A 112,377-nucleotide genomic window follows, 5' to 3' on the forward strand; every position below is an offset into this window, starting at 1 on the left:
CGGCGCGGGACCATTGCCGGGGCTCCAGCATAACGATCCAGATAATGCCCAGCGAGGAGCTTCCTTCACCCATCGGCACGGCCAGCAACGATGCAGCCGGTGCAAGGCCCGGGGTGCCGGATGCTTCACCCGGCTTTGTATCCTCTTCGGACCCGTCAAAGGAAAGCGTTTCAGCAGCCGCCCAGAGCATGTCCGCAGTGTGCCTGGCAGAGTCCTGATCCGGAAGCGCTGCTGCCGGAAGCTTCTCCAGTCCAGGCCTTGTCCACGTAGCGTCAATCGGGGAGACCCGCTCGTCCTCAAAAGTAGAGAGCCGGACGTGGTCAGCCTTGAACGTCCGGCCGAATCCCTCCACCACGAGGGACGCAATCTGCTGCGGATCGTTGGTGCCACGGACGGCAGCGGATACCAGCCTGAGCTGCTCCCGGAGACCTTCGGCTTCCTGTCGCGCCGCTGCCCGCCGGGACACCTGCGTAATGAGTGCAGTGGCACGATGCACCAGTTCTTTGGGCGGCACAGGTTTAGCGATGCAGTCGTGGATGCCGGGAGGCTGCATGGCTGCGACCTCGGCGGGGCTGTCCAGGTCCACCATCACAAGGACGGGAGCTTCTGCTTCCACCGCAGACAGCAGCGTATCAACCACGATGACCGACGGCTCGCCTGCGTCGAGCATGGCGGCAAGCCCGCTCGCATGCCCTGCGGTGCGAACCTCGTAGCCGGCATCGCGCAGTGCCTGTGCGTTGACCGCCAGCCTGCCGTCGTCGGGGTCCGCCACAACAGCGGTGCGAGGCACAGTCGAGTCCCACGGCATGTCAGCCGCCACAACGCCCCCCTTTGATCCCAGTTGAGTACATTGTAGGGCGACGACGGCTGGATGAACCCGCAGAAGGTGTACATCCCGCAAGAGCGACGAAACAACCGGAGCGGGGAGGGGCGCCGCACCGCAAACGGCACCGCTTGGCTGCTTGCACTATGGGGCACACCATATATTTGATGCGTGTCCTCCCCAGCGAAATCAGTGCGCTCTGCCTGGCAGAAGTACCTGATGATCCCCAAACTCGTCCGGCTGTCCCGTTCCGCGCACAAGGACCGGCCCGTGGCGTGGGACAGGTACTGGGCAGGCATAAAGGTGACCGGTGCAGGCGGCGAGGTCCTCTGGGACTCCGGCAGGGACAGTGAGTTCCTGGGCTACAGGAATGTGCTGGTGCGCCACCTGGACCCGAAACTTCCGGTGGTTGACGTGGGATGTGGACACGGCAGCTTCACGCGGGCCCTGGCCGGTGTCTTCCCTGCGGTGATAGGGGTGGACGTATCCGCCCACGCTGTTGCCCGTGCCCGCACGGAATCCGCGGCAGACGGCAACATCGCCGAACGGGTCCGTTACGAGGTGCGGGACATGACAGCGCCGGGTGCCGCAAGGGGGCTGGGGGACCAACGCGGAGCCAACGTCTTCATCCGCGGGGTGCTCCACGTGCTGAGCCCTGATGACCAGGTGGCACTGGTGGAAAACCTTCGGCTCCTTGCCGGCAGCGGCGGCGCGGTGTTCCTTGCCGAGACCAACTTCCAGGGCAACCCTGTGGACTACGTTTCACACCTGGGCGCAACCACCAGGGGCATCCCCGCGCCCCTTGAGCGGGCCATCCGCGAACTGCCCATGCCTGGCCATTTCGGCCCTGCTGAACGGGCCCGCGTCCTTCCCGAAGACACCTGGGAGCTCCTCGAGGACGGTGCCGTGGCCATCGAGACGAACCCCATGACGGACGTAGCTGAACAGAGCCGGATCCCCGGCTATTACGCCGTGCTGCGCCCCCGGTCCTAGCCACCGCTGCCCGGGCGGAGGTATAATCTGCATCCGCACGGCCCCCTTGGCCCTGCCCCCTTGACACGGAGGCGGAACCGGAGGCTACATAGTAAGTAGACTTACTAGTTATCTCCAGGGGAAAGGATAGCCACCATGGAACAGGACAAAGGCAAGAAGGGCCGCGAGGCTGAAGCGGAACGGGACGAAGACGACCTGGGCGCAGGCCCGGATGACGGCAAGGTCCGCACGGGTCCTGAATCATCCAAATCCCTGAAGTATTCACAGGAGGTCACCTCAACGGACGACGAACCTGAGCGCGAGGGCCGGAGCCTGGTCACCACGCACCACGAAGTCATCAGGCAGTGGGCGGAGGAGCGCGAGGGCGTTCCGGCCACAGTGGAGGGCACCGAGCACGGTGACCACCTTGGAGTGCTGCGGATCGACTTTGGCGGCGAAAATGACAAGCTCCGCCACATTAGCTGGGAAGAATGGTTCGAAACCTTCGACTCCCGCCAGCTGAACTTCATTTACCAGGAACAGCGCAGCGACGGCCAGCAATCCAACTTCTTCCGGCTGGAAAACCCCGGCCGGGAAGACGCCTAAGCCGCATCCGTCCAGCCGTACCCCGAAAGAGCAGCACCGGACCACCTCCGGCGCTGTCCCGTCGTCGGCAGGCGTAAAACCAACAGGAACAACCATGCGCGAACTTATCCCTTCCGGTTCCCTCCGCGGGATGCTGCTGCCACCAACCTACGGCCGGCACGTCACGGACAACACCGCATTCACCGTCCTCTCCGTCGAAATCTGGGCCACCGGGCTGGTTGTCAACATCCAGCTCGCCTCAGACGGCGAGCCGGAGCCCCACATCGTCCTCCAGGACCACTTCGGAACCGAGTATTCGCTGCGCCACTCCGCGAATCTGGGCTCCCGGAACCTGCAGGTCTTTACCCCCTCGGTGCCGCCGGGAACCAGGAGCCTGACAGTCAGGTCGGCTGACGACGCCAAGGCCAGGCCTGTTGTTACCTTTGCCGTCCCGCTCATGGCCGTGCAGGATGCCACCGCCGACGCGGACGACGCCCGCTACCCCTCGCCGCCGGAACTCCGCCGCCCCGCCTGACTACTCAAAAGGAGCCACTATGCAGGACACCACAGGTTTCAGCCCTGCCACCGCCATCGTCACCGCATCAGATTCCGGAATCGGCAAGGCCGCAGCCGTGGCACTGGCCAAGGCGGGCATGGACGTCGGCGTGACCTGGCATTCGGACAAGGCCGGCGCCGAATCCACGGCAGAAGAAATCCGGAGCCTGGGACGCAAGGCCGTGGTGCGGCAGCTGGACACCACAGAGCTCCGGGCAGCCGGCGGCGTCATCGAGGAACTGGCCGAGGAGCTCGGCGGAGTGGACGTATTCGTCAACAACGCCGGGACCGGAGATGGCACCAAGTTCCTGGACCTCGACGTCGACACCTGGATGCAAACGCTGGACACCAACCTCAACGGCGCGTTCGTCTGCCTTCAGGCGGCCGCCCGGCGCATGGTGCAGGCGGGCAGGGGAGGGCGGCTGATCGCCGTCACCAGTGTGCACGAGTTCCAGCCGAGGGTGGGGTCGTCCGCGTATGACGCGTCCAAGCACGGCCTGGGCGGCCTGATGAAGACGCTGGCCCTGGAACTCGCGGAGCACGGCATTACCGCCAACAGTGTTGCCCCCGGCGAGATAGCCACGCCCATGACGGGCCAGGAGGATGAGGATCCGACGGCGAAGGACAGGCCGGGGGTCCCGCTGGGCAGGCCAGGGGACGCGCGGGAAGTGGCTGCCGTCATCGCCTTCCTCGCATCGCCGGCCTCGAGCTACGTCACCGGCGCTTCCTGGGCGGTGGACGGCGGGATGCTGCAGATGGGCCCCCAGGGCGGCTCGCACATCACCAGCCACGACTGGCGCGAGGGGTAGGCGGGCCTCACCTGCGCCTGAGGGAGTGCTTGCCCGTGTTACGTTGCGGGCAAGCGCTTTCCGTTGCAGGGCTGGCATGATGGACCCCATGCGCATTCTTATTGCTCCGGACAAGTTCAAGGGTTCTCTCACGGCTGCCGAAGCTGCTGCCGCCATCGCCGAGGGCGCGCTGAGGGTCTACCCCGACGCCGTCGCCACGCAGTTCCCCATCGCCGACGGCGGCGAGGGCACCCTCGAAGCCGCCGTTGCTGCCGGGTACGAGGAACGGATCAACGCGGTGGTGGGTCCCATCCTCGCCCCGGTCGGCGCTGCCTGGGCCATCCGGAAGGACGACGCCGGCAAGGTCACCGCGGTCATTGAAACGGCCCAGGCTTCCGGCCTTGCCGACATGGAGCCAACCCCGGCGAACGCGCTGCGGGCCCACAGCTACGGCTGCGGACAGCTGATCGCGGCGGCGTTGGACGCAGGCGCCACCGAAATTGTGCTGGGGCTCGGCGGATCGGCAATGACCGACGGCGGCAGCGGTGCCCTGCGCGCTCTGGGCCTGAAGCCGCTCGACCGGGCCGGAAACGTGGTCCCGCTGGGCGGCGGCTCACTCGCAGACGTCGTGGCGCTGGACTCCTCCGAACTGGACCCCCGGCTGGCCGCCACCAGGTTCCGCATCGCCGTCGATGTACGTAATCCCCTCTACGGAACGCTGGGCGCCGCGCACGTTTTCTCCCCGCAAAAGGGCGCGGACGAAGAGTCCGTGGAACTGCTCGACGCCGGACTTCGCAACTGGGCGTCCCTGCTCCGCGAGGCCACGGGCCGGGACGTCAACATCGAGGGGGCGGGCGCTGCCGGCGGCTTCCCGGCGTCGTTCCTTGCCTTTACCGACGCCGCGCTGGAAGGCGGCTTCGCGCTTGTGGCGGGGCTGACCGGCCTGGCGGACCAACTGTCCGGAGCCGACCTGGTGATTACCGGCGAAGGCTCCATGGACGTCCAGTCTCTGACCGGCAAGGCGCCGATTGCGCTCGCGGACGCGGCCCGGGAACGGGGCATCCCTGTCATCGTGGTGGCCGGCAGGATCCTGGTGACTCCCGAAGACCTCGCCGGGCACGGCGTGGTCGCTGCAGCGCAGCTGCTGGATGTTGCGTCAGGCCCGGAGGATGCCGTGGCCAACGCCGCCAAGTACCTGGCCTGGGCAACAAGCCAGGTACTTGAAGGCGCTTAGCCAGGTGTGGCGCCGGCACCCGGCGCCTGAACCTAGACGATGGTTTTGTTACCCCGGCGGCGATTCCAGATGAAGATCGCGATCAGCGTCAGCAGGATGACCCCGCCGATCACCCAGGGCGTGTTGTCGGTGCGGGTCGACTCATTCTGGGCCGACTCGCCGGTTCCGGGATTGGCCGGGCCGGTGGAGGCGGTATCCCCGGGAGAAGGCGTGGGAGATGCCGCGGAGAGCGCAACGGTGGTCCCCGCACTGTCAGCGGCCATCGAGGCGTGGGCGGCGCCGATTGAAAGTGCCGGTGCGGCAAGCAGCAGCAGGGCTGCCAAGGCAGTTCGCAAAAGTGCTTTCATAGGGTTCTCCTGTCGGTTGTCAGCGGCCGGTTGTCCGGCCGCGTGGCTGGTATCGGGACACATGTGCAGCCGGGCGGAAACGCGGGTGATGGCTTTCCGTGGCAGGTCCAGGGGAGCCGGGCTGCCTTGCGGCACGTTATAGTTACCTGGCCGCTTCAGCCCGCCTGTTCAGGTGGATGGGCACGTAGACCAGCAGGACCACCATCACGGCCAACAGCGCTCCGCCGGCAGTGAGGCCTGCTGAGCGTCCGGCGGTCACGTCAAAGACCAAGGCAGCAGTGCCGGCGCTCAGCAGCGCGATTCCGGCAAGGGTGATCTTGGCGATGGTGTCCCCGCTGGCAACCAGGGTTTCCTTGAGCCGCTTCCGGAAAAGCCGCCGGTGGACACTCACCGGCAAAAGGATGAGCGCCGTGGTCAGCGCAGCGATCACCACATTCGTCAGGTAGAGGACAATCTGGAAGTCATCAAGGTCTTCAAACCGCTCCTGGAAGGGCAGTGTCAGCAGGAAGCCGGCCAGGATCTGCACGCCCATCTGCAGCACCCGCATCTCCTGGAGCAGCTCAGCCCAGTTGCGGTCCAGCTGTTCCTCGCGGGTCTCATTCCTGCCCGTCCGGCCGGTGTAATCCTCCACGTCCGACATTGCCTCTCCTTCCTGCGCCATCCTGGCCCTGGCTACCTTTCTACTCCCCAGGTACCCAGAAACCGGGACAACGTTGCACCGCCGCCCGCATTTGATAAGTTTACTGATTATTCGCACGGAACGGTGGACTTTGCTCCGCCGGCCGGGATAGCTTCGAAGGGCCGGTGCACGGCGGGGCCTTCGGAAACCGACAGAGTGAGTAGGCGGACTATGAGCGACACGGACAAGCAGACAGACCAGCCAAAGGATCCCCGGGGCGGCTACCACGCAGGCCCGTTCCCGGAGCAGGAGCAGAAGCAGCCCGGCCTGACGGCGCCCATGGAGCCGAAACCTGACCACGGCGAACTCAGCTATGAGGGGCACGGAAAGCTGCAGGGCAAGGCCGCCCTCATTACAGGCGGAGATTCGGGCATCGGCAAGGCTGCTGCCATCGCCTTCGCCCGTGAGGGTGCCGACCTTGCCATCTCCTACCTTCCCGAAGAGGAGGAGGACGCCCAGGACACCGCGGACTGGATCCGCAAGGCGGGCCAGCGGGTCCTCCTCTTTGCCGGTGACGGCCGTGAAGAGGAGTTCAGCACCCGGATCGCCAACGAAACGGCAGCCGAGTTCGGCCGCCTCGATGTGGTGGTGCTGAACGCGGCATACCAGAAGAACCGCGAGAGCCTGGAGTCACTGCCCACGGAGGAATTCGACCGGGTCTTCAAGACCAACCTGTACTCGCTGCTGTGGACGGCGCGGGCGGCCGTGCCCCATCTGAAGGCCGGTGCCTCGATCATCACCACGGCTTCCATCCAGGCTTTCAACCCTTCGCCGGGGCTCATTGACTACGCGATGACCAAGGCGGCCCAAGTGGCGTTCACCAAAGCACTGGCGCAGGAGCTTGGCCCCAAGGGAATCCGCGTTAACGCCGTGGCTCCCGGCCCAATCTGGACCCCGCTGATTCCGGCCACCGAATGGCCTGAAAAGCTCCCCAAGTTCGGCCAGGACACACCGCTGGAACGGGCCGGCCAGCCGGCCGAGCTTGCTGCGGCCTACGTCCTCCTGGCCTCCGAAGACGGGTCCTACATTTCGGGGGCCGTACTGCCGGTCACCGGCGGTAAGGGGCTCTGAGCAGCCACCCCGCGCAGTTCACTTTCATCCAACGCACACCAGGAGGAACCATGACGCAGGAAAACCAGCACGCGCAGCCGGAAACGGACCCGGGCGGATACGGCACTCCCACCGCCGAGCAGGAAATGGGCGGGGCGCAGGCCTCCGCCGGTGGCTCGGACACCGGCAGTACGGGCGACTCGGGCAGTGTAGGCACGAACGAGCCGCAGTCCGGTACCAGTGAGGATCCGGTGCCGCGCGACGTGGACCTTCCCTCCGGTGAGGCTGAGCTGGATGAAGGCAACGATGACTCCCAGGGTTCAGCCCCGGTGTCCTCGGAGCCCGGGCAGGAAGCCGCCGGGATCCCGGACGGCAGCGGCAACGACCTGCCCGAGGAGAAATCACCCAACGACGACGGCGGCGAAAGCTTCGACGCCGGGTAATCGGCTTGGGTGCCCCGTCCGAGGGCGGTGCGCCCACACACTGAAGGCCTCCGCCCCTGCCGGGATGGCAGCGGGCGGAGGCCTTCGCCGTGCCAGGGCATACATTCCGGTGATGTGGGTACAGAACCAGCGAACCCCATTCACTATCAATGCCGAGGCGGCGCCAGGAGGTGGCTGTGAGCAGGAGATCATCAGAACAGTGGGCACGGCGTGTTGAGGTGCCGGACACTGTGGCAGTCGACGTGCTCGTTCCCACCTGCAACCGCCCGGCCGAACTGGCCGTGACCCTGGCCGGCCTGGCCGGGCAGACTGACCCTGCATTCCGCGTGGTGGTGAGCGACCAGTCCACTGATACTCCTGGTTGGGAACATCCTGCAGCGGCGGCGATGGTGCGGGTCCTCGAAGCCCAGGGCCGCCCCGTCACGCTGCTCCGCCACCTCCCGCGGCGGGGATTGGCCGAGCACCGCCAGTACCTGCTGGATCAGTCGACGGCGGAGAAGTGCCTTTTCCTTGACGATGACATCTGGTTGGGGCCGGGTGCCCTGGAGCGGCTCAGCCGGGCACTGGACGAGCTGGACTGCGGTTTTGTGGGGATGGCTCCCCAGGGCCTGTCCTACCTTGATGACAGGCGGCCGGAGCAAACGGCCGGCTTTGAAGCGTGGGACGGCCCCGTGACGGCGGAACGCATCCGGCCGGGGGCCCCCGGCTTTGATCGCTGGCCGCTTCATAACGCCGCCAACCTCAGCCATCTCAGCGCTGACCTTTCCCTGGAACCGGGGGAGTGGGTGCCCTACCGCGTTGCCTGGCTTGGGGGATGCGTGCTCTACCGGCGGGAAGCCCTGAACGCCGCAGGCGGCTTTGCCTTCTGGACCAGCCTTCCCGTTGACCACGCGGGGGAGGACGTCGTGGCCCAATGGCAGGTCATGGAAAGGTATGGCGCCGCTGGCATCCTCCCCTCCGGAGCCGTCCACCTGGAGTCCCCCACCACGGTGACGGACCGCCGGGTGGAGGCCTACGACGTCGTCCTAAGCGCACATTCGCAGGCGTACTCAGGACATACCGCAGCCGCAGATTAGGCCGCCAAGCGCGCTGCCCCTCCCGCCCGCAGGGTGGGCGACGTATTCTTTAAAAATCGAGGTTTTGCAGTAGGCCGACGCGCTCAACAAAGGCGTGGGAACATGGCCGCTGAACCCACAGGGCAGGTCGGCTGGGGACCGCTTCACCTGCCCCCGGAGCCGGTTTTCGACAGTAAGGACGTCGAGACCTACCTCTGGGAAGTCACCCATGATTTCATGGCGGACATCAAGGGCGAAGGCCGCGGTATCGTCTGGGCAGCCACCCTCTTCCGCCTGGGAAAAGGGCACACCATTGCTGCCAGTGCGGAGCAAGCCCGCGAAGCGGACCGGGAACAGTGCTCCTTCGCTGACGGACCCGTCATCGAGGCTTTGCGGACCGGCGAGTTCGTTCTGCTGTCCGACGTCAGCCGCGACCGGCGCTGGCCCGGATACGCCAGCGCGGCCGCAAGCCATGGCGTCCAGTCGCTCCTGTCAGTCCCCATCGTGGCCGAGGGCGGGACGAGCGCTGCCATCAACCTATACGCGTCCTCACCCCATGCCTTCACCAGTGATGACCTTCTCCGGATCCGGAGCTACGTTCAGCAGGTTGCCCGCGCGCTGCGCGTGGTAGTCCGGGTGGCGGAGCGCGCGGAAGCGACGGCGGGCCTCGCCGTCGCTCAAAGCTCGCTGGTCCTGGTGGACCTGGCGGTGCGCAGCCTCATGGACGAGTACGGCCTTTCGCGCGAGGGTGCCCTGCGGTTCCTGCAGCGGGAGGCGTCGCACCACGAGCTGGGGCTGCGTGATGCGGCACTGACCATCGTTGCGCCTGTCTCTGGCGGGGATCCTGCCGGGCCACGGAGGGAGGCCTTCGAAAACGTTGAGGACTTCCGGCTGGTGGCGCCGGCGGAGCTTGACCAGCCGCTGGAGGCGGTTGCTGCCCCGGAAACGGACCCATCCCCAAAGGCGAGAGGACGGCAGTCATGACTATCCATCAGCAGGAGACATGGCCAGGACGGCCGCCGGCAGGGCGGCACCCCTGGCACCGCTTCGTAGCCCTCGGCGACTCCTACACAGAAGGGGTGGGCGACCCCGAGCCCCTCAGTATCGGCGGGCTCCGGGGCTGGGCTGACCGGGCGGCGGAGGAACTCAGCGCCGGCCAGCGGGACTTCGCCTACGCCAACCTCGCCGTGCGCGGGCTGGTGCTCCAGGAAATCCTGGACCAGCAGCTGGAGCCCGCCCTGGCCCTCAAACCGGACCTGGTGGGAATGTCCGGCGGCGGAAACGATGTTGTTTTCCACCGGGGCGATCCCGACAAGCTGGCCGAGAAGATGGACCAGGCGGTGGGTTTGCTGGCCGAAACCGGCGCCACGGTCCTGCTGTTCGCCGGACCGGACTGGGGAAGCACGCCGGTGTTTAGCCAGATCCGGGGAAGGCTAGCCATCTACAACGAACACCTCCACACCATCGGACTGCGCCACCACGCCGTGATGGTGGACCTGTGGTGCCTGCCGGCGCTCCACGACGCCCGGATGTGGGACAGGGACCGGCTCCATCTTTCACCGCTGGGCCACCAGGCCGTCGCCATTGCCACCCTGGACGCGCTGGGAGTACCGCATTCGCTCAAGGCCCTGCAGCCGCGGCCGGTTCCATCCCATGGCTGGACGCAGGCAAGGGCGGAAGACCTGATCTGGGCCAGGCAATACCTGTTTCCGTGGGTCCTGCGGCGGCTCCGGCCCCGGCCTGAGTCCCTCGCCGCCAAGAGGCCGCAGGCCGGCCCGGTCTTCGGCGTTGGCCTCCCCGGCCCGTTCCCTCCCGGGCACCCGGCCGGGAGCATGGCGCCGGACAGCCTGGAGGACGCTGCGATGACGACAATCGGTGGCGGGACCGCGGGCACGGCAATGCCGGAGGGCGGGGCGGGGCGGGAGGACGTGGACGAACCCGGTGAAGTCGCCTAGCTCGTTGGCCTAACGCTTCTTCGGCGACCGCTTGGCGTTCATCGCTGCCTTGGCTGCAGGCGGCAGCCCAGCCTGTTCGGTCTCGGGTTCCGCCACTGTGCCCCTGGCCTTCGCGATGGCCGTCATGCCGTGGTAAATGACCAGGGCGGCGGCTGAACCGAGTGCGATGCCTGTGAACGTGAGGTCGCCGATGGTCCAGGTGTAGTCCGCGATGCCGATAATCAGGGCAACGGCGGCAGTAGTGAGGTTTACCGGGTTGGAGAAGTTCACCTTGTTCTGTACCCAGATCTTCACGCCCAGGATGCCGATCATGCCGTACAGCATGGTGGCGGCGCCGCCCAGTACTCCCGGCGGAACAGTGGCAATGAGCTCCCCGAACTTGGGGGAGAAGCTCAGCAGGATGGCGAAGACGCCTGCCACCCAGTAGGCCGCCGTCGAATAGACCTTGGTGGCGGCCATAACGCCGATGTTCTCGGCATAGGTGGTGGTTCCCGAACCGCCGCCGAAGCCGGCCAGGACGGTGGCGGCGCCGTCGGCCATAAGCGCACGCCCGGAGACGCCGTCGAGGTTCTGGCCCGTCATGGCTGCCACGGACTTCACATGGCCGATGTTCTCGGCCACCAGCACCAGCACAACGGGCACGAACAGGCCGAGGACGCCCACATGGAACTCCGGGGTCTGGAACTGCGGCAGGCCCACCCAGGCGGCTGCCTCCATCTTGTCGTAGCTCACCTCGCCCCGGAGCATGGCCACGAGGTAGCCCACCACCACGCCGACGAGGATGCTGAGGCGGCCCAGGATGCCGCGGAACAGGACGCTGACCAGGATGATGGTGGCCAGCGTAACGACGGCGGTGACGGGGGCGGCGTCGAAATTATTCTTCGCTGCGGGGGCAAGGTTGAGTCCGATCAGCGCCACGATGGCGCCAGTGACGATCGGAGGCATGAGCCGGTTGATCCAGCCTGCGCCGAACTTCTGCACAATGGCTCCCACGATGGCCAGGGCCGCGCCGGCCAGCACCACTCCGCCCAGGGCGCCGGGCACGCCGAACTGCTGCTGCGAGGCCGTGATGGGGGCGATGAACGCGAAGCTTGAGCCGAGGTAGCTGGGCACCCGGCCCTTAGTGATTACCAGGAACAGCAGCGTGCCGATGCCCGAGAAGAACAAAGTGGTGGCCGGGGGCATCCCGGTAATGATGGGCACCAGGAAGGTGGCGCCGAACATCGCCACCACGTGCTGCATGCCCACGCCGATGGTCAGCGGCCAGGCCAGCCGCTCGTCCGGGGCCACCACATGGCCCGGCTTGATGGACTTGCCGGTGCCATGCAGCTTCCACTTGATTCCGAGCATGCTCATGGTGGGGGCCTTTCAAAGGGGTGCCTTGTGACGGCGAAGATCAGTTGGCTCCAGAATACCGTCCGCCTCTTATGCCGGTCAGCTGTGCCCAGCGTCACCTGCCGTCACGGGAAGAGGATGCGACTACTTGAAGTTGCAACTATGGAAAGCAACGAGGCCGCCCCAGCAGCGGGGAGGCGCAGCGAAAGGTAAGCCCATGACCATTGCCCACGAAGAAGCAGTCATCGATTCGGCCGCCGTCGACGCCATCTTCGCCCAGGCCCGCACCGCCAACTCCTTCACCGGAGAGGTGACCGACGAGCAGGCCCAGGCGATCTACGAACTCACCAAGTTTGGCCCCACAGCCTTCAACTCCCAGCCCCTGCGCGTCACGTATGTCCGCTCGGACGAGGCCCGCGCCAAGCTGGTGGACGCCCTGATGCCCGGCAACCGTGCCAAGACGGCTTCCGCTCCGCTGGTTGCCATCCTGAGCTACGACACCGACTGGGCCGGGCAGTGGGACACCTTCCTCCCCGGCTACAACGCTCCGAAGGCCATGTACGACGCCAACCCGGAATTGGCTGCCGCCGCGGGCAACAACAACGCCCACCTGCAGGCCGGCTACTTCATCCTGGCCGTCCGCTCCCTCGGGTTCGCAGCGGGCCCCATGACCGGCGCTGACTTCGGTGCCATCGACGCCGCTTTCTTCCCCGCGGGTGACCAGAAGAGCTTCCTGGTGGTCAACATCGGCCAGCCGGCCGAGGACGCCTGGGGCGAAGCCAAGCCCAAGTTCTCCTACGAGGACGTAGTACGCACCGTCTGATCCCCCCGGACACTCTCTCACCTAATGCGTCATTTCGGCCATCGCTCTCTCACCTGTGAGAGAGCGATGGCGTTTAAGGCGCATTAAGTGAGAGAGCGTTGGAAGGGGGCGGAGCGGGAGGGGTGTGGTGGGAGACTGGGCAGATGCGGAACCTCATCCTGGTTGCCTTCGTCGAACCCGTGGCGGACGGGCTGGTTTTCCCGCGGACGCACTGGCCCCTGCACATCACGCTTGTGAGGTTCGACGTCGGCACTGATGACGTAGCCGAACGGGCGGCAGTCCTCGCGGCACCGTACGCCGGGGCAGCCTTGGGCGCCCGCCTCACGGTGGGGGAGGACGCCGGTTTCGGCCGGAACGGTTCGGTTCCCGTCAGCCTCATCCAACCTCAGCCGGACCTGCAGGCCCTGCATGAGCAGCTGGTCACCGCCGCCGAGAGCCTTGGCGGCAAGATCCTCACGCCGGCCCACACGATGTCGGGTTACCGGCCGCACGTTTCACACCACGGGGCCAAGCGCCTGAACCCGGGCGACGCCGTCGTACTCGACCGGATCGCCTTGGTGGACATGGCGCCGGACGGTGACCGCACCGTCCGGCGCGTCCTGCGGCTGTGGAGCCTGGACGAAGTGCCCGGCTAGGCGATGACGCCGTCCACCAGGGCCTTGGCTTCCGCCTGCACCTGCTTGAGGTGATCCCCGCCCTTGAAGGACTCGGCGTAGATCTTGTACACGTCCTCGGTGCCGGACGGGCGGGCGGCGAACCAGGCGTTTTCCGTGACCACCTTGAGCCCGCCGATGGAGGCGCCGTTGCCGGGTGCTTCCGTGAGTTTGGCGATGATCGGCTCGCCGGCCAGCTCCGTTGCCGTCACGTCCGACGGCGACAGCTTGCCGAGTGCCGACTTCTGCTCGCGCGTGGCTGCAGCGTCAATGCGGGCGTAAACGGGCGCACCGAACTGGTCCGTCAGGCCCTTGTACAGCTGGGACGGGGACTTGCCCGTGACAGCCGTGATCTCCGAGGCCAGCAGGGCCAGCAGGATGCCGTCCTTGTCCGTGGTCCAGACGCTGCCGTCCTTCTTGTTGAAGGACGCGCCGGCCGACTCCTCGCCGCCGAAGGCGCCCTCACCGGAGAGCAGGCCCGGCACGAACCACTTGAAGCCCACCGGGACCTCTACGAGCTTGCGGCCCAAGCTTTCTGCCACGCGGTCGATGATCGAGGAAGACACCAGGGTCTTGCCCACCACCGACTCCGGGTTCCAGCCGCTGCGGTTGCGGTACAGGTAGTCGATGGCCACGGCGAGGTAGTGGTTGGGGTTCATCAGCCCACCGTCCGGGGTGACGATGCCGTGGCGGTCCGCGTCGGCGTCGTTGCCGGTGGCGATGTCGAAGGCCGACTGGCCGGACGATGAAGCGTCTGACATCCGCTTGATCAGCGAGGCCATGGCGGCGGGCGAGGAGCAGTCCATCCGGATCTTCTCGTCCCAGTCCAGCGTCATAAACGCCCACTGGGGATCCACGCTCGGGTTCACCACGGTGAGGTTCAGGTGGTGGCGCTCACCGATCTCGCTCCAGTAGTCCACCGCGGCGCCACCCATGGGGTCCGCGCCGATCCGCACGCCGGCGTCGCGGATGGCGTCCAGGTTCAGGACGGAGGGGAGATCGTCCACGTAGCTGCTGAGAAAGTCGAACTTGCCCGTGGTGTCAGCCGCCAGCGCGTCGGCCAGCGGGATGCGCTTGACGCCCCGGAGGCCGTTCTCGAGCAGTTCGTTGGCGCGGTTCGCGATCCAGCCGGTGGCATCGGAATCGGCCGGGCCGCCGTGCGGCGGGTTGTACTTGAAGCCGCCGTCGGCCGGGGGGTTGTGGCTGGGGGTGACCACAATGCCGTCAGCCTGCGGAGCCCCGGTACCGGCGTTCCTGTTGTACGTGAGGATGGCGTGGCTCAGCGCCGGCGTGGGGGTGTAGCCGTGGCGGGCGTCGATGAGGACCTGGACGCCGTTGGCGGCCAACACCTCGAGCGCGGAGTTCTGCGCCGGCTCGCTCAGGGCGTGGGTGTCCTTGGCCAGGAACAGCGGGCCTGTGATGCCCTGCCCGGCCCGGTATTCCACGATTGCCTGGGTGATGGCGACGATGTGCTTTTCGTTAAATGAGGCATTGAGGCTGGAACCGCGGTGCCCCGAGGTGCCAAACGCCACGCGCTGGCCGGGGTCACCCAGATCCGGCGTGATGTCGTAATACGCGTCGAGAAGCGCAGTGATGTCAACAAGGTCCTGGGGTTGGGCAACTGTACCCGCGCGGCTAGCCATGGGACCAGCATGCCAGACCCGGGCCGCAGCCAAAACGATCCGTCCATAATCCGGCCACTGTGTCCCGCCCTGTGACGGAAGAACGTCATCAACCAAGTAGCGGACCTGAGTACCGGGGCCGCAAAGTACTTATATACCGCCGCCTGCGCGCCCTGTTACTTTCGAAAAATCGGGCGGAATGTCCGTAAGCAAAGGGCGACGGCGGCCTTCCGCCGTCGTCCTCCGGCAAGGGAAGCAGGGCGGCCATGGGGGCAGGGGACGGGGCAACGGAGCAGGCCAGGCTGGCTGCGGAAAGGGTTGCCAGGCTTAAGCGCCGGCTCGACCAGGCCGAACGTTCCACCCAGGCCTGGGATGCCGGTGCCGTCGGAGGGCACGTGGTGGCAGAGAAGCTGAGCGAACTGGTGCCGCGCGGCTGGTACGTGTTGCACGATGTCCACTGGCCGGGCCGGCCCAAGGCCAACCTGGACCATGTCCTGGTGGGGCCGGGGGGCGTGGTGGTGGTGGACGCCAAGAACTGGACCGGAGAAGTCAAAGTCTCCTCGGGTGTGCTGTGGCAGGGCCGCTACGCCCGGACCCAGGCCGTGGAAGGTGCACTGGCCCAATGCGCGGCCGTCGCCTCCGTGATGGCCCCGCCGCACCGCCGGCTGGTGCGGCCGCTCATCTGCATGGCCGCGCAGCCGGACCTTTTTGGCGTGACGAACTCCGATGTCGCCGTAGCGGGTGCCCAGCGAGTGGTGGGTGCCATCGAATCGCTCCCGCCAGTGCTGGACCAACAAACCGTAGTGGGGATCTACGCACACCTCGGCCAGCAGCTTACGCATGAACAGCAGCCCGGGATTACAGCTTTCCGGAACGTCCGGCCAGGGACCGTGGTCCAGCCAACGGGTGCCCTGCCGCCACGTGGTCCAGCGGCTGAGGATGCGACTGGACGGGCAACGGCTGAGGATTCCCGTTCCGAAGGTGGCCCCGGTCCCGCAACGGGCAGGAACACCTCAACCCGGAGCGGGAGCTTGGCCCGGCATCCGGCGGGCCGCCACCTCAAGGCAGCCGGGGTGCGGCAGGGCCGGAACGCCAAGGCCCACCAGCATCCCGGAGCCGGTGCGGGGCGCCTGGCGCTGCTCGCCGCGTTCGTCATTTTCGCCGTTTATATCCTGCCGTACTGGGGGTACTAGCCCCACGGCCCGGCCGTGACGGCGGTTGTTCCGTGCGTGCCCTGGAGCGGGCCGGAACCAGCAGTTGGCTGCTGGCCTGCCGGACGGTCTCCGTGACGCGGTTGAGCCGTTCGGAGTCCAGCGTCCAGGACTGCCAGTAGAGGGGGACATCCTGGTGGCTGTCCTCCAGGCGGACCAGGGTCCCTTCTGCGATCTCATCGGTGAGCTGCAGTTCGGGGATCATTCCCCACCCCAGCCCGGCCCTGACAGCGGCGAGGAATCCTTCCGAGGACGGAACGGTGTGGGTGGGCGGAAGCGGGTCAATTCCTTTGGCATCAAGCAGCTGACGCTGGAGGGTGTCCTTGGCGTTGAACTAAGTTCATGAAGTTATTCCTCGGCGGCACGGCCGGCATGGGGGCTCTTGTCACGCGCTTTCCGGAGGCCTTGGAGATATTGCGCTGGGGCGGGGCTGCATACCTGCTCTGGTTTGCGGTCCGGTCCTTCATCGCGGCGTTGAAGCCCTCCTCGCTGACCGAACAGCCTCCGCGATCGAAGCACTCGGTGGTCGGCACTGCGGTGGCCCTGACCTTCCTGAACCCCCACGTGTACCTGGACACGGTGGTGCTGCTGGGCAGCCTTGCCAACCAGCAGGGCCCCGGGACCCGGTGGGTCTTCGCGGGCGGCGCCGTCACCGGCAGTGTGCTCTGGTTCTCCGCCTTGGGGTATGGGGCCCGGAGTCTGGCGGGGGTCCTCAGCAGCCCGCGGACCTGGCGCTGGGTGGACCTGGCCATCGGGATGTTGATGCTGGTGCTCGCCATCAGGCTTGTAGTGCATTGACCGGTTCCGGACGGCGCTTCAGCGGTAGGCTGGGAATCAAAACTCACAGGGGGAAACCTTGACTGACCAGCCCTCCCAGCGGCCTGAATCCGAACGCCCTGGCGGCAACCCGCCGTCGGGCTTCGAACCACCGCGGTTCGCCCCGCCCTACGGCGCGGAGCCCCCGACCCAGCAGCAGTACGGGCAGGGCGGCCATGGACAGGGCGGCTACGGGCAAAGCCACTATGGAGACTCCGGCCAGTATGGTGCCCCCTATGGCCAGCCATCAGCCGCGTACAACCAGGGTCCCTACAGCCAACCCAGCTCCTACGGCCAAGCCGCTGGCCCCTACGGCCAGCCCGGGTATTACGGCGGGCCTGCCGAGCCGAAGACGCTCAGTATCGCGAGCATGGTGTGCGGCATTGCGTCGGTGATTATGGGCTTCCTCCTCCTGCCGCAGGTCGCCGCGATCGTCACCGGTCACATGGCGCTCAAGCGCGAGCCCTCGGGCAAAGGAATGTCCATCACGGGCCTGGTGCTCGGGTACCTTTGCCTGCTGGGCTACGGCGCGTTCTGGCTGCTGCTCATTATCGGTCTGGCCGTTGCCAGCACCACGTCGACGAACACCTTCTGAGCCCTCGGATGCCCTATCACTTTTGGTCCCCAAGAGGCGGTTTTGGGGACCAAAGGTGATAGGACATCTTCAGTTTTTAGGCTTTGCCGGCGGCTGCCAGCGGAACGTCCTCCTCCGCCGGGCCGGCCGGATAGATTGATTCGGCGGGCGCACGGTTGGTGGCCTTCGCCCATGGGTAGTAGATGGCAAGGGTGACGGCGATCCCCACCAGCCAGGAGATGTCGGCGCCGCCCAGCAGCTTGGTGACGGGGCCGGTGTACAGCGCCTGCGCGAGGAACGGGATCTGGACCACGACGCCGATTCCATAGGATGCCAGCGCCGCCGCGTTCCAGCGGCCGTAACGTCCGTCCGGGTTGTACAGCGCCGGGATGTCCAGCCGGTCCCGGGAGATCTTGTAGTAGTCCACGAGGTTGATCACGGACCACGGCGTGAACACCATCAACAACAGCAGGACAAAGTTCTTGAAGAGGTTCAGGAAGTCCTTGCTGGCAAACAGTGCGATGAGGACACTGGCGCTGATGACCGCGATGATAAAGACGATCCGCAGCGTCCTTGACACGGAATCCCTGCGGTTGACGGCAGTGCTGATGGTGACGCCGCACATAAAGGCGCCGTAGGCGTTGAGGCAGTTGACGGTGAGTTTGCCCGTGACGATCACCAAGTAGATGAAGATGGCGATCAGGCCGCCGCCGGCAAGGTCGCCCATGTAGCCCACTTGGTTCTTTAGGAAGTCGCCGCCGAGTTTGGCAGCAGAAAGGCCTCCGGCGATCGCGCCCAGGGTCATGGCCCACTGCGCGCCGCCCACGGATCCGGCGAAGGTGTACCAGAAGGTCTTGCGTTCGGACGTGGTAACCGGCAGGTACCGGGAGTAGTCCGCCACGTAGGGGCCAAACGTCAGCTGCCAGCCGGCGCCGAGGGCGATGGCGGTCAGGAACGTGGGCCACTCGAAGCCCTTGACCATCATCACCTGGGTGACGTCGAACTTCGTGAAGACGGCGACCGTCAGGTACAGGAACCCGGCCAGTCCCACTACGGTGGCGATCCGGCCGAGGGCGTGGATGTACTTGTAGCCGAGGATGGCCAGCAGCGCGGTGGCCGCGCCGAAGATCAGGATGCCGACGGCGGGAGCCTCCACGCCAAGCATAAGGTTGATGGCCTGGCCCGAGAGAACGGTGCCCGTGGAGGCAAACCCGATATACATCAGGATGACCAGGACCAGGGGGATCACCGCCCCGTAGACGCCGAACTGCGCCCGGCTGGAAATCATCTGCGGAAGACCCAGCTTGGGGCCCTGCGCCGAGTGGAGGGCCATCACCGCGCCGCCCACGACGTTGCCGACCAGCAGTCCGACAATGGCCCAGAAGGCATCGGCGCCAAAAACAACGGCGAGTGCGCCATCCACGATGGCGGTGATCTGGGCGTTGGCGCCGAACCAGAGCGTGAACTGCCCCCGCGGGTGGCCGTGGCGCTCGCCGGGCGGAATCATTTCAATAGAACGTGCCTCTACGGCACTGCTTGTTGCGGCCATGGCCAACTCCTTGGGTGATAAAACGTAGGTTCCATCACACTGGGTTTACGGCCCGATAAGAACACGGAATACCGTCCGGCTGTCCCGTACTCCAGACAGCCCGGCGTGTCGGCGCAAAATTTCCCTCCGAGTGGGCTATTCCCGCGTATTCCGGGGGGAATTGACCATTGGCCGGGGATGAGTTCTCCGGGGTCGGGCGGGCGCCGTTTAGCGGAGCAGTTCCACGTCCGAAACGAGCTCGATGTGGGCCAGCATGGCCTCTGCTGCCCCTTCCGCATCCTGGGACCGGATGGCGTCGGCAATCTTGCGGTGCGAGGCAAGGGACTGCTCGGGCCGCCCCGGCTGGCCCAGCGATTCCATCCGTGTTTCCAGGATCATTTCCGCGATAAATGCCATGAGCTGCGCCAGCACCGAGGAGTGGGCCGCAGCCGTGATGGCCTGATGGAAAAGTTCGTCGCCATGGGTGCCGCGGTCGCCGTCGCTGATCTCCCGGGCCATGACGTCCAGAGCCTCGTCGATAGCAGCGAGGTCAGCCTCCGTGCGTCGGGCCGCCGCGAGCGCAGCAAGCTTGACCTCCAAGGTGCTGCGCGCCTCCACGATCTCCGGCAGTCGGCTCCGGTGCTCACGCAACCCCTTGATCACGGACGCAACACTGGGCCGGCGCGCAAGGACCGCGCCCGTGCCGTGCTGGACGTCGATGACGCCCAGGACTTCAAGGGCCACCAGGGCCTGGGCAAGGGTCGCCCTGGATACACCGAGGCGCTCGGCGAGGTCCCGTTCGGCCGGCAGGAGATCGCCAGGCCTGAGCTGGGCCGATTCGATGTAGGCAAGGATCTGCTCCACCAGCTGTTCGTAAAGCCGGGGCCGCGTAACCCGCTCCAGTCCCAACCGTGATGTCTTCTCCACAAAGCCCTCGCTACGTCGTCGTTCCCCCAAGACTACAGGGAGCGGCTATTGACAGATAGACTCACTGTCTAGGAGGCTAGTCCAGTGAGCCAGTAACTCACGTCACACTTTTCTTCCCCCAATGGAGGACCAACGATGTCCGCTCCTGTCTTGTCGATCATCATCCTGGCGGCGATGTTCCTGCTTGCCACTGTCCTGCCCCTGAACATGGGTGCGCTCGCCTTTGTTGGCGCCTTCCTGCTAGGCACCGTGGTGCTGGGTATGTCCACCAATGACATCCTGGCCAACTTCCCCGGCGGCCTCTTCCTCACCATCGTCGGCGTCACTTACCTGTTCGCCATAGCCCAGAACAACGGGACCATCGACCTCTTAGTGCGCGGCGCCGTCAAGCTCGTGGGAAGCCGCGTTGCCCTGATCCCGTGGGTCATGTTCGCCATCACGGCGGTCATAACCGCCGTAGGTGCACTGTCTCCCGCCGCCGTCGCCATCATTGCCCCCATAGCCCTTAGCTTCGCTGGAAAGTACAAAATCAGCCCGCTGCTGATGGGCATGATGGTCATCCACGGTGCCCAGGCCGGCGGCTTCTCGCCCATCGCGGTCTACGGCGTCACGGTGAACGGCATCCTGGCCAAGACCGACCTTGCCTTCAGCCCCACCGCGTTGTTCCTGTCCAGCCTCGTCATCAACACCCTCATCGCCCTGGTGCTCTTTGTGGTCCTGGGCGGGCGGGCGCTCCTGTCCTCCAAGGTGAGCCACTTCGTGGAGCAAGCCGCGGAAGCGCGGATGGCCGTCAGCGTAGGGGCCAAGGCCGGCGACGTGTCCTTCAAAGGCTTCGGCTCCGGCATGTACGGCCCCCGCGACCCCGCAGGCGACGGCGTGGCAGCCACCAAGGAGCGGTCGGAGCGCATCCCGCAGCTGGTGACCATCGGTGGCCTGATCGCGCTGGCCGTCATCGCCCTCGGGTTCAAGGTTGACGTCGGGTTCGTCTCCATCACCATCGCCATCGTCCTGGCCCTGGTCTCACCGGCCGCCCAGAAGGGCGCCGTCAACAAGATCAGCTGGTCCACGGTGTTGCTGATCTGCGGCATGCTGACCTTCGTCGGGGTCCTCGAGGAGGCCGGAACCATCGAGTTTGTCTCTAACGGCGTGGCCAGTATGGGCCTGCCCCTGCTGGCGGCCCTGCTGATCTGCTACATCGGTGCCGTGGTCTCCGCCTTCGCTTCCTCCACCGCCATCCTCGCAGCGCTGATCCCGCTGGCAGTGCCGTTCCTTTCGACGGGCGAAATCGGAGCCGTCGGCGTCATCTGCGCCTTGGCCGTTTCGGCCACCATCGTGGACGTCTCACCCTTCTCCACCAACGGGGCCCTGGTCCTGGCCACGCTCCCGAAGGCGTGGACAAGGACCGGTTCTACAAAAAGATCCTGGGCTACAGCGGCATCGTGATCGTTGCCGGCCCAGCCCTGGCCTGGCTGGCGCTCGTCGTCCCCGGCTGGCTGTAGCTGGCCGGGACGCCGCCACACACTTCACGCTTGTATGAGAAAAGGAACCAGCGCATGAGCAGAACCGAGAACACCCGAGGCCCCCTTTCCGGCCACCTTGTGGTTGACCTGAGCCGGGCACTCGCGGGCCCGCACGCCGGCATGATGCTGGCGGACCTGGGCGCCCGGGTCATCAAAGTGGAAAACCCGGGAACCGGGGACGACACGCGCGGCTGGGGTCCCCCCTTCGTCGGCCCGGAGGACGATCTGCAGTCCACGTACTTTATGTCCTGCAACCGCAACAAGGAATCCATCAGCCTGGACCTGAAGAGCGCCGACGGGCAGGCGGTGCTGCGCGGACTACTGGAACACGCCGATGTGGTGATCGAGAACTTCCGCCCCGGGGTCATGGACCGGCTCGGCTTTTCGCCCGCGGCCATGCACGAGCTCAACCCGCGGCTGGTCATCCTCTCCATCACAGGCTTCGGCCATGACGGTCCCGAGTCGCAGCGGAGCGGTTACGACCAGATCCTCCAGGGCGAGGCCGGGCTGATGTCCCTTACCGGTTCAGGGCCCAACGACCCCCAGCGCGTGGGCGTCCCCATCGCGGACCTCCTCGCCGGGATGAACGGTGCCTTCGGGGTGCTGGCAGCCCTCGTTGAACGGGACCGGACGGGCCACGGGCAGGTGGTGCGCACATCCCTGCTGGCATCACTGATCGGAGTCCACGCCTTCCAGGGCACCCGCACCACGGTGGCGGGGGAAGTTCCCAGGGCCCAGGGAAACCACCACCCGTCCATCGCGCCCTACGGCTTGTTTGCCTGCAAGGACGGCAGCGTGCAGATCAGCGTCGGCAGCGAAAAGCTGTGGCTCTCCTTCGCGGCGGCCTTCAATCTTGACCCGGCGGCGCCCGGCTTTGCCAGCAACGCCGAAAGGGTGCGGAACCGCGCAGGCGTCATTGCCGCCGTCGAACGCGCCTTCGCGGACTACGGGGCGGCGGAGCTGCTGCAGAAACTGAACGACGCCGGGATCCCGGCAGGCAAGGTGCGTTCGCTTGATGAGGTGTACGCATGGGAGCAGGTGGCGTCCCAAGGCCTCGTGGTCAATGTGGACCACCCACTGCTCGGCAAGGTCAGCCTGCCGGGCCCGCCGCTGAGGTTCTTTGCCCCGGGCGATGCTGCGGAAACCACCGTCACCGAGCATGACGCGCCGCCGCTGCTGGACGAGGACGGGCAGGCGATTCGCGAATGGCTCGGCTTGGCTTCACTTGCCGGGCAGGTGGCCTAGCATGCCGACAACCGAAAAGGTAAGGCACCTTAGCGCCGCAGAACTGCTGGAAACTGTGGTGGACGAAGGCTCCTTCGTCTCCTGGGACACGCCTGCGCAGGAGCCTCCCCTGTCTGAGGAGTACTTCCGCGACCTGGCCAAAGCGCGGGAACGCAGCGGAACCGACGAATCGGTCGTGACGGGCGCCGGACTCATCCGGGGGCGCCGGGTTGCAGTGATCGTCAGCGAATTTTCGTTCCTGGCGGGATCGATCGGCCACGCGGCGGCGCAGCGGATAGTGGCCGCCGTCGAGCGGGCCACCGCGGAAGGGCTTCCGCTGCTGGCCGGCCCGGCGTCCGGCGGCACCCGCATGCAGGAGGGCACTCTGGCTTTCCTGTCCATGGTGAAGATCACCGGGGCCGTGCGGGCACACCGCCAGGCCGGACTTCCGTACCTGGTCTACCTGCGCCACCCCACCACCGGGGGCGTGATGGCCTCGTGGGGATCCCTGGGCCATATCAACGTGGCCGAACCGGCTGCGCTCCTGGGATTCCTGGGCCCGCGCGTCTACGAGGCGCTGCACGGCGAACAATTTCCCGAGAACGTGCAGGTGGCGGAAAACCTGTTCAACAAGGGGCTGATCGACGGCGTTGTGGAGCCTGCTGACCTCGCCGAACTCGTGGGCAGGGCCCTGGACATCCTCTGCGCCCGGCGCGGCCCCCGCCCGGAAGCCCCGGAGACGCTGGCTGTCCGGCCGGCCTCCGTGGATGCGTGGACGTCCATCGGAATTTCCCGGCGTCCCCGCCGGCCCGACCTGCGGCAGCTCCTCAAGTTTGGTGCGGGTGACGCCCTGCCGCTGAATGGGACAGGGCAGGGGGAGAAGGACCCAGGGCTCCTGCTTGCCCTGGCCCGGTTCGGCGGGCAGTCCTGCATCGTCCTGGGGCATGCCCGTCCGCTGCGCAGGGACGCCGCCGGGATGGGTCCAGCCTCACTGCGGGAGGCGCGGCGCGGCATGAAGCTGGCCGAGGAGCTGCGCCTGCCGCTGCTAACCGTCATCGATACCGCAGGCGCGGCCCTGTCCCAGGAGGCGGAGGAAGGCGGGCTCGCTGGTGAGATCGCGCGGTCGCTGCACGAGCTCATCGGGCTGGAGGCGCCGTCTGTTTCGGTGCTGCTGGGCCAGGGGGCCGGGGGAGGGGCCCTGGCCCTGCTGCCCGCGGACAGGACCATCGCGGCGCAGCACAGCTGGCTCTCACCGCTGCCTCCCGAGGGCGCGAGCGCTATTGTCCACCGGACCACCTCGTATGCTCCCGCCATGGCACAGGCGCAGGGTGTGAATGTCGCTTCCCTGTACGCCAACGGACTGGTGGACCACATCGTGGATGAGCGGGACGACGCTTCCCTGGAACCGCAGGAATTTTGCCGGCGGATGGCGCTCGCCATTGAATACGAGCTGGGATCGGTTGCGGGCACCGCTGTGCCGGAGCTGGTGGCAGCGCGGGCGGGGAAGTACCGCAACCTCGGGAGTTTATGAACCTTGTGGGCTACCCGCTCTTTATGAAGCTTCGGAGCGTTACCTTCGCTGCGTTGCCCGCGCCCGGCGGGCGTTGGCACGCAGCTGGAGGATGCGCGCGCCGCCTGCCGCGGCCACCAGGACCCCGCCGGTCACACTGGCGATAAACAGTGCCATGCCCAGTGGCAGGCTTCCTTCGAAGCCCAGGAACCTGACCAGCACGAGGTCCTGGTTCTGCAGGATGAAGATGATCAGCAGGATCAGGAGCGCCAGGGCGGCCACCACTGCCGCCCACACCACGCCGGCGCGGGTCACCCTGGGCTCGCCGGCACCCGCTGGGGGCGGCGTGGCGCCAGGGGACGAGTCTGCGGGGCGCGCGGCGGGTACCCCCGGCGTGCCGGTCCGGTCAGCCGGCGGGGTGCCGTTGTCGCGCGGCTCCAGTGGTCCGTCGGTCCCCGGCGTGTACTGTCCAGCACTCATTCACGGCCCCTTCCAAGGATGCTAAGCATGCTTATGATGCCACCTTAGCCGGGAAGTTTCGCCTGGCACAACGCCACGCCTGCTAACTGCCGGCGATTCGTCGCGCGTGCTCGTGCTCCGCCTTGGTCAGCTCCGCAGCTACGGTCCCCAGAAGCGTCCACCGGGACAGGGCGCCGTCGGGGCGGGCCTGTGCTCCTGTGGCAAGCGCAGCGTCAATACGACGGCGGACCTCGGCTTCCTGCCGTGGATCGGCTGCGAAGATTGTCCGGAGCCTCACTGACTGTCCCTCCTGCTGGACGGCAGTGTGGTGGGCGGCGAGCGGGCACGGCGGGGGATGCTCCCAGCTGCCGCACAGGGCTACCGTGATCGCAGCTCCTGGCGCCGCCGCGTCGGCGCCGGTGCCAAGCCGGAGGGTGGCTTCGTGTACGTAGAAACCGGGCATGCGTCCATTCTCCGGCAACGGGCGCCCCGCCGCCGGGCCGGCCCTGCGTGACCGAGCCGTCACGCAACGGAAGGGCCCCTTGCGGGAGGCCCTTCCGAGGACTTTGGCACTGCGCCGGACCGGCATTCCGCCAGGCCGGCACTGTGTCAGACCCGTTCCCTGCTCCGTTCGCCGGAGGGGGTGCTGGGCCGTGGCGTCCTGCGCCAGTTGGGGAAGGCCCAGAACGCGTAATCCTGTGCCTTGACTTCCTGCTCCGGAGTTTCCACCGGGGTTTCCTGCTTGGCTTCAGGCTGACGGTGGGTTTCCTTCTTAGCGCCCCACCCGAAGTCCTTGCTGGATGAATAGCACATCGCAGACCTCCTTCTCGTGACTGCCCCTTAATCGTCCTCCCGATGCGCCAAAGAGTCGACACCCTGCAGGCAATCCCGCATTACCCGGCGCTGCGGGCTGCTGCCCACCCGCTAGAACCCCAGCTGGCAGGCCACCCGCAGCAGGAGGCCCTCGGAGCCCTTTGGCCCCACCAGCTGGATTCCCATGGGCAACCCCTGGCCCGGAGCTCCGCCTGTCCAATGCACCGGAACGGTGATGGCGGGCAGCCCGCACACATTGACCATGGAGGACCACGGCGCAAACTCGCACTGCTTCCGGTAGTCGCCGTCGGCATCCCCTGCCCACTGCGCCGACGGCCAGCGGCCATCACCATGGGCTGTCCCGGTGAACCAGCCCACCGGGCGCGGTGTCTGGGCAAGCGCCGGCATCAGCATCAGGTCCCACTGCGCGTACTGCGTCACCGTGTCCCGCTGGAACTGCCGCAGCAAGGCCAGCGCTTCATTCAGCTTCGCCGCGCTGCGCTGTTGGGCCCTGCGCCGGAAGGTCCGGGTCAGCGGCGCCAGCAGCGCTTCGCGGTAGGGGCTGATCCTGGCCGCGCCCACCGGAGCCGTCCAGGCGGTGGTGAAGGCGTCAGGGTAGCGGTTGTCATAGCGGATGGTGGCATCGCTGAGCGTGTGGCCCGCGTGCTCCAGAAGTTCCTCCCCGGTCCGGAGCGCGTCCAGCGCCTCCTGGTCCGGAGTAAAAGGGAAGGTGCCGGACCAGGGGCTGTCCAGGGTGACGCCGATCCGCAGCCGCGGCGGCTCCTGTTCAATAGCCGCGAGGTAGGCGCCATCCCTGGTATCCGCGGGGGAGGAGGCAAGCGCATCCATCATCAGTGCGGCGTCGGCGGCGCTCCGGGCAAGGGGACCTGCCACCACCAACCGTGCGGGGTCGCCCAGGCTCTCTCCGGCCGGCACCAGGCCGCGCCCCGGCTTCAGGCCCACCAAACCACAGGCGGCGGCAGGGATGCGGATGGAGCCGCCGCCGTCCGTGCCCGGTGCGAACGGAAGAAGTTTGGCGGCCACCGCAGCGGCGCTCCCGCCGGAGGATCCCCCTGAACTTCTGCTGGGAGCATAGGGATTGCGCGACGGCGGCGCCACGCGGTTTTCGCTGTAGGCAGTCAGTCCGAATTCGGGCACCTGCGTCTTGCCCAGGCAGATCACGCCCGCTTCCCGAAGGTGAGCCACCAGCGGTCCGTCGCTGACTGCCGGTTTGTGTTCCAGGGCAGCGCTGCCGTGGCTGGTCGCCACGCCGGCCACGTCTGTGAGGTCCTTGAACGCCAGGGGCATGCCGTGCAGGAGTGGCAGTTCGTCAACAGGGGCGCTGCTCCGGAGCGTGTCGGCCGCGCGGGCGGTGTCCATGGCTTGCTCTGCCGTCACCGTGACAAATGCCCCGAGCAAGGGAGTGTGCCGTTCGATCCGGCCCAGGAAGTGGACTGCCGCTTCCGCTGACGAGACCTCCCCTTTACGGAGGCTGTCCCGGAGGGCGACCGCGGAAAGGTCGTGGAGCTCAGCCAAGGTACCGCGGTTCCAGGCGTTCCTCATGGGCGCCCTCTGCGTCCTGGGAACGGGTCACGATATACGCGCCCTTGCCGCGGGCTTCGGCCACCGCCTCGATCAGGGACGTGCCGTGGTAAACCAGCCCCACGCCGTCGTCCGTGCAGTGTGTTTCGCCCAACGTCCCGTCAGCCACCAGCCGGTGCACCAGGGGGCGCCTGCGCTCCTCCGAGTCGTAGTGCACTCCGTTGGCGAAGGGCAGGAACGCCAGCCCGTTGGTCACGGCGCGGAGTTCAGGGCCGAAGGAATCCGTGGTGCCGCCCCGGAACCAGCAAATGGACCCGGCAGAAACGCCCGCCAAAACCACACCGCTTTGCCATGCCTTATGCAGCATGTGTTCCAGGCCGTGGGCCCGCCACACCGCCAGCAGGTTCACCACGGAGCCGCCGTTCACCCAGACCACGTCCTGGGCCAGCAGGTGCGCCTCGGGATCGGCGTGGTTGGGCATGGTGAAAAGGTTCAGGTGGCTGAAGTCGAATCCCGCCTGCCGCGACGCCTCATCCATTTCGGCGTTGCAGGCGCGCTGGTCGCCGGCGGCCCTGCCGACGTGCGTCACCTTTGGTGCCCGGCCGCTGACGCCGGATAGTTCGACGGCGTGGTGCAGCAACCGGTCAAACTCGAGTCGGGTGCGGCTGCCGGGCTTGAAGCCGCCCGAGGTTGCCAGAATGGTGGGCTGCTCTGCAGGCAAGGTTCCTCCTAGGGTCTTCCGAGTAGCCTAACTTGCAGTTCTTCCCGGCGGGCAAGGGCCTGCGGGGGCTAGGCTTAACGCTGAACCCGATCAGCCAGACAGGACTTTCCATGAGCGATTTTGATTCCGTCCCCGTCAACGACATCCCCGCCGACGCCGCCATCCTGGACGTGCGTGAGGATTACGAGTGGGTGGCCGGGCATGCGGACGGGGCCCTTCACATCCCCCTGGACCAGCTGCCCTCGCGCCTGGACGAACTCGATCCGGACCAGGACCTGTACATCATTTGCCGTACCGGGGGCCGGTCCTTCCGCGCTGCGCAGTGGCTCACTGGCCAGGGTTATTCCGCAATAAATGTCTCCGGCGGCATGGACCAGTGGCTGGAAGCCGGGAAGCCGCTGGTGTCGGACAACGGGCTGAAGCCGCTGGTTCTCTAGCAGCCCCGGTCTCTAGCACCTCCGGTTCGCTTCCGCGTTCCGGGCGCCCTGCTCCAGGGTGCTCCATGCCTTCGAAGGAATACCTATGCCTGCGCCCTCCGCCACCTACGCCTTCCTCGGGCCCGAAGGTACCTTCACCGAGGCTGCCCTGCTGAAGGTGCCGGGCGCCGGCCAGGCTGCCCGCATCCCGGCGTCGAACGTCAATGTTGCCTTGGACAACGTGCGCGACGGATCGGCCGACGCTGCGATGGTGCCCATCGAGAATTCGGTGGAGGGCGGCGTCACCGCCACCCTGGACGCCATCGCCACCGGCCAGGAACTGCGGATCATCCGGGAAGTCCTGGTGCCCATCAGTTTTGTGCTGGTGGCCCGCCCGGGCGTGCGTCTGCAGGACGTCAAGCGGGTGTCCACGCACGGCCACGCCTGGGCGCAGTGCCGGCTCTGGATGGACGCCCACCTTCCCGGTGCTGAGTACGTGCCGGGATCGTCCACCGCTGCCGCTGCCATGGGGCTGCTGGAGGACGATTCCCATTACGACGCCGCAATCTGTGCGCCGCTGGTGGCCCAGGAACAGCCGGGACTTACCGCGCTCGCCGAGGACATTGGAGACAACCCCGGTGCCGTAACCCGCTTCGTCCTGGTCAGCCGCCCCGGCATCCTGCCCGAACGCACCGGAGCGGACAAAACCACAGTGGTGGTGCCCCTGCCGGAAGACCGTCCAGGTGCCCTGATGGAGATCCTGGACCAGTTCGCCAGCCGGGGAGTGAACCTCAGCAGGATCGAATCCCGGCCCACCGGCCAGTACTTAGGGCATTATTTCTTCAGCATCGACGCCGACGGCCACCTCGGTGACGCGCGTGTCGCGGACGCCCTGGCGGGGCTCCACCGCATCAGCCCGGCCACGCGTTTCCTGGGCTCCTACCCGCGGGCCGACCACCAGGAGACAGCGGTGGAGCCGCATACTTCTGATGGCGCATTCGAAGCAGCGCGGGCCTGGGTGGAAGGGCTGCAGCCGCAGGCTGGCCGGCCGGAATTCGGTTCCGCCGCTTCGCCCACAGCGTAGGTGATTGCCTTCCTTACCACTTCCGCGGGCTGTGGACAATGCGTATGCTTACTTGATCCACATTGGGGGATGGCCCCTAACGAAGGGAGCGGGTCATGAGTACCAACAGCTCTGACAACGACGGCCAGGGGATGATCGTTAATCCCCGCCCCACCGCCGACAACCAGGACTGGGACGGCGACGAGGCCGATCGGGCGGACCGCCTGCGCTTCGAAGAGGAACAGGCCATGATCCGTGAGCAGTCCGAGGCCCGCGCGGCCGCCAAGGCCGCCGCCGAGGCACGCAAGGAAGCCCACGCCTGATCCTCCTGCTTTAGACCACCAAGCCCTGCCCTTTAACCCTGATCAGTAGCGAACGCGGCTCCACCTGCACAGTGACCTTGGTGGCTTCGCCTGCCGTGTCACCGTCGAGCTGCGTCGGCATGGGCTCGGGACACTTGATGACGATCCTGCCTGACCTGTAAACGGTCATGATGGGCAGTTTGCCGCTGTGCTTGAACATGATCTTTACGTACATCAGCAGCCAGCCGATGGCACTCCGCGGGCTCATCACCACCACGTCCAGCATGCCGTCGTCGATCATGGCCTGCGGAATGAAGTCGATGCCGCCTGGAACCAGACCGCAGTTGGCAAAAAGGATGCTGCGGATGTTCCGGACCTGGTCCGGGCTGCCGTCCAGGGAAATCGAGATCCGCTTCCGCCGGCCGGGCAGGTGGCGCATGCCGGCCTCCGTGTAGGCGAGCCAACCGAACGTTTTTTTGAGGCCGGCGTTGGTGTCGGCCAGGACTTCGGCGTCCATGCCAATTCCCGCGATCACCAGGAATGCGTGCTCGGAGGAATGGCCGGTCCGTGAGTTTTCGATCCCCATCCGTGCCGTGTCGATGTACCGCTGGTGGCCGAAAAGTGCGGTTTGCACGCTGCCGTGGAGGTCGTTGACGTCCAGGTCCACGTTGCGGGCCAGAAGGTTTCCGGTGCCCAGCGGGATGATGCCCATCGCGACGCCGGTGCGGGCGAGGGACTCAGCCACCACCCGGACGGTGCCGTCGCCGCCACCCACCACAACGACGTCGGGCTTGTGCTCCAACGCCGCCTGCACCTGCGAGAAGCCCGGATCCTCGGCCGTCGTTTCGTAAAACACCGGCTCATCCCAGCCTGCCGTCAGGCAGGCGCGCTGGATAGTGGCTTTGGCTTCGTCCGAGCGGGCCTTGATCGGGTTGAGGATCACCACCACGCGCTGATCAGTGAGCCCTGGTTTGTGGGCGTCCCCGCCCACGGCGCTGCGCACATGCAGGGCCTTGAGCCTGCGCACTCCCCACCAGCTGGAGATGGCGAAGGCAAGCGCCACCGCAATCAGCACGTAGAGAATCAGGTCGCTCATGGTCCCCCAACAGTATCCCGGCGGGCGGTGCGCCGGTCCTGGGTGCCCGCGGCCGCCGTCGTACTCCCTCGGATTGGATACCCTTGTGTGGTGATCGACGTAAAAGACCTCAGCGAAAACCCGGACAAGTTCCGAGCCAGCCAGCGCGCCCGCGGCGCGGACGAATCAGTGGTGGACGCGATCATCTCCGCGGACTCTGCACGCCGGGCGGCGCTGATCCGCTTCGAGAACCTCCGCGCCGAGCAGAACGTCTTTGGCAAGAAGGTGGCCCAGGCCAAGGGCGACGAGAAGAAGGCGCTGCTGGCCGAGGTGAAGGAATTGGCCAACTCGGTCAAGGCTGCCTCCGCCGAGGCGGACGCTGCGCAGCTGAAGCAGGAAGAGCTGCTGCGCACCATTCCCAACCTCATCGAGGACGGCGTTCCCGAGGGCGGCGAGGACGACTACGTGGTGGTCAATACCGTCGGGACGCCCCGCGAATTCCCGGACTTCGAGCCGAAGGACCACCTGGAAATCGGTGAACTGATCGGCGCCATCGACATGGAGCGCGGCGCCAAGGTGTCCGGCGCGCGCTTCTACTTCCTCCGCGGCGTGGGCGCCCGGCTGGAGATGGCGCTGCTGCAGATGGCGATGGAGCAGGCGATTGAGGCCGGCTTTGTCCCGATGATCACGCCCACGTTGGTGCGTCCGGAGACCATGCAGGGCACCGGCTTTGATGTAAAGCACGACGCCGAGATCTACCGCCTCGCCGAAGACGACCTGTACCTGGTGGGCACCTCCGAAGTAGCCCTGGCCGGGTACCACGCCGATGAAATCCTCGACTTCTCCAAGGGGCCCATCCGTTACGCCGGGCAGAGCTCCTGCTACCGCCGCGAGGCCGGTTCGCACGGCAAGGACACCCGCGGCATCATCCGCGTGCACCAGTTCAACAAGGTGGAGATGTTCATCTACACCACCGTTGAAGAAGCCGCCGCCGAGCATCAGCGCCTGCTGGCCTGGGAAGAGGAAATGTTGGCCAAGTGCGAGCTGCCGTACCGCGTGATCGACACCGCCGCCGGCGACCTTGGCACGTCTGCTGCGCGGAAGTACGACTGCGAAGCCTGGGTCCCCACCCAGGGCGCGTACCGTGAACTGACCTCGACGTCCAACTGCACCACCTTCCAGGCACGCCGCCTGAACATCCGTGAGCGCGTTGTGAACGAGGCCGGTGTTGCCAAGGGCACCCGGGCGGTGGCCACCCTGAACGGCACCCTGGCCACCACGCGCTGGATCGTGGCGCTCCTGGAGCACCACCAGAACGCCGACGGCTCGGTCAACGTTCCGAAGGCACTGCAGAAGTACCTGGGCGGCCTTGAGGTCCTCCCGGTCCTGTAGGAGTTTCCCGCCGGGGTGAATATCCACCCCGGCGGCCGTGTCCGGATGTTTACCAACAGTTCAAAAAATCTGTGGCGCGCGTCCTAGCGGGGTTGGGGGCCGTCTGCTCTACTTGATGGATGACAACGCTGACTGAAACCTCAGTCGCCGGCAACGATGACCGGCGAGAGAACGAAAACGACACCGTAAACCAGAAGTTCATGGTCGCCCTGGACGTGGACGGCACCCTGGTGGACCACGACGGGCACATGTCCCCGGCCGTCCGCGAGGCGGCGCAGGCGGTAGTAGCCGCCGGGCACGAGGTCATGATTGCCACCGGCCGCTCACTCAACGCCATGCTGCCCATCATTGAGAACATCGGGATCGAGCGCGGCTACGCCGTGTGCTGCAACGGCGGCGTGACCCTGCGGCTCCACCCGGAGCTTGAAAAAGGCTACGAGGTCATCCATAAGGCCACCTTTGATCCTGCTCCTGCCCTTCGTGCACTCCGCGAGCGGCTCCCATCTGCCAAGTACGCGCTGGAAGATGAGGACGGAAACTTCCTTTCCACCGAACGCTTCCAGGACGCAAGCTTTGGCGTCGAGGCCGTCGGCGTGGACTTCCACACCATGCTCGAAGCCACCGCAGTGCGCGTCGTGGTGTTCAGCACCGAAAACACGCCGGAAGAATTCAACGAAGCGATCGAGCACGTTGGCCTTGCCGGCGTCACCTACTCCGTGGGCTGGACCGCTTGGCTGGACATTGCCGCGGCCGGCGTGACCAAGGCCAGCGCCCTGGAAAACCTGCGGAGCCGCCTCGGCATCGAACCGCACCTCACCGTGGCTGTCGGAGACGGCCGCAACGACATCGAGATGCTCAGCTGGGCCGGACGGGGCGTGGCCATGGGCCAGGCCCCGGAGGAAGTGATCAGGGCCGCGGACGAGGTCACCCACTCCGTGTTCGACGACGGCGCCGCCCACGTGCTGCGCAGCCTCCTCTAGCTGCCGGCGCCCTTAGGTGCTGGTTCAGTTGGCAGCGCTTGCTGCCTGCGTGGTTTTGGCTGCCCTGGCTGTCTTCCAGGCCGCTCTTATTGCCGGTGCCCCGCTTGGCAGGCTTGCCTGGGGAGGGCAACATGACGTGCTGCCCACCGGGCTTCGGGTGGGTAGCGCCGTGTCCATCGTCCTGTACGGGGCCTTCGGATACATTGCCCTTGCCAAAGCCGGCCTGGTGCCGTTGCTGGCGAACGGGGCTGTCACGTCGGTCGCCGCCTGGGTGCTGGCAGCTTATTTCGCGCTCGGCGTGCTGATGAACGCCATATCGCGGAGCAAGCCGGAGCGCGCCGTGATGACACCCGTGGCGCTGGTCCTCGCCGCCGCCTACCTGGTTCTTGCCGTCAACTGACCGCCGCCGGGGGTGAACTGCGGCTGAATGGCGGCTACAGGCCGAACGGCAGCCCGCGGCCGGGTGGGGGCCGGCTGTCGGGCAGAATGGAAGGCATGACCCTTACGACGTTCGCCCTCATCCGCCATGGCCAGACTGACTGGAATGCGCAGCGCCGGCTGCAGGGTTCCACGGACATTCCCTTGAACGACGTCGGCCGGGCCCAGGCGCGTGACGCCGTCGCCGTTTTGTCGGCTTACGAATGGGACGCCATTGTGTCCTCCCCGCTCAGCCGCGCTGCTGAAACTGCTGACCTGATCGCCGCCGGGCTCGGGCTCACCGAGGTCCGCCGCGTGCCGGAACTCATCGAGCGCAGCTTCGGGCCCGCTGAGGGCATGCAGGCCGGTCCGGAACTCGACGCCCTGCGGATCCCCGGGGGTTTCCGCGGCGCGGAAAGCGAGGACGAGGCAGCAGACCGGGGACTGGCTGCCCTGGAGGCTTTGGCTGAGGAGTTCCGCGGACGCCGGCTTCTCGTCGTCGCCCACGGGACGCTGCTCCGCGTGAGCCTCAGCCGCGCCGTAGGGAGCACCCTGAAGAGCATCGACAATGCCGTCCTGAACCTCGCGCACCACCACGCTATTGACGGATGGCAGCTCGAATACTTCAACGGCGAGCCCGTGATGGCCGCCACCCAGCGCTGATCGCGGGGGATTAGTCCCCGCTCAGGACGGCGATTGCCCGGCGTCCCAAGCTGCCCATAACGTGCTGATGCATGGCGTCCCGGGCGCGGGCAGGGTCTCCGGCAATGACGGCCTCGGCAATCTTGATGTGTTCCGCCTCCACGCGGATCCGGTCCTTTTCCGTTGCCTGTTGGCCCTGAAGTCCCACCTGCCGGTAGCGGTCCGCTTTGTCCCAGAGGCCTTCCAGGATCCCTATAAGGAGCGGGTTGTGGGAAGCGGTGTAGATGGCGCGGTGGAAATCGCGGTGCGCGGTCATCGCTGCGAAGTCGGCGGCATCGTGCAGGGGTGTCAGTTGCTCCAGGGCCGCCTCGATGGCCGCGACATCTGTCGGCGTCCTGCTTTCGGCGGCGAGCCCTGCTGCGAGGGGGTCTAGATTTTCGCGGAGCACGTACAGATCCTTCGCCTCCTCCGCAGTGAGGGCGGCTACCCTGGCATCGCTGTGAGACTTAAGTTCCACCATGCCCTCCGCAGCCAGGCGGCGTAGCGCTTCGCGCAACGGGGTTGTGCTGACACCGATCTCCCGCGCGAGCTTTGACTGGCTCAGAATGGAACCCTGCTCGATGTCGCCCGTGAGAATTCGGCGGCGCAACTCCTCGTAGGCGTAGGCGTTCTTGGTGAGTACCGGGGGCAAAGGCACGGCCCACTCCTTCGTTATAGGTTATAGCCTGTAGTCTAGTGGACCGACTCTGTTCCGCCTCCGCTCTTCCCTAGAAAGAGGGCCCCGTGAGTACCACACCTGCCGGTTCCCAGCCTCCAGCAGCAAAGTTCCGTGTGAACGGCGAGGTGCTGCATGCGGTAGACACCGAAGGTGCTTTTGGACCTGACTATGGCCGGCTGCCCATGGTCCTCAGGCTGTTGGCGGAGAATGTCCAACGGAACATGACCGGGGGTGAACGCCGGCACGGCATGGAGGCCCTGCACCGCTGGCTCAGTACCGGAACCAGCACAGCCGAAATCGAGTTCCTGCCCACCCGTGTGCTGATGCATGACACCACCAGCACGCCAGCGCTGGTGGATATCGCTGCCATGCGCGACACGCTGGCGGAGAACGGGGAAGACCCGATGGCCCTCAATCCGCTGCTGCGGGTCGACGTGTCCATCGACCATTCACTCGCGGTGGAAGAGTACGGCCGCGCGGATGCCGCAGCCCGGAACATCAAGCACGAGATCCGCCGGAACCGGGAACGCTACCAGTTCCTGAAATGGGCCTCGAAGGCGATGAACGGTGTGCATATCAACCCGCCGGGCACTGGGATCATGCACACGATTAACCTGGAACAGCTTGCCACCGTGGTGACCACCATCGAGAAGGACGGGATTCGGTGGGCTGTGCCGGACATGATGGTTGGCACCGATAGCCACACTCCCATGATCAACGGCCTTGGCGTGCTGGGGTGGGGCGTCGGCGGCCTCGAAGCCCAGACGGTGATGTTCGGGATGCCGGTGACCCTTCGCATCCCCGACGTTGTCGGCGTCCGGCTCACCGGCGGACTCCCCACCGGTACCCTCGCTACGGACCTGGCCCTGACCGTCACCCACCCGCTCCGCGAAGTGGACGTTACCGGTGAATTTGTCGAATTCTTCGGGCCGGGGGTCTCCACCCTGACCGTGGGGGAGAGGGCAGTCGTTGCCAACATGGCACCGGAATACGGCGCCACCACCGGATATTTCCCCATCGATCACAAGGTGTTGGAGTATCTGTCCGGCACTGGCCGCGCGGCGGAGCAGACCCGCCTGGTTGAGGCGTACGCCAAGCAGGCAGGGCTGTGGTTCGACCCGGAAGCCACACCGGTCTACACCAAGGTGATCGATATCGACCTGTCCGCCGTCGCCATGCACGCCGCCGGCCCCCGGCGCCCCCAGGACCTCCTGCCTTACGGCGGCATCCGCAAAGCCCTGGAACAGGAAACCGGCCCCGCCCTTCCCGGGACAGGGGAACTCCCCGACTTCCCGGTGGCCCTGGCCGCGATCACCAGCTGCACCAACACTTCGGACCCTCGACTGCTGATTGCTGCCGGACTGCTGGCCCGGAACGCCCGCCAGCTCGGCCTGGAAGTCCCGGACTGGGTCAAAACCTCCCTGGCTCCCGGCTCTCCAGCAGCGGCAAGCTACCTCAAGCGCGCCGGCCTGGCCGAGGATCTTTCCGCTATGGGGTTCCACATCGTCGGCTTCGGCTGCACCACGTGCATCGGCAACCCCGGCCCGCTGACCACAGCCATCAACAAGGCCCGGAGCGGCGGCGGGAGCGAACCTGTCGCCATCCTCTCCGGCAACCGGAACTTCCCGGGCCGGGTGCATCCCGACGTCGAACTCAGCTTCATTATGTCCCCGCCCCTGGTGGTGGCCTTCGCATTGGCCGGCGACGCCAAACGCGACCTTAGTACCGAGCCCGTGCAGCATCTGGAGGACGGCACGCCCGTCTTCCTCAAGGAGCTGTGGCCATCCCGGGAAGAGATCGACGCGCTGGTACGGGAAGCGAACGATCCTGCCGATTTCCGCCGCGACTTCGTCATCGCGGGCCGGGATCCGCAGTGGCGGCGCGTGGAAGCTCCCGACGGCGCGCAGTACCCCTGGGATCCGGCGTCGACCATCCTTCGGCGGCCTCCGTTCGCTGCGATGAGCGAGGGGAGCCTCCTGGGCGCTTTCACCGCGCATCCGTTGCTGGTCCTGGGCGATGACATCACCACGGACCACATTTCCCCGGCCAGTGCCATCCCGGCACACAGCGCGGTGGCTGACTTCCTGGTGGCCAGGGGAGAGGACCGGGCAGACCTGAACGTCTTCGCCTCCCGCCGCGGCAACTGGGAAGTGATGGTCCGTGGCGCCTTCCACAACAAGTCGGTCAGGAACCTGCTCCACCCCCAAGCGCCCATAGCGCAGACCATCCACGCGCCGTCGGGTGAAACGATGCCCATCCGGGACGCCGCCGAGCGGTACCGCGAAGAGGGCGAATCGATGGTTATCGTCGCGGGGGAACGCTACGGCATGGGGTCCTCCCGCGACTGGGCGGCCAAGGCCCAGCGGCTGCTCGGAGTCCGGGCAGTCATTGCTGCCAGCTTCGAACGGATCCACCGTTCCAACCTCATCGGCATGGGAATCCTGCCGCTGGTGATGCCGGCCGATATGAGGGACAGGCTCTTCAAACTTGAGCCCGGGGACCGGATCAGGCTCGACGCCAGCGAAGAGCGCATCCACCCCCGCGCGGACCTTTCAGCAGCCATTGTCCGAAAAGACGGAACGGAAGAGCCCTTTACTGCCACCGCCGCAGTGGAAACGCGGCTCGAGTGCGAACTCCTGGCCGTCGGTGGCGTAATCCCCATGATTCTCCGCCGGACCCTGAAGGGCCGGACGCTGAAGGCCAGAGGAGAGGCGGTCTAGCGCACTTCGAGGATCAGCCCCAGCAGCCGGGCCGCGGCGGGCCGGGCTGCATGCTCCTCGTTCCACTGCGACCGGGCCACTGCTTTGCTGACGGCCTGCGTGGTGATGCCCAGTTCGTGGGCCACGGCCTTCTGCTGGCCGCGGACGCCCGGGGTCAGCAGGTCAAGGACCCGCCACTCCGCATCGGAACGGTCACGCACAATATGTCCCAGCAGCCGAAGCACGGCCTCAGCATCATGGGCCACGTCGGCCAGGGGCCCCTCCACCGCAACCGGAATGCGTTCCTTGCTGCTGCGGATCCGGTCCACCGCACGCCGCGCGTACACCAGCCCGTGGCCGGAAGCGTCCTTGATCTGGTTGGGCAATGGCTCGTTGACAGGCCCAACGCCGATACCCACGTACCAGGAGCCGGAGCGCAGCGCGATCAACGCCGCCTCCACGGCCTGATGCGGGCAGTCCACGATGCCTTGGACCTCGTCCTCCACCGACCGGTCGAAATCCAGGCGCGCGGGAATATGCCGCAGGTCCTTGAGTAACTGCGGCACCCGGTCGCCATCGCGCCGGCTGTCGGTTTGGTTGATTGTCAGCGTGAACATCTGAAACCAAAGACTACCCGCTGGTAGCAGAGGGCAGGCAAGCGGGGTTGCCTCGTCCGGACCCATCTGATGCGATGGACCAATGGCCGCTTTCAGCGGCGAACGCGACGTGAGGATGGTTATGACCAGCAGCATGGGCCAGGACGAGCTTGAAGGTGTAGACCGCTGGTGGCGCGCCGCCAACTACCTTTCGGTAGGTCAGATCTACCTCCGCTCCAACCCACTGCTGCGCGAACCGCTGCAGGCCGAGCACACGAAGTCCCGGCTGCTGGGCCACTGGGGCACCACCCCGGGCTTGAACTTTGTCTACGCCCACCTGAACCGCGTGATCCGCCGCGACTCCGCCGAGATGCTCTTTGTGGCGGGTCCGGGCCATGGTGGCCCCGCCGTCGTCGCCAATGCCTGGCTGGAAGGGACATACTCCGAAATCTACGGCCACGTGGGCAACGACGCGGACGGCATGGCCGAGCTCTTCCGCCAGTTTTCCTACCCCGGAGGCATCCCCAGCCACGCCGCTCCGGAAAGCCCCGGCTCCATCAGCGAGGGCGGCGAACTCGGCTATTCCCTCGCCCATGCCTACGGCTCGGTACTGGACAATCCCCAGCTGGTCACCGCCGTCGTGATTGGCGACGGCGAGGCGGAGACCGGCCCCCTTGCCGCCAGTTGGCATTCGCACAACTTCCTCGACCCCGCCACGGACGGTGCCGTGCTGCCCATCCTGCACTTGAATGGGTACAAGATTGCCAATCCCACCATCCTGGCGCGCATGCCCGAAGCGCAGCTGGAGCAGCTCCTGCGGGGCTACGGCCACGAGCCCCACTTCGTCACTGTTAAGGACCCGGACGACACCGAACAGGCGCACCGGGACTTCGCCGAAGCTTTGGAGGGCTGCCTGGCCGGCATCCGCGCCATCCAGGACTCCCGGCGTACGCCGCAGGCAGGCACGGAAGAAGCCGACGGCGGCGCGCCGCGCTGGCCCATGATCGTGCTGCGCTCGCCGAAGGGCTGGACCGGACCCCGGGAAGTGGATGGCCTGCAGGTAGAAGGGACGTGGCGGAGCCACCAGGTGCCGCTCTCCGAGGTACGCACCAACGAAAACCACCTGCGGCTGCTGGAGCAGTGGCTGCAGTCATACCGCCCCGAGGAGCTGTTCGACGGCGACGGGCGGCTCCGGCCCGACGTCGCCGAGGGGGCACCCACCGGGGACTTCCGGATGAGCGCCACGCCCCACGCCAACGGCGGCCTGCTCCGCCGGGCGCTGAAGCTGCCTGCCTACCAGGACCACGCCGTCGAGGTTGCCCGGGCTGGCAGCGAGCGGGTCAGCCCCATGGTCACGTTGGGCTCCTGGATGCGGGACGTCATTGAACTCAACATGGAAACGTTCCGGCTTTTCGGCCCGGACGAGACGGCATCGAACCGGCTGCAGAACGTCTATGAGGTCACGGACAAGGTATGGCAGTACCGGATTGACGACGTCGATGAGCACCTTGCGCGCTCCGGCAGGGTGATGGAGGTGCTGAGCGAACACCTGTGCCAGGGCTGGCTGGAGGGCTACCTCCTGACCGGCCGGCACGGCGTCTTCAGCTGCTACGAGGCCTTCATCCATCTTGTTGACTCGATGTTCAACCAGCACGCCAAGTGGCTGAAGGTGCACCGCAAGCTGCCGTGGCGCCAGCCGGTGGCGTCGCTGAACTACCTGCTGTCCTCGCACGTGTGGCAGCAGGACCACAACGGGTTCTCCCACCAGGACCCGGGGTTTATCGACCACGCGGTGAACAAAAAGGCAGAGGTCATCCGGGTGTACCTGCCGCCGGACGCGAACACGCTGCTGTCCGTGATGGAGCACTGCCTGGCGTCCACGGACTACGTGAACATCGTGGTCAGCGGAAAGCAGCCGTCTCCCACCTGGCTGGGACCGGCCGACGCGGCCACGCACTGCCAGCGGGGGCTGGGAATCTGGGAGTTCGCCGGCTCCGAAGTCCCGGGTGAGGAGCCCGACGTCGTACTGGCCTGCGCAGGCGACGTGCCCACCGTGGAGACGGTTGCCGCGGCGGAGCTGCTCCGGCTGGGTGCTCCGGGGCTGAAGGTCCGCGTGGTGAATGTGGTTGACCTGATGCGGCTGCAGGACGAGAGCGAGCACCCGCACGGGCTCCCGGCACACGATTTCGACGGGATCTTTACCGCCGACAAACCCATCATTTTCGCCTACCACGGCTACCCGGCGCTGATCCACCGGCTCGTCTACCGCCGCAGCAACCAGGAGGGGCTGCACGTGCGCGGGTACAAGGAGGAGGGCACCACCACCACGCCGTTCGACATGGCCATGCTGAACGGCATCGACCGGTTCCAGCTGGCCATCGACGCCATCGACCGCGTTCCCGGCCTGGCGGAGAAGCACTCGATGCTGCGGCAGGAGCTCCAGGACCGCAGGATCCGCGCCCGCGAGCACACCCGCACCCACGGGGAGGATCCGGAGGAAATCCGAAACTGGCAGCTCGGCTAGCTTCCTGGAGTTTTTGTCCAGGTATGCAGGTTTCCGCGGCCCGGAAGTCCGCATACGTGGACAAAGACTCTCCTAGGCGATCAGTCCGTCGAGGCCGCCCGCGGGCAGGTGGATCCATCCTTCGCTGCGGGCCGCCGCGGCGTGGACGTCATCCGGGAGCACGGTCAGGCCGACGGCGATGGCACGGGCGGTGAGGGCTGCGACGACGGCGTCGAACAGGTCATCCGACCCGGCCAGGCGGTCCTCGTGGCCGCCAAGGTCCAGCCACGGTGCCTGCTGGCATAAATGGCGGAGGAGCAGGGAAAGCTGTTCCGTCTCGGCGCTGCCCCGCCCTTTGTAGCCGCGGGCGCTCAAGCCCCAGAGCTTCAATGAAGCAGCAGGATAGACCTCGGCCAGGCGGCCCGATCCGTCCCGTGGTTGGGGGCTGTGCCGGGCCGCTATTTTCGCCTGGATCACGGCGCATCTCATGGCCGGGTGGGCCAGGCGGTCCGCCGAGACGCTCAGCGGGATCAGGCTAGTCCGGGCGGTGACGAACCGGTCCGTATCCCGGTATGCGAGCAAGCGCCTGCCCTCGATGCCGTCGTGTGCCAGGACGGGGCCGGCGTCGAAATTCAGGTGCCCGGTGAGGAACGGAATCAGGGCCTGCGGCCAACCAACCGGGCAATCAATGCCCGTCATGTCCGTGGTGCCGAAAAGCTCCACGATGTGGTGGTCGTCCACGTCGAGTGCGAGATGCACCAACCGGGCCGTGCCCTGGCCCCATTCGATGACGGCCACGGCTGTCTTTCTGGCTGCTGCCGCGAGGTCCACTCCGAGCGTTTTCACGTGACCAGACTCTACCTCTGGCCCTCCCGGCCCCGTTCTGGACACTGGATGACCCGGTGCCCCTGGTTCTGGAAGGCTGGTTCATGGTGCGCCGTCCCGGCAGGCCATGCCCGAAAGGAACATCTTCATGCCATGGCTTGATGTACTCGGCAACGACATCCACTACACGGACTCAGGCGCCGGGCGGCCGGTGGTGCTGCTCCACGGCCACGCCTCGGCGGCCGCATGCTGGGAACCGATTATTGCTGAACTGGAGCAGGACTTCCGGGTGCTGGCTTATGACACCTATGATCACGGCTGGTCCTCCAACTCGCCACGGCAGGGACCGCTGGTGGACCGGGTTGCCGAGCTGGAGCACTTCATCAGCTCGCTCGGCCTGGAGAACCCGCTGATCGTGGGGCAATCCATGGGCGGCATGACAGCCCTGCGCTGGGCAATCCGGAATCCAGCCGGTGCCGGCGCCCTGGTGGTGTGCGGGATGGGCTGGCCGCTGGTGGTTCCCCCTCCCGGGCAGCCCGGCCAGCCGGAGAAATTCGAGGTGTTCAGCTCGCTCGACGCCGACGAAGGGATCTGGCTGGGGGTGGGAGCCTCCTTCACGGAGCAGTGGATCGCGGAGAACCCGCGTGATTACGCCCGCTATATCCGTGTCCGTTCCACAGCGACGGCGATTGAAGCAGCCCGCCACCCGCGCAGCCTCGAACAAAGCCAAGGGGAGTTCCTCAGCGCCGACCCGTCGGACGTCGACTGGTTCCAGCAGGGGCTCGAATCAATAAGCTGCCCGCTGGTGGTGATGATCGGGGACGAGGAAAGGCCGCGCATCCGCCGCGGAGCTGAGCACGTTGCGGCAACAGTGCCCGGCGCCCGTCTGCTGGTTGTTGAGGAGGCCGGCCACAACGCCTACTTCCAGCGCCAGGACATCCTGGTGGAGACCATCCGGAACGCCGCAGCCACCGCCTAAACCTGCTCGTCAGGCGGCGTGATACGTCAGCGCCCCGGGAATCCCGCCCTTGTCGCCGAGCGAGTCTCCCCGTGCGAATGCAGCCCACAGGCTGCGCAGTTCGCGTCCCACGGCGTTCACGTCCTCCCAGCGGGCACCGGCGATCAGCCCTACGCCGTCCCACGTTGTGCGGTTGCCGAGAAGCAGCGGGAGATCAATGGTGTGGGCAGCACCAAAGATGTTCCCCGGCGCATGCCAGTGCAGGATGTAGCGGTAAGCCTTTCCGCCGGCCAGGGCATGGCGGCGCGCAAACTTCCGGGCCGCCCGGCCGTAGACGGTTTCGGTGACCACCCAATCAATGGCACGGACGGCCGCGGTCCCGGCGAGAGGGATCTTGGCCAGCCGGCTCAAGTACGGGCTTCGAGGCAGGAACAACCGCGCCTCCTCGGAGGTATGGCCGATCAGCACCTCAATGCCGGGAGCGGAACGGTTCCAGGCTGCCTCTATGGCGGATTCCTCCGGCAGCGGCGCGTGCCCGTATTGGGTGCCGAAAGGCATGGCGGCCAGCATGCCGAACTTCCGGGCCACCTGCGCCACGTGGTCCTCGCGCTCCACCACCTCCATTGCCGGCGTTTCCTCGGTGACGGCTTCGGCGGCGATACCCATGGCGTGGTTCATTTTGTCCCGGCCGCGCGAGATGCCCAACGGTGCACTCTGGATGATGGCCCGCTGGAACAGGGATGGTGCTTCAGGGGTGGCCATGAGGTGGGCGATCGCGTCACCACCGGCCGACTGGCCGAAGGCTGTCACACAGCCCGGGTCGCCGCCGAAGGCTGCAATGTTCCGCTGCACCCAGCGGAACGCCTCGAGCTGGTCCAGCAGGCCGAGGTTGCCAGGCCGGCCAGAGCGGGTGGCGAGGAAGCCGAACAGCCCCAGGCGGTAGGTCACCGAGACCGCCACCACCCGGGTTTCGGCAACCAGTACCGCGGGGTCGAAGATGGCGAGGTCGCCGGATCCGGTGGTGTAGGAACCGCCATGGATCCAGACCATCACGGGCAACCTCTCGCCAGGGGCAAGGTCTGCGGGCATGGTGATGGAGAGGTTCTGGCAGTCCTCGCTGCCCGGAAGTTCGCCGTAGCGGGTGCCCAGAACGTCGTCGAGGAACGGCACCGGACCCTGCGGACAGGCAGGAGCGGGTGAGGTTGCGGACAACGGTTCGTCCCAGTCTGGCGCCGGAACGGGAGGCTGGAAACGGCCGGCCATGGCGTACGGGATGCCGGTGGCCCGGACGACGTCGCCGTCCCGCCAGCCGGTGACGGGACCGCAGGGCGGGGTGAACAGGCGGGAGGGCTCAGGCACAAATTTCACAGCACCACCTTTTCACATCCCGTTGCGGAGGTTTTGTCCACGTATGCAGGGTTGGAGTGCGGCGAAGCCTGCATATCTGGACAAAAACTCCGGGAACAACGACGGCGGGCGCCTGGCTCTTGTGAGCCGGGCACCCGCCGTGTACTGCTGGCTGGGCCGGGGGCGGTGGGGATCAGTGGCCGGTGGGCACGTAACGCTTGATGGAGGCTTCGAGCTCGGCTTCGGCGGCGGCGCGGTCGCCCCAGCCTTCGGCCTTGACCCACTTGCCGGGCTCCAGGTCCTTGTACCGGGTGAAGAAGTGCTCGATTTCCTTGATCAGGAAGTCGTTGACGTCGCTGACTTCCTGGATATGGTCGAAGCGGGCATCGACGGGTACGCAGAGGATCTTGGCATCTCCGCCGCCGTCGTCAGTCATGTTGAAAACGCCGATGGGGCGGGACTCAACGATGACGCCCGGGTGCAGGTCGAAGTCCTGCAGGAGCACCAGTGCATCCAACGGATCGCCGTCCTCGCCGAGGGTGTTCTCGAAGTATCCGTAGTGCGTGGGGTACTGCATGGAGGTGAAGAGGACGCGGTCCAGGCGGACGCGGCCGGTCTCGTGGTCAACTTCGTACTTGACGCGTGATCCCTTGGGGATCTCGATGGTCACGTCATGCTTCATGGAATGCTCCTCGGCAATTGCAGGGGGTTCGCGGCACACTTGACGGCTCACCAAAATTGAGTCTCCGTGCCGCCGACTATTATTGAGGATATAGCGAGAGGCCCTGGAATCAGGAACTTGTGGGGATATTTCAGGACTTGAGGACCAGCACCAGCATGACCAAACCAACTGCCGCGGAACCATGGCCTGACCGTGCCCGCCACGGTCTCCGGGCGGGCGTAACCAGGCTGCGGAGGTCCTGGCCCTCGGTTTTGCTGACGGCCCTGCTGGTGGTTCTCGCAGTCCCAGCGGCCCTGCTGGTTGCCCCGGGTTTCCTTGGGCCCGAACCCCCGGCCCCCGCCCCGCCGGCGCCGGCATGGCAGCAGGCTCCGGCCACACTTTCGCCCGAGCAGGGACTTGCGCCGCTGGATGACTCGGCGGCCGTGCCGCTCGCGGCCAGCGTCACCGCCCAACTGGAACCCCTGTTGAAGACCGACGGCGGCGGTACTTTCACGGGGTTGGTCCAGGATGCGCTCACGGGCCAGGTCCTTTTTGACCGCGGGGGTTCCGAGAACCGGGTGCCGGCTTCCAACATGAAGCTGCTGACCGCGGTGGCAGCTTTGCGCTCCCTCGGTCCCGGGCACCGCTTTACCACCGAGGTGGTGGCGGGTCCCGCAGCCGGGCAGGTGGTGCTGGTGGGCGGGGGAGATGTCCTCCTCGGACCCGGGGAATCGAACGGGGACCTGGTGATGGGCCATGCAGGCCTGGCCACGCTTGCTGCCCGAACGGTCGAGGCCCTGTCAGCAGCCGGAACTGCCGGGGAAATCAAGGTCCTCGTGGACGATTCCGTGTTCACCGGCCCTGCCCTGAACCCAGCCTGGGAGAGCGGGGACGTGGCCGCCGGGGAAGTGGCACCCCTGTACCCGCTGGCCCTGAACTCGGCGCGTTTCGATCCCGCCGTCACCACCGGCCCCCGCCCACAGGACCCAGCCATCACTGTGGCCGAGGAATTCGCCGCCCGGCTGCGGACGGCAGGTGCGGCCGCGGGATTGACCGTGGCAGCCGCCGTCGAGCGTTCCCCGCAGCCGGCACCAGCGGGTGGACCGGCTGAAGGCGCAAGCGGGGAGCCGGCCGTCCTGGGCGGGGTGCAGTCGGCAACGGTGGCGCAGCAGGTGGACCACATGCTGCAGGAATCGGACAACTACCTCGCCGAAGTGCTGGGACGGATGGCGGCAGTAGCGGCAGGCCAGCCAGGCAGCAACGACGGCGCCACGGCTGCCGTCCGGACGCAGCTCGCCGACGCCGGAATACCCGTTGACGCCATGAAACTCGTGGACGTGTGCGGACTGGCCATGGGCAACCAGGTTTCGGCCCGCCAGTTCGCGGAGGTGGTGCGTGCCATCACCTCGGGCACAGACAGCAGGCTCCGCGCCGCGCTGGACGGCTTTCCGGTAGCTGGCCTCACCGGAACCCTGGACACCCGCTACGGCGACGATTCAACAGCCCGGGGCGCAGGATTGGTCCGTGCCAAGACCGGCACGCTGAACTCTGTGCTGGCGCTCAGCGGCTACGTGGTGGATGCCGACGGCCGCCTCCTGGTCTTCTCCTTCATAGGCAACGGGCTGACGCCGGGCGCTGCGGGCAACAGGGTGGCGCTCGACCGGGCAGCCACGGCGCTCGCGGCATGCGGCTGCCGCTAGCACCCTGCAGCCGCCGGGTTCGCCGGTGAGCGAACTTAAGGACTATCCCCAGCCTGCTGTGTTCTGATGGGAACTATGGAGTCCACTGCAGGTGCGTCGTCAGCCCAAACGTTGTCCAGCCAGGCCTCGGCCCTGATCAATTGGGACCTCGCCGCCTCCACCGCGGCGCGGCTGGCTCCTGCCGGTCCAGTCCTGAACCAAGCGGCCATCGGTGAGGCGGTGGAAAGCCTCCGCCGGCTTGCCGACGCTTCGGTTGAACACGTGCATGAGATCACCGGGCTGGAAGCGGCACGGGACCTCCGGGATTCAAACGTGCTGGTGGTGGACCGGGCCTCGTGGGCAAAGGCCAACACCCAAAGCTTCGCCGTAATGCTGAAGCCGGCCATGGAAAAGATGCTCGAAAACCGGCGCGGAACCCTCACCCCGGCGGCGGCCAGCGTCAGCGGCGCCATCACCGGCAGCCAGCTGGGCGCCGTCCTGGCGTTCCTGTCCAGCAAGGTCCTGGGCCAGTACGATCCGTTTGCCGCCCTGGCGGAAGGTTCCACCGCACCATCAGGCGGACGCCTGCTTCTGGTAGCGCCCAACATCGTCGCGGTTGAGCGGGAATTGAACGTCGCCCCCGAGGATTTCCGCCTGTGGGTGTGCCTGCACGAGCAGACGCACCGGGTGCAGTTCGCTGCGGCCCCCTGGCTGCGCCACCACATGCTGGAGCAGATCGACGAGCTCAGCGCCCACCTGCTGGGCAACGTTGACACTTTGATGGAGCGGGCCACCGCAGCTGCCCGCTCACTGAAGGACCGCACCGGCAACGGAAACACTCCCGGCCGCGGTGCCATTCTGGATCTCCTGCAGGACCCGGAGGAAAAGGCCGCCATCTCGCACCTGACCGCCGTGATGAGCCTTCTTGAGGGCCACGCCAACGTGGTGATGGACGCCGTTGACGCCAGCATCGTGCCGTCAGTGAAAACCATCCGGCAGCGCTTCAACGACCGCGGCAAGGACCGCGGCGTAATCGAAAAATTCATCCGCAGCCTCCTGGGCCTGGACGCGAAAATGCGCCAGTACTCGGACGGCGCCCGGTTCGTCCGCGCCGTGGTGGACGCCGCGGGAATGGAAGGTTTTAACAGGGTCTGGGAGTCGGCCGACCACCTGCCCACGGAACCTGAAATCCACGACGCCAAGCTGTGGCTTGAGCGGATGGGGCTCTGATTGCCGGGCCCCAGCCTGCCTGACGCGCCCCCGCCGACGGCACCCACCACCGCTTCTCCCCATCGCAGCGGCCGACGGCGGCCCGGAAGGCTGGCGCCCGTCGTCGGCACCGCACGCAAAATGCTCCAGGACGCCCTGGCGCAGGCGGGATTTCCGGAGCACGTCATCGTGGCCTGCAGCGGCGGCCCGGACTCCCTCGCCCTGGCGTCGGTGGCCGCCTACTTCGCCCGCCGCGGACACGTCGACGGCCACCCCATAACGGTGGGCGCAGTGGTGGTGGACCACCAGCTGCAGGAGGGTTCGGCGCAGGTGGCTGCGGAGACAGCCCACGTCCTGCAGGAACTGGGCCTCGCCCCCGTGGAAATCCGGACCGTGACCGTGGCCGGAGAAGGCCTCGGGCCGGAAGCCGCCGCGCGGGATGCCCGGCATGCAGCGCTGGAAGCGGCCGCCGGAAACCAGGGCGCAGCTGCCATCCTGTTGGGACACACTTTGGACGACCAAGCCGAGCAGGTGCTGCTGGGCCTGGCCCGGGGCTCGGGGACCCGGTCGCTGGCCGGAATGAGGCCTGCCCGCGGCATGCTGCTTCGCCCGTTCCTGGGGCTTCGCCGGGCGGACACCGAGGAAATCTGCGCCATCGAAGAACTGCAGCCCTGGCACGATCCCAGCAACTCGGACCCCGCCTTCGCCCGGTCACGTACCCGGGTGGAGGTGCTGCCGCACCTCGAGGAAAAACTCGGCCCCGGCGTCGCGGAATCCCTCGCCCGCTCGGCATCCATCCTGCAGTTGGACGCCGACTACCTGGAGGATGTGGCGGAAGCCACCTTCGCGTCCCTGGTGGAGCGGAACGGCCAGGAACTGAGCCTCCAGGAGGACGCGTTGCGGGCCTTGGCGCCCGCCATCAGGTTCCGTGTAATCGCCAAGGCAGCGGCCGACGTCGGCGGGCAGCAGCCCAGCTACCAACGCCTTCTGGCCGCGGAAGCGCTGCTGCGGCGGCAGGGCTCCGCGGGTCCCGTTGAGCTGCCCGGGGGAGTGAGCGTGTTCCGGTTGTCGCTCGCGCAGCTCGAAGACCTCCCGGCCGCCGGTGTCCCGGCCGCCGCGGATAAGGGCACACCCGTTCCCCGCAGAGGCGCACGCTGTGGGAAGCTAGTACTCCGGCCTCAAAAACCGCCCGCAAAATAGTCGCACCCCGCATCTACACAGGAGCCATTGGTGGATTCAAACGACGTCCAGGCAGACCTCAAGCACGTTCTCTACACCAAGGAGCAGATCCAGCAGCGGATCACGGAGCTCGCTGCGCAGATCGACAAGGACTACGAGGGCCGCGAGATCCTTATTGTGGGCGTCCTCAAGGGTGCAGTCATGGTCATGGCTGACCTGGCCCGCGCGCTCCACAGCCACATTTCCATGGACTGGATGGCTGTTTCCTCCTACGGCTCCGGCACCCAGTCCTCCGGAGTGGTCCGCATCCTGAAGGACCTGGACACGGACCTGATGGGCAAGGACGTCCTGATCGTCGAGGACATCATCGACTCCGGCCTCACGCTCTCCTGGCTGAAGACCAACCTGGAATCACGCGGCACGGCGTCCGTGGAAATCTGCACGGCCTTCCGCAAGCCCACCGCCGCCAAGGTGGAAATCGACGTCAAGTACGTGGGCTATGACATCCCGAATGAGTTCGTGGTGGGCTACGGCCTGGACTACGCCGAGAAGTACCGCAACCTCGACTTCGTGGGAACGCTCGCGCCGCACGTTTACGAGTAGGATCCGCCGGCGGGGACATGCCACCACGCCGTATGCCGGGCGGATGTCCGGGCGCAAATGATGTTGGCGCCCCCGGTTCCATGCCCGGTGCGGCCGCCTGCCCGAATGGCGGCGGCCACTACGCCCAGAGGGAACTTTTGCCCGGCACCATGCGTGATCTACTCCGGACGGTGTATAGCTAGAAGCTGACGCAGCACCATCACGCGCGCAGACTTCTCGCCGTGCAGCACTACCAGGAGGGACGGGGCCAGCCCCCGAACACAGATGAAAGCTAAGAACTTCTTCAAGGGCCCGGGCATCTGGATCGTCGTCGTGATCGGCATGCTCCTGGTGGCTTTTGCAACGCTGGCTCCCGGCGGTGCCGCACGGATTGACACTGACAAGGGCCTCGAACTGCTCGCCGGCGACAACGTCGAGCAGGCGAAGATCTTCGATGGTGAAAACCGCGTTGACCTCGTGCTGAAGGAAAACTACCAGCTGGACGGGCAGGACAAGGGCAAGAGCGTCCAGTTCTTCTTCGTTGACGCCCGCGCCCAGGACGTTGTCCGGGCTGTCACCGCTTCCGCACCCAGCGGGGGTTACACGGACCAGCCGATCGAAAGCAACTGGTTCTCCGGCCTGCTCTCCCTCCTCATTCCGGTCATCCTCCTGGGTGCGCTTTTCTGGTTCCTGATGACCCGCATGCAGGGCGGCGGCTCCAAGATCATGCAGTTCGGCAAGTCCAAGGCCAAGATGGTCAGCAAGGACATGCCGCAGGTGACGTTCGCTGACGTGGCAGGCTCCGACGAGGCTGTGGAGGAACTCCAGGAGATCAAGGAATTCCTGCAGGAACCGGCAAAGTTCCAGGCTGTTGGCGCCAAGATCCCCAAGGGCGTGCTGCTGTACGGCCCTCCGGGCACCGGCAAGACCCTCCTCGCCCGCGCTGTCGCAGGCGAGGCCGGCGTTCCCTTCTTCTCCATCTCCGGCTCGGACTTTGTGGAAATGTTCGTGGGTGTGGGCGCCTCCCGTGTCCGCGACCTCTTTGAGCAGGCCAAGACCAACTCGCCCGCCATCATCTTCGTGGACGAAATCGACGCTGTGGGCCGCCACCGCGGTGCCGGCATCGGCGGCGGCAACGATGAACGCGAGCAGACCCTCAACCAGCTGCTGGTGGAGATGGACGGCTTCGACGTCAAGACCAACGTCATCCTGATCGCTGCCACCAACCGGCCCGACGTACTGGACCCCGCGCTGCTGCGTCCGGGCCGCTTCGACCGCCAGATCGGCGTGGAAGCGCCGGACCTGATCGGCCGCGACCAGATCCTGCAGGTTCACGCGAAGGGCAAGCCCATGGCACCCGGGGTGGACCTCAAGGCCGTGGCAAAGAAGACCCCCGGCTACACCGGCGCGGACCTGGCCAACGTACTCAACGAGGCCGCCCTCCTCACCGCCCGCTCCAACGCCAACCTCATTGATGACCGCGCCTTGGACGAGGCCATCGACCGCGTCATGGCCGGCCCGCAGAAGCGCAGCCGCGTGATGAAGGAACACGAGCGCAAGATCACCGCCTACCACGAAGGCGGCCACGCCCTGGTGGCAGCCGCGCTGCGGAACTCCGCGCCGGTCACCAAGATCACCATCCTCCCCCGTGGCCGTGCGCTCGGCTACACGATGGTGGTCCCGGACAACGACAAGTACTCCGTGACCCGCAACGAGCTGCTGGACCAGATGGCCTACGCCATGGGCGGCCGGGTCGCCGAGGAAATCGTCTTCCACGATCCCTCCACCGGCGCCTCCAACGACATCGAGAAAGCCACCGGAACTGCCCGCAAGATGGTTACCGAATACGGCATGAGCGAACGCGTTGGCGCCGTGCGCCTGGGCCAGGGCGGCGGCGAGCCGTTCCTGGGCCGCGACGCCGGGCACGAGCGCAACTACTCGGACCAGATCGCGTACGTGGTGGACGAGGAAGTTCGCCGGCTGATTGACCAGGCCCATGACGAGGCCTACGCCATCCTCATCGAGAACAGGGACGTCCTGGACCGCCTGGCCCTCGAGCTGCTGGAACGCGAAACGCTGAACCAGGCCGAGATCGCCGACATCTTCCGTGACATCCGCAAGCGCGACTTCCGCGAGGTGTGGCTGTCCAAGGAAACCCGTCCGGTCCAGACCGCCGGCCCGGTGGAATCCCGCCAGGAAAAGGCGGAGCGCGAGGCCCAGGAGGAAGCCAAGCAGGCGCGCCTGGACGAACCGCTGGACGCCCAGCCGCCGCATCCGCAGGGAGTCCCGGAGGACGCCCCGTTCCAGGGAGGCATCCCCGACTCGGGGCCTGACGCCCTTCGCGGCTAAGCTTTCTAACGTGACCCACTTCGACGACGACGACGTTCCCGCCTCCGCCGTACACCTGGCGGAAGGCGGCGCCCACCACTCCAAACACCAGAAAGTGGACCGGCCCCGGATCGAGGCCGCGGTCCGTGAGATTCTCCTGGCCATCGGAGAGGACCCGGACCGCGCCGGCCTCGTGGACACGCCCAAGCGGGTGGGCAAGGCCTATGCCGAGATGTTTGCCGGGCTGCACCATGACCCGGCCGAGATCCTCGCCACCACCTTTGACCTTGACCACGAGGAGCTCGTCCTGGTCAAGGACATCCCGTTCTATTCCACCTGCGAGCACCATCTGGTCCCGTTCCACGGAGTGGCCCACGTAGGCTACATCCCCTCGCACGACGGCAAGGTGACCGGACTGAGCAAGCTGGCCCGGCTGGTGGACATGTACGCCCGCCGCCCCCAGGTGCAGGAGCGCCTCACCACGGAAATCGTCGAAGCGATGGTCAGCCACCTCAAGCCCCGCGGCGCGATCGTCGTCGTCGAATGCGAACACATGTGCATGTCCATGCGCGGTATCCGCAAGCCCGGAGCAAAGACCGTCACCAGTGCGGTCCGCGGGCAGCTTCATGACCCGGCCACCCGTGCCGAAGCCATGAGCCTCATCCTCGGAAGGTAATCATCAGACCATGGATTCACTAGCTGCAGCGCCGGGAACCGGCCCCGCAACCTCTCCGCTGCCCATCCTGCGCAAACCGCGGCCGGTGGCCCGTTTTGAAGACCTGCCTACTGAACGCACCCTCGTGATGGGCATCGTCAACGTCACCCCGGACTCCTTCAGCGACGGCGGCAAGCATGCGACGGCGGACACCGCCATAGCGGCCGGCCTCCGGATGTTCTACGCCGGCGCGGACATCATCGACGTCGGCGGGGAATCCACCCGACCCGGCGCCGAGGATGTCAGCCCCGAAGAAGAACAACAGCGTGTGATCCCCGTGATCGAGGCGCTTGTGAAAGCCGGTGCCCTCGTCAGCATCGACACCGTCCGCGCTTCCACGGCCGCCGCCGCCCTGAAGGCCGGCGCCGCCATCATCAATGACGTCTCCGGCCTAACGATTGAACCGGAGATGGCCGAGCTCGTGGCGTCCTCCAAGGCCCCGTACATCCTCACCCACCGCCGTGGTGACGCCCGCACCATGAATTCCCTGGCGGAGTACAAGGACGTTGCCGGCGAAGTGGTGGCTGAACTGGCCGGGGTGCGGGACAAGCTCTACGCCGCCGGGGTCAGCCAGGACCAGATCATCATCGATCCAGGCCTGGGGTTCGCCAAGAACGACGCCCAGAACTGGGAGCTCCTGCAGAACCTGGACCAGCTGGAAAGCCTGGGCCACAGGCTCCTCGTGGGCGCCTCCCGCAAGCGGTTCCTCGGCACCCTGCTGACGGTGGCGGGTAAATCCGCTGCCCCGCAGGAACGCGATGCCGCCACCGCGGCGATCACTGCCATCAGCGCCTACCGCGGTGCCTGGGCCGTACGCGTGCACGACGTCGGCCCCAGCCTGGACGCCGTCAAGGTTGCCGCGCGCATGGCCGCCCCAAGAACCAGCCAGTAGGCCCAGCCATGGACAGGATTACGCTGACCGGCGTCACCGCCGTCGGCCATCACGGCGTCTTTGATTTTGAACGCCGCGAGGGCCAGCCTTTTGTTGTGGACGCGGTGCTTTATCTGGACTTCGCCAAGGCGGCGGAATCCGATGACGTCCGGGACACCGCGCACTACGGCGAGGTGGCTCAGCGTATTACTGAATGGATATCAGGGGAGCCGCTGAACCTGATAGAGGCGCTGGCCGTCCGGATCGCGGACAGCCTGCTGAGTGAATTCCGGCTCCAGGCCGTGGACGTCACGGTGCATAAGCCACAGGCGCCCATCGAGGTGCCCTTCGGGGATGTGGCCGTCAGCGTCCACCGTGCCCGGAACAACGGGGAGAGTCCAGTCCAGGGGGAAAGACCATGAACTCCGGTTATTCCAAGGTGGTGTTGGCCCTGGGCAGCAACCTGGGGGAACGCAACGAGACATTGACCGAGGCGGTTGCGGACCTCGTTGACCCGCCGGAGATCCGCCTCCTCGCTGTGTCGCCCATTGTCCAGACCAAGGCCGTCGGCGGACCGCCCGGCCAGCCGGACTTCCTGAACATGGTCATCACGGTGGAAACCAACCTCACCCCGCCCGAGCTGCTGGAGCATTGCCAGGCCGTGGAAAACAAGCACCACCGCGTGCGGGAGGTGCGCTGGGGGCCGCGGACGCTCGACGTCGATATCATCACCTACGGCGACCTCCGCAGCGATGATCCGGTCCTGACCCTGCCGCATCCCCGCGCCGCCACCCGTGCCTTCGTTCTCTACCCGTGGTCGCTCATTGAGCCGGCTGCCACGCTGGGCGGCGAACGCATCAGCACTTTGGCTGCGCGGGCGGAGGATTTTGGCGACCTCGCCCCGTTCGACGGCTTCGGCGACTTTGACGGCTTGCCCACCGCGGGGGCGGTGGAGGACCGATGAAACCCATCAATCCGCTGCGCCTCCTGCTCATCGGCTTCATCCTGGCCGTGGCCGGCTGGTCGGCTACCGTGGTGACCAGCCGTTACAGCATGGCCACGCCCGTCCTGCCTCTCACCGCGCTGGCCACCATGGGCGTCATTGTTGCCATCACCCTGATCCTGGGCATCAGGGTCCTGCGGTGGCGCAACAGCAACAAGCCCAACAGCACGCAAAAGAAAAAGGTGCTCGATCCGCTCCTCGCGGCCCGGACGCTGGTGCTGGCCCAGGCCTGCGCCTATGCCGGGACGGTCCTGCTCGGCTGGCATGTGGGGATCTTCCTGGACCAGCTGCGGATCTGGAGCCTGCGCAGCAACCAGGGCATCACCTGGCTGGCGCTGGCGATGGCCGGCGGCGGACTGGTGATGATCGTGGTGGGACTGCTGGTTGAACGGTTCTGCAAGATCCCGCCGGAGGACGGCGACACCAACGGGACAGACGGCAAACCGGGCCGCGCGGTACGCGGGGAAGCCGCGGGGGAAGGCGAATATGCATACCGAGGCGATTGACCCGCCGGGAATCGTCTGGCAGCGGGTGTCACCCAAATACATCACTGTCCGTCTGGTGCAGTGGGCGTTGGGGAACCTCTTCACAGTCCTCCTCCTGTCCTTGCCCCTGGTGCTGGTCCTTATGGATGTCTGGGCCTGGCCGCCGCTGTGGCTGACCGTCGCCGTCCCGTCCGTGGCATTCGTCCTCGCCATCTGGCGGCTGGTGCTGATCCCGCGCCAGGTGCGGGCCATCGGCTATGCCGAACGCGACGATGACCTGCTGGTCAGGACCGGCATCTTTTTCCAGCGCACCATGGCCGTACCCTATGGCCGGATGCAGTACGTGGACATCGGCGTAGGGCCTGTGGAACGCGGACTTGGCCTGTGCACGCTGAAGCTGCACACCGCCTCGCCCGGAACGAACGCCCAGATCCCCGGGCTGCCCGCGGAAGAGGGCGCGCGGCTGCGCGAGCAGCTCGCCGCCCGGGGCGAAGCCCGGCTGGCAGGACTGTGACGGCAGAGGGGCCGCGCCCGGAGCCGGGGGGCCCTGCCACTGGCCCTGCCTCCGGAAGCGCAGTGCCGGACCCTTCGCCCGGCACAGCGCCCGGCACCGCGGCCGACGGCGAATGGCTGCGGGTGCACCCGGCGTCCCCCTTCGTGCGTGGCTGGGTAGCCCTGGCCGCCATCGGCTTTTTCGTCGGCCGGGACGTTTTTGAGCGGGCGCTGCAGGGCAGGCCCATCCTCGAAGGTGAATTCGCCGGCCGGGCACCGTTCCTGCTGGCCGGGGGCGCCGTGATGCTGCTCATCGCGGTGCTGGGCTTTATCCTCACCTGGTACTTCACGAAGTACCAGGTGTCCGGTGGCTACGTCCGGGTCAACACCGGCTTCATTTTCCGCCAGCAGCGCCAGGCGCGGTTAGACCGCGTCCAGGCCATCGACATCGTGCAGCCCCTGCTGGCCCGGATCTTCGGCCTGGCCGAGCTCAAGTTCGAGGTGGCCGACGCGGGGGAGTCCGCCGTCCGGCTGGCCTACCTCAAGATGGATGACGCCCGCCAGCTCCGGGCCACCATCCTGGCCAGGGCAGCCGGGGTGACCCTTGATCCTTCCCGCCCGGAAGAGCCGGCACCCGAGGCGCCGGAGTTCCCGGTACTGTCCGTGCCGCCGTCGCGCCTTGTCGGTTCCCTGCTGCTCAGCGAGCAGAGCGTCATTGTGGTGCTGGGCGCCGCGGCGTCCGTCTTTCTCACTGCCGTCACGGGCAATGCCGCGTTCTACTTCTACCTGATCCCTGCTGCCCTCGGGCTGGCAGCCAGCTACTGGGGACTGTTCAACAAGGGGTACAACTTCACCGCGGCCATCTCGCCCGATGGCATTCGGCTGCGTTACGGACTGCTGGACACCCAGGCCCAGACACTTCCGCCGGGCCGGATCCAGGCTTTAAAAGTTAGCCAGCCGCCGCTCTGGCGGGCGCTTGGCTGGTACCGGATCCAGGTCAACGCGGCGGGCTACGGCATCATTGAAAGCGCCGGCGAGGGCTCGGGCCGGACCACCCTCCTGCCGGTGGGCAGGCTCGATGACGTAATGTCGATCCTCGCCCTGGTGCTTCCGGACCCCGGCACGCCGCAGCCCGCCATGGTGTTCGGTGCCGGGCTCCACGGGCTGGATTCCGACGGCGGCTTCGTCACCACTCCGCGCAGCGCCCGCCTCCTGGCACCGCTGGGATGGCGCCGCAACGGATTCACGGCCACGGACACCGCGCTGCTGATCCGCTCAGGCCGGTGGTGGCGGGAGCTCGTGGTGGTGCCGCACCAGCGGACCCAGTCCATGGCATTGCACCAGGGCCCGCTGGCGCGCCGGTTCGGGGTAGCCGACCTGCTGCTGCACACTACCGCGGGCCCGGTCACGCCGCGCCTTCGGCAGGCAGGCGTGGGGCAGGCGATGGCGCTCTTTGACGAACAATCCGCCCGCGCCCGGCTGGCGCGCAAGCGGCAGACCACTGAGCAGTGGCTTCGGCAGGTGGCTCAGGGGGTTGAGCCTGCAACCCAGTCCGCCGAAACCCGGCCCGCCGAAACCAAGCCTGCCGAAACCCAGCCTGCCGAAACCCCCGTCCCAACCCAGGAAGGCCCGCAGCATGGCTAAACCCGGACGCCTCGGCGTCGGAATCGTCGGCGCAGGAAAGGTGGGCGCGGTGCTGGGCGCCGCCCTGCGCGCGGCAGAACACGCCGTGGTCGGTGTCTCAGCGGTTTCCGAAGCAAGCCGTGAACGCGCGGAAACGCTGCTTCCCGGGGTTCCCATCCTGGAAGTCCAGGACATCGTGGAGCGTGCCGAGCTGGTGCTGCTGGCAGTGCCCGACGACGCCCTGCCGGACCTCGTGGACGGCCTCGCGAAACTGGGTGCGTGGCAGCCCGGCCAACTGGTCGCCCACACGTCGGGCCGGTTCGGGGTGGGGGTGCTGCATCCGGTGCGGGCTGCGGGGGCCGTCCCGCTGGCCCTGCATCCGGCCATGACCTTCACCGGGATGAGCCTTGACCTGACCCGCCTGCTGGACTGCACCTTCGGAGTCACCGCGGATGCCGCCATGCTGCCCATCGCGCAGGCGCTGGTAGTGGAGATGGGCGCAGAGCCGGTGGTCATTGCCGAGGCGGACAGGACGCTGTACCACGCGGCCCTGGCGCACGGTTCCAACCATCTCGTCACCCTTGTGGCGCAGGCTTCGGAGCTGCTGGCTGAGGTGGGAGTGGAGGCGCCGGAGCGGATGCTGGGTCCGCTGTTGCGGGCAACCCTGGAGAACGCGCTGGCCTCCGGGGAGTCCGCCCTCACCGGCCCGGTAGCCCGCGGCGACACGGGAACTGTGAAGGCGCATGCAGAGGCGTTGCGGGAATTCGACGGCGGCGGGCAGGGGGACGTGCTCGCGGCTTACCTGGCGATGGCGCGGGCCACAGCCCTGCGCGCCGAGGGGCGCGGGCTGCTGAAACCTGACCAGCTGCGGGAGTTGCGCAATGCCCTGGAACCGGAGGAAGACTGAGAATGCCCATCAAGCTAGTCACTACTGTTGCCGATCTGCACGCGGAGAGCGCCCGTCTCCTGGCGTCCAAGCGCGGGACGTCCCAGGGGCTGGTGCCCACCATGGGTGCGCTGCACCAGGGGCATGCCGCCTTGGCCCGTACCGCCGTCGAACAGAACGATGTTGTGGTGGCCACCATCTTCGTCAACCCGCTGCAGTTCGGCGACGCCACTGACCTGGACCGCTACCCGCGGACGCTCGACGCCGACCTTGGGCTGCTTGAAGAGCAGGGCGTGGACCTGGCCTTTGCCCCGTCGGTGGACGAGGTGTACCCGGGCGGCACGCCGTTGGTGCGCATCACCTCAGGAGTGCTTGGGGAGAAGTGGGAGGGTGCCTCACGGCCGGGCCACTTCGACGGCGCCCTCACGGTAGTGGCCAAGCTGCTGCACTACGGAATCCCGGGGGCAGGGCTGCCCGCTTCCGGCGTGGAGGAGGCAGGTCTGCCCGCCTACCGTGCCTACTTCGGGCAGAAGGACGCCCAGCAGCTGGCGCTGGTCCGGCGGATGGTGGCTGACCTGAACTTTCCGGTGGACATTGTGGCAGTGCCCACCGTGCGTGCCGTCGACGGGCTGGCGCTGTCCAGCCGCAACCGCTTCCTGTCCGGGGAGGAGCGCGAGGCGGCGCTGGTGCTGTTCCGCGCGCTGCGGCTGCTTGAGGAGCGGGCGAAGGCCCGGGAGCCGCTGGATCTCGAGTCGGCGCAGGCGATGGTGGAGTCCCAGCCGCTGGTGGGTTTGGACTACTTCGATGTTGTTGACCCGACTACCTTGGAACCGCTGGCGGAGAACTGCCGCGAGACGCCGTTCCGGGGCGAGGCCCTCGCGCTCATCGCGGCCAAAGTGGGACCCGTGCGGTTGATCGACAACGTGCCGTTGAGCTCGTAGCTGGGCTCGTTGCGCCCCGCGGGTTGGCCCGGCGGACTGGCCCGCCGGCCTGGAAGCTAGATCCCTGGCAATTCGCGGTTGACCAACAACTGTTCAAGGAGCGCCCGCTCCGGCCTGCCCGGATTCCTGGCGACGCAGCGTCGGAGCCTTGCCCTTGCCAGCTCTTCGCCGGGTTCTTCCCTGTGCAGCACTTCATCGATGATTTCCTGGGCTTGCCAGCGGAGTGACTCGATGGCGAACTGGCGGATCTCGGCCGGCGTATCGCTGGCCATCCAGGGGTCCGGGTCCGATGGCACGCTCTGGAACATCCGCTCTGCTGACATTAGGGGCCTCCTTGCACCAATCCGAAGTGGCCGGGGCCTCTGCGGTGTCGTACGCACTGCGCTACAAGAACATTACAGCTGGGGAGACCGGTCTGTCTTTACCGCGGGCGGTAAACTGGAGATGTTATGAACCCAGAAGCGGAGCTTTCCCCGTCCGGGGCGGCGGATCACATACCGCCAGCCGCGCCTTCCGCGGTGGCTCCTTCACCCATGGTTGCCGAAGCGCCCGTACAAGAGACCACCACCGCTAAATCCGTTGCCAGGATCATGACCGTTGCCTATGAGCTTTTCTCGCGGCGGGGTGTGCGGGACGTTGGGGTGAATGAGTTGATTGAGCGGTCGGGGGTGGCCAAGGCAACCTTCTACCGGCACTTCCCGTCAAAGGACTCACTGGTCCTTGCCTTCCTGGAACAGCGGGACAGGCAATGGACCGTGGATGCGATTGTCTCGGAGGCACGCCGCCGGGGAAGCACGCCCGCCGAGCAGTTGTTGGCCATTTTCGACGTCTTTGGCGACTGGTTCCTGCGCGAGGATTTCGAAGCCTGTTCCTTCATCAACGTCCTTCTGGAAATGGGGCCGGCCCATCCGCTGGGCCAGGCCAGCATCGATTACCTCGCAAAAATCCGCGGGCATGTGCAGGTCCTGGCTGAAGAAGCAGGGTTGGCCCGCCCGGAGGAGTTTGCCCGGTCCTGGCACATCCTCATGAAGGGCTCGATTATCTCTGCCACTGAGGGCGACATGCAGGCGGCCAAGCGCGCGCAGCAGATGGCCGGCTGGTTGATAGAGCACCACCGGGGCTAGCTCAACCATCAGGTATCGGGGCACGGACATCTTCCCGTGCCGGCCCAGCCTCACGCCCAAGATGCCCGTAGATACTCAGCTTGCTTATTACTTTCCGCCTTCCTAGGCTGGAAACTGTCAGGCAAACAACTCTCGAAGCGGCACCGCCGCGCGCGCATCGCCCCAGGCGGCGTCCGCCCCAAGCGAGGAGGAAAGAATGTCAGAACACAGCATCGCAGGCAAGAAGGTCGCATTCCTGTTGACGGACGGCGTCGAACAGGTTGAACTCACCAGCCCCTGGCAGGCAGTCAAGGACGCCGGCGGGCAACCCCTCCTGGTGGCCCCCAAGAGCGGAAAGCTGCAGGGGTACAAAGGGACCGAAAAAGGTGACACCTTCGACGTCGACCTAACAGTCGCCGAGGCGAACGCCTCCGACTTTGACGCCCTGGTCCTTCCCGGCGGCGTGGTTAACGCGGACCACCTCCGTGTGGACAAGGACGCCCAGAGCTTCACCCGGAGCTTCTTCGAACAGCACAAGCCCGTTGCTTCCATCTGCCACGGACCGTGGCTGCTTATTGAGGCAGGAGTGGTGCGCGGGCGGAACCTCACGTCCTACCACACCCTCCAGACCGACCTGACAAACGCAGGCGCCAATTGGACGGACGAGGAAGTGGTGGTGGACCAGGGCCTGGTCACCAGCCGCAACCCGGATGACCTCCCGGCCTTTAACGGCAAACTGGTGGAGGAAATCTCGGAGGGCCAGCACGCCGGCCAGACCGCCTGACCTCCGGGGCGGGAGGCGGCCCGCGGACCTGATCGGTCCGCCGGCCGCCCTTTGTAAATCCCCACTGTTCCCTCAGGGTTAAAGAAAACTTCCGCGGGGAGGAATTACTCCAAGCGGTAGAGTGTTGGAGTCTGCAGCGACGCTGATCGCGCACCACTTCCACAACTCCCTGAGGGAACACTCATGTCTACCGAAGTTTCTCCGAATGCCAGCGGCCGGTCCGTTAATGCTGCAGGAACCAAGCCCGCCGCACCGGAGAAGATGTCCCGCGAATCGGTGACCATCATCAGCACGCTGTTGGTGGCAACGTTTGTGGTGATCCTCAACGAGACCATCATGAACGTTGCCCTGCAGCGGCTCATGGTGGAACTCCAGGTGGATGCGCCCACCGTCCAGTGGCTCTCCACCGGCTTTATGCTCACTATGGCCGTGGTGATCCCCACCACCGGATTCATCCTGCAGAGCCTGTCCACCCGGGCTGTGTTCATGCTGGCCATGGGCCTGTTCGCCGGCGGTACCGCCCTCGCGGCAGTAGCCCCCGGCTTTGAGCTGCTCCTGCTGGCCCGGATCGTCCAGGCCGGCGGCACGGCCATCATGCTGCCGCTGCTGATGACCACCATCCTGACCCTGGTTCCGCTGGCCAAGCGCGGCGCCGTAATGGGCAACGTCAGCATCGCAATCTCGGTGGCCCCGGCCATGGGCCCCACGGTTTCCGGACTGATCCTTGAACACTTCACCTGGCGCTTTATGTTTGTGTTCGTCCTCCCCGTGGCCCTCGCCGCCCTTGCCATTGGTGCCAAGTACCTGACCAATATCGGTGAGGCGGAGAAGACGAAGCTGGACGCATTTTCCGTTGTCCTCACGGTCCCGGCATTCGGCGGACTGGTCTATGGGCTGAGCCAGATTGGCGGCGGCCACGGCGGCCAGGCCGGCCCGGGCGCCGTCGCCATCACCGCGCTGGTTATCGGCGTCGTCGGCCTCACGGCATTTGTCCTTCGCCAGGTGCGCCTGCAGAAGGCCGAAGCCCCGCTGCTGGACCTGCGCGCCTTCAAATTCCGCATGTTCACCGTTTCGGTCCTGCTGATGGTGGTGGCAATGATGGCGCTGTTCGGCGGCGTCATCCTGCTGCCTTTGTACCTCCAGGAGATTCGCGGCCTGGGCTCCCTGGAGACCGGCCTGGCGCTGCTCCCCGGCGGCCTGGCGATGGGCCTGCTCGGGCCGGTCATCGGCCGGCTGTTCGACAAGGTAGGGCCGCTGCCGCTCACCATCACCGGCTCCATCCTTATGGTGCTGGCTCTCTGGCAGTTCTCAATGCTCGACGCCGGCACGTCCGTGGCGTGGATCGTCACCCTTCACGTGGGGCTGAGTTTCGGTTTGGCACTGCTCTTCACTCCGGCATTCACCACGGGATTGAACCCGCTTCCGCCGCACCTCTACTCGCACGGGTCCGCGATCATGAGCACCACGCAGCAGGTGGCGGGCGCCGCGGGCACCGCCTTGCTGGTGTCCATCTTCGCGGTCGTTTCCGCGACGTCGGGCCTTGTTGCCGGGATGAGCGCCGCCTTCCTGACGGCTACCGTCATAGCCCTCGCCGCCGTCGTACTTTCAGCGATGATGCGCAAGACCGAAGGTTCCGGTCCGGGCCACGCTCCCGGCCACTGACCCACCCCAATCCTCACAGTCGTTTTGACCGCCCAAAACGACACTTGGCGCTGCTTACTTGGGTCAGCCGGCGTAGAAGTCCGCGAGTTCCTTGATCAGCCGGTCCGGGGCTTTGATAACACCGTCGTGGCCGTGGCCGGGCAGGATGGTGTAGCTGGAGCCTGAGAGGACGTCGTGGATCTGGCCGCAGGCCACCCCGAAGTACGCCGGGCTCTTTTCGCCCACCACAATCAGCGTCTCCAGCGGCAGTTCCAGGAACGGCTCTGCCGGCATGTCCGCCGCGATGATCGCCTTAATTTCCCGGACGCCGGTCCTCATCATTTCGCGCTGTTGTTTACCCTCGGATGTCCCGGCCGTCAGCTTGTTGGCCAGGGTCAGCATGGAAACGGGCATCCGTGACGAGAACGGTCCGCCGGCGTCGAGCCCATGCTGGATGACGGCGAGGGCGCGGTCGTCATCCCCGGCAGCGGCGGCGCGCTCGTACTCGGTAGTCCAGTCCGCCTTGACGCTGTGGTTCACGGAGACGGCGGGGTCATAGACAGCGAGCCGCTCCACTGGCAGCGTGCGCGCAGCATGGAGGGCAACGGCGCCGCCGAAGCTGTGGCCGAACACGTCCGTGCTGGACGTGTGCTTCATGACCGTCGCCAGGTCGCGGATGTCCACATCAAGGGTGTAGTCCTCCGGCTGCGGCGACGAGGAGCCCCGGCCCCGCCTGTTGAACGTGTGGACCGGCCTGCCCAGCGCTGCGCTGAGCTTCTGCGCAAACCTGGTGTAGTCCGCAGCGGTCACCATTGAGGGCGGGACAATAACAACGCCCGAACCGGCGGAAGCGAACTCCGCACCCGTGGAGAAGAGCTCCAGAGTGCCGCCGTCGGGGGTCCTGATGTTCTCACGCGTCATGTTCCGAGCCTAGCCGAGCAACCTGAAGGCAGGCACCATGGACACCGTCACCCGCCTGAGGTGCACAAAGGCTCTCAACCGAGGCTTTTGATGAGCACGGCGCTTTGTTCGCGAATGGCGGCCAGCTCCCTGCCAAGTCCGCAGAGGATAAGTCCGGCATCAGCCGCCTGCAGCGGGGAGCCGGACGTCGCCATTCCGTCAGCCCGAAGGTTGATCAGGGATTCGACCAGGCGGAAGGCAAAATCTCCCGGATCGTCTCCTAGGGTGACTGCAGGGTCAGCGGGGGACAGTGCCGCTCCCAGCTCCCGGTACAGGTTGCGCAGCTCCTGCCGGTTCGCCAGGAAACGGGCGAAGCGCGCGCTGCGGGCCTCGGGCAGGTGGTAGAGGACTCCAAGGTTCCAGCGGGCGCTGCACAGTTGCGTTCCGTCGTAGAGCGCGACGGCGTGAAGGCGGCTTCCGGGCGGCCCTTCAGTAGGCAGCGCCGCCACCGCGCGCGCAAACTTCAGCCCGCCCAGCACGGTGCCCTCCAACAGGTCTTCGAGGATGTCGTCCTTGGTTTTGAAGTGGTGGTAGAGGGACGACTGCCTGATCCCCACGGCATCCGCAATGGAGCGGGTGGACGTGTTGGCGAACCCTTGGGTGGTGAAAAGCTCGGCCGCCGCATCCAGGATTTCGTCACGGGCGGTGGCCCCGGGCCTGGAGGGTTGTTGGCTGCGGGGTCTCCCGGGTCCGGCTGAAGTCACCGCATCATTCTTGCACCCGCATCCCGGCCCTTCGGCGCTCCAGCGGGAGGTGAGGGGACGGAAATACAGCGGAAACAAGATGTCTATGCGCCTTTTACAGAGACGAAACTCGGTGGGGACATCACGCTGGAAAACTATCAAGTGACCGGTATTCCGCAGCCATCGGCCGAGTGCTGCACTACCGGCAGGCTCCACCCCAACGCCGTTCCAGCCCCCGGAGAATCCGATGACTTCAACCGTTCTTCCCACCGTCCATGCGGACGATGCGGACCTGACGTCCCTTGGCTACGAGCCCACCCTTCACCGGAAACTCGGCCGCTACGCTTCCTTCGCCGCCGGTTTTTCCTTTGTCTCCATCCTGACCACCATCTTCCAGCTGTTCGCCTTCGGCTACTCGTTCGCCGGGCCGGCCTTCTTCTGGACCTGGCCGGTAGTGCTGGTGGGTCAGCTTCTGGTGGCCCTGAACTTCGCGGAACTCGCCGCCCGCTACCCGCTGTCGGGGGCCGTGTACCAGTGGGCCCGCCGCGTCGGTGGCGAGGGTGTGGGCTGGTTCGCCGGCTGGTTCATGGCCATTGCCCAGGTGGTCACCGCAGCCGCCGCCGCGATCGCACTGCAGGTGGTGCTGCCCCAGCTCTGGGACGGGTTCCAGGTAGTGGGCGGTGACCCGGCACTGAATACCGTGACCGGCGCCGCCAACGCTGTTATCCTGGGAGCGTTGCTGCTGGTAGCCACCACCATCATCAACTCCCTCGGCGTCAAGCTCATGGCCCACGTCAACTCCGTCGGCGTCACCTGCGAAATCGTCGGCGTCGTGGCCGTCATCCTTGCACTCATCAGCGCCGCGCAACGCGGGCCCGACGTCGTCGCGGACACCGCCGTGCTCCAGGGCTCGGACCTCGGGGCCGTAGGAGCCTTCCTGGTCTCCGGATTGATGGCCGCCTACGTCATGGTGGGCTTCAACTCCGCCGGCGAGCTTTCCGAGGAGACCAAGGACCCCCGCCGGACCGCTCCGCGCACCATCCTTTCGGCCCTGCTCATCTCCGGAATCGGCGGAGCACTGATGATCATCACCGCCCTGATGGCTGCACCAAGCCTCGACGACGGCCGGCTCGCCACCGAAGGCCTGCCCTACGTCCTCACCGCAGTCTTGGGCACCTTCTGGGGCAAGGTTCTTCTGGTGGACGTGGCCATCGCGATCTTTGTCTGCACCCTTGCCATCCAAACAGCAGGTTCGCGGTTGGTGTTCTCCATGGCACGCGACGGGAAACTCCCGGCGTCGGCGCTGCTGTCTTCGGTCCATCCCACCCGCGGGACACCCATGTGGCCTTCGATCGTCATCGGCGCCCTGGCCGTTGGTGTGCTGGCCATCAACGTGGGCAACGCCGCCCTGTTCACCACCCTTTGCAGTGTCTGCATCGTGATGGTCTACATCGCCTACCTCCTGGTCACCGTGCCGCAGCTGCTCAACAGGCTCCGGGGCGACTGGAACCGGGTAGGGCAGACGCTGCCGGCAGGACTCTTCTCGCTCGGACGCTGGGGACTGCCCGTCAACATCCTCGCCGTCCTTTACGGAGCGCTGATGGTGGTCAACCTCGCCTGGCCCCGGCCCGAGGTCTACGACCCCACAGGCGAAAACGGCATCCTCCTCTACTCGGCACCACTCATGGTGACGGTGGTCCTGCTCCTTGGCCTCTGGGTCCGGCGCAGGAACCTCGCCGCCAACGCCTGAGCCATTCCAAATTTCACAGCTTTTCCGACAAACACCACCACGCGGACCAATACAGGACTGACATGACACAAGTAACCGAAAGCCCAGCAGCCGGTACGGCCACCACCGCCGGCGCCCGTGCCCACGCCAGGGAGCAGCACGGCAGGACAGCTGACACCATGCGCTTCGTTCCGGCTGCTTCCGCCCCGGCACGGCTGACGGCGGGCCTTCCTGCAGGCGCGAGCAACGAGCTTTCCTGGGCCGAATCCCTGGCCTTCGGCCGCTACACCACCATGACCCTGGCCCGTGGCACCAGGGTCAGGCTCACGGATACCCAGGGGGATGCGTGCGTGCACACCCTCCTCTTCCGCGCCGGCGCCCTGCATGAACGGCTCAACATCGCTGACACCGTCAAGGTCCCCTGGCAGGCCTACCCCGGTGCGGGCCATCCGCTCCTTTCCGACGCCGGCCGGCTGATGGCCACGATCGTCGCCGACAGCTCGACCCGCCACGACGCCCTCACCGGCGCCACCACCCTTGAAGGCAACACGGCCAGGTACGGTGCCGGAACCGCCCACAGCGCATCTCCGGCCGCCCGGGAACTGCTCACCCTCGGCGCCCTGAAGAGCGGCCTGGGTCCCCGCGACGTGGCACCGTCACTGTCCCTGTTCAAGGGCGCCAGCGTTGACCCTTCCGGCAGCATCACCTTCACCGGAAGCGCCGGCCCGGGCGCGGCCGTCGAACTCCTGCTCCAGATGGACGCGGTCCTGGTTCTGGCCAATACAGCGCACCCGCTGGACCCGCGCACGGACTTCACCGGAACAGCCGCCGACATCGTTGCCTGGCACGCTCCGCAGGACCTCGCAGCGCTGGAAGAGGGCAGCCTCACCGGGCCCCTGGCTCCGGAACACCTGCAGGCACTGCACAACACCGAACACGATCTGACCGCAAGGAACGCCCGATGAACACCGCCACTTACACCGAGCCCCCCACGGACGCCCGCCACCTTGCCCTCACACCGGGTGAAGTGGTCCTTGACGAATTCGTCGAAGCCCGCGGTCCCTGGTCCGCCGTGATCTCTGCCGGAGACGTGCTGACCATCGTGGACCTGGAAGGCAACCAGGCCGTGGACTGCCTGCTGTACGCCGCGGGTGACCCCACCGTCCGCTACTCCGCCGCCGTCACCATCGCCCGGCAGCAGTCCATCGTCCTGACCGCCGGTTCGGTCCTGCGGGCGGAAACGGGAATTCCCCTGATGACCGTCGTGGCAGACGAGGTGGGCGTCCACGACACCATCGGCGGGGCCTGCTCCCAGGAATCAAACACCCTCCGCTACGGACAGCACACCCGCGAACAGCACGCCTGCGTGGAGAACTTCCTGATCGAGGGCTCACGCTGGGGACTTGGGAAGCGGGATCTGGTGTCCAACATCAACTGGTTCATGAATGTTCCGGTGGACCCGGACGGCGCCCTGGGCATTGTGGACGGACTCTCCGCTCCTGGGAAGCGCGTGGCGCTGCGGGCAGAAGTGGACACCCTGGTGCTGGTGTCCAACTGCCCGCAGATTAACAACCCGTGCAACGGCTTCAACCCCACCCCTGTCCGCATGATCGTCACCCGGCCGGAGGCAGCCCTGTGAGCACTTCTAAAATGATGAACACCGTCGGGACGCAGAACCGCTTTGACACCCTCCTGGTTGCCAACCGCGGCGAAATCGCCTGCCGCATCATCGAGTCCGCCCGCAAGCTGGGACTCCGGACGGTTGCCGTGTTCTCCGAAGCGGACCGGGGCGCCAAGCACGTCCGGCTCGCGGACGAAGCTGTGCTCCTCGGGCCCGCACCGGCGAAGGAGTCCTACCTCCGCGTGGATGCGCTGCTGGAAGCGGCCAGGACCACCGGAGCAGGAGCAATCCACCCCGGCTACGGCTTCCTGTCCGAGGACGCCGCCTTCGCAGAAGCAGTCGAGGCGGCGGGCCTGGTGTTTGTGGGGCCCACCGCAGAACAGCTCCGCATCTTCGGCACCAAGCACACCGCCAGGGATGCCGCGCGGGCCGCAGGAGTGCCCATGATCGCCGGGTCCGGGCTGCTGGCGGACGTGGACGACGCCGTCGCAGCAGCCGCCGCGGTTGGCTTCCCGCTGATGCTCAAGGCCACCGGCGGTGGCGGCGGAATCGGCATGACGATCTGCCGCACGGAGGCAGAACTCGTGGAAAGCTTTCCGCGCGTGGCACGCCTGGCCGGCGCCAGCTTCGGCACCGCCGGAGTCTTCGCTGAGCGGTACGTTGAAAACGCCCGGCATGTTGAGGTCCAGATTTTCGGCGACGGCGAAGGCCGGGTAGTCAGCCTCGGTGACCGGGACTGCTCCCTCCAGCGCCGCCACCAGAAGGTCCTCGAGGAGGCGCCTGCGCCGGACCTCCCGGAGGAGCTGCGCGAGGAACTCCACCGCAGTTCCCGCGCCCTTTGTGCGTCCCTCAACTACCGCTCCGCCGGAACCGTGGAATTCGTCTACGATTCCGTCCGCCGCGAGGCCTCCTTCCTCGAGGTCAACGCCCGGCTCCAGGTAGAGCACCCTGTCACCGAGGCCGTCACCGGCGTGGACCTGGTGGAGTGGATGCTCCGCCTGGCCCAGGGCGGCACCGGGGCCGCAACGGTCCTCGCGGAAGTACCGAACAGCCTGCCGGTTTCGGGCCATGCCGTGGAAGCACGCGTCTATGCAGAGGACCCGGCCCGCGGGTTCCAGCCCAGCGCCGGCACCGTAACCAACGCCGTCTATCCCGCGTCCGAGGATGTCCGCGTGGACGCCTGGGCCGAGACCGGCACCGAGGTTTCCACCAACTACGATCCGCTCCTGGGCAAAATCATCACCGCCGGGGCGGACCGGGCCGAAGCCCTTGACCGGCTAGCCGCCGCGCTCGCCGGCACCCGCATCGACGGAATCGAGACCAACCTCGGCCTGCTCCGCGCCGCAACCGGACTGGACGTGGTCCGTGCCGTACAGCACTCCACGAGCACTTTGGACAACGTGGGGGACCCGGAACCGCGCATCACCGTGGGCCGCCCCGGCCTGCAGACAACCGTGCAGGACTGGCCAGGCAGGACAGGGCTGTGGCAGATCGGCGTACCGCCCAGCGGTCCCATGGATGACCTGTCCTTCCGGCTCGGCAACACCGCCCTCGGCAACGCGGAGGGTGCTCCCGGTCTGGAATTCACCATGACCGGCCCCAGCCTGACCTTCACGCACCGCACCACCATCTGCGTCACCGGCGCTGAGGTCACAGTGACAGTTGACGGAACCGAGGTGTCCACCTGGGCACCTGTCACGGTCCCTGCGGGCGGAACGCTCGACGTCGGGACCGCCGGCGGCAACGGGCTCCGCGGCTACATCCTGTTCCGGGGCGGCCTGGACATCCCGCAATACCTGGGCAGCGCCTCCACCTTCACCCTCGGGCAGTTCGGCGGCCATGCCGGGCGGGTCCTCCGTGCAGGCGACGTGCTCCGCGCAGTTGCCCCGGCTGTCTCCGGAGCCGCAAATGGTGAAGAAGCGCCGGTGGCGGCCGTACCGCTGGACAGCAGGCCTGCGCTGACCTCAGCCTGGGAACTGACCGTGGCGGAAGGGCCGCATGGTGCACCGGAGTTCTTCCAGCGCGAGGACATCGAGGAGCTCTACGCCTCCGAATACGAGGTCCACTTCAACTCCGCCCGCACCGGTGTGCGGCTTATCGGCCCCAAGCCGCGCTGGGCCCGGACCGACGGCGGCGAGGCCGGCCTGCATCCGTCCAACATCCACGACACCGCGTATTCGGTGGGAGCTCTGGACTTCACCGGGGACACACCCATCCTGCTCGGTCCCGACGGGCCCAGCCTGGGCGGGTTCGTCTGCCCGGTCACGGTGGTCACGGCGGACCGCTGGAAACTGGGCCAGCTTCGGCCCGGCGACAAAGTCCGGTTCGTACCCATTCCGGTGAGCCAGGCGCCGTCGGCCAAGGACCTGGGACCGGGCCGGCAGCTGGTGCTGCCGGGCACTGCCGGCTGGTCCGCGGACATCTCCCGGCTCTCGGCAGCAGGCACCCACGCATCGGCAGCCGCCAGCCGCACTGCCCGGGGGGATGGCGACGACGGCGTGCTGGGCCGCGTGCCGGAAGGTTCCGGCAGGCCCGCGGTCACCTACCGCCGGTCCGGGGACGACAACCTGCTGGTCGAGTACGGGGAGATGGTCCTGGACCTTGGGCTCCGGGCCAGGGTGCACGCGCTGCACCAGCACTTGGAGCAGCTCCGTGTGCCGGGAATCGTGGACCTCACCCCCGGGATCCGCTCCCTGCAGATCAAGGTGGATCCATCCGTCCTGTCCACGAAGCGCCTGCTGGACCTGGTCCAGGACGTTGAGGCCGCGCTGCCGGCGAGCTCAGAGCTGGTGGTTCCCAGCCGCACCGTCCGGCTGCCCCTGTCCTGGGACGATCCCGCCACCCGTGAAGCGATCGAACGCTACATGGCAGGTGTCCGCGACGACGCCCCTTGGTGCCCTTGGAACATCGAATTCATCCGGCGGATCAACGGCCTGGACTCCGTCAACGAGGTGTTCGACACCGTCTTCAACGCCGAATACCTGGTCCTGGGCCTGGGCGACGTCTACCTTGGCGCCCCGGTGGCAACCCCACTGGATCCACGCCACCGCCTGGTCACCACCAAGTACAACCCGGCCCGCACCTGGACACCGGAGAACGCGGTGGGCATCGGCGGCGCATACATGTGTATCTACGGCATGGAAGGGCCCGGCGGCTACCAGTTCGTGGGCCGCACCACTCAGGTCTGGTCGCGCTACGCCGACTCCGCCCCCTTTGAGCCGGGCTCGCCGTGGCTGCTCCGCTTCTTCGACCGCATCTCCTGGTACCCCGTCAGCCCCGAGGAACTCCTGGACCTGCGGGCGGACATGGCCGCCGGCAGGGGCCGCGGCGTGGAAATCGAGGACGGCACGTTCTCGTTGGCCGAACACGAGGTGTTCCTCGAAGAAAACCGGGAGTCCATCGCGGCGTTCCGGGAGAAGCAGGGCGCGGCTTTTGCAGTGGAGCGGCAGGCCTGGGCTGACGCCGGGGAGTTCGACCGCGCAGACGCGCTTGCCGCCGTCGTGTCACCGGTGGCAGACGAAGTAGTGGTTCCGAAGGACGGATCCCTCGTCTCCGCACCGTTTGCTGCCAGCGTCTGGAAAGTTGACGTGGCGGCCGGGGACCGGGTGGTGCAGGGGCAGCCGCTGGTGTCCCTGGAGGCGATGAAGATGGAAACCGTGCTTGAAGCGCCGTGCGACGGCGTGGTGCTGCGGGTCCTGCCGGCTGCGGGCTCGCAGGTGGTTGCGGGCGAGGCGGTGGTGATCCTTGGCGGGGTGGATGCCGAAACCGAGCTCGTAACGCCGGGCGCAGCCCGGGAAACGCAGGAGCTGGAAGCACAGGAGCTGGAAGCACCAGAACTGGAAGGGGCAGCAGTATGAGCAAAGTAACCATCGGCGCTGCCACCAGGCGGGTCCAGGCCGCCCTCGCCGCATTGGAGGCAGTGGACCGCCCCGAAATCTGGATCGCCCTCCGTAGTGCGGACCAACTGCTTGCCGACGCTGCCGCCATTGACGCGGCCGCTGCCGGTGGCGAGGACCTGCCGCTCGCAGGGCTCCTGCTCGCCGTCAAGAACAACGTTGACGTCGCGGGGATCCCGACGACGGCGGCCTGCCCCGGGTTTGCCTACCACCCGGAAAAGGACGCCGAGGCAGTGGCCCGCCTCCGTGCCGCCGGCGCCCTCGTCCTGGGGGCCACCAACCTCGACCAGTTTGCGACAGGCCTTGTAGGCACCCGAAGCCCGCATGGTGCAGTCCGCGACTCCCGCCGCCCGGACTTTATCTCCGGCGGCTCCAGCTCCGGCTCCGCGGTGGCCGTGGCTTTGGGGCTGGTGGACATCGCCATTGGAACGGACACGGCAGGATCAGGCCGCGTGCCTGCGGGGCTGCAGGGAATCGTGGGCATCAAACCGACGCTGCATGTCGTCTCCACGGCCGGGGTGGTGCCGGCCTGCCGGTCCTGGGACGCCGTCACCATCTTCGCCCGCCACCTGTCCACCGCCGAGCTCGCCATGGGCGTTATGGCGGGAGGAGCCCGGGCCTGGCCGGCGGCCATCCGGCTGGCAGCACCGGAAAAACCGCGGATAGCGTACCCCGCAACCCTGCCGGGACTCCCGGTGGCCTGGGAAGCGGAATTCCACCGGAACATCAGCCGGCTGCGGGATGTGGGAGTGGACACGGAAGCCATCGAATTTGATGCCTTCCTTGAGGCCGCCCGGCTGCTGTACGACGGCGCGCTGGTGGCGGAGCGCTATGCCGCCGTCGGCAGTTTCCTTGAAACAGCCGGCGCCGATGCGGACACTCAGGCGGGCATTGATCCCACCGTGGAACGCATCATCCGGGCAGCGGGAACGGTGCCCGCCCACCGCTACGTCAACGACACCGCGAAGCTCGAAGAACTGAAGCGAAAGGCGATGGCACGGCTTAAAGGGTTCGACGCCCTGCTGATCCCCACCGCGCCCTTCCATCCCACCCTCGCCGAGGTAGCCGCTGACCCTGTGGGCGTGAACTCATTGATGGGCACGTACACAAACTTCTGCAACCTGTTCGACCTGTGCGCGGTGGCTGTACCCGCCGGTGAAGTGGACGGTGCCCAGTTCGGGGTGACCGTGGTGGGCAGGACCTTCGACGATGCTGTAGCCGCCGACATCGCCCGCCTGCTGGAATCAACCCCCGGCGCTCCCGCACTCTTCGCGCAGGGGGCGGCGCCGGCAGCCGCGCAGCCTGCCGGCCATGCGCCGTCGTCCTTCCCCTGGCCGGTAGCCGCCGGGGCTGCCGCCGTACCCCTGGTGGTGGTGGGCGCGCACCGCAAGGGCCAGCCGCTGGCGCCGCAACTGGAGGAACTCGGTGCTGCCTGGGGCGGCCCGGTGCGTACGGCGGCCCGCTACCGCATGGTGTCCCTCGACACCGTGCCGCCGAAGCCGGGGGTGTACCGCTCGGACGACGGCGGCGCGGAGCTGGTGGGGGAGCGGTGGCTGTTGTCCGAAGCGGGGATGGGTTCCTTCCTGGCTTCCCTCCCGGAACCCATGCTGCTGGGGTCAGTGGAACTTTCGGACGGTTCCAGGGCCGTCGGGTTTGCCTGTGATGCTGTCGCGGCTGCAGGCGGGGAAGACATCACCCGCTATGGCGATTGGCTGGCAGACCGGACCGGGCCGGAAGGCGGGGAGGAGCAGCAGGAGGCGCGGAGCGTGTGGCAGAACCTGGGCGACGCGGCGCTGGCCGGATTCCGCCGTGGCGCCTAGCCCTTGAAGTATTCGGAGATGTCGGAGACCAGTTCGTTCACGGCGGCGGGAATGGAGCCGTGGAAACCCTTGGGGGAGAGCTCGTAGGTGCTGCCGGGGACGGCCGCGTGCAGCCGCTCAGCCGTTTCCTTGTAGTAGCTGGGGCTCTTGCCGCCGGCCATGAAATGGGTGTTGGCAGGCAGCACACTGAAATCCCTGGCGTGGTCCGCTTCTTTGTAGGCGGCCCGCAGCTCGCCAACGCCACTGGGCATCACTTCACGGAACATCTTGTTCACCTTCGTCCGGGACAACAGGGCCATCAGCCCGGCGAGCACGGGCTCGGGGATCTTCGCCATCGGCGACCCCGGGCTCGTGGCCTTCTTCATGTGCGCGAGGGCGCGGCCAACCTTGCCGCTGTCCACGGCGTCTTCGAAGCCTGACAACCAGGAGGTGTCGATGCTGCCGTCGATATTGACGGCGGCGTCATACACCGCCAGCTTGTCCGGAACGTAGGAGGTTCCGGTGAACTCCTGCACGGCGTTCAGTGCCACCGATCCGCCCAGGCTGTGGCCCAGGATGTTCCTCGCCCCGGTTGCCGCCAGGACGGTACGGACATCGGCAATCTCCGTGGCCATGCAATAGCCGTCCGGCTGCTCCGAGGAGCTTCCCCGTCCGCGGCGGTCGTAGACGTCCACCGCCCAGCCCTCACCCAGGCCCTTGGCCAGCGCGACCGAAAACGGCCGGTAGATCAGGGCAGTCAGGAACGCGCCGCCGATCAGGAGCACCCGGCGTTCTCCCGGCGCATCCTCGGTGCCGTAGCTGTACAAGGCGAGGCGGCCGCCGTCGTGCGTTGGAAGGACCTGTTCTTTCACCACCCCATCCTAGGCGGGAGCCCGCTGCCGCCAGCGAAGCCGGGCCAGCCCAACTCCCGGTAAACTTGATGATTGTGACTTCCCAAAACACCCCCTCGCCCAAGAACTCCCCTGAGCCGCTCGATGCCAGCGAGCAGATGCGGATCCGCATGGAGAAGCGCGCCAAACTGATCGAGCGCGGCGCCGAGGCGTACCCGGTGGGTGTGGAGCGGACGCATTCGCTTTCCGAGATCCGTGAAAAGTACGCCCACCTCGAGGCGGACGACACCACCGGCGACGTGGTCGGCGTCACCGGCCGCGTGGTCTTCGTGCGCAACACCGGAAAGCTGTGCTTCGCAACCCTCCAGGAGGGCGGTACCGACGGCAAGGGCACGCGCCTGCAGGCCATGCTCAGCCTTGCCAACGTGGGCGAGGAAGCGCTCGCCGACTGGAAGGCGCTGGTTGACCTCGGCGACCACGTGTTCATTAAGGGCGAGGTCATCTCCTCCCGCCGCGGCGAGCTCTCTGTTATGGCCGAGTCCTGGTCCATGGCCTCCAAGGCGCTCCGCCCGCTGCCTGTACTCCACGCGGAGCTGAACGAGGAAACGCGCGTCCGCCAGCGCTACGTGGACCTGATGGTCCGCGACGAAGCCCGTGAAATGGTGTACACCCGCGCCGCCATTACACGCTCAATCCGCGAGACGCTCTTCCGCCACAACTACGTGGAAGTCGAAACGCCCATCCTGAACCTGGTTCACGGCGGCGCCCTGGCACGGCCGTTCGAGACGCACATGAACGCCTTCGACCAGAAGATGACCCTGCGCATCGCCACCGAGCTGTACCTCAAGCGCGCCGTGGTGGGTGGCATCGACCGGGTCTATGACATGGGCCGCGTGTTCCGTAACGAGGGCGTGGACTCAACCCACAGCCCGGAATTCACCACCCTTGAGTGCTACGAGGCGTGGGCGGACCAGTTCGTTATGGCGCAGCGCATCAAGGAGATCATCCTCGACGCCGCCGACGCCGTGGGTGCCGGCCGTGTCCTCCAGACCGAAGCAGGGGAAATCAACCTCGACGGCGACTGGGCTTGGGTTTCCGTCTACCCGGGCCTGTCCGACGCCGTTGGCCAGGAAGTCACGCCGGATACTTCGCTGGAGGTATTGCGCGAAATCGCCGAAAAGCACGAAGTCAAGGTTGACCCCAAGTGGGACGCCGAGAAGCTGGCCGTGGAACTGTTTGGCGAAATCGTGGAGCCCACCCTGCTGAACCCCACCTTCGTGTACGACTACCCGCCCTCGGCCCAGCCGCTGGCCCGCCCGCACCGGGAGGACGGCCGGCTGATCGAGGCCTGGGACCTGATTATTGGTGGCATGGAGCGCGGCACCGCCTTCTCCGAGCTCATCGACCCGGTCATCCAGCGGGAGCGGCTCACCGAGCAGTCGCGCCATGCAGCCGCCGGTGACGATGAGGCCATGCAGCTGGACGAAGACTTCCTGCGCGCCCTGGAGTACGGGGCGCCGCCGATGGGCGGTATCGGCCTGGGAATCGACCGCCTGGTGATGCTGTTCACCGGTGCCGGCATCCGCGAAACCATCCTCTTCCCGCTGCTCAAGCCTGAAGGGCACTAATCATGGAATACGTAGCTGTACTCCTGCCTTCGCTGGTGGTGGGCCTGATCTTCTGGTTCGCCATGAAGTCAATTTTTAATGCGGACAAATCCGAACGGCAGGCAGAGGCACAGGCCCAGGCGGAAGCCGAAGCACGCGCTGCATCACCGGCAGACCGGCCGGATCCGGAAACGAATAGATAAACCCCTCAGCTTTCCCCCTTTTATCCCCAGGAACCATTTGCCGCTTTGACGCGTTGCCATAAAAAGAGTCATACTTTTAGGGAAACATCCAGCTTTTCTGAAAACCGAACCCTTTCCAAGAGGAAGACTTTAAATGGCACAGAAAGTAAACATCATCCTCGTTGATGATTTGGATGGGGGATCCGCAGACGAGAATGTTAAGTTCGGCCTTGACGGGGTCAACTACGAGATTGATCTATCGGCGGCCAATGCCGCTGAACTCCGCTCCTCACTGGAACGGTTTATTGGCGCTGCACGTAAGGCTTCCGGCAGCAGCGGCGGCCGGGCTGCCCGGACCAAAGCCTCCGGTGGAGGCCGCAGTCACGATTCAGCGCAGATTCGCCAATGGGCGCGGGAAAACGGCTATACCGTTAACAGCCGCGGCCGAATTCAGGCCGAAATCCAGGAAGCCTACCAAAAGGCCAATTCCTAGTTACGGTGCCAGTCCGCAAAAAGCCCTGCATCCCGGTTCGGGAGGCAGGGCTTTTGCCGTTTCCAGACCTGAAATGCGGGGCTCTGCAGGAATTTCTCCCGCAGGACAGGGACGCCTGGGGCCGGGGCCCTGGTGGAGGGCGCCGGAGTAAGCCTGTGGCTGCTACGAATCCGGCCGCTGGAGGGGCTCTTTACGTGCTTCCTGAAGGTGCCGCCAGTGCTGCAAAGCGGCGTCGACCGGTATTCCCGTTCCCGGCGCGGTTTCCCCCGTGGCGAACACGCTCCACAAGTCTGGGTCAGCCACGTAGCATCAAAGTACGTCGTAGCTAGGAGTGTGGCGAAATGTTTGAGCGATTTACGGACCGTGCCCGTCGCGTAGTTGTGCTTGCCCAAGAAGAGGCACGCATGCTGAACCACAATTACATCGGTACCGAACACATCCTCTTGGGTCTGATCCATGAGGGTGAGGGCGTTGCCGCCAAAGCTCTTGAGTCCTTGAGCATTTCGCTCGACGGCGTTCGCGAGCAGGTGCAGGAGATCATCGGGCAGGGCCAGCAGGCGCCGTCCGGGCATATCCCCTTCACCCCCCGTGCCAAGAAGGTGCTGGAGCTCTCGCTGCGCGAAGCCCTCCAGCTGGGCCACAACTACATCGGCACGGAGCACATCCTGCTGGGCCTCATCCGCGAGGGTGAGGGCGTTGCCGCCCAGGTGCTGGTCAAGCTCGGCGCCGACCTCAACCGGGTCCGCCAGCAGGTCATCCAGCTCCTTTCGGGCTACCAGGGCAAGGAAACCACCGGCGCCGGCGTCGGCTCGGGCCAGCCTGAAGGTGCCCCGGCCGGCTCTGTTGTCCTGGACCAGTTCGGCCGCAACCTGACCCAGGCTGCCCGCGAGAACAAGCTGGACCCGGTCATCGGACGCGAGCAGGAGATGGAACGCGTCATGCAGGTCCTCTCCCGCCGCACCAAGAACAACCCTGTGCTGATCGGTGAGCCGGGCGTCGGTAAGACGGCCGTCGTCGAGGGCCTGGCCCAGGCGATTGTCCGCGGCGACGTCCCGGAGACCATTCGGGACAAGCAGCTCTACACCCTGGACCTCGGTTCCCTGGTGGCAGGCTCCCGTTACCGCGGTGACTTCGAAGAGCGCCTGAAGAAGGTCCTCAAGGAAATCCGCACCCGCGGCGACATCATCCTCTTCATCGACGAGATTCACACCCTCGTGGGTGCCGGTGCCGCCGAAGGTGCCATCGATGCTGCGTCCATCCTGAAGCCCATGCTGGCCCGCGGTGAACTGCAGACCATCGGTGCCACCACGCTGGACGAGTACCGCAAGCACATCGAGAAGGATGCCGCCCTCGAGCGCCGCTTCCAGCCCATCCAGGTCAAGGAACCCTCTGTGGCGCATGCCATCGAGATACTCAAGGGCCTGCGTGACCGCTACGAAGCGCACCACCGTGTCACCATTACCGACGGCGCCCTGGCGTCCGCCGCCAGCCTCGCCGAGCGCTACATCTCGGACCGCTTCCTGCCGGACAAGGCGATCGACCTGATTGACGAGGCCGGCGCACGGCTGCGTATCCGCCGCATGACCGCTCCGCCGGAGCTCAAGGCCATGGACGAGCGCATCGCCAAGCTGAAGATGGAAAAGGAGTCCGCGATTGACGCGCAGGACTTCGAAGGTGCAGCTTCGCTCCGTGACAAGGAGCAGAAGATGATCACCGAGCGCGCGGAGAAGGAACGCCACTGGAAGTCCGGCGGCATGGATGACATCTCCGAGGTTGATGAGGATCTCATCGCCGAGGTGCTGGCCAACTCCACCGGCATCCCCGTGTTCAAGCTGACCGAGGAAGAGTCCTCGCGGCTGCTGAAGATGGAAGACGAACTGCACAAGCGTGTGGTGGGCCAGAACGAAGCCATCAAGGCGCTGTCCCAGGCTATCCGCCGGACCCGTGCAGGGCTCAAGGACCCCAAGCGCCCGGGCGGTTCGTTCATCTTCGCCGGCCCCACCGGCGTCGGCAAGACCGAGCTCGCCAAGGCACTCGCGGAGTTCCTGTTCGGTGAAGAGGACGCCCTCATCACCCTGGACATGTCCGAGTACTCCGAGAAGCACACCGTCTCGCGGCTCTTCGGTGCCCCTCCGGGCTACGTGGGCTACGAGGAGGGCGGCCAGCTGACCGAGAAGGTCCGGCGTCGTCCGTTCTCCGTGGTGCTGTTCGACGAAGTGGAAAAGGCCCACGCGGACCTCTTCAACTCGCTCCTGCAGATCCTGGAAGACGGCCGCCTGACCGACTCTCAGGGCCGCGTGGTGGACTTCAAGAACACCGTGATCATCATGACCACCAACCTCGGTACCCGGGACATCTCCAAGAGCGTTGCCACCGGCTTCCAGTCCGGCACCGACACGCAAACCGGCTACAACCGCATGCGGGCCCGTGTCACTGAAGAGCTCAAGCAGCACTTCCGTCCCGAGTTCCTCAACCGTGTGGATGACGTTGTGGTGTTCCCGCAGCTCACCCAGGACGAGATCATCGAGATCGTGGACCTCTTCGTCACCCGGCTGGAGAAGCGCCTCAAGGACAAGGACATGGGCATCGAGCTCACGCCCGCCGCCAAGGTGCTCCTCGCAACCCGCGGCTACGACCCCGCAATGGGTGCCCGGCCGCTGCGCCGCACCATCCAGCGCGAGATCGAGGACCAGCTCTCCGAGAAGATCCTGTTCGGCGAGATCCACGCCGGCGACATCGTCGTAGTGGACGTGGAAGGCGACGGCGACGACGCCAAGTTCACGTTCGCCGGCAACGCCAAGCCGCGCATCCCCGAAATCGCCCCGAGCGTCTAAAGCACCACCCGAAGGCCCCGCCAGCTCCCAGAGCAGGCGGGGCCTTTCGCTTTCCCCTCCTACTCAGGGTTTCCGTGCGGGGCTCACTGGGGCTTGGTGCCTTTCCGTGGCTGGGTTCGTTGGCGGCCATCAGAGATTTCCCGGCGCCTGCTCCTTCGTCGCTCTGACGGCGCCTACATAAATCCCTGATGCCCGGCACCTCGTGCATTGGCCGCCTCAAGCGAAGCGAGGGTGCCGGGGTCATTTGTGTAGCTTGCGTCAGAGCGACGGAGGAGCAGCAAGCGGCAAATGGCGCCGGGGCCGGAGCGTACCAGCCGCGGAAACCCAGGCGCCGGTCACCATCGGGTCTTTGTGATGTGGGCCATAGTCGGGTTGAATCGGGGGCATGGCTAATCTGAACCCGGCGATCCCGGACGAGCAACCTTTGACCCCTTTCCATGATCTGGACCATTACCTCTCTATCCCGCGGGTGAGCGGGCTGGCGATGAGCCCTGACGGCCGGCGGCTGGTTACCACCGTGGCCACCCTTAACGGCAAGGGAACCGAATTTGGCACGGCCTTGTGGGAGCTCGATCCTGCAGGGCAGAAGCAGGCGCGCCGCATCACGCGCAGCGCCAAGGGCGAGGCTGGGGCGGCGTTCGCAGCCAACGGCGACGTCTACTTCACCTCCGCCCGGCCCGACCCGGACAGCCCCGAAGGCGACCCCGTCCATGCCCTGTGGCTCCTTCCCGCCGACGGCGGTGAAGCCCGCGTGGTGCTGAACCGTGCGGGCGGCGTCGGTGCTGTGAGGACAGCCGCAGCGGCGGACGCAACGTTCGTTATAGCGGAAGTTTTGGCGGGCTCGGCGGACGAGGACGACGACGCCGAGCGGCGGAAGTCGCGCAAGGACAACAAAGTCTCCGCCATCCTGCACAGCGAGTATCCGGTGCGTTACTGGGACGCGGACCTTGGGCCCGGCCAGCCGCGGATCTTCGCCGTCGAGCCCGGAAAAGAGAAGGACCCCGGCAAACCGGCCACTGTCGACGCCTCGGTGCCATTGACCCTCCGGAACCTCACACCGGATGCAGGTCCGCGGCTGCGGGAGGCGGAAATTGCTGTCAGCCCCGACGGCCGGACCATTTACGCGAGCTACACCAAACCGCTGGCCAAGGCGGACAGCCGCTCTGTCCTGGTGGCTATCGACGTTGCCTCCGGAAACACCAGAGTGATCCTGGACAGTGACGGCATGAGCTACTTCCCCGGCCCGGTCAGCCCGGACGGCAACACCCTGGTGGTGGTCAGCGAAAGCGACACCACTCCACACCAGGCACCCCAGGTAAAGCTGCACCTCCTTGATGTCGCCGAAGCGTCAACATCCGGCACCGGGCATCTGACCCCTCTGGCACACGATTGGGACCGCTGGGCCAAGCCGGCAGCATGGCTGCCTGACGGTTCCGCCCTCCTTGTCACCGCGGATGACGACGGCGCATCGCCGGTTTTCAGGATCAGCGTCCCGGCGTCTGCCGCTGAAGTGAGCGTCACCCGGGTGACCCAGGACGCGGCTGCCTACACCGACGTCGTGGTTGCGCCTGAGGGGCGCAGCGCCTACGCCTTGCGCAGTTCCTACGAATTCCCGCCGGAGGCCGTCCGCATCGACCTGCAAACCGGTGAGACCTCCAGGTTGCCGGCACCGGCGGAACGGCCCAGCCGCCCCGGCAGGCTGGAACGGATTGCGGCGACGGCGGCGGACGGCTCGCGCGTCCCGGCCTACCTTGCGCTGCCTGAGGGCGCGTCTGCGGGCTCCCCGGTGCCGATGCTGCTGTGGATCCATGGTGGACCGCTGGGGTCCTGGAATGCCTGGACCTGGCGCTGGAACCCCTGGCTGCTGACGGCGAAGGGGTACGCGGTGCTCCTGCCCGATCCGGCCCTGTCCACCGGCTATGGCCAGAACTACATCCAGCGGGGCTGGGGCGAATGGGGCAAAGGCCCGTTCACCGACCTCATGGCGGTGACTGATGCCGCCGTCGGCCGCCCTGATATTGACGCGGACCGCACGGCAGCAATGGGCGGTTCCTTCGGCGGCTACATGGCCAACTGGGTGGCGGGGCAGACGGACCGGTTCAAGGCGATAGTGACCCATGCGAGCCTCTGGGCGCTGGACCAGTTCGGCCCCACCACCGACGCCTCGCAGTACTGGCTGAAGGAAATGACTGAAGAGATGGCGCTGGAGAACTCGCCACATCTTCACGTGGAAAAGATCAGCACCCCCATGCTTGTGATCCATGGTGACAAGGACTACCGCGTTCCTATCGGGGAAGGCCTGCGCCTCTGGTATGAACTGCTGTCCAAATCGCAGCTCGCGGCGGACCAGGACGGCCGGACCCCGCACCGGTTTCTGTACTTCCCCGACGAGAACCACTGGGTCCTGCAGCCGCAGCACGCCAAGGTCTGGTACGGCGTCGTGGAGCACTTCCTGGCCCGCAATGTCCTGGACCAGGATGTGCCCTTGCCTGCTGATCTGGGACTCTAGTCACCTCGGACTCGGTTTGGCGCTCTTCACGCCTCTCGCTCGGAGGCCGTGGCCCCAAGCACCTCCGGTTCGGAGGCTGGGACATTTCCCGCGTGCTGCTCCTTCGTCGCTTTGACGCACGCTACATAAATGTCCCAACCTCCTTCACCTCGTGCGGGCGGTCACCTAGGCACGACGCTAGATACGCGCCCCTCCCTTGCCGCCTCGGGCATGGAGCCGCCTTCTGCGCTCTACGTATCCAAGCCTTCCCGGCGGTCCGTGCCCTACTCTTATTTCGGGCTAAGGCGCGTCCACTGTTTCCTGTTCCTGCTCGTTCGGCTCGCCTTTTTGGTGGCGGCCGTACTTGTAGTGGAAGTAGGCGTAGCAGGCACCTACGAAGGGGATTCCGAAGTAGAGGGCCGTGGCCTGGGTGGGGTCGAAGCCGATGCCTATCAGGGAGATCAGGCACAGGATGAATGCCGCGATGGGCAGCAGCGGAAACAGTGGTGCTTTGTATGCCAGGTCTGCGGTGCGGCCTCCTGACCGCAGGAAAGCACGGCGGTGGAAGAAGTGGGATGCCGTGATGGACATCCACACTCCCACCGTGGCAAACCCGGCGATGGACACCAGCACCAGGTAGACGGTGGTGGGGGCCACCACGCTGCTGATGAGGGAGGCCAGTCCGCCCAGCATGCTGACGCAGAGGGCGAGGAGCGGAATTCCCCGTTTGGTCAGCTTCCCGAGTGCCTTCGGGGCGTGTCCCTCGTCCGCCAGCGAGAAAAGCATGCGGGCGCAGGAGAACAGGCCACAGTTTCCGGCCGACAAAAGGGCGGTGATGATGACGAAATTCATAACGTCGGCGGCATAGGGAATGCCCAACTGCGAGAAGACGGTGACAAAGGGGCTTGCCTCCACGGAGGTTTCCTCATAGGGAACGGTGCAGGCAATCACCGTAATGGCGCCAACGAAGAAAATCAGAAGGCGAATAACGGTAGTCCGCATCGCCTTCGGAATATTGACTGCAGGGTTGGCAGTTTCACCGGCAGCTACCCCAATGAGTTCAGAACCGGAGAAAGCGTAAAAAACAGCAAGCGTGGTGATGAGCACCCCGGTAATTCCATTGGGGAACAAGCCCTGTGGCGTATTGAGGTTCTCGCCCAGGAACGGGTAGCCGTTTTCAGCAAGAGGATGAAAGCCGAACAGGGCTGCGCCGCCCAGGACAATCAGCCCGATCACGGCAGCGACCTTTATCAGCGCAAACCAAAACTCCGATTCACCAAAGACCCGCGAGGAGATCGCATTTAGTGCGAACAGGATGGACGCAAAAACAAGGCACCAGATCCAAACGTCTACCTCGGGAAACCACCGCTGCATCAAAAGGCCCGCGGCCGTAAACTCCGAGCCCAGGGCAACTGCCCAGCAGAGCCAGTAAAGCCATGCTGTTGCAAAACCTGTGGCAGGACCAATCGACCTCGCGGCGTAGATGTGGAAGGCGCCGGAAACCGGATAGGCAACAGCCAGTTCACCCAGGCAGGCCATCACCATGTAGACCACTGCAGCGCCGATGAGGTAGGCGATGATTGCGCCCAGTGGCCCTGCCTGCGCAATGGTGTAACCCGAGCTGAGGAACAGGCCTGATCCGATGACCCCTCCCATCGCGATCATCACCAGGTGTCGGGCTTCCATGGACCTTCGAAGGCCGCGTGTCTCGTTCTGCTCATAGGATTTCTCGGTGAGCGTGGGGGAGCCTATGGCCATTTTTCCTCCGGGGTTGGGCGCCGTTGCCCATTGGCGTGACGGGGGTAACATCCGAAACACTGCTTGGTCGGCGTCCACCTGCGCAAACGCAACCGCGGCACATCTCAGATCCCTGCGCAGTCACAGCCAAATCCAGCTCCCGAGCATAAGCAAAGCTTCAACTCAACCAGCTCATGACAAATCACGACTGCTGGTCATGTCCGCTCCGGCGCCGGCGCCATTTGCCGCTTGCTGCTCCTTTGTCGCTTTGACGCAAGCTACACAAATGACCCCGGCACCCTCGCCTGAGCCGCACAAGGTGCTGGCAGGCAGGCATTTGTGTAGGCGCGGTCAAGGCGAGGAACGAGCAGGCGCCGGCAAATGCCTGGCTGGCGGCACCGGCTTGTCCCTTACAAGCAGGCTGAAGCAGGCGTTCGGTTGGCCGGTGGTCGGCTCGGTCGAACTAGGATTGCCCTGTGACTGACTCCTTCCATATCCGTCCTGCGCGCACCGGCGATGTTTCCGCCATCAAGAAACTGGTGGCGCCGCTGGCAGAGCAACGGATCCTGATGGCCAAGGAGACGGTGGCCTACTACGAGAGCCTGCAGGAGTTCCGGATCGCCGAGTCCTCGGGCGGCGAAGTTATTGGCTGCGGGGCACTCCATGTGATGTGGGAAGACCTTGCGGAGGTTCGGACACTGGCTGCTTCCGAGGATTGGCGGGGGAAAGGCGTAGGGCACGTGCTGGTGGAGAGCCTGCTTGAGGAGGCGCGTGCCCTGGGCGTTGCCCGCGTGTTCTGCCTTACCTTCGAGGTGGACTTCTTCAAGCGTCACGGCTTCGAAGTGATGGCAGACCAGTCGGCCGTGGATCCCGTGGTGTATTCAGAACTGCTCCGCTCCCATGACGAAGGTGTGGCCGAGTTCCTGGACCTCGCGAGGGTGAAACCCAACACGCTCGGAAACACCCGCATGATCAAGTTTCTCTGACCCAAATCCTTTTTAGCGAGGGCTGCGGGGCACCCGTCCTGGTGGGCGGCGCAATGAATGACTGTTGGCTCTTCCCATCCTCTTTTCGCGCTGCATTTCCCGGCGACGTCGTGCTGCGGCCAGGTTGGCTTCCGGCTGCGGGATGGCATGGGCTTGACGCGGCCACAACAACAGTTCAGGTAGTCCTGAAAGGGCCTGACCAGCACTTCCTTTTACTCGAATTGATGGATAAACTGGCTCTGGCCGGGATGGGGGGCCCAGGGAAAGGGACAGTCATTGGGGGCTGTCCCTTTTCTGTATCCGGCAGGACGCGAGCCCTACCGCCGGCGCGCTGCCCGGTAGTAGGGTCGGGAATGTCACCCTCCAGGAAGCAGACCAGGAGTACCCCATGAAAAAGCTCATCAACGATCCGAAGGCGGTAGTTGACGAATCTGTGCAGGGCTTCGGCCAGGCACACGCAGACCTCGTCACCGTCAGCGCAGATCCCACCTTCATCACGCGCAAGGACGCGCCTGTCAGTGGGAAAGTAGGCCTCGTCTCGGGCGGCGGCAGCGGCCATGAGCCGCTCCACGCCGGCTTTGTGGGGCGGGGAATGCTCGACGCCGCCGTGCCGGGGGCGGTGTTCACCTCACCTACGCCGGACCAGATCCTTCCCGCAACGCTCGCCGTGAACTCGGGCGCCGGCGTCGTGCATATCGTCAAGAACTACACCGGTGACGTCCTGAACTTCGAAACGGCGGCAGAACTCGCCGAAGCGGAAGGCGTCAACGTCCGCACGGTCCTGGTCAACGATGATGTTGCCGTTGAGGATTCGCTGTACACCGCGGGCCGGCGCGGCGTCGGGGGGACGGTGCTGGTGGAAAAGATTGCCGGAGCTGCCGCTGAGCGTGGGGATGGACTGGACGTGGTGGCCGCCATCGGCGAACGGGTCAACAGCAACGTCCGCACCATGGGCGTCGCGCTGAGCGCCTGCACGGTACCCCATGCGGGCTCGCCCAGCTTCGACCTGGCCGAGGATGAAATCGAGATCGGCATCGGGATCCATGGCGAGCCGGGCAGGCACCGTATTCCGATGGAAAACGCTGACGGCATTACCGACCGCCTGTTGGCGCCGGTGCTGGCCGACCTGGGAATCAGTTCCGGGGACCGGGTGCTGCTGTTCGTGAACGGGATGGGTGGCACTCCCTTGAGCGAGTTGTACATTGTCTACCGGCGGGCCGCGCAGGTGCTCGCGGACAGGGGAGCCGCCGTCGAGCGGTCCCTGGTGGGGAACTACATTACAGCCCTCGAGATGCAGGGCTGCTCCATCTCCGTGCTGCGGCTGGACGACGAACTGACCGAACTGTGGGACGCTCCGGTCCACACGGCGGCACTGCGCTGGGGCGTGTAGTTGTGGTTTTGGACGTGAACTGGACCGTAAAGTGGCTGACCCTCTGCGCGCAGGCGATGGCGGAGCACAGGGTTGAGCTGATCGAGCTGGACCGGGCCATCGGGGATTCTGATCACGGCGAAAACATGGACCGCGGATTCCAGGCTGTCCTGGACAAGCTGTCCGAATCCCCGCCGGAAACCCCAGGCGCTGCGCTGAAGCTGACGGCAATGACACTGATGTCCAAAGTGGGCGGCGCCGCCGGTCCGCTCTACGGAACCGCGTTCCTGCGCGCGGCAACTTCCCTCGGGGACTCTGCGGAAATTGCTCCTGCAGCGTGGGCCGGTGCCTTGGCTGCGGCACGGGACGGGATAGTGGCCCGTGGAAAAGCGGAGCCAGGGGACAAAACCATGGTGGATGCCTGGACGCCGGCGGCAGAGGCAGCAAGTATGGCTGCGGCAGACAGCAGCCCGGATGCCTTGACCGTTCTGGTGGCCGCGGCAGAGGCTGCCGAAGCCGGGGCCGTGGCTACCGATCCGCTGGTAGCGCGGAAGGGACGCGCAAGCTATCTGGGGGAGCGAAGTGCCGGGCACCGGGATCCCGGCGCCGCTTCCAGTGCGCTGATTCTTCGGGCGGCCGTGAAGGCAGCTGCGTGACGGTCAGCATCGTGGTGGTCTCCCACAGTGAAAAGATAGCCGACGGCGCCGTGGAGCTTGCCGCACAGATGGCGCCGGACGTCGTGCTCCTGGCAGCGGGCGGCACCATGGACGGCAGGATCGGAACCAGCTTGGAGAAGGTGCTGGCGGCGCTGGACAAGGTGGCCGCCGGTGACGGAGCGGTAATCCTGACTGATCTTGGTTCTGCCGTGATGACTGCCGAATCCGCACTGGAATTCGCCGAGGACGCCGCGGAGATGCTGCTGGCGGACGCACCATTGGTGGAGGGGCTCGTGGCCGCAGCCGTGGCTGCACAGGGCGGCGGGGATGTGCAGGCGGTGAAACGCGCGGCGGAAGCTGTGCGCGGCCCTGCCCGGCAGCCCGAAAGTCCCGCGCTGCAGGAGGTCGGGGAAGGCTCTGTCACCGGTTCCGGTCCCGATTACACGGGTGACTTTGAGCTCGTCAACCAGGCCGGTATGCATGCACGTCCCGCCGCAAAGATCGCCGGCGGCCTGTCGTCGCTGGATGCCGAGGTGCAGGTCAACGGGGTTGACGGCGCCTCCATGACGGCGCTTATGACGCTGGCGGCCGGCAGGGGGTCCGTGCTGCACGTGGAAGCGTGGGGAGCGGACGCGGAGCGGGCGGTGAACTACGTGGGCGGGCTGGTGCAGGCAGGCTTCGGCGAACCGTAGCTGCCTGAACAATCCGAATGAAGAGCGGGCGGTGTGTTCCCAACGCCGCAGCGGGTTCCTGCGAATATGCTCGATGCCATGGAACGGCTCCACCTTGAAGACAACTCCCCGGATATTGAAGTGCTGGAGGGGCAGCTGTCCGTTGAGGAACTCCTCGCGGAGCTGGGTTTCGAGTGGCGGGCTGAGCCAGAGGCCGCGGGAGGCCCGGACGAGACTGCAACGGATGAACGTTTCACCCAACCGGCGCTGTTCTAGCCTCAGGGCTGCTCATGCAGGCCAGCGGCGTCGAGCAGCACCGAGGCGGTGATAAACCTGCCGCACTGCTCGCCGAACGGATAGTCGCCCCGGGGGCGGAAGTCCAGGGTCTGCGCTGGCAGGGGTGATCCGTCCGGGGCCGTTGCCGATGCGGTTACTGACATGGGCGATTCGGTGAGGGTTTGCAGGAACAGGTTGGCGAATTTCGTTCCGTCGGGGGAGGCGGTGGCGGAGCACACGCCTTCCGGTGTGCAGCCTTGGTCGATCGACGCGCTGCCCGGGTGGAGTTCCACGTCACCTTCGATGCACTCGCCGTCCTGGCAGGCCTTGATGTGCAGTGCCGCCACCTGGGGCGCGTAGCTGGCTGAAACCGTGACGGACACGGCGGTGGCCTGTGCGATGGCCGGGCACGGGGCCGCGCCGGGGCCGGGGCCGCACGCAGAGGCGAGTCCCGCCGTCGTCATCAACGCAAAAAGCAGCCCGGGCTTGCCCATACTTCAGGGTACGGCCGGGCCGCTGCCTCCACGCCGTCAGCGGTGAAGTGATGCAGACATCGTTATGCTGCCGCGCTCAGGGCAGCGGGAACACGCCGATAAACCAGAACAGCGCGATGGCGAACACCGCGAAGAACGGGATCAAGCAGCCCACCGTTGTCCTGGGGGCGGAGGAGACCTGGAGTGACTCGTTGGGGTTGGCGGGGTTGTAAGCCACCTCAATCAAGGACCCAGGCACCGGCTTGCCGGCGAAGGCTACTTCGGATTCACCCGCGAACAGGGTGCCGTGCGGATCGGTGAACTGGTAAGTGGGGAAGAAGCGCCGGCTGCGGCTGGATCCGCCGCCGCCGTTGGTCCACCCCGCGATGCTGCCGGTGACGGTTGCCTGAACCTTCGGCCACGCTGCCGTCAGCTGGTCCCGGCGCCTGGTTTTGCGGATGGCCTGGACGAGGGCGACGAGCGCGGCCACAACAAACAGGGCCCAGATAATGTACAGAATGATTCTCACGGTTTCCCCCGGTTCCGGTCACCAGTATGCCATTCCGCGCACCAGCCCCGGCGCCGCTGTCCGGACGGGTGCTCAGGCGGGAAGCCGGTACCCGCCGCCGTGCAGCTCCGCGAGGCCGTCTGCGAGCAGGCCAGCGAGGGCCCGTTCCAGCTGTTCAGGAGCAGAATTCAACCGGTGCAGGGCGCCCAGCGGTACGCCGATCCCTGCCGGCGCGAAGCCCAGGTCGGCCGGCTCCCGCTGGAACATTTCCGGCGGCACCGGCGCCTCGGCCTCGCGCAGCACGGCTATCACGGCTCCGCGGACCTGGCGGTCGGTGCCGTGCCAGGCCTGGCCCTTGGGGACGTACGACGGCGGCGGCTCGCCGGCTGCCCGCCACGCGCAGGAGCCCCTGACGGGGCAGTCGCCGCACTTGGGTGCGCGGGCTGTGCAGATCAGCGCCCCCAGCTCCATCACCGCAGCGTTCCAGCGGACGGATGTGTCGTCGTCGTCCGGCAGGAGCCGGGCGGCGAGCCGCATTTCCGCGGCGGTCAGCGCCGGGGCGGGAAGTGCTGCCCCGGTAACAAGCCTGGCGTGGACCCGCCTGATGTTGGTGTCCACTACTGTTTCGCGGCGTCCGTAGGCGAAGGCGGCCACCGCCGCCGCCGTATAACTGCCCACGCCGGGCAGTGCCAGCAGTTCGGCGTAGTTGTCCGGAACCTTGCCGCCGTGGTCCTGGACGATGGCGGCTGCTGCTGCGTGCAGCCGCAGCGCGCGGCGCGGGTAGCCCAGCCGGCCCCAGGAGCGCACTGCCTCTCCCGCAGGTTCGCCCGCGAGGCCCGCCGGTGTGGGCCAGCGCTTCAGCCACTCCAGCCAGACGGGCAGCACCCGGACCACAGGGGTTTGCTGCAGCATGATTTCGCTGACCAGTACGCCCCAGGGTGAACAGTCGGGCTTCCGCCAAGGAAGGTCCCGGGCAATTTCCGCGAACCAGCCGTTGATCCGGCCGTGCAGCATCTGCAGTTCCGCCCCGGCGGGAAAGAGGGCAGGCGAAACGGTGGTGGAGGCTTGAGTATCGATCCCAACACTGTAATTGATCCGCTTGGCGGGCCGGAAACGTGATGTGACCAGAGCGTTGTCCGGGCGGCGGCGTGGTGGCGGAGCAGATCCGCGCCCGTTCTCTAGCCTAGAAGAATGGGCAGGCAAGGCGATTCAGCATCACGTGGCAGGGCCACTACATCCGGTTCCAGCACCGTCCGCAAGCCCAGCCCCGCTGTGTACCGCCGGCGCCGGCTGTTCCTGGGTGCGGCGCTGCTGATGGTGATTGCACTGATTGCCGGAAGTTTTGCCCTTGCCGGGGCCTTCAGCGGCAAGTCCGAGCAGGCGTCGTCCACGGACGGTGCCGGCGCGACAGCTTCCGCTGATCCCTCCACCCAGGCATCGCCGTCGGCCTCGGCACCGGAACCCACACCCACGCCATCGGCCACCCCTTCCTGCAACCAGAACCTCGTGACGGTCTCTGCCTCCACGGACAAGGCCGCGTACGGGCCCGGGGAAAACCCGCTGCTCACCCTTAAAGTGACAAACGGCGGCACCATGCCGTGCGAGGTCAACATTGGAACGTCGCAGATGGAGTTCCTGGTGACAAGCGGTGCGGACCGCATCTTTTCGTCCCGGGACTGCCAGGCAAAGAGCGAAGACCTGGTGAAAATCATCGCCCCGGGCGCCAGCGAGACCGCCAACTTCCCGTGGCAGCGCAACCGCAGCGTTGAAGGCTGCCAGCCCGTGGAAGCCAAGCCCGGGGGCGGCGGGGCGTATTACATCTTCACGGCGAAGCTTGGCTCCAAAGCCAGCCCCAAGGCAGTTTTCCAGCTGGCCTGACGAGTCCTGCCAAGTTCTTAGAGGAAGCGGTCCAGCAGGCTTGCTTCCGCCATCCGGCTCAGGCCTTCCCGCACTGTCCGGGCGCGCTGGTCGCCGATGCCGTCCACGGTCATGAGGTCGTCGATGGTGGCTGCCATCAGGAACTGCAGCCCGCCGAAGTGGTCCACCAAACGGTCCGCGACGGCCTTCGGGACTGCCTTCAATCCCGAGAGCAGCCTGTAACCCCGGGGCTGCACCACGGCGTCCAGGTTTGCCTCGCCGCCCGCGAACCCGACGATTCCGGAGATCTTTCCGAGATCGATCAGCTCGGTGGGTCCCAGGTTCACCAGGGCGCTGACGGCCTTTTCGATGTCCTCGGGCGAAGCATTGGGCGAGGCGTAGTCGCGGATGATGACGTCGCTTCCGGGGCCGCGGCCCACGGTGAGCTCATCGAGCTGCAGGGACAGCAGCCGCCCGTCCTCGCCGAGTTCCAGGACGTACTGGGCAATTTCCTCGGAGATGCGCCGGACCATTTCCTGCCGCTGCAGGGTGACGGCCACGTCCCGCACGGTGACCATGGCTTCAATTTCCAGGGCAGAGAGAGAGCTGGTGACCTGGTCCAGGCGCGAGCGGTAGCGCTCCAAGGTGGCCAGGGCCTGGTTGGCGCGTGCCAGGACTTTCTCCGAACCCTCCAGGACGTGGCGCAGGCCGTTGACGTAGAGGGCGATGATCTGCATGGACTGGCTGACTGAGATGACGGGCACGCCGGTCTGGATGGCCACGCGTTCGGCCGTGCGGTGGCGGGTGCCGGACTCCTGGGTTTCGATGCTGGAGTCCGGAACCAGCTGCACTGCCGCGCGGAGGATATTGCCGGCGTCCTTGTCGCAGATGATTGCCCCGTCCATCTTGGCGAGCTCGCGCAGGCGGGTGGGGGAAAAATCGATGCCGATGTCGAAGCCGCCGGAACAGATGGAGTCGATGGTCCGGTCCGAGCCCAGCACGATGAGGGCACCGGTACGTCCACGGAGGATGCGTTCCAGGCCGTCACGGAGCGGGGTTCCGGGTGCCACTCTGCCCAGAGTTGCCCTCAAAGATTCTTCGGGGCTCCGCGCCATCAGGTGTTTCCCTTCACAGTTGCGGACCTTCGCCCGCAGGAATGCCGGCTTTAAGGCTTGGCCGGCAGGATCAAAAAGTACTCATTTCCCGCAAGCTCAATGATAGGGGTAAGAAACACCTCATTCCGCACGGTTAAGCCCTAAAGTGCCCCATTAGGGGAGGACAGGAAGCGGCGCAGGAACGCGTTCGGCGCCGGGTGGCGGGGCGGCACTTTCCGGTCCGGAGCAGTCAGAGACAGTGCGGCAGGACTCAGCGTGCGCGCTCGCGCAGCATCCGTTCCAGCTCCCTGCTGACTTTGCTGAGTGACGCTGCGCGAAGGGCCCGTTCGTCCACAACTGCCTTCTTCCGGGGCCGGGCCCGGGGCTCCTCTGCAGCGAAGCCGTCTCCACCCGAAGGGGACACAAGTCCCCGCTCTCCTGGTGCTTCAGGGGGGCCCGCCAACGGATCGAAGAACAGTTTGCCTGGATAGGAAGTGCAGCCTGCCGCTTCGGATCTTTTCGGCGGCGCAGGGGACGTGCGGGGCGTCATCATGCGGTCACGGTAGCCCGCACTCATTTCGCCGTTTTGAAGCGCGGGTTTCGTCGGTGTTAAGCAGAGCCCGTGGTGGTGCTCCAAGCTGCGATAAACTGGGAACTTGGCTGTCCGCCAGCCCGTCTCCCCTGAAGCCTGTCCAATGCCAGGGGCAGCCCAAACCGCAGCGAAAGTAGCACCGTGTCCCAAGATGTCCTCACCCCCGCCCGGATCTCGGAGATTCACAAAGAGGCGGGCCGGCGTCGGACCTTTGCTGTCATTTCCCACCCCGACGCCGGCAAGTCCACACTGACCGAGGCGCTGGCCCTGCACGCCAAGGTGATCGGCACCGCCGGTGCCTCCAGCGGCAAGGCCAACCGCAAGGAGACAGTCTCGGACTGGATGCAGATGGAAAAGGACCGCGGCATCTCCATCAGTTCCGCGGCGCTGCAGTTCTCCTACCGGGACACCGTCATTAACCTCCTGGACACCCCCGGCCACGCGGACTTCTCCGAGGACACCTACCGCGTCCTCGCCGCCGTCGACTGTGCAGTGATGCTCGTGGACGCAGCCAAGGGCCTGGAAACCCAGACCATGAAGCTGTTCGAGGTCTGCAAGCAGCGGAACCTGCCCATCATCACCGTCATCAACAAGTGGGACCGGCCCGGCCTGGACGCGCTGGCCCTGATGGACGAGATCACCGAGCGCACCGGGCTCCAGCCCATGCCCCTGACCTGGGCCGTGGGCATCTCCGGGGACTTCCGCGGCGTCTGGGACCTCCGCAATGACCGTTTCGCACGCTTCCAGCGCAACAACGCCGGCGCGCAGATTGCCATCACCGAGTACTTCACCCCGGAGGAAGCAGCGGAAAGCCAGGGCAGCAACTGGTCCGACGCCGTGGACGAGGCCGGCCTGGTGATCGAATCCAACCTGGAATTCGACGTCGAAAGCTTCCACGCCGGCAAGGCCACCCCCATCCTGTTCAGCTCCGCCGCACTGAACTTCGGCGTCAAGGAACTGCTGGACGCGCTGGTTGACTTCGCCCCGCCGGCAGCTCCGCGTCCGGACGTGGACGGCACTCCGCGTCCCGTCGCATCGCCGTTCTCCGGATTCGTGTTCAAGGTCCAGGCCGGCATGAACAAGGCCCACCGCGACCACGTTGCCTTCATCCGCGTCTGCTCCGGCGTCTTCGAGCGCGGCATGGTGGTCACCCAGACCCGCACCGGGAAATCCTTCGCCACCAAGTACGCGCAACAGGTGTTCGGCCGCGAACGCGAAGTGATCGACGAGGCGTACCCCGGCGACGTGGTGGGCCTGGTCAATGCTTCCTCCCTGCGCGTGGGGGACAGCCTCTTCCTCGAGGACCCGGTGGAATACCCGGCCATCCCGCTGTTCGCCCCGGAACACTTCCAGGTTGCGCGTTCCAAGGACCCCAGCAAGTTCAAGCAGTTCCGCCGCGGCATCGAGCAGCTCGAGCACGAAGGCGTGATCCAGGTGCTCCGCTCCGACGTCCGCGGAGACCAGGCACCGGTGCTGGCCGCCGTCGGCCCCATGCAGTTCGAGGTGGTGGAGGACCGGATGGCCCACGACTTCAGCGCCCCCATGCGGCTGGAACGCCTGCCCTACTCCCTGGCCAGGATTTCGACGGCGGATGCCATGCCGGCGCTTGCCAACGTACCGGGCGCCGAGGTGCTCCTGCGGTCCGACGGCGAGTACCTGGCCTTGTTCAATGATGTTTGGGCCCTTCGCCGGATCGAAAAGAACCACCCGGACCTCACCCTTGTCCCCATCGGTACACACAACCCCGCAAAGTAGGAACCGTGAACGCAGTTCAACCCCGTGCGCTGATCACGGGCGCCGGCACCATCAATCCGCTTGGTTCGTCTGTGGCCGAGACCTGGTCAGGCCTGGTGGCCGGAAAGTCCGGCATTGCCCCGCTTGAGGAGGCCTGGGCGGAACAGCTGCCCGTGAAGATTGCAGGACAGGTCACTGCTGACCTTTCCGGGCACCTCAGCACCCGTGAGATGAAGCGCATGGACCGCTGCGGGCAGCTGGCGCTCATCGCTGCCCGGGAAGCCTGGAAGCAGGCCGGCGCCCCGGAGGTGGATCCGGAGCGCTTTGCCGTGGTGATCGGCTCGGCGTACGGCGGGCTGGGCTCCACCCTGGAGCAGGACCGGACCCTTGCCGAATCCGGCCCCCGCAAGGTCTCGCCGCACACCCTCACCCGCCTTATGGTCAACGGCCCGGCGGCCTGGGTTTCCATCGACCTCGGCGCCCGCGGCGGCGCCCGGACGCCGGTAAGCGCCTGTGCCTCCGGGGCGGAGGCGATTGTCCAGGCAGCGGAGATGATCCGCTCCGGGGCGGCCGACGTCGTTATTGCCGGCGGTGTTGATGCCTCCATCAACGACCTGGTGATCACCGGCTTCTCCCAGATCCGTGCGCTGTCCACCCGCGCCAGGGACCCGCAGCGGGCATCACGCCCGTTCGATGGCGGCCGTGACGGCTTTGTCCTCGCGGAGGGCGCCGGCGTGGTGGTGCTGGAGAGCGAAGAACACGCACGCGCCCGCGGCGCCGCGGTGCTGGGGGCGGTGGCAGGCGGAGCGGTGACCTCGGACGCGAACGATATCGTGGCGGCCGATCCTGCCATGCAGCGGCGCGTCATGCAGAAGGCGCTCGAATCCGCAGGCCTCACGGCCCAGGACATCGGGTTTGTGCACGCCCACGCCACATCCACCCCCGTGGGGGACCGGCTCGAGGGCCAGGCCATCAACGCCATTTTCGGCCCCGGCGTCCCGGTCACCTCCACCAAGGGCCACACCGGCCACCTGCTGGGCGGCGCCGGTGCGCTGGCCGCCGTCGTGGTCGCAGAAGCCCTGCGCACAGGGATGCTGCCCGGGACCCTCAACGTTGAAGAGCTGGACCCGGAGGTGGACCTTAACGTCGTCACCGAAGACGCGCGCCAGCTCCAGCCGGAGAATGCTTCGGCGGGCCTGGTGAACGCCTTCGGCTTCGGCGGGCACAGCGTTGCCCTGGTAATCACCGGCCAGTAACGCAGACGCCCGGGACGGTTATGCCGGCCCGGGCGCTGGAACGGTGCGGTGACGCCGGAACGCTACAGCGTCCCGGCACCGTTCCGGCGATTGCGGCACAATCGCCTCGTCACTAGGCCCTGCTGGGCACCGCCGCCTCCACGCTGCGGTCCTCGGACTCGGCGGTCGGCTCCGTTTCGCTGCGGCGTTCCTTGAGGAAGTACACCAGGCCTGCGGCAATGGTGGAGGCGGCCGCCAGAGCAAACAGGCCGGGGATGACGCTGCCCGTCTGTTCCTTGATGATGCCGAAACCGAACGGTGCAACGAACCCGCCCAGGTTGCCCAGCGAGTTGATGATGGCGATGGCCGGAGCCAGGACCAGCGGGTGCAGGCCGGACTGCGGGATGGTCCAAAACAGCGGGGAAGCGCTTTTGAAGCCCATGGCGGCGATGGCCAGGAACACCAGGGCCATAACCGGTGAGGCGGTGGCTGCCGCGAAGGTGCCAACCGCGGCCACCAGGAGTGCAACCACCAGCAGTGGCTTCTTGGAGCGGGCCTTGTCCTGCAGCTTTGCCGCAAAGTACATGGCGAACACGGCGCAAATCCATGGGATGGAGGACAGGAAGCCGACGGTCAGGTCGGTGGTGCCGGGGATCTGCTTGATGATGCTGGGGAGCCAGAATGTGTTGGCGTAGATGGACAGCTGCACGGAGAAGTAGATGCCGCACAGCAGCAGGATCTGCGGGTTCAGGAGCATTTTCCAGCGGTTGATCTTTCCGCCGTCGGCCGTGGCGTGCTGCGCGTCCTCATCGGCGATGGCGCGGGACAGGGCGTCCTTTTCAGAAGCGGTGAGCCACTTGGCGTCCCTGATTTTGGCGTCCAGGAGGAAGAACACGGTGATGCCGACGACGACGGACAGGGCGCCTTCGAAGCCGAACAGCCACTGCCAGCCGCGCAGTCCCAGGGCACCGTGGAGGCTGAGGAGCATCCCGGCGATGGGGCCGGACAGCGCTGCGGCGATGGAAGAGCCTGCGATGAAGATTGCCGTGGCTTTGCCGCGCTGGCCGGCGGGGACCCAGCGGGCGAAGTAGAAGATGACGGCGGGGAAGAACCCGGCCTCTGCTGCACCCAGCAGGAAACGCAGGACGTAGAACATGGTCTCGTTCTGTACGAACGCCATGAGGAAGGAAACCGTGCCCCAGCTGATCATGATCCTGGTCAGCCAGACCTTGGCGCCGTACTTCTCCATCATGACGTTGCTGGGAAGCTCGAAAATCGCATACGCGATAAAGAACAGCCCGGCCCCGAACCCGTAGGCGGCGGCACCGATGCCAACGTCGGCCTGGAGGTGGTCCTGGGCGTACCCGATATTTGACCGGTTCAGCTGGTTGCAGACCAGCATGACAAGCATGATGGGCAGCACGCGCTTGAAGAACTTTTTCGTGGCCGAGGCCACGTCCGAGACAGCATTGTCTACAGACTTCATTGAATGTATTTCCTTTGGGTTAGATGAAGCAGGCCGGCGGCGGGGCCCAAAAATGCGGGGGCACAGCAAAGTAGTGGGGCGCGCCACAGGGACCCCACTACTTTACCGAAAAGTGCTGCCCGTCACTGCTGCCGGACGGTGCTGCCGGACGGCTGCTATCGGACGGCTGCTATCGGACGAGGCAGGGCCGCTTCGGATCGAAGGACCAGCCATCGATGTAGTACTGCATGCCGATGCTGTCATCGCGGGCATCGAGGCCGTGCGCCAGATACAGCTGGTGCGCCTTGTCCAGGGCTTCGCGGTCCAGCTCGATGCCGAGGCCGGGGGCGGCCGGAACCTCGATGGCGCCGCCCTTGATCTGCAGCGGTTCCTTGGTGAGGCCCTGGCCGTCCTGCCAGATCCAGTGCGTGTCCAGTGCGGTGATCTCGCCAGGCGCCGCGGCACCTGTGTGCGTGAACATGGCCAGCGAGATGTCGAAGTGGTTGTTCGAGTGTGACCCCCAGGTAAGGCCGAACTCGTGGCACATCTGCGCCACCCGTACGGACCCGTGCATGGTCCAGAAGTGCGGGTCGGCCAGCGGAATATCAACGGAGTTGCTGCGGATGGCGTGCGACATCTCGCGCCAGTCCGTGGCGATCATGTTGGTGGCCGTCTTCAGGCCCGTGGCCCGGCGGAACTCGGCCATCACCTCGCGGCCGGAGAAGCGGCCTTCAGCCCCGCAGGGATCCTCGGCGTAGGCAACGACGCCCTGCATCCGCTTGCCCAGCCGAATGGCTTCGTCCAGCAGCCAGCCGCCGTTGGGGTCCAGGGTCACCCTTGCCTCCGTGAAGCGCTTGGCCAGGGCCGTGACCACATCCACTTCATCGTCGCCGGACAGCACGCCGCCCTTGAGCTTGAAGTCGCTGAAGCCGTAGCGTTCCTGGGCGGCTTCGGCGAGGGCGACGACGGCGTCCGGAGTCATTGCCTCCTGGCGCCGGAGCTTCTCCCAGCGATCCGCCGGTGCGTCCTCCACCAGGTAGGGCAGGTCGGTGCGGGAATGGTCACCGATGAAGAAGAGGTAGCCGAGCATCGGGACGGAGGAGCGCTGCTGGCCGTCGCCCAGCAGTTCCGCCACCGGGACGCCGAGGTACTGGCCGTGCAGGTCCAGCAGGGCCGACTCTACGGCGGTGACTGCATGGACGGTGGTGCGCAGGTCGAAGGTCTGCAGGCCGCGGCCGCCGGCGTCGCGGTCGGCAAACTCGGCCGCCACTTCGCGCAGGAGTGACCGGTAGCGTGCCACCGGCTTGCCGTTGATGAGGGCGCCGGCTTCCTCGATGGTGGTGCGGATCTTCTCGCCGCCGGGGACCTCGCCGAGGCCGGTGCGGCCATCGGAATCGGTGATGATGACGACGTTGCGGGTGTAGAAGGGGCCGTGCGCTCCGCTGAGGTTCATCAGCATGCTGTCATGGCCGGCAACGGGCACTACTTCCACACGGGTGATGGTGGGCTGGTTGCTCATGCGCCGACCTCAGCTTTCTCTGCAGCGGGGACCACTTCGCCGTCGATCCGTCGGTTCAGGTGCCAGGGGTTGGCATCCTGCAGCGCCTCCGGGAGGAGTTCCTGGGGGAGGTTCTGGTAGGCGACGGGGCGCAGGAAGCGGTTGATGGCGAGTGTTCCGACTGACGTGGTGCGGGAGTCGGAGGTGGCGGGGAAGGGGCCGCCGTGAACCATGGCGTGGCCGACTTCGACGCCGGTGGGCCAGCCGTTGACGATGATGCGGCCCACCTTCTGTTCCAGGATGGGGAAGCCGTTTTCGAGCAGGTCCACGGTGAAGAAGGCGCTGGTGAGGTCGCCGTGGCCGAAGACGAGGTCCTGGTCGTACTTGATGCCGCGCTGGCCGTTGAGGTCGATGTGGAACAGCTTGCCGGCCCACAGGGCCTGGGCGATGCCGTGGGTGAAGTTCAGCCCGGCCATCTGCTCGTGCCCGGTTTCGGGGTTCAGGCCCACGATGTCGCCGTGGTCGAGCTGGGCGATGAACGCCAGGCCGTGCCCGACGGTGGGCAGGAAAATATCGCCGCGGGGTTCGTTGGGCTTGGGCTCCAGGGCGATCCGCAGGTTGTAGCCCTTGTCCTTGATGTACGCGGCGGCGGTATCCACGCCCTCGCGCATCCGGTCCAGGGCCGCGGAAAGGTCCTTGGACCCGTCGTATTCGCTGCCCTCGCGCCCGCCCCACATCACGAACGTTTCGGCGCCGAACTCGGCGGCGGAATCAATGTTGCGCAGGACCTTGGACAGGGCGAAGCGGCGGATGGAACGGTCGTTGGAAGTGAACCCGCCGTCCTTGAACACCGGGTGGCTGAACAGGTTGGTGGTCACCATGGGGACCTTCAACCCGGTCTCGGCCAGGGCCGCCTTGAAGTTCTTCAGGATCAGCTCCCGCTCCGAGGCTGTGGCCTCAAACGGGACAAGGTCATTGTCATGGAAGGTGATGCCGTACGCGCCCAGCTCCGCGAGCCGGTGCACCGCCTCCACCGGATCCAGCGCCGCACGGGTCGCAACACCGAACGGGTCAGCACCGGTCCAGCCAACAGTCCAAAGACCAAAAGTGAACTTGTCAGCGGGGGTGGGGGAAAGAGTCATTATGCATCCTTGCAATTCTGGCTGCCACCAGGCAGCCGTATAGTTTATTGCGTGAACTATATAGTCGGGCCTAGGCTCGAGTCAACAGCCTGACTCGCGAGGGCCGGGTTCCTAGAGGAGTAGCGCATGGCGATATCGACCTTTCCCCTTGCCGCGCCGCAGAGCGGTAACCCCGGCAGCATGGGCGACATTCGCCGGAGCAACCTGTCGTTGGTACTCGGCACGATTGCGGAGGCGGCTGCTGATGTGCATCCAAGTCGGGCACAGGTGGCATCTGCTACTGGTCTAACCAAAGCCTCCGTGTCGAGCCTTGTACTTGACCTCCTTGACGCCGGGCTTCTTTGCGAAGTCGGAGGACTACATTCACCCGGCCGAGGCCGGCCCGGCGTAGGCCTGATACTTAACCCATGCAGGGCTGTGATGGGCATGGAAATCAACGTCGACTACATCGCTGCCGGTGCGGTAAGTCTGTCTGGCGCACTGTTGTTCCATGAAATTCTGGAGCGCGACAATCGCAGCGGCGATCACCGCTCCGTTATGAGCGCCCTCGCTGAACTCGCGGCCCGAGTAAGCCGGTCCGCTGCGAAAAGCGGCACGGTGATTCTGGGCGGCGGGCTGGCCCTGCCGGGCATCCTGCACACAACCAAACGTGGAGCGGTGACCGCTCCCAACCTTGGATGGGAAAATCTTGAACTGGATTTAGACCTTCTTGTTCCGGCCGCTCCGCTCGGGATCAGCCTCTCCAATGAGGCCAACGCGGCTGCCCTGGCAGAGTCCGGTTACGGTCGGGGAGTTGACGGTGACTTCTTGTTCGTCTCGGGCGAGGTGGGTGTGGGCGGCGGGCTCATCGTTGGTCGGGAACTTTTCACTGGTCCTGACGGTTCCGCCGGTGAAGTAGGACATGTGGTTGTAGACCCCTTCGGGACCGCGTGCTCCTGTGGCGGGAGGGGTTGCCTGGAAACCGTGGCTGGTCAAGATGCCATTTACGCCGCCGCCGGACTCAATGATCACCCCGGCCCCCGTACGCGCTCCGAGACAATGTCTGCCCTTTTACGCGCGCTGCACGCGGGGGACAGAAAGGCTTTGGCTGCTGTAGGGCGTGCCGGGTTCAGCCTAGGTGTGGCGCTGGCTTCGACGGCACGGGTAGTGCCAATTGGATCCGTGGTACTCGGCGGGCATTTCGCTGTTCTTGAACCCTGGCTACATGCTCCGCTCTTTGAAAGCCTCCAGCGTTATGCCCCGGGCAAATTCGCTGCAGGTCAAGTATTCCCATCCAACACCGGGACTTCAGGGGCCCTGCTGGGAGCGGCACGGGGGCTGATTCAGGCATTGCTGGAAGCGCCCCACACGCTGCAGGTCTAGCTTTCGAAGGAACGTTGGCCTTCCAGCGACGGCAACGGTGGCGCCGTGTTGAGCGTGGGCACCACCGTTGCGCCGTTACAGCTGTGGAACAGTCAGGAGGCTTCGCCCCTATGACGTCAAGTGCTCTAGCAGGGCTTCCGCGACGGCGGCGTGGCCAGACTCATTGGGATGCATCATGACAAATCCGCGCGAAAAGTCGTATCCGGTGACCCACGGATCGGCTGAGCAGGCATCATGCCCCCGGCTCTCCTTAGACGCTGTGACCAGTTCCGCGCCCGTTTGTTGTGCCGCATGCTTCGTTGCAAGGCTCAGCTCGCGGGCAACATGCAGCAGGAATTTCTGACGGTCCTGAGGAATGGGGACCGCAGCGCAGGGCTTGCCGTTTTCGGGCAACACCGAAAGGTAGTCAACAAGGACTACGCGGGCATGTGGAGCCTTTTCCTGAACCGCCTGAACCATCGAAACCAAGGAATCTGTAATGCCGGTCAGACGGGTATCGATAGTCGAATCCGGCAGTGGCGTGCACAGTCCGTATTGCTTGAGCTGATTACTGATGACACTCGCCGGGTTAGCCGCGAGGTCGCCCAGACAGGCTTCAGCCATCAAGTTACCAACGTAGTTAACGTCATTGCCCCCAATGGTGATCGTTACGAGGTCGGTGCCTAAGTCGACCGCGTTGATTTGCAGCTCGCCCACCCGGCTGGAGCCATCCCAGCTCCAGATACGTTGAGGGGTGCTTGCAACATTCGGAATGGAAGCTCCGCCGCACGCTGCATTGGTCAATTTCAGGTCCAGCGCATCTGCCAGCAGGTAAGGGTAGGCAATGGTGGTGCGGCCACACTGCCCGCCCGAATCCGTTGGATCTGCGGAACCAAGACCGCCACCAGCAGCATAAGAGCTTCCAAGCGCAACGTATTTCGCACCTGGTTCGGGGGTGGGCGAGGGTGCCGATGCGGCAGGAACCACTGTCAGGGCTACGGACATGGCAGCGGCTGCGGTAGCGGCCGAAAGCCGACCGATGGCGCGGGGACGGACTGGCATAAATTCTCCTTGGGGGATCACGGGCGTGCCGACGCTTCCTCGCGACGACTTTGTTCCCGGATGGGGAAATGTAGCCTTCGCCCGGTCGACCGTCAAGGTCGGCGCCGTCACATGGAGTGCGATTCAGCAGCTCGGCGTGCATAAGAACCGCGAGTGGCTGCGGGAGAGCCGCCCCAAACCCTGCACTGTGCACCAACGATGGATTCGGTTTTGGTGCACCTATTGCTTTTTCCCCGGACTGGGAATATTGTTTTGCGAATGCTTCCGCGGTTGGAGAACCTCCGCGCGATGAACAACGAAGGAGTTGGAAATGGGATCCATAGGATCAGAACACGTGCCGGCAGGAGCTCCTCCCGCTGCCCCCCAAGCACCTGAGGACCTGTCGCCTCGCTACGAGCCGAAAACAAAGGCTTACCGCCGCTACGTGAGCGGTTACGCACTTGCCAGCGTCGCTTTCTCGCTCCTCTGGGGAGCCGTGCTCACGGTCCTGCTCCCGCTGCAGGTGCAAGCACTTGAGTTTGCCCGGATTTTCGGGCCCGACAGCGGGGTCGATTTGACCGCGCTCAACAACCTGAGCAGTCAAGTGGCCTCCGGCGCGGTGACTCCCACTGCCGAGCAGCGGGACCAACTGAATCTCCTGGCTGAATTCAATTCTTCAAGAGCTGCAGGCCTCTCCCTCGTTACATCCGCCGGCGTAGTTATTGGCATGTTCTTGTCCCCCATTATTGGGACACTCTCGGACCGGACCCGGACGAAGTGGGGTCGGCGGACTCCTTACATTGCTGCGGGTGCTGTTCTGGGAGCAGCAGCCATTTCACTCATGCCGCTTGCGCCCAACCTTGTTCTACTGGTGCTTATCTGGTCCATAGTTCAGGTTGCCGGGAACGCCCAGGGGCCCCTCGTCGCCACGGTTGCGGACCGTGTGCCCGAGGATCGGCTCGGATCGGTGTCTGCGGTTACCGGCGTTGTTGTCTATTTTGCGGCCATTGTTGGTGCCGTGGTTGCAGGCATGCTCTTCGGAGCCATCGGCCTTGCCAGCTACTACCCGTTCGCGGTCACGCTTCTGCTGCTCACGGTTCCACTGATCCTCCTTGCCCGCGACCGTTCTTCAAAGCACATGCCGCGCGAAAAGATCCGCATCCGGACCCTGTTTGCCTCCTTCGTCATCGCTCTTCGTGACCGGGACTACCGGTGGGCCTGGATTTCGAAGGTTCTGCTGTGGAGCGGGTTCGGTATCGGCACCACCTACGGCATCTACATGCTGCAGAGCTACATCACGCCTGCGCTCAGTGCCGAGGAGGCCGCTCAAATGGCCCCCCTTCTGCAGGTAGTGGCACTGCCGGCAACGATGGTCGCCATGGCGGTCTCCGGCCGGCTTTCCGACAAATTGCGCCGCCGGAAGCCGTTCGTCGTCGCGGCCGCGATTATCATTGCGGTGGGCTTCCTCGTGCCCTGGGTCTGGCCGTCCCTTCCCGCAATGTTTATACAAGCAGCACTTGGCGGGCTGGGACTCGGTGCGTTCCTCGTCGTCGACCAGGCTCTGTTCATTGACCTGCTTCCCGACCCTGAAGCCAGGGGCCGCGACCTTGGAATGTCCGCTGTCGGACAGAACCTCGGAAATGCGATCGCACCGATCATCGCTGGTACCGCCGTTGCCGTCGTCGGCGGCTCGTACGGCGTGGTATGGCCGATTGCATTCATCATCGTGGTCGTGGCTGGGCTAGCGGTCCTGCCTATCCGTCGCGCCCGCTGATGTAGTTCCCGCGTTGCGCCAGCACCTTTAACTCCGCGTTGCGCCGGCACCTTTAATCAAGGGCTGGCGCAACGGCATGCCTATCCTGGCGTTAAACCTGCAGACCAGTTCGCCACGGCTGAGGCAACAAGAGTTCATCCCATCCTGCGTCTGCAGCCCGGACCCTCACATTTCTGTCCCCGAGCAAAGGAATAAGCATGTCCACCGCCGCCCACACGGAAAGCTTCGATGACGCCGTAGCGCGCCTGAAGCGCGGATCTGACCTTGAGCGGGAAACTGAGAACCTTTTGGAACAGCTGACGCCCGAGGAGAAGCTGGGGTTGCTCGACGGTGATTCGGAGTTCTGGGCAGGCATCGCCGAAATGAGCGCTGGATACAACCTCAAGCCCATCGTCATGGGAGAGACTGAGCGGCTCGGCATACCAGGCCTGCGATTCAGTGACGGCCCACGCGGTGTCGTTATGGGCGCGTCGACCGCGTTCCCGGTCTCGATGGCGCGGGGAGCCACCTGGGATGTCGACCTGGAAGAGCGTGTGGGGGTCGCCATCGGGCGGGAACTGCGCGCCCAGGGAGGAAACTTCTTCGGCGGTGTCTGCATTAATCTGCCGAGACACCCCGCGTGGGGGCGGGCCCAGGAAACCTACGGCGAGGACCCGTACCTCCTGGGCGAGTTCGGCGCCGCCCTCGTCCGCGGGGTCCAACGCAACGCCATGGCGGTCGCCAAACACTACGCTCTCAACTCAATGGAAAACGCACGGTTCAAAGTCGATGTGCTCGCCGACGAACAGACCCTCCACGAAGCATTCCTCCCACACTTCCGCAGGGTGGTCGAGGAAGGTGTCGACGGGATCATGACCTCCTACAACTCGGTCAACGGGGAGTGGGCAGGACAGAACGAGGCACTGTTGGAAGGTGTCCTCCGAGGTGAGTGGGGTTTCCAGGGAGTCACCATGACCGACTTCGTTTCCGGCTTCCGTGACGCCGGGCTCTCCCTGCGCGCAGGATTGGACGTCGAGGCACCCATGCGCCAGCAGCGCGCCCAGCACCTGCCCGCAGACCTGGAATCCGGCCGTGTTGCCTGGGATCACGTCGATCGTGCAGCCAGGCGCATCCTTCGCACGCAACTGCATCACTACGCATCTGCTCGTGAGGAGGAGCCAAGCGCCGAGGTGGTGTTCTGCGCCGAGCATCGGAGCCTGGCCCGGGAGGTGTCGGCCGCGTCCATGGTGTTACTCAAAAACCATCCCGTTGACGCATCTCCGGTGCTGCCCTTGGCCCCGGACAAGGCTTCCTCGGTCGCCTTGATCGGCAGGCTGGCGAACCTGCCAAATACGGGTGATCACGGCTCCTCCTCCGTCCGTTCTCCGGACGTCGTCACCGCATTCGACGGCTTCAGGGAACGGCTTCCGGAAGTGCAACTCCTTACCGTCTTCGAAGATGACGTGAAGGTTGCGGCGGCAGCGGCAGAAAAGGCTGACGTCGCGATTGTCGTTGTCGGCTACACCGCGGAGGATGAGGGCGAATACGTCGGTGGCGACAGCATGCTCGCCCCGGAACTCCTTGCCCTCTTCCCGCCGTTCCCGGATGGGATGGATCCGAGCAATCTCATGGGAGCTGCCGGGGCGATGGGCAGCACCGTCGGCGGTGACCGTGCAGGCCTCAGGCTTCGGCCTATCGATGAAGAAATCATCCTGGCAACTGCCGCCGCCAATCCCCGTACGGTTGTCGTGGTGGTTACAGCCGGAGCGGTGATCATGGAGTCGTGGCGGGAGCAAGTTCCGGCTGTGCTCGTGGGGTGGTACTCCGGCGCGGAGGGTGGGCACGCACTCGTTGATGTTCTGTATGGAGCAGTTGATGCCGGCGGCCGGCTTCCCTATGCGATTCCAACTACGGAGGAGCACCTTCCCTACTTCGATCGGGAGGCCACCAGCATCGTGTACGACCGCTGGTTTGGTCAGCGCCTGTTGGACCGCGATGGGCACATTCCGGCTTTCCCGCTTGGGTTCGGGCTCTCTTACACCACCTTTGAAACCGACGATCTTTCCATCGCCGCCGTTTCCGGTGACACAGTGACTGTGACAGCGCAGGTTCGCAACACCGGGGACCGGGCCGGCCGGCATGTGGTTCAGCTTTACGGATCTCTCCAGGCCGAGGACTTCCCCCGCCGCGTGCTGATGGGTTTCCGGCCCGTAAACCTGGAACCTGGGGAAACGAAGTCAATTGAGCTGGAGGGCTCGCTTCGGCCCCTACAGCGCCGGAACGACGGGCACTTTGAGTGGGCGGCACCGGAAGCGGTTCTGGAAGCCGCGGCCTACTCGGGAGACCCAACAGCGTCGTTAACAACACTGCGTCTTCCCTAGTCAGGGACACACCCCTACCGGCGCCCTATGCTCAGCCCGGGCGCCCCGCATCACTTATCCGTATTCTCCTACCGATCCCGACCTGGAGGTCACCGTGCTCCGCCTGCCCTTCGTTGATGACTGGACCGTCCGCAGTGACACAGCGACAGAGGCAACCGCCGTCACTCTGCCGCACGATGCGATGCTGTTTGAGCAGCGGGACCCGGAGACCCCGAACGCCCACCACACGGGCTTCTATCCGGGCGGTGTGTACAGGTACGAAAAACGTTTCCTCGCCCCTGAAGACTGGCGGGACGCAACGGTGCTCGTCGAGTTCGAAGGCGTGTACATGAGGTCCGATGTCTACCTGAACGGGCACCGGATCGGAGGGCGGCCCTCCGGCTATGCGCAGTTCCGGGTTGACCTGGGCAAGCACCTGATGATCGGCGAAGAGAATGTGCTCGAGGTGGTGGCGAACAATCCTTCGGGTCCGAACTCCCGCTGGTACTCCGGCTCCGGAATCTACCGGCCAGTCCACCTGATGATAGGCGCCCCGCTGCATTTGGATCCAGACGGTGTCCGCCTACAAACCGTCACCTTGAACGGATCAACAGCGACCGTCCAGGTGGATCTCACGCTCACCAATATAGGAGCCAAAAATCGCGAAGGCACCACCCGGGTTATGCTGCGCGAACCTGGCGGGATGACGGTTGCAGAAGCAACCATTGGGCCCACCCTCGTCCCGGCTGCCGGCACCTCGCATGCGGGCACAACATTTACGGTGTCGGACGCCAAGCTGTGGTCGGTCGAGGAACCGTTCCTGTACGAGGTCCACGCAGAACTCGCTGCCGATGGGGCCACCATAGACGAGTGGGCAGGGGAGTTCGGCTTAAGAACGGTGTCAGCGGACGCCCAAAACGGCTTCCAGCTCAACGGGGTCACCCTGAAGCTTCGCGGCGCCTGCCTGCACCACGATAACGGCGTCATCGGAGCGCACACGCTCTACGCAGCCGAAGAGCGTCGGGTACGCATCCTCAAGGAAAGCGGCTACAACGCCATACGCAGCTCCCACAACCCAATCTCCCGCGCCATGCTTCAGGCATGCGACCGGCTGGGAATGCTCGTCATGGACGAACTCACCGACGAATGGTGGCGGGCAAAAACCCGTGACGGGTACTCCAAAGATTTCGATGAATGGTGGCGGGCTGATCTCGAATCCATGGTGCTGAGAGACCTGAACCACCCCTCGGTCATCATGTACTCCATCGGCAATGAAATCGCTGAGGTCGGAACGCCCCGCGGCGAAAAACTCGGCTATGAGATGGTAAATGCGATCCGGCAGATCGACCCCGGCAGGCTGGTCACCAACGGCCTGAACTACCTGCTGACCTTCATGGCACCGATGGCAGAACCGGAGGCACTCCAAAAGCAGAAGGACGAGCCTAAGAAGGCAAAAGAGGCGGACCCGGAAAAGCTCATCGCTGTCCTTAACTTCGTCATGGGGATGTTTGAAAAGGCAACCCCATTCCTGATGCGGCTGCCGCGGGCCGAGAAGCGGACACATCACGCGCAAAAGGCACTGGATGTCGCCGGCTACAACTATGGCCACGACCGGTGGAAGATTGACACCCTAAAGCACCCCGACAGGGTGATCGTGGGGACCGAAACCTTTCCATCGACGACCGCGAAGCTGTGGAAGCTCATCGATGCCATGCCGAACGTGATCGGTGAATTCGTATGGACCGCCTGGGACTACGTTGGGGAAGCCGGACTTGCCACCCAGCAGTACAACCAGCCACGCCGCTTGTCCCAGCCCTACCCCGCCCTCCTAGCCGGTGAACCGCTCATCGACATCACGGGATTTCGACAGCCCTGGTCCTACTACACGGAAATCGTCTGGGGCCTTCGGTCCGCACCCTATCTTGCCATCCGCCCCTTGGACCACGCGGGGGAGAAGCCTACAAAGAACAACTGGCGCCCCACTGACTCCGTCCACAGCTGGAGTTGGCCCGGCTACGAAGGAGTAAAGACTGTAGTCGAGATCTACACGCAGGCCGCCCGTGTTGAACTCCTCCTTAATGGCCGGGTCGTTGGACAGAAAACACTCACTGAGCAGGACGAGTTCAGAGTGCAGCTGCCGGTGACGTACCGATCAGGCACGCTCACCGCCGTCGCCTACGACCACCAGGGCAAGGAGACAGGCCGAAACGAGCTGCGAACGGCCGGCGATGAAACGCAGCTGCGAGTCCGCCCGGAGTCCACCGAGATCATTGCCGATGGAGCAGATCTCCTGTTCGTGAACATCGAGCTGACCGACCCTGATGGCATCGTCCAGCCGCTGGCCGACCGAGAGGTCAAAGTCGAAGTTGACGGGGGAACACTCCTTGGGGCCGGAAGTGCCCAGCCAACAACAACCGAACAGTTGTCAGCGGAAACCCGGACGACGTACCGAGGAAGGGCCCTCGCTGTTATCCGTTCCACACGCGTCCCTGGCCCAATCGTTGTCACCGTCAGCGCCAAATGGCTGGACCCCGTTTCAATCCAGGTCGAAGCACGCTCAGCCACCACGAGCACAAGTCGCGGAGCAGCACTGAAGTAAAAAGTCCCAGCCCGATCAAAGCGCACGGCCGGCCGATTGGCAGCGGTCGAGCTTTGACTGGTACACCTTTGAACACCGGCGTCGGATGGACAACGGAACCCCAAAAAACGCCGGCGGCTTTTTGGCTGTTATTCGCCAAATGGCGTAGTCTGGTCAAAACTTGTTAGCGCTAACAGAGCATTTAAGGATTTTTTGTGGGTACTCCCGGCAACAAAGAAGCGGTTGATTACATTCGCTCCGGACGCGGTCGTCTTGGAATCGAATTGGGCTCTACCCGGATCAAGGCCTGTTTGATTGGGGATGATCCACGCGACGTACTGGCCCTTGGGAGCTTCACCTGGGAGAACTCGTTCATAGATGGACTGTGGACCTACTCTCTGGAAGATGTCTGGTCAGGAGTCCAGGCGGTCTATGCCGATCTTCTTGCTGATTCCGAGCGCCGCTACGGAGTCCGACCCGCTGCCCTGGAGTCCATCGGCATCTCCGCGATGATGCACGGCTACCTCGCCTTCGACTCTAATGATGAACTTCTCGTGCCGTTCCGGACATGGCGAAACACAACAACCGGACCGGCAGCGAAGCAACTCACCGGACTCTTCGATGTGAACATTCCCCTCCGCTGGTCGATAGCGCACCTGCACCAGGCGGTTCTGGATCAGGAGCCCCACGTTGGCCGAATTGATTTCATGACCACGCTGGCGGGGTACGTCCACTGGCGCCTGACAGATCGGAAGGTTGTCGGTGTAGGTGACGCCTCCGGCATGTTCCCGATAGATTCGGCCACGCTCGACTATGACGCGGCGCTAATGAAGCGCTACGACACTTTCGCGGCCGGAAGCACTCCCGGGATGGATATTGCGCGGCTGCTCCCCGAGGTTTTGGTCGCAGGCGTAAACGCGGGAGAGTTAACAGAAGCAGGGGCCCGGCTGCTGGACCCTTCAGGGGGCCTGCAGCCCGGCGCAGTCTTTTGTCCACCCGAGGGTGACGCGGGCACCGGCATGGTGGCCACTTGTTCGGTGGCACCCCGGACCGGAAATGTCAGCGCCGGGACAAGCATTTTCGCGATGGTTGTTCTCGAGCGTCCATTGGCGCAGGTGCACCACGAGCTCGACCTGGTGACCACTCCGGCAGGCGCCCCGGTAGCGATGGTCCACTGCAACAACGGCGCCAGCGAACTCGCTGCCTGGGCACACTTATTCGCCCAATTCGCCAGCGCGGCAGGGACCACTGTCGATTCCGACAAAGCATTCAGTGCGCTTTTGCAGGAGGCGCTGAAGGGCGAAACCGATGCCGGGGGGCTGCTCGTCTATAACTACCTTGCGGGGGAACCTATCGCGGGGACCAGCGAGGGACGTCCTTTGTTCGTGCGGACGCCTGACAGCAACTTCACCCTGGCCAACTTCATGCGTGCCCAACTTTATGGAGTATTTGCCACCCTCGTTCTCGGCATGCGGGTGCTTGAGACTGAAAACGTATCCATCGACAGGATGTTCGCCCATGGCGGCATGTTTAAGACCGCCGGTGTCGCCCAGCGGTTCCTTGCCGGAGCCTTGAACGCTCCCGTTTCGGTGGCGGACTCCGCCTCGGAGGGCGGGGCCTGGGGAATCGCCGTGCTGGCAGCCTTCGTGAAGGACCCATCCGATGACCTCGATGCGTACCTGCGCAACTCTGTGTTCGGCGGCGCTGCCTTCGAGACGACCAATCCGGACCCAGCAGACGCTACCGGGTTCACGGCCTACCTCGACCGCTACAGCGCCGGATTGGCCATCCAGCGCGCAGCAGTCAACACCCTCACACTAAAAGGAGCGACACAATGACCGACGTAAAAGAAACCGAGCCCACCCATCCCATAAATGACGATGTCGCCGACCTGATCAACCGGGTCCGAACCGAAGTCTCCACACTGCACGCCGAACTGGTCCGCTACAACCTTGTGGTGTGGACGGGCGGCAATATCTCCGGCCGCGTTCCAGGCACAGATTACTTCGTAATTAAGCCAAGCGGGGTGCTGTACGACGACCTTGCACCCGAGAACATGATTCTATGCACCCTCGATGGCCAGGTAGTGCCCGGATCCTTGGGCTCCGAAAGGGCCCCGTCAAGTGACACCGCCGCCCATGCCTATGTATATCGGAACATGCCCGAGGTCGGGGGAGTGGTTCACACCCACTCGCCTTACGCGGTGGCCTGGGCTGCGCATGGTGAACCCATTCCCTGCGTTACAACCGCTATTGCCGACGAATTCGGCGGCGAAATCCCTGTCGGTCCCTTTGCCATCATTGGTAATGATTCGATTGGCCGCGGCATTGTTGAGACGCTGCAGGGGCACCGTTCCCGCGCAGTACTGATGAAGAACCACGGTCCGTTCACTATTGGCAAGGACGCCCGTGACGCCGTCAAGGCGGCGGTCATGGTTGAAGACGTCGCCCGCTCCGTACTCTTCTCGCGACAGCTTGGGAATCCCCAGGCGATAGCCGCCGACGCAATCGATTCTCTTTTCAACCGCTACCAGAACGTCTACGGACAAGACCCAACAGGAGCCCTGAACTGACGCGAACCAGGACAACCGGTCATGCTTCAGTCTCACCGAGAGCGCCAGTAATGCCATTCCTTTCCTACGGGCGTTAGCGACATGACCAGAACCAGCAACCGGCAGATGCCACGGCTGCAAGATGTCGCTGAACTCGCCGGAGTCTCACACCAAACCGTCTCCCGGGTGGTCAATAGCCACCCAAACGTCAGCAAGACGACCAGGCAAAAAGTGGAATCCGCCATCATGACACTCGGGTACCGCCGGAACACCGCCGCGCGCAGCCTCGTTACCCGGCGCTCACAGACCATAGGCGTGCTGGCCAGCGAATTGTCTCAATACGGCCCCGCCCACACTCTGTTGGGCCTAGAGCAGGCCGCCCGTAACGCCGGCTACTTCGTCAGCATCGCTGCACTTCGAGAGGTGACCAAAGAGGGCATCCTCAATGCCGTCAGCCACTTCACCGACCAGGGCGTTGACGGGATCGTCGCGCTGGTACCGCATTTAAGTACCGTCGATGCGTTGGATGAGATGAACCTGTCGGTGCCCGTAGTGACCGTCGGTTCCCCTGGGAACAGCAGCATCAGCGGGGCCACGGTCGACCAGCGCCAAGGCGCCCGCCTTGCCGTTAGGCACCTTCTTGAGCAGGGCCACCGCCGGATAGCCCATGTATCCGGTCCACCCGACTGGACTGACAGCACCGAAAGGGCAGCCGGATGGCGAGACGCACTACTCGATGCGGGCGTGAGTGACCAGATTCTTCTGGAAGGTGACTGGAGCGCCGGCAGCGGCTACGAGATCGGCCTTAGAATCGCTGCTGAACGGAAGATATCCGCCCTGTTCGTGGGCAACGATCAAATGGCGCTAGGCGTGCTGCGGGCCTTCGCAGAGACCAACGTCCGGGTCCCTCATGACGTCTCAATTGTGGGCTTCGACGACCAGCCAGAGTCCGGCTACTTTACCCCGCCGCTCACCACCGTGCGGCAAGATTTTGAAGAGTTGGGGCACCGATGTGTCGATGTCATGCTGAAAAAAATCAATACCGGAACGGGAGCAACCTCTACAGTCGTAACCCCTCGCATGGTGTTGCGGGCAAGCACAGCACCACCACCGGAACACTCCCCATACTTAGACAGAAACACTTGACTTCCCACGAAGCTAGCAACCCGTCATACCCCTTTACTTTTCAGGAGAACCCATGAGCACTGCAGCATCCACTTCCCTTGACGGTTACGAGGTCTGGTTCCTCACGGGCAGCCAGCACCTCTACGGCGAGGACGTCCTCAAGCAGGTGGCGGCCCAGTCCCAGGAAATCGCCAACCAGCTCAACGCGTCCTCCTCGGTGCCTGTACGGATCGTCTGGAAGCCGGTCCTGACCGACTCTGACGCCATCCGCCGGACTGCGCTTGAGGCCAACTCGGACGATTCCGTCATCGGCGTCACGGCCTGGATGCATACGTTCTCACCGGCGAAGATGTGGATCCAGGGACTGGACCTGCTCCGCAAGCCGCTGCTGCACCTGCACACCCAGGCCAACCGGGACCTGCCGTGGGCGGACATCGACTTCGACTTCATGAACCTGAACCAGGCCGCGCACGGTGACCGCGAGTTCGGCTACATCCAGTCCCGCCTGGGCATCGCCCGCAAGACCGTGGTGGGGCACGTCTCCAACCCCGATGTGGCCCGCCAGGTGGGCTCATGGCAGCGGGCCGCCGCCGGCTGGGCAGCCGTCCGGACCCTGAAGCTGACCCGCTTCGGCGACAACATGCGAAACGTTGCCGTCACCGAGGGCGACAAGACCGAAGCTGAGCTGCGCTTCGGCGTCGCCGTGAACACGTGGTCCGTCAACGAGCTTGCCGACGCCGTGCATGGTGCCGCAGAGTCCGACGTCGACACCCTGGTTGCCGAGTACGAGGAACTTTACGACGTGGTTCCGGAACTCCGCGCAGGCGCCGCCCGCCACGACTCCCTCCGCTATGGTGCAAGGATCGAGCTGGGCCTGCGCAGCTTCCTGGAAGCCAACGGGTCGGCCGCGTTCACCACATCCTTTGAGGACCTTGGCGCGCTCCGCCAGCTTCCCGGCCTGGCCGTGCAGCGGTTGATGGCGGCCGGTTACGGCTTTGGTGCCGAGGGCGACTGGAAGACCGCCATCCTGGTCCGCGCCGCGAAGGTGATGGGCGCGGGCCTGCCTGGCGGGGCGTCGCTGATGGAGGATTACACGTACCACCTGGAACCTGGAGCCGAGAAGATCCTGGGCGCCCACATGCTGGAGGTCTGCCCCTCCCTGACCGCCGGGAAGCCGCGCCTGGAGATCCATCCGCTGGGCATCGGCGGCAAGGAAGACCCCGTGCGCCTGGTGTTCGACGCCGATGCCTCCCCGGGGGTCGTCGTCGCCCTGTCCGACATGCGGGACAGGTTCCGCCTGGTGGCGAACGCCG

The 112,377-nt window shown here is 65.8% G+C and carries 103 protein-coding genes and 1 pseudogene (1 of these 104 running past the window's edge); 71 read left to right on the plus strand and 33 right to left on the minus strand.

The features are described 5' to 3' along the window. On the minus strand, positions 1–808 hold the 5' portion of the coding sequence (locus M8J71_RS18030) for an ATP-binding protein (protein WP_256249608.1). It extends 827 nt beyond the left edge of the window; 808 of the gene's 1,635 nt are visible here — the first part of the coding sequence; it begins with the start codon at positions 806–808; its stop codon lies off the left edge, out of view. Positions 809–1,042: 234 nt separating this feature from the next. On the opposite strand from M8J71_RS18030, the gene M8J71_RS18035 reads away from it, so the two are divergent. The 5 genes from M8J71_RS18035 (at position 1,043) to M8J71_RS18055 (ending at position 4,957) form a co-directional block, all read left to right on the plus strand. Beyond that, positions 1,043–1,816: a class I SAM-dependent methyltransferase gene (locus M8J71_RS18035; RefSeq protein ID WP_256249609.1), complete on the plus strand. Its 774-nt coding sequence runs from the start codon at positions 1,043–1,045 to the stop codon at positions 1,814–1,816. Between the two features lie 135 nt (positions 1,817–1,951). After that, the gene (locus M8J71_RS18040) at positions 1,952–2,401 is read left to right on the plus strand and encodes a hypothetical protein (protein WP_256249181.1); all 450 of its coding nucleotides are present in this window, start codon (positions 1,952–1,954) and stop codon (positions 2,399–2,401) included. Positions 2,402–2,495: 94 nt separating this feature from the next. Continuing rightward, a complete protein-coding gene (locus M8J71_RS18045; protein WP_256249182.1) occupies positions 2,496–2,915 on the plus strand; it encodes a hypothetical protein in 420 nt (139 codons plus the stop codon). Between the two features lie 19 nt (positions 2,916–2,934). Next, positions 2,935–3,744 carry an SDR family oxidoreductase gene (locus tag M8J71_RS18050; RefSeq protein WP_256249183.1) on the plus strand — a complete coding sequence of 270 codons (810 nt, stop codon included), beginning with the start codon at positions 2,935–2,937 and terminating at the stop codon, positions 3,742–3,744. An 88-nt stretch (positions 3,745–3,832) separates the two neighbouring features. Next, a complete protein-coding gene (locus M8J71_RS18055) occupies positions 3,833–4,957 on the plus strand; it encodes a glycerate kinase (protein ID WP_256249184.1) in 1,125 nt (374 codons plus the stop codon). Positions 4,958–4,989: 32 nt separating this feature from the next. Here M8J71_RS18055 and M8J71_RS18060 read toward each other — a convergent pair whose 3' ends face one another. After that, on the minus strand, positions 4,990–5,304 hold the full coding sequence (locus M8J71_RS18060) for a LuxR family transcriptional regulator (RefSeq protein WP_256249185.1): 315 nt from the start codon (positions 5,302–5,304) through the stop codon (positions 4,990–4,992). 142 nt (positions 5,305–5,446) lie between these two features. Further along, entirely contained in the window at positions 5,447–5,944 is a 498-nt protein-coding gene (locus M8J71_RS18065) for a DUF6328 family protein (protein ID WP_256249187.1), read from the minus strand. Between the two features lie 210 nt (positions 5,945–6,154). Here M8J71_RS18065 and M8J71_RS18070 point away from each other — a divergent pair, with 210 nt between their 5' ends. The 5 genes from M8J71_RS18070 to M8J71_RS18090 all read left to right on the plus strand — a co-directional run bounded on the left by M8J71_RS18070 (position 6,155) and on the right by M8J71_RS18090 (position 10,486). After that, the gene (locus M8J71_RS18070) at positions 6,155–7,054 is read left to right on the plus strand and encodes an SDR family oxidoreductase (protein WP_256249188.1); all 900 of its coding nucleotides are present in this window, start codon (positions 6,155–6,157) and stop codon (positions 7,052–7,054) included. A gap of 50 nt (positions 7,055–7,104) precedes the next feature. After that, positions 7,105–7,476 (plus strand): hypothetical protein, encoded by a 372-nt coding sequence (locus M8J71_RS18075; RefSeq protein ID WP_256249190.1) that lies wholly within the window; start codon positions 7,105–7,107, stop codon positions 7,474–7,476. A 176-nt stretch (positions 7,477–7,652) separates the two neighbouring features. Continuing rightward, complete coding sequence (locus tag M8J71_RS18080; RefSeq protein ID WP_256249191.1) at positions 7,653–8,552, plus strand: glycosyltransferase; 900 nt, start codon at positions 7,653–7,655, stop codon at positions 8,550–8,552. 102 nt (positions 8,553–8,654) lie between these two features. After that, positions 8,655–9,515, plus strand: coding sequence for a GAF and ANTAR domain-containing protein (locus M8J71_RS18085; RefSeq protein WP_256249192.1), 861 nt, complete (start codon positions 8,655–8,657; stop codon positions 9,513–9,515). Further along, the gene (locus M8J71_RS18090; protein WP_256249193.1) at positions 9,512–10,486 is read left to right on the plus strand and encodes an SGNH/GDSL hydrolase family protein; all 975 of its coding nucleotides are present in this window, start codon (positions 9,512–9,514) and stop codon (positions 10,484–10,486) included. Before M8J71_RS18085 ends, M8J71_RS18090 begins: the two co-directional genes overlap by 4 nt. 9 nt (positions 10,487–10,495) lie before the next feature. Here M8J71_RS18090 and M8J71_RS18095 read toward each other — a convergent pair whose 3' ends face one another. Further along, the gene (locus M8J71_RS18095; RefSeq protein ID WP_256249194.1) at positions 10,496–11,842 is read right to left on the minus strand and encodes a uracil-xanthine permease family protein; all 1,347 of its coding nucleotides are present in this window, start codon (positions 11,840–11,842) and stop codon (positions 10,496–10,498) included. 196 nt (positions 11,843–12,038) lie between these two features. On the opposite strand from M8J71_RS18095, the gene M8J71_RS18100 reads away from it, so the two are divergent. Together M8J71_RS18100 and M8J71_RS18105 are read left to right on the plus strand one after the other, a co-directional pair. Then, positions 12,039–12,644 (plus strand): malonic semialdehyde reductase, encoded by a 606-nt coding sequence (locus tag M8J71_RS18100; RefSeq protein ID WP_256249195.1) that lies wholly within the window; start codon positions 12,039–12,041, stop codon positions 12,642–12,644. A gap of 143 nt (positions 12,645–12,787) precedes the next feature. Beyond that, on the plus strand, positions 12,788–13,279 hold the full coding sequence (locus M8J71_RS18105) for a 2'-5' RNA ligase family protein (protein ID WP_256249196.1): 492 nt from the start codon (positions 12,788–12,790) through the stop codon (positions 13,277–13,279). Here M8J71_RS18105 and pgm read toward each other — a convergent pair. Next, positions 13,276–14,940: a phosphoglucomutase (alpha-D-glucose-1,6-bisphosphate-dependent) gene (gene pgm, locus M8J71_RS18110; protein ID WP_256249197.1), complete on the minus strand. Its 1,665-nt coding sequence runs from the start codon at positions 14,938–14,940 to the stop codon at positions 13,276–13,278. The two genes, M8J71_RS18105 and pgm, sit on opposite strands and share 4 nt — an antisense overlap. Before the next feature lie 245 nt (positions 14,941–15,185). Between pgm and M8J71_RS18115 the strand changes: the two genes are divergently transcribed. Continuing rightward, the gene (locus M8J71_RS18115; protein WP_256249198.1) at positions 15,186–16,112 is read left to right on the plus strand and encodes an NERD domain-containing protein; all 927 of its coding nucleotides are present in this window, start codon (positions 15,186–15,188) and stop codon (positions 16,110–16,112) included. On the opposite strand, the gene M8J71_RS18120 is transcribed toward M8J71_RS18115, so the two are convergent. Next, the gene (locus M8J71_RS18120) at positions 16,072–16,434 is read right to left on the minus strand and encodes a LysR substrate-binding domain-containing protein (RefSeq protein ID WP_305479956.1); all 363 of its coding nucleotides are present in this window, start codon (positions 16,432–16,434) and stop codon (positions 16,072–16,074) included. The genes M8J71_RS18115 and M8J71_RS18120 overlap by 41 nt on opposite strands. 38 nt (positions 16,435–16,472) lie before the next feature. On the opposite strand from M8J71_RS18120, the gene M8J71_RS18125 reads away from it, so the two are divergent. After that, the gene (locus M8J71_RS18125) at positions 16,473–16,928 is read left to right on the plus strand and encodes a LysE/ArgO family amino acid transporter (protein WP_256249199.1); all 456 of its coding nucleotides are present in this window, start codon (positions 16,473–16,475) and stop codon (positions 16,926–16,928) included. 58 nt (positions 16,929–16,986) lie between these two features. Continuing rightward, the gene (locus M8J71_RS18130) at positions 16,987–17,541 is read left to right on the plus strand and encodes a DUF4190 domain-containing protein (RefSeq protein WP_256249200.1); all 555 of its coding nucleotides are present in this window, start codon (positions 16,987–16,989) and stop codon (positions 17,539–17,541) included. A gap of 76 nt (positions 17,542–17,617) precedes the next feature. Here M8J71_RS18130 and M8J71_RS18135 read toward each other — a convergent pair whose 3' ends face one another. Together M8J71_RS18135 and M8J71_RS18140 are read right to left on the minus strand one after the other, a co-directional pair. Beyond that, positions 17,618–19,069, minus strand: a complete 1,452-nt coding sequence (locus M8J71_RS18135) for a purine-cytosine permease family protein (RefSeq protein ID WP_256249201.1) — start codon at positions 19,067–19,069, stop codon at positions 17,618–17,620. A 207-nt stretch (positions 19,070–19,276) separates the two neighbouring features. Continuing rightward, positions 19,277–19,975 carry a FadR/GntR family transcriptional regulator gene (locus M8J71_RS18140; RefSeq protein WP_256249202.1) on the minus strand — a complete coding sequence of 233 codons (699 nt, stop codon included), beginning with the start codon at positions 19,973–19,975 and terminating at the stop codon, positions 19,277–19,279. A gap of 135 nt (positions 19,976–20,110) precedes the next feature. Here M8J71_RS18140 and M8J71_RS18145 point away from each other — a divergent pair. The 3 genes and pseudogenes from M8J71_RS18145 (at position 20,111) to M8J71_RS18155 (ending at position 24,250) form a co-directional block, all read left to right on the plus strand. Continuing rightward, positions 20,111–21,474, plus strand: a pseudogene (locus tag M8J71_RS18145) (SLC13 family permease). 54 nt (positions 21,475–21,528) lie between these two features. After that, complete coding sequence (locus M8J71_RS18150) at positions 21,529–22,740, plus strand: CaiB/BaiF CoA transferase family protein (protein WP_256249203.1); 1,212 nt, start codon at positions 21,529–21,531, stop codon at positions 22,738–22,740. 1 nt (position 22,741) lies between these two features. Further along, positions 22,742–24,250 (plus strand): acetyl-CoA carboxylase carboxyltransferase subunit alpha/beta, encoded by a 1,509-nt coding sequence (locus tag M8J71_RS18155; RefSeq protein WP_256249204.1) that lies wholly within the window; start codon positions 22,742–22,744, stop codon positions 24,248–24,250. 39 nt (positions 24,251–24,289) lie between these two features. Here the strand turns inward: M8J71_RS18155 and M8J71_RS18160 are convergent, their stop codons facing one another. From M8J71_RS18160 to M8J71_RS18180, 5 genes are all read right to left on the minus strand, one after another. After that, positions 24,290–24,709 carry a lipopolysaccharide assembly protein LapA domain-containing protein gene (locus M8J71_RS18160; protein ID WP_256249205.1) on the minus strand — a complete coding sequence of 140 codons (420 nt, stop codon included), beginning with the start codon at positions 24,707–24,709 and terminating at the stop codon, positions 24,290–24,292. An 82-nt stretch (positions 24,710–24,791) separates the two neighbouring features. Beyond that, positions 24,792–25,151, minus strand: a complete 360-nt coding sequence (locus tag M8J71_RS18165) for a hypothetical protein (RefSeq protein WP_256249206.1) — start codon at positions 25,149–25,151, stop codon at positions 24,792–24,794. A 146-nt stretch (positions 25,152–25,297) separates the two neighbouring features. Further along, positions 25,298–25,501 carry a hypothetical protein gene (locus M8J71_RS18170; RefSeq protein ID WP_256249207.1) on the minus strand — a complete coding sequence of 68 codons (204 nt, stop codon included), beginning with the start codon at positions 25,499–25,501 and terminating at the stop codon, positions 25,298–25,300. A gap of 111 nt (positions 25,502–25,612) precedes the next feature. Next, positions 25,613–27,037, minus strand: coding sequence for an amidase (locus M8J71_RS18175; RefSeq protein WP_256249611.1), 1,425 nt, complete (start codon positions 27,035–27,037; stop codon positions 25,613–25,615). Further along, a complete protein-coding gene (locus M8J71_RS18180) occupies positions 27,030–27,764 on the minus strand; it encodes a peptidase E (protein WP_256249208.1) in 735 nt (244 codons plus the stop codon). Before M8J71_RS18180 ends, M8J71_RS18175 begins: the two co-directional genes overlap by 8 nt. A 110-nt stretch (positions 27,765–27,874) precedes the next feature. On the opposite strand from M8J71_RS18180, the gene M8J71_RS18185 reads away from it, so the two are divergent. From M8J71_RS18185 to M8J71_RS18195, 3 genes are all read left to right on the plus strand, one after another. Next, a complete protein-coding gene (locus tag M8J71_RS18185; protein ID WP_163161256.1) occupies positions 27,875–28,201 on the plus strand; it encodes a rhodanese-like domain-containing protein in 327 nt (108 codons plus the stop codon). An 85-nt stretch (positions 28,202–28,286) separates the two neighbouring features. After that, a complete protein-coding gene (gene pheA / locus M8J71_RS18190; protein WP_256249209.1) occupies positions 28,287–29,264 on the plus strand; it encodes a prephenate dehydratase in 978 nt (325 codons plus the stop codon). Positions 29,265–29,359: 95 nt separating this feature from the next. Beyond that, complete coding sequence (locus M8J71_RS18195) at positions 29,360–29,566, plus strand: hypothetical protein (protein WP_163161260.1); 207 nt, start codon at positions 29,360–29,362, stop codon at positions 29,564–29,566. Positions 29,567–29,576: 10 nt separating this feature from the next. On the opposite strand, the gene M8J71_RS18200 is transcribed toward M8J71_RS18195, so the two are convergent. Beyond that, a complete protein-coding gene (locus tag M8J71_RS18200; protein WP_256249210.1) occupies positions 29,577–30,641 on the minus strand; it encodes a diacylglycerol/lipid kinase family protein in 1,065 nt (354 codons plus the stop codon). A 90-nt stretch (positions 30,642–30,731) separates the two neighbouring features. Here M8J71_RS18200 and serS point away from each other — a divergent pair, with 90 nt between their 5' ends. The 4 genes from serS to M8J71_RS18220 all read left to right on the plus strand — a co-directional run bounded on the left by serS (position 30,732) and on the right by M8J71_RS18220 (position 34,072). Next, positions 30,732–32,012, plus strand: coding sequence for a serine--tRNA ligase (gene serS, locus M8J71_RS18205; RefSeq protein WP_256249211.1), 1,281 nt, complete (start codon positions 30,732–30,734; stop codon positions 32,010–32,012). A gap of 119 nt (positions 32,013–32,131) precedes the next feature. Next, positions 32,132–32,992: an HAD family hydrolase gene (locus M8J71_RS18210; RefSeq protein WP_256249212.1), complete on the plus strand. Its 861-nt coding sequence runs from the start codon at positions 32,132–32,134 to the stop codon at positions 32,990–32,992. 28 nt (positions 32,993–33,020) lie between these two features. Continuing rightward, positions 33,021–33,392, plus strand: coding sequence for a hypothetical protein (locus M8J71_RS18215; RefSeq protein ID WP_308292963.1), 372 nt, complete (start codon positions 33,021–33,023; stop codon positions 33,390–33,392). A 95-nt stretch (positions 33,393–33,487) separates the two neighbouring features. Further along, the gene (locus tag M8J71_RS18220) at positions 33,488–34,072 is read left to right on the plus strand and encodes a histidine phosphatase family protein (RefSeq protein ID WP_256249213.1); all 585 of its coding nucleotides are present in this window, start codon (positions 33,488–33,490) and stop codon (positions 34,070–34,072) included. A gap of 10 nt (positions 34,073–34,082) precedes the next feature. On the opposite strand, the gene M8J71_RS18225 is transcribed toward M8J71_RS18220, so the two are convergent. Then, complete coding sequence (locus M8J71_RS18225; RefSeq protein WP_256249214.1) at positions 34,083–34,748, minus strand: GntR family transcriptional regulator; 666 nt, start codon at positions 34,746–34,748, stop codon at positions 34,083–34,085. A gap of 86 nt (positions 34,749–34,834) precedes the next feature. Here M8J71_RS18225 and acnA point away from each other — a divergent pair, with 86 nt between their 5' ends. Continuing rightward, entirely contained in the window at positions 34,835–37,489 is a 2,655-nt protein-coding gene (gene acnA, locus M8J71_RS18230; protein ID WP_256249215.1) for an aconitate hydratase AcnA, read from the plus strand. Here acnA and M8J71_RS18235 read toward each other — a convergent pair. Further along, the gene (locus tag M8J71_RS18235; RefSeq protein ID WP_256249216.1) at positions 37,486–38,085 is read right to left on the minus strand and encodes a hypothetical protein; all 600 of its coding nucleotides are present in this window, start codon (positions 38,083–38,085) and stop codon (positions 37,486–37,488) included. The two genes, acnA and M8J71_RS18235, sit on opposite strands and share 4 nt — an antisense overlap. A gap of 121 nt (positions 38,086–38,206) precedes the next feature. Between M8J71_RS18235 and M8J71_RS18240 the strand changes: the two genes are divergently transcribed. Then, a complete protein-coding gene (locus tag M8J71_RS18240) occupies positions 38,207–40,588 on the plus strand; it encodes a phosphoketolase family protein (protein WP_256249217.1) in 2,382 nt (793 codons plus the stop codon). A 72-nt stretch (positions 40,589–40,660) separates the two neighbouring features. On the opposite strand, the gene M8J71_RS18245 is transcribed toward M8J71_RS18240, so the two are convergent. Beyond that, entirely contained in the window at positions 40,661–41,413 is a 753-nt protein-coding gene (locus M8J71_RS18245; RefSeq protein WP_256249218.1) for a DUF429 domain-containing protein, read from the minus strand. 127 nt (positions 41,414–41,540) lie between these two features. Between M8J71_RS18245 and M8J71_RS18250 the strand changes: the two genes are divergently transcribed. Next, on the plus strand, positions 41,541–42,371 hold the full coding sequence (locus tag M8J71_RS18250) for an alpha/beta fold hydrolase (RefSeq protein ID WP_256249220.1): 831 nt from the start codon (positions 41,541–41,543) through the stop codon (positions 42,369–42,371). Between the two features lie 9 nt (positions 42,372–42,380). Here M8J71_RS18250 and M8J71_RS18255 read toward each other — a convergent pair whose 3' ends face one another. Both M8J71_RS18255 and M8J71_RS18260 read right to left on the minus strand, forming a co-directional pair. Continuing rightward, positions 42,381–43,709: a carboxylesterase family protein gene (locus M8J71_RS18255; protein WP_256249613.1), complete on the minus strand. Its 1,329-nt coding sequence runs from the start codon at positions 43,707–43,709 to the stop codon at positions 42,381–42,383. Between the two features lie 181 nt (positions 43,710–43,890). Continuing rightward, on the minus strand, positions 43,891–44,379 hold the full coding sequence (locus M8J71_RS18260; protein ID WP_079596875.1) for an inorganic diphosphatase: 489 nt from the start codon (positions 44,377–44,379) through the stop codon (positions 43,891–43,893). Between the two features lie 155 nt (positions 44,380–44,534). On the opposite strand from M8J71_RS18260, the gene dacB reads away from it, so the two are divergent. The 14 genes from dacB (at position 44,535) to panC (ending at position 58,351) form a co-directional block, all read left to right on the plus strand. After that, positions 44,535–46,058, plus strand: coding sequence for a D-alanyl-D-alanine carboxypeptidase/D-alanyl-D-alanine endopeptidase (gene dacB, locus M8J71_RS18265; protein WP_256249222.1), 1,524 nt, complete (start codon positions 44,535–44,537; stop codon positions 46,056–46,058). Between the two features lie 75 nt (positions 46,059–46,133). Continuing rightward, positions 46,134–47,267 (plus strand): zinc-dependent metalloprotease, encoded by a 1,134-nt coding sequence (locus M8J71_RS18270; protein ID WP_256249223.1) that lies wholly within the window; start codon positions 46,134–46,136, stop codon positions 47,265–47,267. 120 nt (positions 47,268–47,387) lie between these two features. Beyond that, positions 47,388–48,446: a tRNA lysidine(34) synthetase TilS gene (tilS, locus tag M8J71_RS18275; protein ID WP_256249224.1), complete on the plus strand. Its 1,059-nt coding sequence runs from the start codon at positions 47,388–47,390 to the stop codon at positions 48,444–48,446. A gap of 30 nt (positions 48,447–48,476) precedes the next feature. Beyond that, positions 48,477–49,028, plus strand: a complete 552-nt coding sequence (gene hpt, locus M8J71_RS18280) for a hypoxanthine phosphoribosyltransferase (protein ID WP_041651844.1) — start codon at positions 48,477–48,479, stop codon at positions 49,026–49,028. Positions 49,029–49,292: 264 nt separating this feature from the next. Continuing rightward, positions 49,293–51,356, plus strand: coding sequence for an ATP-dependent zinc metalloprotease FtsH (gene ftsH / locus M8J71_RS18285; protein WP_256249225.1), 2,064 nt, complete (start codon positions 49,293–49,295; stop codon positions 51,354–51,356). 10 nt (positions 51,357–51,366) lie between these two features. Then, positions 51,367–52,011: a GTP cyclohydrolase I FolE gene (gene folE, locus M8J71_RS18290; RefSeq protein WP_163161284.1), complete on the plus strand. Its 645-nt coding sequence runs from the start codon at positions 51,367–51,369 to the stop codon at positions 52,009–52,011. A 10-nt stretch (positions 52,012–52,021) separates the two neighbouring features. Then, positions 52,022–52,942 carry a dihydropteroate synthase gene (folP, locus tag M8J71_RS18295; protein ID WP_256249228.1) on the plus strand — a complete coding sequence of 307 codons (921 nt, stop codon included), beginning with the start codon at positions 52,022–52,024 and terminating at the stop codon, positions 52,940–52,942. An 8-nt stretch (positions 52,943–52,950) separates the two neighbouring features. After that, complete coding sequence (gene folB, locus M8J71_RS18300; protein ID WP_256249229.1) at positions 52,951–53,343, plus strand: dihydroneopterin aldolase; 393 nt, start codon at positions 52,951–52,953, stop codon at positions 53,341–53,343. Then, positions 53,340–53,885, plus strand: coding sequence for a 2-amino-4-hydroxy-6-hydroxymethyldihydropteridine diphosphokinase (gene folK / locus M8J71_RS18305; RefSeq protein WP_256249230.1), 546 nt, complete (start codon positions 53,340–53,342; stop codon positions 53,883–53,885). The genes folB and folK overlap by 4 nt, the downstream gene beginning before the upstream one ends. Next, a complete protein-coding gene (locus M8J71_RS18310; protein ID WP_163161292.1) occupies positions 53,882–54,430 on the plus strand; it encodes a DUF3180 domain-containing protein in 549 nt (182 codons plus the stop codon). Before folK ends, M8J71_RS18310 begins: the two co-directional genes overlap by 4 nt. Next, positions 54,411–54,923, plus strand: coding sequence for a PH domain-containing protein (locus M8J71_RS18315; protein WP_256249231.1), 513 nt, complete (start codon positions 54,411–54,413; stop codon positions 54,921–54,923). Before M8J71_RS18310 ends, M8J71_RS18315 begins: the two co-directional genes overlap by 20 nt. 62 nt (positions 54,924–54,985) lie before the next feature. Further along, positions 54,986–56,545 (plus strand): PH domain-containing protein, encoded by a 1,560-nt coding sequence (locus M8J71_RS18320; protein WP_256249232.1) that lies wholly within the window; start codon positions 54,986–54,988, stop codon positions 56,543–56,545. Continuing rightward, a complete protein-coding gene (locus M8J71_RS18325) occupies positions 56,538–57,431 on the plus strand; it encodes a Rossmann-like and DUF2520 domain-containing protein (protein ID WP_256249233.1) in 894 nt (297 codons plus the stop codon). The genes M8J71_RS18320 and M8J71_RS18325 overlap by 8 nt, the downstream gene beginning before the upstream one ends. A gap of 2 nt (positions 57,432–57,433) precedes the next feature. Continuing rightward, entirely contained in the window at positions 57,434–58,351 is a 918-nt protein-coding gene (gene panC, locus M8J71_RS18330) for a pantoate--beta-alanine ligase (RefSeq protein ID WP_256249234.1), read from the plus strand. Positions 58,352–58,407: 56 nt separating this feature from the next. On the opposite strand, the gene M8J71_RS18335 is transcribed toward panC, so the two are convergent. After that, entirely contained in the window at positions 58,408–58,674 is a 267-nt protein-coding gene (locus tag M8J71_RS18335; protein ID WP_256249235.1) for a hypothetical protein, read from the minus strand. A 126-nt stretch (positions 58,675–58,800) separates the two neighbouring features. Here M8J71_RS18335 and M8J71_RS18340 point away from each other — a divergent pair, with 126 nt between their 5' ends. The 3 genes from M8J71_RS18340 to M8J71_RS18350 all read left to right on the plus strand — a co-directional run bounded on the left by M8J71_RS18340 (position 58,801) and on the right by M8J71_RS18350 (position 61,900). Further along, a complete protein-coding gene (locus tag M8J71_RS18340) occupies positions 58,801–59,475 on the plus strand; it encodes a TetR/AcrR family transcriptional regulator (protein ID WP_374114867.1) in 675 nt (224 codons plus the stop codon). Positions 59,476–59,671: 196 nt separating this feature from the next. Continuing rightward, positions 59,672–60,238 carry a type 1 glutamine amidotransferase domain-containing protein gene (locus M8J71_RS18345; protein ID WP_163161304.1) on the plus strand — a complete coding sequence of 189 codons (567 nt, stop codon included), beginning with the start codon at positions 59,672–59,674 and terminating at the stop codon, positions 60,236–60,238. Positions 60,239–60,421: 183 nt separating this feature from the next. After that, positions 60,422–61,900 (plus strand): DHA2 family efflux MFS transporter permease subunit, encoded by a 1,479-nt coding sequence (locus M8J71_RS18350; protein WP_256249239.1) that lies wholly within the window; start codon positions 60,422–60,424, stop codon positions 61,898–61,900. 63 nt (positions 61,901–61,963) lie between these two features. Here M8J71_RS18350 and M8J71_RS18355 read toward each other — a convergent pair whose 3' ends face one another. Then, positions 61,964–62,800: an alpha/beta fold hydrolase gene (locus tag M8J71_RS18355; RefSeq protein WP_256249240.1), complete on the minus strand. Its 837-nt coding sequence runs from the start codon at positions 62,798–62,800 to the stop codon at positions 61,964–61,966. Positions 62,801–62,874: 74 nt separating this feature from the next. Next, the gene (locus M8J71_RS18360; RefSeq protein WP_256249242.1) at positions 62,875–63,543 is read right to left on the minus strand and encodes a TetR/AcrR family transcriptional regulator; all 669 of its coding nucleotides are present in this window, start codon (positions 63,541–63,543) and stop codon (positions 62,875–62,877) included. A gap of 226 nt (positions 63,544–63,769) precedes the next feature. On the opposite strand from M8J71_RS18360, the gene M8J71_RS18365 reads away from it, so the two are divergent. The 5 genes from M8J71_RS18365 to atzF all read left to right on the plus strand — a co-directional run bounded on the left by M8J71_RS18365 (position 63,770) and on the right by atzF (position 72,588). Further along, on the plus strand, positions 63,770–65,272 hold the full coding sequence (locus M8J71_RS18365) for an amino acid permease (RefSeq protein WP_256249243.1): 1,503 nt from the start codon (positions 63,770–63,772) through the stop codon (positions 65,270–65,272). A gap of 62 nt (positions 65,273–65,334) precedes the next feature. Beyond that, on the plus strand, positions 65,335–66,216 hold the full coding sequence (locus tag M8J71_RS18370; RefSeq protein ID WP_256249244.1) for an urea amidolyase associated protein UAAP1: 882 nt from the start codon (positions 65,335–65,337) through the stop codon (positions 66,214–66,216). After that, the gene (locus M8J71_RS18375; protein ID WP_256249245.1) at positions 66,213–66,890 is read left to right on the plus strand and encodes an urea amidolyase associated protein UAAP2; all 678 of its coding nucleotides are present in this window, start codon (positions 66,213–66,215) and stop codon (positions 66,888–66,890) included. The genes M8J71_RS18370 and M8J71_RS18375 overlap by 4 nt, the downstream gene beginning before the upstream one ends. An 11-nt stretch (positions 66,891–66,901) precedes the next feature. Beyond that, complete coding sequence (uca, locus tag M8J71_RS18380) at positions 66,902–70,729, plus strand: urea carboxylase (RefSeq protein ID WP_374114875.1); 3,828 nt, start codon at positions 66,902–66,904, stop codon at positions 70,727–70,729. Continuing rightward, entirely contained in the window at positions 70,726–72,588 is a 1,863-nt protein-coding gene (atzF, locus tag M8J71_RS18385; RefSeq protein WP_256249246.1) for an allophanate hydrolase, read from the plus strand. The genes uca and atzF overlap by 4 nt, the downstream gene beginning before the upstream one ends. Here the strand turns inward: atzF and M8J71_RS18390 are convergent. Next, positions 72,585–73,439, minus strand: a complete 855-nt coding sequence (locus M8J71_RS18390; RefSeq protein ID WP_256249247.1) for an alpha/beta fold hydrolase — start codon at positions 73,437–73,439, stop codon at positions 72,585–72,587. The genes atzF and M8J71_RS18390 overlap by 4 nt on opposite strands. A gap of 68 nt (positions 73,440–73,507) precedes the next feature. Between M8J71_RS18390 and lysS the strand changes: the two genes are divergently transcribed. The 5 genes from lysS (at position 73,508) to M8J71_RS18415 (ending at position 81,043) form a co-directional block, all read left to right on the plus strand. Next, the gene (gene lysS, locus M8J71_RS18395) at positions 73,508–75,046 is read left to right on the plus strand and encodes a lysine--tRNA ligase (protein ID WP_163161322.1); all 1,539 of its coding nucleotides are present in this window, start codon (positions 73,508–73,510) and stop codon (positions 75,044–75,046) included. Between the two features lie 2 nt (positions 75,047–75,048). After that, complete coding sequence (locus tag M8J71_RS18400; RefSeq protein ID WP_256249248.1) at positions 75,049–75,228, plus strand: hypothetical protein; 180 nt, start codon at positions 75,049–75,051, stop codon at positions 75,226–75,228. A gap of 133 nt (positions 75,229–75,361) precedes the next feature. Beyond that, complete coding sequence (locus M8J71_RS18405) at positions 75,362–75,700, plus strand: histone-like nucleoid-structuring protein Lsr2 (RefSeq protein WP_163161326.1); 339 nt, start codon at positions 75,362–75,364, stop codon at positions 75,698–75,700. 341 nt (positions 75,701–76,041) lie between these two features. After that, complete coding sequence (locus tag M8J71_RS18410; protein ID WP_163161328.1) at positions 76,042–78,534, plus strand: ATP-dependent Clp protease ATP-binding subunit; 2,493 nt, start codon at positions 76,042–76,044, stop codon at positions 78,532–78,534. 385 nt (positions 78,535–78,919) lie between these two features. Continuing rightward, on the plus strand, positions 78,920–81,043 hold the full coding sequence (locus M8J71_RS18415; protein WP_256249249.1) for a S9 family peptidase: 2,124 nt from the start codon (positions 78,920–78,922) through the stop codon (positions 81,041–81,043). A gap of 279 nt (positions 81,044–81,322) precedes the next feature. Here the strand turns inward: M8J71_RS18415 and M8J71_RS18420 are convergent, their stop codons facing one another. Then, positions 81,323–82,780, minus strand: a complete 1,458-nt coding sequence (locus M8J71_RS18420) for an amino acid permease (RefSeq protein WP_256249251.1) — start codon at positions 82,778–82,780, stop codon at positions 81,323–81,325. A gap of 455 nt (positions 82,781–83,235) precedes the next feature. Between M8J71_RS18420 and M8J71_RS18425 the strand changes: the two genes are divergently transcribed. The 5 genes from M8J71_RS18425 to M8J71_RS18445 all read left to right on the plus strand — a co-directional run bounded on the left by M8J71_RS18425 (position 83,236) and on the right by M8J71_RS18445 (position 86,717). Further along, positions 83,236–83,745 carry an amino-acid N-acetyltransferase gene (locus M8J71_RS18425; protein ID WP_256249252.1) on the plus strand — a complete coding sequence of 170 codons (510 nt, stop codon included), beginning with the start codon at positions 83,236–83,238 and terminating at the stop codon, positions 83,743–83,745. Positions 83,746–84,133: 388 nt separating this feature from the next. Further along, on the plus strand, positions 84,134–85,135 hold the full coding sequence (dhaK, locus tag M8J71_RS18430) for a dihydroxyacetone kinase subunit DhaK (protein ID WP_256249253.1): 1,002 nt from the start codon (positions 84,134–84,136) through the stop codon (positions 85,133–85,135). Between the two features lie 2 nt (positions 85,136–85,137). Then, positions 85,138–85,770 (plus strand): dihydroxyacetone kinase subunit DhaL, encoded by a 633-nt coding sequence (gene dhaL, locus M8J71_RS18435; protein WP_256249254.1) that lies wholly within the window; start codon positions 85,138–85,140, stop codon positions 85,768–85,770. Further along, positions 85,767–86,462, plus strand: coding sequence for a dihydroxyacetone kinase phosphoryl donor subunit DhaM (dhaM, locus tag M8J71_RS18440; RefSeq protein WP_256249255.1), 696 nt, complete (start codon positions 85,767–85,769; stop codon positions 86,460–86,462). Before dhaL ends, dhaM begins: the two co-directional genes overlap by 4 nt. 78 nt (positions 86,463–86,540) lie before the next feature. After that, on the plus strand, positions 86,541–86,717 hold the full coding sequence (locus tag M8J71_RS18445) for a hypothetical protein (RefSeq protein ID WP_256249256.1): 177 nt from the start codon (positions 86,541–86,543) through the stop codon (positions 86,715–86,717). Between the two features lie 2 nt (positions 86,718–86,719). Here the strand turns inward: M8J71_RS18445 and M8J71_RS18450 are convergent, their stop codons facing one another. The 3 genes from M8J71_RS18450 to M8J71_RS18460 form a co-directional block, all read right to left on the minus strand. Beyond that, positions 86,720–87,211 carry a hypothetical protein gene (locus M8J71_RS18450; protein ID WP_256249257.1) on the minus strand — a complete coding sequence of 164 codons (492 nt, stop codon included), beginning with the start codon at positions 87,209–87,211 and terminating at the stop codon, positions 86,720–86,722. Between the two features lie 76 nt (positions 87,212–87,287). Then, positions 87,288–87,719 (minus strand): DUF3592 domain-containing protein, encoded by a 432-nt coding sequence (locus M8J71_RS18455; RefSeq protein ID WP_256249258.1) that lies wholly within the window; start codon positions 87,717–87,719, stop codon positions 87,288–87,290. Between the two features lie 72 nt (positions 87,720–87,791). Further along, positions 87,792–88,712 carry an A/G-specific adenine glycosylase gene (locus tag M8J71_RS18460; RefSeq protein WP_256249259.1) on the minus strand — a complete coding sequence of 307 codons (921 nt, stop codon included), beginning with the start codon at positions 88,710–88,712 and terminating at the stop codon, positions 87,792–87,794. 177 nt (positions 88,713–88,889) lie between these two features. Between M8J71_RS18460 and M8J71_RS18465 the strand changes: the two genes are divergently transcribed. Then, positions 88,890–89,576: a hypothetical protein gene (locus M8J71_RS18465; RefSeq protein ID WP_256249260.1), complete on the plus strand. Its 687-nt coding sequence runs from the start codon at positions 88,890–88,892 to the stop codon at positions 89,574–89,576. 17 nt (positions 89,577–89,593) lie between these two features. Here the strand turns inward: M8J71_RS18465 and disA are convergent, their stop codons facing one another. Next, complete coding sequence (gene disA / locus M8J71_RS18470; RefSeq protein WP_256249261.1) at positions 89,594–90,670, minus strand: DNA integrity scanning diadenylate cyclase DisA; 1,077 nt, start codon at positions 90,668–90,670, stop codon at positions 89,594–89,596. A 250-nt stretch (positions 90,671–90,920) separates the two neighbouring features. Then, positions 90,921–91,073: a hypothetical protein gene (locus tag M8J71_RS18475; RefSeq protein ID WP_256249262.1), complete on the minus strand. Its 153-nt coding sequence runs from the start codon at positions 91,071–91,073 to the stop codon at positions 90,921–90,923. A 309-nt stretch (positions 91,074–91,382) separates the two neighbouring features. Here M8J71_RS18475 and M8J71_RS18480 point away from each other — a divergent pair, with 309 nt between their 5' ends. Then, positions 91,383–92,996, plus strand: coding sequence for a peptide chain release factor 3 (locus tag M8J71_RS18480; RefSeq protein ID WP_163161347.1), 1,614 nt, complete (start codon positions 91,383–91,385; stop codon positions 92,994–92,996). A 5-nt stretch (positions 92,997–93,001) separates the two neighbouring features. Next, positions 93,002–94,231 (plus strand): beta-ketoacyl-[acyl-carrier-protein] synthase family protein, encoded by a 1,230-nt coding sequence (locus tag M8J71_RS18485; protein WP_256249264.1) that lies wholly within the window; start codon positions 93,002–93,004, stop codon positions 94,229–94,231. A 112-nt stretch (positions 94,232–94,343) separates the two neighbouring features. Here the strand turns inward: M8J71_RS18485 and M8J71_RS18490 are convergent, their stop codons facing one another. The 3 genes from M8J71_RS18490 to xylA form a co-directional block, all read right to left on the minus strand. Then, complete coding sequence (locus M8J71_RS18490) at positions 94,344–95,696, minus strand: MFS transporter (protein ID WP_256249265.1); 1,353 nt, start codon at positions 95,694–95,696, stop codon at positions 94,344–94,346. A gap of 169 nt (positions 95,697–95,865) precedes the next feature. Next, complete coding sequence (locus M8J71_RS18495) at positions 95,866–97,194, minus strand: enolase C-terminal domain-like protein (RefSeq protein ID WP_256249266.1); 1,329 nt, start codon at positions 97,192–97,194, stop codon at positions 95,866–95,868. Then, positions 97,191–98,315 (minus strand): xylose isomerase, encoded by a 1,125-nt coding sequence (gene xylA / locus M8J71_RS18500; protein WP_256249267.1) that lies wholly within the window; start codon positions 98,313–98,315, stop codon positions 97,191–97,193. Before xylA ends, M8J71_RS18495 begins: the two co-directional genes overlap by 4 nt. Positions 98,316–98,441: 126 nt before the next feature. Between xylA and M8J71_RS18505 the strand changes: the two genes are divergently transcribed. After that, positions 98,442–99,677, plus strand: a complete 1,236-nt coding sequence (locus M8J71_RS18505) for an ROK family protein (protein ID WP_256249268.1) — start codon at positions 98,442–98,444, stop codon at positions 99,675–99,677. A gap of 108 nt (positions 99,678–99,785) precedes the next feature. Here the strand turns inward: M8J71_RS18505 and M8J71_RS18510 are convergent, their stop codons facing one another. After that, positions 99,786–100,718, minus strand: a complete 933-nt coding sequence (locus M8J71_RS18510; protein WP_256249269.1) for an SGNH/GDSL hydrolase family protein — start codon at positions 100,716–100,718, stop codon at positions 99,786–99,788. Positions 100,719–101,028: 310 nt separating this feature from the next. Between M8J71_RS18510 and M8J71_RS18515 the strand changes: the two genes are divergently transcribed. The 7 genes from M8J71_RS18515 to araA form a co-directional block, all read left to right on the plus strand. Then, a complete protein-coding gene (locus M8J71_RS18515; protein WP_256249271.1) occupies positions 101,029–102,471 on the plus strand; it encodes an MFS transporter in 1,443 nt (480 codons plus the stop codon). Between the two features lie 197 nt (positions 102,472–102,668). Beyond that, positions 102,669–104,831: a glycoside hydrolase family 3 protein gene (locus M8J71_RS18520; RefSeq protein ID WP_256249272.1), complete on the plus strand. Its 2,163-nt coding sequence runs from the start codon at positions 102,669–102,671 to the stop codon at positions 104,829–104,831. A 94-nt stretch (positions 104,832–104,925) separates the two neighbouring features. Further along, positions 104,926–107,409, plus strand: a complete 2,484-nt coding sequence (locus M8J71_RS18525) for a glycoside hydrolase family 2 TIM barrel-domain containing protein (protein WP_256249273.1) — start codon at positions 104,926–104,928, stop codon at positions 107,407–107,409. Between the two features lie 194 nt (positions 107,410–107,603). Then, positions 107,604–109,226, plus strand: a complete 1,623-nt coding sequence (locus tag M8J71_RS18530; protein WP_256249274.1) for a xylulokinase — start codon at positions 107,604–107,606, stop codon at positions 109,224–109,226. Beyond that, on the plus strand, positions 109,223–109,960 hold the full coding sequence (locus M8J71_RS18535) for an L-ribulose-5-phosphate 4-epimerase (protein ID WP_256249276.1): 738 nt from the start codon (positions 109,223–109,225) through the stop codon (positions 109,958–109,960). The genes M8J71_RS18530 and M8J71_RS18535 overlap by 4 nt, the downstream gene beginning before the upstream one ends. An 81-nt stretch (positions 109,961–110,041) precedes the next feature. After that, on the plus strand, positions 110,042–111,085 hold the full coding sequence (locus M8J71_RS18540; RefSeq protein ID WP_256249277.1) for a LacI family DNA-binding transcriptional regulator: 1,044 nt from the start codon (positions 110,042–110,044) through the stop codon (positions 111,083–111,085). A gap of 52 nt (positions 111,086–111,137) precedes the next feature. Beyond that, a partial coding sequence (gene araA, locus M8J71_RS18545; protein WP_256249278.1) for an L-arabinose isomerase occupies positions 111,138–112,377 on the plus strand: 1,240 nt, incomplete at its 3' end.

This window comes from Pseudarthrobacter sp. R1 (genome assembly GCF_024494415.1).
Lineage (GTDB): Bacteria > Actinomycetota > Actinomycetes > Actinomycetales > Micrococcaceae > Arthrobacter.

What these genes read in the sequence shown, in the direction of transcription:
- M8J71_RS18410 (WP_163161328.1), top strand. Translation starts at nt 76,042, where the DNA reads ATGTTTGAGCGATTTACGGACCGTGCCCGTCGCGTAGTTGTGCTTGCC.
- M8J71_RS18210 (WP_256249212.1), top strand. Translation starts at nt 32,132, where the DNA reads ATGACAACGCTGACTGAAACCTCAGTCGCCGGCAACGATGACCGGCGA.
- M8J71_RS18370 (WP_256249244.1), top strand. Translation starts at nt 65,335, where the DNA reads ATGACACAAGTAACCGAAAGCCCAGCAGCCGGTACGGCCACCACCGCC.
- M8J71_RS18535 (WP_256249276.1), top strand. Translation starts at nt 109,223, where the DNA reads ATGACCGACGTAAAAGAAACCGAGCCCACCCATCCCATAAATGACGAT.
- M8J71_RS18155 (WP_256249204.1), top strand. Translation starts at nt 22,742, where the DNA reads ATGCCGACAACCGAAAAGGTAAGGCACCTTAGCGCCGCAGAACTGCTG.
- M8J71_RS18055 (WP_256249184.1), top strand. Translation starts at nt 3,833, where the DNA reads ATGCGCATTCTTATTGCTCCGGACAAGTTCAAGGGTTCTCTCACGGCT.
- M8J71_RS18125 (WP_256249199.1), top strand. Translation starts at nt 16,473, where the DNA reads ATGAAGTTATTCCTCGGCGGCACGGCCGGCATGGGGGCTCTTGTCACG.
- M8J71_RS18195 (WP_163161260.1), top strand. Translation starts at nt 29,360, where the DNA reads ATGAGTACCAACAGCTCTGACAACGACGGCCAGGGGATGATCGTTAAT.
- M8J71_RS18045 (WP_256249182.1), top strand. Translation starts at nt 2,496, where the DNA reads ATGCGCGAACTTATCCCTTCCGGTTCCCTCCGCGGGATGCTGCTGCCA.
- atzF (WP_256249246.1), top strand. Translation starts at nt 70,726, where the DNA reads ATGAGCAAAGTAACCATCGGCGCTGCCACCAGGCGGGTCCAGGCCGCC.
- dacB (WP_256249222.1), top strand. Translation starts at nt 44,535, where the DNA reads ATGACCAAACCAACTGCCGCGGAACCATGGCCTGACCGTGCCCGCCAC.
- disA (WP_256249261.1), bottom strand. Translation starts at nt 90,670, where the DNA reads ATGGCGCGGAGCCCCGAAGAATCTTTGAGGGCAACTCTGGGCAGAGTG.
- M8J71_RS18350 (WP_256249239.1), top strand. Translation starts at nt 60,422, where the DNA reads ATGTCTACCGAAGTTTCTCCGAATGCCAGCGGCCGGTCCGTTAATGCT.
- dhaK (WP_256249253.1), top strand. Translation starts at nt 84,134, where the DNA reads ATGAAAAAGCTCATCAACGATCCGAAGGCGGTAGTTGACGAATCTGTG.
- M8J71_RS18165 (WP_256249206.1), bottom strand. Translation starts at nt 25,151, where the DNA reads ATGCCCGGTTTCTACGTACACGAAGCCACCCTCCGGCTTGGCACCGGC.
- M8J71_RS18445 (WP_256249256.1), top strand. Translation starts at nt 86,541, where the DNA reads ATGGAACGGCTCCACCTTGAAGACAACTCCCCGGATATTGAAGTGCTG.
- M8J71_RS18200 (WP_256249210.1), bottom strand. Translation starts at nt 30,641, where the DNA reads ATGAGCGACCTGATTCTCTACGTGCTGATTGCGGTGGCGCTTGCCTTC.
- M8J71_RS18375 (WP_256249245.1), top strand. Translation starts at nt 66,213, where the DNA reads ATGAACACCGCCACTTACACCGAGCCCCCCACGGACGCCCGCCACCTT.
- M8J71_RS18540 (WP_256249277.1), top strand. Translation starts at nt 110,042, where the DNA reads ATGACCAGAACCAGCAACCGGCAGATGCCACGGCTGCAAGATGTCGCT.
- M8J71_RS18060 (WP_256249185.1), bottom strand. Translation starts at nt 5,304, where the DNA reads ATGAAAGCACTTTTGCGAACTGCCTTGGCAGCCCTGCTGCTGCTTGCC.
- M8J71_RS18235 (WP_256249216.1), bottom strand. Translation starts at nt 38,085, where the DNA reads ATGTTCACGCTGACAATCAACCAAACCGACAGCCGGCGCGATGGCGAC.
- M8J71_RS18170 (WP_256249207.1), bottom strand. Translation starts at nt 25,501, where the DNA reads ATGTGCTATTCATCCAGCAAGGACTTCGGGTGGGGCGCTAAGAAGGAA.
- folK (WP_256249230.1), top strand. Translation starts at nt 53,340, where the DNA reads ATGAACTCCGGTTATTCCAAGGTGGTGTTGGCCCTGGGCAGCAACCTG.
- M8J71_RS18355 (WP_256249240.1), bottom strand. Translation starts at nt 62,800, where the DNA reads ATGACGCGTGAGAACATCAGGACCCCCGACGGCGGCACTCTGGAGCTC.
- M8J71_RS18510 (WP_256249269.1), bottom strand. Translation starts at nt 100,718, where the DNA reads ATGCCAGTCCGTCCCCGCGCCATCGGTCGGCTTTCGGCCGCTACCGCA.
- M8J71_RS18515 (WP_256249271.1), top strand. Translation starts at nt 101,029, where the DNA reads ATGGGATCCATAGGATCAGAACACGTGCCGGCAGGAGCTCCTCCCGCT.
- M8J71_RS18340 (WP_374114867.1), top strand. Translation starts at nt 58,801, where the DNA reads ATGAACCCAGAAGCGGAGCTTTCCCCGTCCGGGGCGGCGGATCACATA.
- M8J71_RS18495 (WP_256249266.1), bottom strand. Translation starts at nt 97,194, where the DNA reads ATGAGCAACCAGCCCACCATCACCCGTGTGGAAGTAGTGCCCGTTGCC.
- M8J71_RS18405 (WP_163161326.1), top strand. Translation starts at nt 75,362, where the DNA reads ATGGCACAGAAAGTAAACATCATCCTCGTTGATGATTTGGATGGGGGA.
- M8J71_RS18465 (WP_256249260.1), top strand. Translation starts at nt 88,890, where the DNA reads ATGGGCAGGCAAGGCGATTCAGCATCACGTGGCAGGGCCACTACATCC.
- M8J71_RS18310 (WP_163161292.1), top strand. Translation starts at nt 53,882, where the DNA reads ATGAAACCCATCAATCCGCTGCGCCTCCTGCTCATCGGCTTCATCCTG.
- M8J71_RS18325 (WP_256249233.1), top strand. Translation starts at nt 56,538, where the DNA reads ATGGCTAAACCCGGACGCCTCGGCGTCGGAATCGTCGGCGCAGGAAAG.
- M8J71_RS18040 (WP_256249181.1), top strand. Translation starts at nt 1,952, where the DNA reads ATGGAACAGGACAAAGGCAAGAAGGGCCGCGAGGCTGAAGCGGAACGG.
- folP (WP_256249228.1), top strand. Translation starts at nt 52,022, where the DNA reads ATGGATTCACTAGCTGCAGCGCCGGGAACCGGCCCCGCAACCTCTCCG.
- M8J71_RS18185 (WP_163161256.1), top strand. Translation starts at nt 27,875, where the DNA reads ATGAGCGATTTTGATTCCGTCCCCGTCAACGACATCCCCGCCGACGCC.
- M8J71_RS18085 (WP_256249192.1), top strand. Translation starts at nt 8,655, where the DNA reads ATGGCCGCTGAACCCACAGGGCAGGTCGGCTGGGGACCGCTTCACCTG.
- M8J71_RS18105 (WP_256249196.1), top strand. Translation starts at nt 12,788, where the DNA reads ATGCGGAACCTCATCCTGGTTGCCTTCGTCGAACCCGTGGCGGACGGG.
- M8J71_RS18420 (WP_256249251.1), bottom strand. Translation starts at nt 82,780, where the DNA reads ATGGCCATAGGCTCCCCCACGCTCACCGAGAAATCCTATGAGCAGAAC.
- folB (WP_256249229.1), top strand. Translation starts at nt 52,951, where the DNA reads ATGGACAGGATTACGCTGACCGGCGTCACCGCCGTCGGCCATCACGGC.
- M8J71_RS18070 (WP_256249188.1), top strand. Translation starts at nt 6,155, where the DNA reads ATGAGCGACACGGACAAGCAGACAGACCAGCCAAAGGATCCCCGGGGC.
- xylA (WP_256249267.1), bottom strand. Translation starts at nt 98,315, where the DNA reads ATGACTCTTTCCCCCACCCCCGCTGACAAGTTCACTTTTGGTCTTTGG.
- ftsH (WP_256249225.1), top strand. Translation starts at nt 49,293, where the DNA reads ATGAAAGCTAAGAACTTCTTCAAGGGCCCGGGCATCTGGATCGTCGTC.
- M8J71_RS18115 (WP_256249198.1), top strand. Translation starts at nt 15,186, where the DNA reads ATGGGGGCAGGGGACGGGGCAACGGAGCAGGCCAGGCTGGCTGCGGAA.
- uca (WP_374114875.1), top strand. Translation starts at nt 66,902, where the DNA reads ATGATGAACACCGTCGGGACGCAGAACCGCTTTGACACCCTCCTGGTT.
- M8J71_RS18250 (WP_256249220.1), top strand. Translation starts at nt 41,541, where the DNA reads ATGCCATGGCTTGATGTACTCGGCAACGACATCCACTACACGGACTCA.
- M8J71_RS18490 (WP_256249265.1), bottom strand. Translation starts at nt 95,696, where the DNA reads ATGAAGTCTGTAGACAATGCTGTCTCGGACGTGGCCTCGGCCACGAAA.
- M8J71_RS18220 (WP_256249213.1), top strand. Translation starts at nt 33,488, where the DNA reads ATGACCCTTACGACGTTCGCCCTCATCCGCCATGGCCAGACTGACTGG.
- pgm (WP_256249197.1), bottom strand. Translation starts at nt 14,940, where the DNA reads ATGGCTAGCCGCGCGGGTACAGTTGCCCAACCCCAGGACCTTGTTGAC.
- M8J71_RS18160 (WP_256249205.1), bottom strand. Translation starts at nt 24,709, where the DNA reads ATGAGTGCTGGACAGTACACGCCGGGGACCGACGGACCACTGGAGCCG.
- M8J71_RS18150 (WP_256249203.1), top strand. Translation starts at nt 21,529, where the DNA reads ATGAGCAGAACCGAGAACACCCGAGGCCCCCTTTCCGGCCACCTTGTG.
- M8J71_RS18315 (WP_256249231.1), top strand. Translation starts at nt 54,411, where the DNA reads ATGCATACCGAGGCGATTGACCCGCCGGGAATCGTCTGGCAGCGGGTG.
- M8J71_RS18100 (WP_256249195.1), top strand. Translation starts at nt 12,039, where the DNA reads ATGACCATTGCCCACGAAGAAGCAGTCATCGATTCGGCCGCCGTCGAC.
- M8J71_RS18095 (WP_256249194.1), bottom strand. Translation starts at nt 11,842, where the DNA reads ATGAGCATGCTCGGAATCAAGTGGAAGCTGCATGGCACCGGCAAGTCC.
- M8J71_RS18415 (WP_256249249.1), top strand. Translation starts at nt 78,920, where the DNA reads ATGGCTAATCTGAACCCGGCGATCCCGGACGAGCAACCTTTGACCCCT.
- M8J71_RS18345 (WP_163161304.1), top strand. Translation starts at nt 59,672, where the DNA reads ATGTCAGAACACAGCATCGCAGGCAAGAAGGTCGCATTCCTGTTGACG.
- M8J71_RS18090 (WP_256249193.1), top strand. Translation starts at nt 9,512, where the DNA reads ATGACTATCCATCAGCAGGAGACATGGCCAGGACGGCCGCCGGCAGGG.
- M8J71_RS18260 (WP_079596875.1), bottom strand. Translation starts at nt 44,379, where the DNA reads ATGAAGCATGACGTGACCATCGAGATCCCCAAGGGATCACGCGTCAAG.
- M8J71_RS18335 (WP_256249235.1), bottom strand. Translation starts at nt 58,674, where the DNA reads ATGTCAGCAGAGCGGATGTTCCAGAGCGTGCCATCGGACCCGGACCCC.
- panC (WP_256249234.1), top strand. Translation starts at nt 57,434, where the DNA reads ATGCCCATCAAGCTAGTCACTACTGTTGCCGATCTGCACGCGGAGAGC.
- M8J71_RS18365 (WP_256249243.1), top strand. Translation starts at nt 63,770, where the DNA reads ATGACTTCAACCGTTCTTCCCACCGTCCATGCGGACGATGCGGACCTG.
- M8J71_RS18520 (WP_256249272.1), top strand. Translation starts at nt 102,669, where the DNA reads ATGTCCACCGCCGCCCACACGGAAAGCTTCGATGACGCCGTAGCGCGC.
- M8J71_RS18270 (WP_256249223.1), top strand. Translation starts at nt 46,134, where the DNA reads ATGGAGTCCACTGCAGGTGCGTCGTCAGCCCAAACGTTGTCCAGCCAG.
- M8J71_RS18050 (WP_256249183.1), top strand. Translation starts at nt 2,935, where the DNA reads ATGCAGGACACCACAGGTTTCAGCCCTGCCACCGCCATCGTCACCGCA.
- M8J71_RS18450 (WP_256249257.1), bottom strand. Translation starts at nt 87,211, where the DNA reads ATGGGCAAGCCCGGGCTGCTTTTTGCGTTGATGACGACGGCGGGACTC.
- pheA (WP_256249209.1), top strand. Translation starts at nt 28,287, where the DNA reads ATGCCTGCGCCCTCCGCCACCTACGCCTTCCTCGGGCCCGAAGGTACC.
- lysS (WP_163161322.1), top strand. Translation starts at nt 73,508, where the DNA reads ATGATTGTGACTTCCCAAAACACCCCCTCGCCCAAGAACTCCCCTGAG.
- tilS (WP_256249224.1), top strand. Translation starts at nt 47,388, where the DNA reads ATGCTCCAGGACGCCCTGGCGCAGGCGGGATTTCCGGAGCACGTCATC.
- M8J71_RS18135 (WP_256249201.1), bottom strand. Translation starts at nt 19,069, where the DNA reads ATGGCCGCAACAAGCAGTGCCGTAGAGGCACGTTCTATTGAAATGATT.
- M8J71_RS18075 (WP_256249190.1), top strand. Translation starts at nt 7,105, where the DNA reads ATGACGCAGGAAAACCAGCACGCGCAGCCGGAAACGGACCCGGGCGGA.
- M8J71_RS18035 (WP_256249609.1), top strand. Translation starts at nt 1,043, where the DNA reads ATGATCCCCAAACTCGTCCGGCTGTCCCGTTCCGCGCACAAGGACCGG.
- M8J71_RS18400 (WP_256249248.1), top strand. Translation starts at nt 75,049, where the DNA reads ATGGAATACGTAGCTGTACTCCTGCCTTCGCTGGTGGTGGGCCTGATC.
- M8J71_RS18505 (WP_256249268.1), top strand. Translation starts at nt 98,442, where the DNA reads ATGGCGATATCGACCTTTCCCCTTGCCGCGCCGCAGAGCGGTAACCCC.
- M8J71_RS18240 (WP_256249217.1), top strand. Translation starts at nt 38,207, where the DNA reads ATGACCAGCAGCATGGGCCAGGACGAGCTTGAAGGTGTAGACCGCTGG.
- M8J71_RS18460 (WP_256249259.1), bottom strand. Translation starts at nt 88,712, where the DNA reads ATGCTGCACGGCCGGATCAACGGCTGGTTCGCGGAAATTGCCCGGGAC.
- M8J71_RS18065 (WP_256249187.1), bottom strand. Translation starts at nt 5,944, where the DNA reads ATGTCGGACGTGGAGGATTACACCGGCCGGACGGGCAGGAATGAGACC.